The organism is Actinacidiphila yeochonensis CN732 (genome assembly GCF_000745345.1).
In the GTDB taxonomy this organism is placed as follows: domain Bacteria; phylum Actinomycetota; class Actinomycetes; order Streptomycetales; family Streptomycetaceae; genus Actinacidiphila; species Actinacidiphila yeochonensis.
Map to the genome: position 1 here is coordinate 576367 of NZ_JQNR01000004.1, position 115343 is coordinate 691709.

Genomic DNA, 115343 nt, shown 5'->3' on the forward strand with positions numbered 1-115343 from the left:
CCTGCGTACGCCACGACCGGCTCGCCCTCCTGGAGACCGAAGGGCTGCCCGAGACCGACGCCCTCGCCGTCGAGGCCGCCCACGGGCGGGTGTCGATCGCCGAAGCCGCTGCCGGTGCAGCCCGGTTCGCCGCCGGCGACGGCCGCCACGGCGCGTTCCCCGGCTGAACCGCCGGCGCATGCCCTCTTCCCGCTCGCCCTCCTTTCCACATGCCCTCTTTGCCGCGCGCCCTCCTTTTCGCGTGCCCTTCCGCCCTTTCGACGGGGCCGCGCCCGGGAACCCTCAGCTGCGACCCCCGCCGCCTGGCCGGTGCACCCAGGTGACTTCGGCCCGGAGCGTCGGCAGCGCCCAGGGCTCCACGGCGCCGCGCACCAGATCGGCCAGGAACCGGACCGCCCCACCGGTGTAGTGCCACCAGTGGCGATCGCGCGCGGCCCGGGGCCGCAACCGCTGGCGAGGGCGCCCAACCGGTCGCGGTTCGAGGGATCGAACGACCGCACCGGTACCGGCTCCTGTCCGACCGGGGCGGGAGGACCGGTGCCGATCGGACGACTGTTTAGGCTTCCCGCATGAAAGAGTGGGACCTGCGCAAGCTCCAGATCCTCCGCGCGCTGCACGACACCGGAACGGTCACCGCAGCGGCGGCGGCGCTTCGGATGACGCCGTCCGCTGTCTCCCAGCAACTGGCCGCGCTCGCCAAGCAGGTCGGCGCCCCCGTGCTGGAGGCGCGAGGCCGCGGGGTACGGCTCACCGGCGCGGCCCACGTCCTGCTACGGCACGCGGAGATCGTCTTCGCCCAACTGGAGCGCGCCGGAGCCGAACTCGACGGCTACGCCCGGGGTGACGCCGGGCAGGTCAGGGTCGGCACCATCGCCACCGCGATCACCCGGCTGGTCGTCCCAGCCGCGATTCTGCTCCGCAGCGCCGCGCCCGACCTGGACCTCACGGTCCGGGAAGCCGAAGCGGCGGAGGTCTACGAGGAGTTGGCAGCCGGTGAGATCGACGTCGCGGTGTCCCTCGCGGTCGACGCGCCCACCGCCCGCGACCCGCGCTTCGTGCTCTTCCCGCTGCTCGTCGACCCGTTGGACGTGGCGTTGCCCACCGGCCACCCTCTCGCCGACGTCGCCGGGCTGCGGCTGGCCATGCTCGCGCAGGAGCCGTGGATCTTCGGCAGCGGCGGGCCGTGGCGCGACATCACCCTCACCGCCTGCGCCGACGCCGGCTTCGTCCCCGACCAGGCACACGCCGCCACCGACTGGCCGGCCGTCTTCGCCCTCGTCGCGGCGGGCATGGGAATCGCACTCGTGCCCCGGATGGCGGGCGGCCGGTGGTACGAGGTCGTGGTCCGCCCCCTGGAGGCCGACCGGCCGCGGCGCCGCATCGTCGGCGCCGTGCGTGCCGGAACGCAGGACGCCCCACCGCTGCGCCGTGTGCTCGGCGCCCTGCGGCAGGCCGCGGGGATCGAACCGGACGGCGTCTATCTGTGACGGACTGTCTGCGACGGACCGGAGGCGGTCCAAGCCGCCGGGAGTGCGTGCCGGAGCGAGTGCGACCGCGTACAAACGTGTAGTGGAACTGAAGGAAATGTTCAGAATCTTTCGATGGACATGAACGGTGATGCTTCGTCACAGTGGGTGTGTGCCGGCGGACGCTGTGCACGGCGGGTGAAGCGTACGGAGACGTGAGCCGTGAGCGGTGCGGGCCGAAGGCAGGCGCCGGAGAGAGGAAGGGCAGGGGCGAGATGACCAGCGGGGGCTACGAAGCACACCTCGGAGCGGGAGAGACGCGGAGGCCAAGCGCCACGCCGGACGCAGGTGCTCCTGACGCCGGCGCGTCCACCACGGCTGATCCGGCGACGGTCGAACCAGTGGCCATCGATCCGGTAGCGGTTGATCTGGCCGAGCCGGGGCTCGGAGCATGGCATGGATCGGTGCACGCGCCAGTGGCCGCGCCAGTGGCCGCGGCCGCGACCGCGACGGAGACCGGCTCCGGGGCCGGCCCGGGGGCGGAGGGCCCGACCAGCTCGCGGCGCCGTCCACCGCGCTCACCGACTTCACCGGAGACGCGCTTCCGTACGCGGGCGGACACCCGTACGCGGACTATCGCAGGGCGGAGTCCGTGCCCTTCGCCCACCTCACGGACCTGACCGATCGGGGGCTCGGCGCAGCGGTGGTCGAGGCCGGCGACGAGTTCTTCGCCGAGCGGGAGAACCTCCTGCTGCCCGGCCCGGCTGTCTTCGACCCGGAGCGGTTCGGCCACAAGGGCAAGGTGATGGACGGCTGGGAGACACGGCGCCGGCGCGGACCGTCCTCCGACCGCCCCCATCCGGGCGCCGAGGACAACGACTGGGCTCTTGTGCGGCTCGCCGTGCCCGGTGTGGTGCGCGGGATCGTCGTCGACACCGCCCACTTCCGCGGCAACCACCCCGCTCGGTGTCCGTCGAGGCAGCGGTGCTGCCCGGCCACGCGGGCACCGTCGAACTCGCCGACCCCAGCCTGGAATGGACCGTGCTCGTGCCCCGCACCGCCGTCGGAGGCCACGCTGAGAACGCCTTCGCCGTCCATCTGGAGCGACGCTTCACCCACCTGCGGCTACGTCAGTTCCCGGACGGCGGTGTCGCCCGGCTGAGGGCGTACGGGGAGGCCGTGCCAGATCCCCGGTGGCTGTCCGTGCTCGGCACCTTCGACCTGGTCGCGTTGGAGAACGGCGGTACCGTCGAGGACGCCTCCGACCGCTTCTACTCACCACCCGAGCACACCCTCCTGCCCGGCCGTGCCCGGACGATGGACGAGGGCTGGGAGACCCGCCGCCGTAGGGACCAGGGCCACGACTGGATCCGGTACCGGCTGGTGGAGCAGGGAGTGGTCCGAGCGGTGGAGATCGACACCGCCTACCTCAAGGGCAACTCGGCGGGATGGGCGGAGCTGTGGGCTCGCGACGGTTCCGAGGGGGACTGGCGCCCGCTGCTGGAACGGGTCCGTCTCTATCCCGACACCCCGCACCGGTTCCTCATCGACCCGGCGGAGCAGGCCCCGGCCACCCACGTGAGGATCGACATCTTCCCCGACGGAGGCATATCCCGGCTCCGGCTGCACGGCTCGCTGACGCAGACGGGCGCCGCGCGGCTGGCCGCACGGGCCAGGACGCTCGCCTGACGCCTGACGCCTGACGCCTGACGCCTGACGCCTGACGCCTGACGCCTGACGCCTGACGCCTGACGCCTGTGGTCCACTTCTGCGGCGGCCCGTAGAGGGGGAGGCGACAGCGCCACCGGACGGGCGGTTCGCATCGGCCGGCACGGCATGGCGTGTCAGCAGGTACGGCGGAGGGAGGGCTCTGCCGGGGCCCAGCGGGTTCACCGTGTCCCGAAGAGCTCCAGCAGATCCGCCTTGCCGAACACACGGGCCGTGTCAATGGCCGAGGGAGTGCCGGAGGCCGGGTCGGCTCCGGCGTCCACGAGAGCGGTGATCACCTCTTGCTCGCCCTTGAAAACGGCCCCCGCCAGCGGGGTCTGGCCCCGGTCGTTGGCTCGGTCCACCTCCGCGCCCCGCTGGAGCAGGGCTCGGACGGTCTCCGCGTGGCCGTGGTAAGCGGCGAGCATCAGCAGGGTGTCACCCCGGTCGTTGGTGAGGTTGACCGGCACTCCGGCGTCCACGTAGGCGGCCAACCGGTCCGTGTCCCCCTGCCGGGCCAGGTCGAAGACCTGCGCGGCGAGCTGGAGCACCTCGGGGTCGTGGGCAGGCTCGCTGTCGTCGGCGGGTTGGGGTCCGTGGTCCGTCATGCCCCCACCCTAAGCAGGGCAGCGCCCTTCGAAGAAGGAGATCACGACATGCCGCGCCGGACCGTCGCCGACCCGGACGTCCACCGGGACGCACGCCCGGCCGTCCTCGGCGACGAAGAAGGCCCCGAGGAAGGCGGTCGGACCGTCCGGACAGCCGCTGAAGGTCACCGCAGGAGTGGGGGCCCCGTACTCGCCGCTGAACTCCAGCCCGGCGTGTGCCCGCTGCGCGGCGCCCACGGTCACCGTCACCACGGCGTCCGCCCGCACCAGGGCCTCAACGCGATAGTGCCAGCCGCCGCCGTTCCGGATGCCGAAGTCGCTTTGCGTCCCCGTGGCCAGGGCACGCAGGCCAGGCAGGGTCAGCGGTCCGACGGCGATGTCCTCCGGCGGCGAGGCGGGCGACGCGGAGGTGCCACCGGGCGTCCGGGAAGGCGCGGCCGAGGCGGTTCCGCGACCAACGGCGGCGGAGGCAGGACGCGTACGGCGCGCGGATGACGAGGACGGTACCGAGGAGGGAGGAGACGAGGGTGAGGGCGGAGCCGAGAGGGAGGACAGGAACGGCACGTCGGGGGGTGGGGGAGGAGGGGCCGTGGTGGTCGGAGGGTAAGTCGAGCTAGGAGAGGCGGAAATGGACGTACGGGTGGGTGCGGGAGCGATGGCTGTGGGGACGGTGCCCTGGAGCGGGTCGGGCTCGCCGTTGAAGGTGGTGCCGTCGGCGCATCCCAGCGGGCGGGGGCGCTCGATACTGCCGACCGGTGGCGTGGCGGCCGATGAGGGCGCCGCCTTGTCGGACGGGCCGGAGGGCGTGCCGAAGGAGCAGCCGCCGAGCAGAACCACCGTTCCACTGACCGCGCAAGCGAATCGCCATGCTCTTCTTGACATGGGCATCACTCCTCGGTCAGGACGGTACGTCCTCGTCCCGGCCGCGAACAGCCGTCCCCGTGCCGCATTGACTCCCTTTCCGGACACACCGGCCGCAGCCTTCGGTCCCCTCCGGGGCTGCCGTCCCCGAGGTTGCCGTCTTCCGTACTCCGGCTCCTCCTCGGCCGGTCGGCGCGGGCAGCCACGATGGACGCGGCCTCCGACATCCCCGGGAGCGGGTGGGAAGGCGGAGCGATTCAGGCTTCTGAGAGAGGGGGAGTGCCGCCCCCGGGTGCGGCACTGTCAGTGCCGCCTCCTACGCTCCGGCCCATGAGCATGATCGGTGAGTACGTACGCCTGACCCCGGCCGAACTCGAACGGGCCGTCAAGGACCCGGAATGGGCGCAGGACTTCGTCGACGAGTTGGTCGAGTCGGAGCTGGAGGAGAGCCCCGACGCTTCGGCGGCGCGCTGCCACGACACCGACAAGGCATGGCACGCCCTCGACTTCCTGCTCGGCCGTCTGGCCTTCCCGGTCGACATCGTCCACGGTGAGGAGGTACTGCCCGGCGCGGAGGACTGGGGCTACGGCCCGCCCCGCTACCTCACCCCGGAGCGGGTGCGGCTCGCCGCGGAGAAGCTGACCGCTATGACCCCCGAGGACCTGGTCGACGGGGTTACCCCCGACGACCTGGCGCAGGCCGACGTCTACCCGCGCATCATCTGGGAGCGCGGTGAGTCGCTGGACTACGTGGCCGAGCACTTCCGGGACCTGCTGCCCTTCTTCGAGGCGGGCGCCCGGGATGGGCATGCCATGCTGCTCTGGCTGGACTGAGCCGTCGACGGAGGCGGCGGGCTGCTCTCCCCTTAGCCCCGAGGCTCCTGCCCGGTGCCCGGTGCCCGGTGCCCGGTGCCCGCCCCGGGCGGCCCGAGGCCGCCCAGGTCGCCCGAGGTGGACGGCCGGCGTCCCGGCCGCGGCCCCGGTCCCGGGGCCGCCGGAGGGCGCGGGCGTACGCCAGCACGCGGTATCCGTCGAAGCCGCGGCCCGGACGCTCTGGTCAGCGGCCGCCGGAAGAGGTTCCATGGTCGACACACGGCCACCGTGGGGACGGCGGCCACCCTCGGTGGATGAGGTGCCCTTGCCAACGACCGTACGACGTACCGCTGTGACCCTGCCGAGCGCTCCGCTGGGCCCGGAGAACCCCCTGCCCGCGCTGCACCCACGGGCGGAGGTCCACCAGGTCGAGCCGGGTGGGAGAGCGGGGTTGCCGGCCGACATGGCACGGCAGTTGGGGTACGCCACGCTGCGATCAGTCCTGCCCGTTCGCGTGCTCGACGGCTACGGTCGCGACCGCGCCCCGGCTGATCTGGACGCGCTGGTCCTGGAGAACGACCGGCTGCGCGCCACCGTGCTGCCCGGGTTGGGCGGCAGGCTGTACTCGCTGTTCCACAAGCCGACCGGCCGCGAGCTGCTCTACCGCAACCCGGTCTTCCAGCCGGCGGACTTCGCGCTGGCCGGGGCCTGGTTCTCCGGCGGCGTGGAGTGGAACTCCGGCGCCACCGGCCACGCCGCGTACACCTGCGCGCCTGTCCACGCCGCCCGGGTGACCGCCCCCGACGGCGGTCCGATGCTGCGGCTGTGGGAGTGGGAGCGGCTGCGCGACCTGCCGTTCCAGGTGGACCTGTGGCTGCCCGACGGCTCCGACTTCCTGCTGGTCGGGGTCAGGGTCCGCAACCCGCACCCGCGTACCGTCCCGGCGTACTGGTGGTCCAACACCGCCGTGCCCGAGACCCCCGGCACGCGGGTGCTGGCTCCCGCCGAGGCCGCCTGGCACTTCGACTACCGGCAGGAGCTCGGCCGTGTCCCGATGCCGGTCCCCGAGGCCCCGCCCCGGACGGAGTCCGGCGTCCCGGCCACGGCGCCGGGCAGCGCCGACGTCAGTTATCCCGCCCGCCGCGAGCACGCCGCCGACTACTTCTTCGACGTGCCCGACGGCGAGCGGCGCTGGATCGCCGCCCTCGACAGCGACGGCCGCGGGCTCGCGCAGACCTCGACCGACACCCTGCGCGGCCGCAAGCTCTTCCTGTGGGGCGCCGGCCGCGCCGGCCGCGGCGGCCGCCGCTGGCAGGAGTGGCTGACCGAACCCGGCACCGGCGGCTACCTGGAGATCCAGGCCGGCCTGGCCCGCACCCAGTTGGAGCACGTACCGCTACCGCCCGAGGCCGAGTTCTGCTGGCTGGAGGCGTACGGCCCGCTCGACGCCGACCCGTCGGCGGTCCACGGGGACGACTGGGCGGCCGCCCGCGGCGAGGCCGCGCGCCGTCTGGAGGAGGTCCTGCCGCGTCAGGCGGTCGACGACGCCTTCACCCGCTGGCGCGAGCGGGCCGCCGACGCCGAACCGGAGGAGGTGCTCGCGGTCGGCACCGGCTGGGGCGCGCTGGAGGTCGAACGGGGCCGGTTCGCTCTGCCGGGCACCCCGTTCCCGGCGGCCACCCTCGGCCCGGAGCAGAAGCCGTGGCTGGAACTGCTGGTCGCCGGGGTGGTACCGCGTCCGGCCCCGGGACAGGCACCCGGAGCCGCACCGGTCGGCCCGCAGTGGCGGGAGCTGCTGGAGGCCGCCGACACCTTCCCCGGCAACGCCTGGTACCGGGACCTCCAGTTGGGTGTCGCCCAGTGGGCCGCGGGCGACCGGGCCCAGGCCGTCCGCAGCTGGGAACGGTCGCTCGCGGACCGCCGCACCCCCTGGGCGCTGCGGGCCCTGGCGGTCGCCGAGTCGGTGGCGGGGGAGAGGGCACGCGCCGCGGAACGGTACATCGAGGCTTTCGACAGCCTCACCGTCGACGCCCCGCCCACGGTCCCCGAGCCCGGTGTCCCGGAGGGCGCCGCCGCCCGCACAGCGCATCGGGCGCTCGTCCTGGAGGCAGCGGCGGCGCTGCTCGACGCCGGGCGCCCCGCCGACGCCCGGCGGCTCCTGGACCACCCGGCGCCCGGCGGGAGCACCCCGCCGGACAGCGGCCGGTTCCAGCTGCTGCGGGCCCGTACCGCCCTCGCGCTCGGCGACGCCGCCCGTGCCCGGCGGTACTTCGACGACGGCTTCGTGGTGGCCGACCTGCGGGAGGGCGACGAGAGCCTGAGCGACACCTGGTGGGCCGTCGCCGAGGCGCTGACCGCCGAGGGCGGCCCCGTCGACGACTCCGTACGCGCCCGAGCCCGCCGCGAGCACCCGCTGCCGGCCGCGTACGACTTCCGGATGCGGCCCGAGGACCCGGCCGGTCCCTGACGGCACCGCGGTGACGGCCCCGGCAGCCTCGGCGCGGGGCCGTCACCGCGGAAGCCCGGCACCGCCCCCGAGCGCCAGTTCGGCCGCCATCCGTTGGCGGCGGCCTTCGGACCGGCGCTGGACCGGGTGTCGGACCGGGCGCTGGACCGGGTGTCGGACCGGGCGCTGGACCGGGTGTCGGACCGGGCGGGGGCGGAGAGCGTCAACGTGCTGCCGCGAGCAGGTCGGCCCGCTCCCGCGGCGTCAGCGCGCCTGCCGGGCGCCGTTCGCGGGCGAGGCGGTTGGCGGCGCGCTGAAGCGCCTCGTTGACCGGCGTGGCCACCCCGAACCGGCGCCCGAGGAGCACGATCTCGCCGTTGAGGTAGTCCGCCTCGACGGAGCCGGTGGCTCGTGCGAGGCTCTGCCAGGAGGAACTCCGGCCGCCCGACGTCCCGTCCGGTGCCGTCCGCGGCTGCACCTTCGTGCCGCGCACCCGCCGCTGCTCCTCGTCGCCGACGTACGTGACGCCCGCCGCGGCCAGCACCGACCGGCCCTCGGCCAGGGCGAGCGCGGCCAGGGCGCCCAGCTCGGGGTCGCCGTCGGGGCCGCTGACCGCGTCCACGGCGTTGCCCAGGTTCGTCAGCAGCTTGGCGTACTTCCACGCCATCACCTCGTCCGTCACGGGTGCCTCGAACCCGGACGCCTCCAGGCAGCCCGCGATCCGCCGGACCCGGCCGTCCGTCCCCGACGGGTAGCGGCCCACCGTGAGGATGCCGGTCAACGGCGCGTTGCGCGCCCGTACCACCCCCGGCTCCAGGAAGGACGACGGCAGCCACACGCACATCCCGTACACGTCGCTGAACCGCCGCAGCGCGAGCCGCTCGTTCTCCACGCCGTTCTGCGCGCACACCAGCGCCGGACGGTCGCCGAAGCCCTCCCACGCGGCCAGCGCGGCGGGCGTGTCCTGGGTCTTCGTGGCCAGCACGAGCACGTCGTCGGGGCCGGGCCGGAGCTCGCCGGGGCCGGCCACGGCGGGCACCGCGAGCTGTGCCGTCCGGTCGGCGAGCTCCAGCCGCAGCCCGGACGTCCGCAGCGCCTCCAGATGGGCGCCGCGCGCGACGAGGACCACGTCGTGCCCGCTGTCGAAGAGCCTGCCGCCTATCGTCCCGCCCACGGCGCCCGCGCCGATGATGATGAATCGCATCCGCCGACCCTCGCACACCGCCGCTCGCCCACCGGCGCATGGGCCGCCGCAGGAGGGGTACGCGCGGTTCAGCGCACAAGCCACCGCAAGTGAGGCCCCCGCAAGCGCAGACGCCGCGAGAGGAAGCCACGACGATGTCCGACCTCAACCCGAACGGCGCGCTGCCCCCGGCGCAACGCGCCCTGCACGAGATCGCGCACGGCAACGAGAACGTGATCGCTCTGAGCACCCTGGCCGTCAGCGAGGTGCTGCTGCCCGTGCCCGGCGCCGAGGCGCAGCCCGAAGGACAGCCCGAGGTGCCCACCGAGGGTGCCGACGGCGCTGCCGCCACCGGCGCGCCCGACCCGGCGCGCGAGATCCAGCTGCCGGTCTACGAGCAGGACGACGGCCGGCAGCTGGTGCCGGTCTTCACCTCCGAGACCCGGATGGCCGACGCACTCCCGGCCACCCGCCGCTACCGGCTGGTGCAACTCGCCGTCCTCAGCGGAGCCTGGCCTTCGGACGACCTGATCCTGTCCATCGACACCGGCAACGAGGATTCGCTGAGCATCTCCGGCGAGGGGGTGCGCGCCCTGGCGGGCCTGGTCGGCGGCAACTGACCCGGCGCCGCCCGCCGAGCCCGCCGGCTGACCCCGTCCGGTCACCCCGGACGACCGGCCCGCGTGACCACTCCCCGGCGACCGATCCGTAGTCCGCTCCGTCCGGCCGACCCGGTCGGCCGCCCAGGCAGGCTTCTCCGGCCGTCACCTGGCCGGGTCAGCGCGTGCGCACCGGCACATCCGTACGGAAAGGAGCCGGCACCTCGTCCCCCAGTGGGCCGAGGTGCCGGCTCCTTCCACCTGCGTCCACGAGGCTGCCCGCCTCCGCCGGTCGTTCGCCCCGCCCAGCTGCCGAGCCGGCCCCTGCCCCTCCTGCCTGGCTCGCCCCTGCTCCGCGGCCCCCGGGAGTCCGGCTCAGCGTCCGGCGCTCAGCGCCGCGGCCCGGCGCCGTGGCCGCGGTAGGGTGCCGACGGCCCCGGCAAGGCCCGCGTTCAGCCGCGACCGCGCTCAGCGGTGTAGACGGTCAGCCCGCCCCGCACCTTCCCGAGCAGGATCTCCTCCGGCGCCGCGGCCACCTCCCCGTCGTGTGCGAGGTGGACGGCCACCCCCGGTATCCGCACCCGCAGCCGGGGGACGGCCGCCGCCGTGTACACCGGCGAGGAGGTGAGCGCACCCGTCAGCGCCGCGCCCAGCATCCGGGTGCGGGCGAACGGCCCGCCGTCGACGATCCGCACGTCCAGCAGGCCGTCGGCGAGGTCGCGCCGCCGTACCGGCGCCGGTCCCCAGCTGGAGTAGCGGCAGTTTCCGACGAACATCATCCACACCGAGCGGAGCCGCCCGTTCACCACGATCTCCACCGGTTCGCAGGTCCGCAGCACGTGTACGGCCGCCAGCACGCTCGCCGGCCAGCTGCCCACCCGCCGCGACCAGCGCTCGCGCACCCGCACCAGGTCCGGATAGGCGCCGATGCTGAACGTGTTGAGGAAGACCCCGGCGTGGTCGCCCGCCGCCCCGCGTGCCACGTCGACCCGCGTGGCGCGGCCCGCGCGGACCGCCGCTGCCGTCGCCTCGACGCTCTCCAGGCCCAGGTCCAGCGCGAAGTGGTTGCGGGTGCCGCCGGGGAAGACCGCGAGCGGGACGTCGTGCCGCAGAGCCGCTCCGGCGGCCGAGCGGACGGTGCCGTCCCCGCCGCACACGCCGAGCGCGCCGCCTTCCGCCGCCGCCCTGCGGGCGGCCTCCTCCAGCAGCGCGGCCAGGTCCTCGTCCTCGGTCCGTACGACGACCGCCGCGTCCGGCAGGGCCGCCGCGATCCGCGCGGCCGGCGTGCTCAGCAGCGGCGGCGGGCCGGACGCCGCGTTCGCCACCACGTGCAGGCCCCGCCCCGTCCCCAGCGCGGGCGCCCGCTCCGACGACCCGGGCCGGGGCCGCGGCGGCCGCGGCGGCAGGAGCCGCCGCACCACCCACGCCGCGCCCAGCCCCAGCGCGCAGCCCGCGAGCACGTCGCTCGGGTAGTGCACGCCGGTGTAGACGCGGGAGAACGCCACGCTCGCCGCGACCGGTGCCACCGCCGCGCCCAGCGGCCCGCTCTGCACCGCCACCCCCGCCGCGAAGGCCGCGGCCGACGCCGCGTGCCCGGATGGGAAGGACGAGGTCACCGGCTGCCGGTGGAGCCGCCGTATCACCGGGACCGCGTCCAGCAGCGGACGGGCCCGGCCCACCGCGCCCTTTCCGACGGTGTTGACGGTCAGCGAGGCCAAAGCCAGCGATCCCATGCCCCGCAGCGCCGCCCGCCGCCCGTTCCGCCCGCCCGCGACAGCCATACCGGCCGCCAGCGCGCCCCACAACCGACCATGGTTCGCGGCCCGGCTCAACCGCGGCAGCACCGGCTCGGCCCCCGGCCACTGCACCTTCGCCACCTGCGCGAACACCGCGCGATCCCAGCTCTTCCACGGATACGTCACGACGGCACGCCTACCCGGAGCCGTGAATCCCTCACCCGGCGGTTCACCGGCCGCCAGTCCTGGCCGCTGGGCCCTCCCGCTGAGTCCTCCCGCCGGGCCCGGACGCCCGGCCCGCCCGGCGCACCGTTCGGAGCCGCTGACCGTCCCGCGCGCACCCGGGCCGGCGCCGGCGGGCACCCGCGTTCCGGACGGCCCGCCGGCGGCTCGGGTCCGACGGGCGCGGCCGGCCGTTCCGGGAGAGGGTGGGGTCTGGAAGCACGTGCGGCGCCGTGGGACACGCGGGGTGGCGCACGCGACAGCGACGGGGCCCACCGGAGGGACGCGCGCCATGTCGTGGAGGTTCGAGGCCAGGCCCGACCCCGGGCTGCCGGTGCCCGCGTACTGGACGGTGCGGCTGCGCGAGGGCGGCGCCACGGCGGAGCCCCCCGGCGGCGGGCAGCACCTCCTGGAGGCCGCCGACGGCTACTGGGCCCGGCGCGGCCTGCCCGGCGGGCCCGAACACGTGCTGGCCGCCCCCGGCGCGGAACAGCTGCTGCTCGCCGTGCTCGCCGCCGGCGGGGGCGAGCCGGTGCTGGCCCGTCCTGCTCCGGCCTGGCAGGCGGCGGCGGCCGGGCTGCTCGGCCGCCGGGTGCACCGGGTGCCCACCCCCGCCGAGGGCGGCGGCGTACCCGACCCGGTCGCCCTCATGGAGACGGTGCGGCGGGCCCGGGCCGACGGCGGCGACCCGCGGCTGCTGGTGCTCTCGGCCGTCGACGACCCCAGCGGCACCGTCACCGCGCCCGAACTCCTCCACGAGACCTGCGAGGCCGCCGCCGAGGCAGGGCTGCTGATCGTCTCCGACGAGACGTACTCCGACACCCTCCACCACCACGACACGGTGCTGCTCAGCCCCGGCGAGATGCTGCCCGACCACACCGTCGTCCTCGCCGACCTCGGCGCGACGCTCGTCCCCGCCGACGTACCCGTGGGGCTGGCCCGCTTCCCGGCCACGCCGCACGGGACGTCCCTGCGGCAGCGGGCGGAACGGGTCCTCGCCGGGGTCCGCGCGGTGCTGTCCGGGCCGGTCGCCGCCGCCACCGGCTACGTGCTCGCCGAGCCCGCCGAGGTCGCCGAGTTCGGCGCCGCCGCGAACCGGCTGCACGCCCGGACCGCGGCGGCCGCCTTCCGCGCGGTCACCGACGCCGGTGCGGTGTGCCGGCCGCCCAGGGCCGGTTTCCAGCTCTACCCGACGGCAGGGCGCCCCGGGCCGCACGCGGCCGAGGCCGCAGAGGAGCAGCTGACCGCCGCGCTGGGCCGTCCGGTGCCGGGCGGGCAGCGGTTCGGCGACGACCCCGAGGAGCCCCGGGTCCGGATCGACACCGGCGCCCTGCACGGGACCACCGACGAGGAGCGGCGCGCCGCACTGGCCGCCCCCGACCCGGCCGCCCTGCCGCACGTGGCAGCCGCCCTGGCCGCCCTGAAGGCCGCCGTCACCGGCCTGACCGGCGTGGACGCGGTCAGCGGATCGGCGGACACCGGATCGCGGGGGAGCGGGGTCTGACGTACGTTCGGCTCACCGCCCGGGCCCGTCGGGCGGCCGATCGGAAACGGCGCCGCGGAGGAGACCGAGCGGGAGACGCAGCGGGGGAGACGAAGGGGCGGGGCGACAGCGAGGAGTCCTGTATGAGCGACCAGCGCGACCGCCACACGGCCCGACCCGCCGCCCACCCGGCCCCCACACCGCGCCGCACGCCGCCGCCCACACTCCACCGCGGCCGGCGACCCACACGCCGGGCCGCACCTCCGCGCGCACCCCGTTCCGCCCGGCCGCAGGGCCCGGAGCGGAACCCGGCGGAGCCGGCGGCGGCCGCGCCGGCCAGTTGAACCCCGCCGGTCGCCCCGCCGCCACCCCCCTCAGCCCCGACGGCGATCCTGACAGCGGCTTTGACGGCGGTCCCGGCGGCGGGTTTGACGGCGGTCCTGACACCGGCGCCGACGGCCCGAACCCCTTCGCCGCGCCCACCGCCACCTCCACCGGGACCCCGGGGACCACCGACAGCCCGCCACCCCGCCCCACGCGGCCGGCGCCACCCGGCGGCGACCGCGCGGGCGGCGCCCGTCCGGACCCGCGGCCGACCGCCCAACCGGTGGCCCCCGGGCCGCGCGCCTGGCCCGCCACCTTCGCCGACCGCCTGACCGAGCCGCTCCCGCAGCCCGGCATCCGCGACATCGTGCGGCTGGTGCGCGAGTGCGCCGTCCGGCCGCCCGAGCACAGCCTCGCCGACGTGCCGCGGCTGCCCGTCGAGCCCGGACCGGTGCCCGATCCCGGCCCGGCCGGGGTGAGCGTCACCTGGGCCGGACATGCCAGCTGGGTGGTGCGCGTCGGCGGCCTGGCCGTCCTCACCGACCCCGTGTGGTCGCAGCGCATCCCCGGCACCCCGGCCCGCGTCACCCCCGTCGGGGTGCCGTGGGAGGAACTGCCCCCGGTCGACGCCGTCGTGATCAGCCACAACCACTACGACCACCTCGACGCGCCGACGTTGCGGCGGCTGCCCCGGGACACCCCCTGCTATGTGCCGGCCGGCCTCGCCGGCTGGTTCACCCGACGGGGCTTCACCCGGGTGACCGAACTGGACTGGTGGGAGCACGCGGAGCTGGCCGGCGTCCGCTTCGACTTCGTCCCCGCCCGGCACTGGAGCCGCCGAACCCTCACCGACACCTGCCGCTCGCTGTGGGGCGGCTGGGTCCTCACCGACGCGCGCGGCCGGCGCGTCTACTTCGCCGGCGACACCGGCTACGGCCCCTACTTCGCCGACATCGCCCGGACGCTGCCCGGCATCGACATCGCGCTGCTGCCCATCGGAGCGTACGCGCCGCGGTGGATGCTCAGCGCGGTGCACACCGACCCCGAGGAGGCCGTCCAGGCGTACCTGGACCTGGGCGCGGCCGTCATGGCGCCCATGCACTGGGCGACGTTCCTGCTGTCCGGCGAGCCCCCGCTGGAGCCGCTGACCCGCCTGCGCGCCGCGTGGCGCGCCGCCGGACTGCCTCGCGAGGCCCTGTGGGACCTCCCCGTGGGCGCCTCCCGCGTCCTCACCCCTGCCCCGCCGCTTCCTGCCGAGCCGCTTCCTGAGGTCCCGCTGTCCTGAGGTCCTTGAGCCCTCGCGCCCCTTCGCGCCCTTCGCGCCACGCCCCGCCGCGCTGGAGATCGGACCTACGACGCGCTGTCGGACGCCGTCCGGCCGTGCCGTGCCCTGCGGACGAGCCGGGCCGCCGCCGGGAACGCCGCGACGGCCAGGGTCAGCGCCACCGCGAGCACCACTCCCTGCCAGGGCTCGGCCAGCAGCGAACCGCCCAGGAGGCCGATCAGCTCGTACGCCGCCGCCCAGGCCAGGCACGCGGCCACGTCGCCCCGCGCGAAGCGGCGCAGCGGCATCTCCGCCAGCAGGCAGGCCACCATCACCGGTATCCGCCCCGCCGGTACGAGGCGGGACAGGACGAGGACGGCGGCGCCGTGCCGGTCCAGTTGCCGTTGGGCGGTGGCCAGCGTGCCGTCGTCGACCCGCTGCTGGAGGCGGTGCAGCCAGCGCGTGCCGCCCCGCGAGCGCGCCCCGCGCAGCCCCAGCCAGTACAGCGCGACATCCCCGAGGAACGCGGCGACGGACGCGGTGGCGAAGACGAAGCCGAGCGCGGCCGGGTCGGAGTCGTGCAGCGCGACCACCGCCGCACTCGACACCACGGCGCCGGTCGGTATCACCGGGACCAGCGATCCCAGCGCCACCAGCAGGAACAGCGACGGGTACCCGACAGCCTGGCGCGCCCCCTCCGACGGCGCCGTGTGCGCGGCCGCCGACGCGAGCAGGCCGATCATCCGGCACCCCCTTCCCGGCCGGACTCTCCGCGCAGGTCGGGCCCGCGGCCTCCGGCCCGCCCACGGCCCCCCACCCGCCCGGGTGGAGCGGGCGCCAGGGTGACGCTCTCGCCGTGCGCCAGCCGGTGCACGGACGCCGCAGGGGCGACCCGGGCGGCCTCCTGGACGAAGTCGAGGCCGGGTGTGTGGAACTCGCGCGGGCGCACCCCGTCCATCCCGATCGGCCAGTACGTGCCGTAGTGCACGGGTACCGCCGCCGGAGCGCCGAGCCGGGCCAGGGCCACCGCCGCCCGCTCGGGGTTGAGGTGCCCGTGGCCGAGGAACGGCCCCCACCCGCCGACCGGCAGCAACGCCACGTCGCACGGCCCGACCTCCTCGGCCATGGCGTCGAACAGCCCGGTGTCGCCGGCGAAGTAGGTGCGGGCCTCGCCAGTGACCACGTAGCCCAGAGCCGGGGCGCGCTGCGGCCCGAGCGCGATCCGCCGGCCGTCGTGCGCGGCCGGCACCACCCGGACGTCGAGCGGCCCGAAGGCGAGCCGGTCGCCCGGCACCACCTCCACCAGCCGCAGCCGCCCGCGCAGCCGTCGCAGCGCCGGCACCGCCGCCCGCGCGCCCCTCGGCAGCAGCACGGTGGCGCCCGCCGGGACCCGGGCCAGCGACCCCACGTGCAGGTGGTCGGCGTGCAGGTGGGAAACGAGTACCAGCTCCGCCCCGGCGGCCTCCGGCGGCGGCACGGCGCCCCGGCGGCGCCGCAGATGGGCGAGCCTGCGCACGAGCAGCGGGTCGGTCAGCACCCGCACTCCGGAATCCCTCAAGGCCACGGTGGCGTGGCCCCACCAGGTGATCTCCACGCCCACGGCACCCCTGCCCTCCGCGGCCTGCCGCCGCCTCGCTGTTCCGCACCCGGACCCGTCCGGGGCTCCGCCTCCGCCGGGCTCGGCCGGCCTCGCCGAGGAACCGGCCCCCGAGGGCGTGCCCCGGCCCTCCTCTGTCCGCCCGGCCCGCCCGTCGCGTCCCGCGCCGGCAGATCGGAACCGCCCGCACCTGGAGCGTAGGCCAGACCCTGACCGGCTGTGTGACCGGTACCGATGCCGGGCCTCCGACCCGACCCCTGCCCCCGCCCGGCCAGGCCGAACCCGCGAGAGCGCCCGCATGTTCTTCCGTCTCCGCCCTCGCGGCGGGGAACGCGGGCAGCGGTCTCCCCGGCCCCGGGTGGGAAGCGGGGACGTGGATGCCGGGCAGGGGCTCGGCCGGCATCTCCAGGACCAGGCGGTGGGCGGTGAGGTGCTCGGCGAACGCGGTCGGTCCGGCGGAGTGGCGGCGGAGCCGTTCCGTCCCGTACCCGGTGAGGATGACGCGGAGTGCGTCCTGACCTCCCGCGCCGTCCTCAGCACCTCCCCTCGGGACGTCTCACTCCGGGGAGGAGCGTCATGGAGCCTTTGGCGCGTCGTGAGGCGGCATCGGAATCTGCGTGGAGATGACAAAAATCGACGACGTGTAGAATTTGGAGCGAGGGAGCAGCCAGACTCCCTCCAAGTCCTTTCTGGAGGAGCAGTGCAGCAGCAGAAGTGGCTCATCACCGGCGTCAGCACCGGCCTTGGGCGTGCCTTCGCCCGAGCCGCCCTGGCCGCCGGGCACACCGTCGTCGGCACGGTCCGCTCCGAGGAGGACCGGCGGGCCTTCGAAGAGCTCGAACCCGGGCGCGCTCACGGCCGCATCCTGGACGTGACGGACGGCGACGCCGTCTCGAGGGTGATCACGGAGGTGGAGCAGAGCGTCGGAGCTCTGGACGTCGTGGTCGCCAACGCGGGCTACGGCCTGGAGGGCACCTTCGAGGAGACACCGCTGGCCGAGGTGCGGCGGCAGTTCGAGGTCAACGTCTTCGGGACGGTGGCCACCCTGCAGGCGGCCCTGCCCCACATGCGCCGGCGCCGGCGCGGACACCTGATGGCCGTCACCTCCATGGGCGGGCTGATGGCGGTGCCCGGCATGTCCGCCTACTGCGGAAGCAAGTTCGCACTGGAAGGCATCCTTGAGGCGCTGGGCAAGGAGGTCGCGCGGTTCGGAATCCACGTGACGGCGATCGAGCCCGGCTCCTTCCGCACCGACTGGGCCGGACGGTCCATGACACGTGCCGCGCGGTCCATCGACGACTACGACGAGCTGTTCACCCCCATCCGTGAAGCACGGCAGAAGGCCAGCGGTAACCAACTGGGTGATCCGGCCAAGGCCGGGGACGCCGTCGTGAACATCGCGTCGGTGGGCCGGCCGCCGGCCCACCTCGTCCTGGGCTCGGACGCGCTGCGACTGGTCACCGCCGCGCGCACGGCCGTGGACGAGGACATCCGCGCGTGGGAGGCGCTCTCCCGTACGACCGACTTCGCCGAGGGTGCTCAGCTCTGATGCCCGGCCACCACCCCGCGCGAAGCCGACGCACCACCGAACGCAAGGGAGACGTCCGGGAGCGGGCCATTCTGGACACCTGCGAAGTCCTGCTGGCGCAGAAGGGCTACGACGCCATGACCGTCGGCGACATCGCCCAGGGCGCGGGCATCACACGCGGCGCCCTGTACTTCTACTTCGGCTCCAAGCAGGAAGTGGTCACGGCGCTCGTGGCCCGCACCGTCGAGCACCTGTGGGAGCGGTCCCTGGCCACCGCGCAGTCCGACGAGCCGCGCCAGGCCATCGCGGCAGCCATGCGGCGCACGGTCGAACTGTGGAACGAGCACGGCCTGGTCATGCGCACGGCGATCGACCTGTCACTGACCGTGCCGGAGATCGGCGAGCTGTGGAGCCGTACGGCCGACCTGTTCATCGCAGCCATCACCGCGGTCCTGGAACGGGCCGGCATCGAGGCCGGCGCCGCACCGGAACAAGCGTCGGCCATGGCGCGCGCCCTGTGCTGGATGATCGAGCGGACCTTCTACCACGCTTCGCAGGAGGCCGGCGGGAACTTGCAGGAGGCATCCTCGACCTGCGAACACATCTGGCTGGTCAGCGCCGGCCTGACCGCCTGACGCAGCCGGAAGGGACGGTGGGGGGCGGGCGGCGAGCGCCGACATACCGGGCGGCGGTGGAGCGGCGCGGCGGCCGGCAGGGGGATGATCGGACCATGAGCAATCTCGATGTGAAGCCGGCCGCCACCGTCTGCGGCGGCCGTGAGGACGTGTCCGCGGCGCCGGTCCGCGAACTGCTCACCGGCCGCACCGTTCCGCTCGGGGAGAGCACGCGGGTGCGGCGGCTGCTGCCCAACCTGGGCCGGCGCATGATCGGGGCCTGGTGCTTCGTCGACCACTACGGGCCCGACGACATCGCGACCGAGCCCGGGATGCAGGTGCCGCCCCACCCGCACATCGGCCTGCAGACCGTCAGCTGGCTCCATGGGGGCGAGGTGCTGCACCGCGACAGCCTCGGCAGCAAGCAGACCGTACGCCCCCGTGAACTGGGCCTCATGACGGCGGGCCGGGCCATCGCACACTCCGAGGAGTCCCCCCGCGACCACGCCCGCTACCTGCACGGCGCCCAACTGTGGGTGGCCCTGCCGGAGGCGAGCCGCAACACCGCGCCCTCGTTCGAACACCACGCCCGACTCCCCGAGGTCACCGGCGCGGGCGGCCTGCACGCCACCGTGATCCTGGGCGAACTCGACACCGCCGCCTCACCCGGCACCATCCACTCGCCCCTGGTCGGCGCGGACCTCACCCTCGCGTCCGGCACGGCGGCCCGGCTCCCCCTCGAACCCGACTTCGAGTACGCCGCCCTCGCGATGTCCGGCGAGACCCTCGTCGACGGCGTCTCCGTCACCCCCGGTTCCCTCCTCTACCTCGGCGCCGGCCGCCGCGAACTCCCGCTCCTCGCCGAGTCCGACAGCTCCCTGATGCTGCTCGGCGGCGAGCCCTTCGCGGAGAAGATCGTCATGTTCTGGAACTTCGTCGGCCGCTCCCACGACGACATCGTCCAGGCGCGCGCCGACTGGAACGAGGGCTCGCGCTTCGGCGAGGTCCACGGCTACGACGGCGCCCGCCTCCTCGCCCCGGCCCTCCCGCCAACTCCCCTGAAGCCGCGTGGACGTGCGCGCTGACCTGGGTGTTTGCTCGTCTTCTTGGTTGCCCTCCGCCTGTGCGGTTGGCGCCGCGCGAACCCTTGGGATGGTTCGCTCGGCGCCGGCTTCACCTGCCTCGTGGGTGCTTCGTGGGCCGGTCGCGGTACTTTCGGTGCGCCCGCGTGTGACCAGGCAAGGCGTACCTCATGCTGACTCAATGCTGACTTTACTGACGGATTATCAGTTGTGTCTGAGCTGGGCTTCGGTGGTGTGAGGAGTTCAGTCGCCGCGTGGCGGTCTGGGCCTATTGCCGACTCGGCGGCCTCGTCAGCGGTCGGTGTGGTAGCTCAGGGAGATGCCGACGGCGCGTGGCGCGTCGGAACTCTACGCGCACTATACGGACGGCAGTGGGGCGGACGTGACTGTTGATTGCGAGAAGGCGTATCGGCAGGATGCTGTCATAAGAAGGGCCGTGGGCCAGGAGATTCAGCACGGCCAGAAACGGGCGGAGATTATAGAGGAAATGAACAAAAGTTCTGCCTTGGATACAACCGGATGCGCGGTGACTGTGGGTAACGGCAATTACCCGGTGATGGAAAATTGGCAGAAGGCTCTAGGTGGGCACGTGATGTGGCGAAGTGGTTCGGTTCAGGTATCGGGTGACACCTTCGCGATGAAGATCGTCATTCACGAGAAGGGCCGGTATGACTTCAACAAGGGGATGCGCGACATCGCCACCGGGATTCCGGATGACGTAAATGACTGTTTTGCGACGCTGGGTTGGGCTAAGCCTTGCATGACTCGCGGGACTGTTACCAGGACGGTTACCTGGACCCGTGGCGACATCGCGGGCAGCAGTGTGGTGTCAGGAGGGGAGAGAGGATGACCAGGTTGCCAACTGTGGGTTTCGTGGCGCTCGCCTTCAGCACCGGCCTCGCCGTAGCCGCGTGCGGAACGGACACGGACCATAGCGATAAGGCCGCTTCGTCTGATTCCGGTGCATGTGTGAGGAAGCAGGACGTGCAACCTATCGCGACCCGCTTCCCCGTCTTCGGGGAAATCGCTCGATCTGAATGGTGTGCGGTGAATCTCTCGGCGGGCCGCTCCGATGTGCCGGGGCCAACCGACATCCGCCTTGCCGGCGAACTTACAGCAGCCGATTCCGGCCGCGTCCACGCGTTGCTAGGGGATTCGCGATGGCACTTTCGAGCCGCGTCGTTGCCCTCGCTACCAGCGAAGATCGCACAGGAGTTGCCCGAGGGTGAGGATAACTGGATGGCCAGCGAGGAATTCGACCGCAGCGTCTCAGCGGGCCTCTACGCGGCGAACTTCTATCTGAGTGAAACATCGAGCGCCGTGGTGTTCGACACGGTTAACCCTGTCTCTCCGACCAACTCCGCGCCCGCCGTGGTCGAATGAACCCCGGCCGGAGTATTGAGGGGCACCGCCCACGAGTTGGTTCCGCCCTTATGGCTGAGCTGATTCAAAACCCTGCTGTTCATGAGCGGGCGCAGGTCCCAGTGGTGTGACGATCCGGCGGAATATCTCGTGTCACGCCTATGCCGTTATCGACATCTTAAGTCGCTACCTGGATCAACGACCCGGCCAAGCGTCGCGAACTCGCACCACAAACCTCATAGCATCACAACCGTCTCGCTGGATTTTAAATCCACCACACTCGTTCTCAACGAAATCTGCGAATAGTCATCGTTTGGAAAGCCTCACTGGGTTGCCCTCCCGATGGTGATGAGGGTATCCGCGGGTCGGCGAATAGGGGTTCCGGCTGAACAGCCGGAACCCCTATTGGTTTCAAGGAGGAGATCCGTGCGGCCTACGGACGGTCCGGACCCCAAGGAGACGGAACTCCGAGGAACACGGAAGTGGAAGTCGGCGATACGGGTCGACGCTCCTCTGCCGGTGGTGTGTCGGGCTGGTTCCCCGGAGCGCCTGCGGCGTGTGCCGGTCTTTTCGTACGAGCGTTTTCATCGACTCGTTCGCCGTTCGGCCCGAGCAGGGAGGTTGTCTGCCGCGGCGTACGGCGCGGGACTCGGGAGCAGTTGGGGCCGCCGCTGCAGCAGGGGAGTAGTACGCCGTCGGGGACGCGGGCGCGGGTTTGGTCTTGGGGCCTTCGATGGCGTAGGTGGAGTGACGGCCACCGCGAGCGTGTAAGTGTGGGTGGATTGGTCGTTGAACGCCCTGCGGTGGGCCCTTCGGGCGGGTCGACATAGGCCGCGTCGGTCTTCCCGGGCAGGTCCGGCTTCTGGGCACCCCGACCTGGAGTCCGATTCCTTTCGAGGTTCCTGCTGCGGCGGCCGCGTCCGGGGCGAGGATTCGCTCGGTCCGCATCGAAACGGACGTCGACTTGCCGCTCTCGGAGGAGGAGATGGAGGTGGTCTGCACCTCGCCTGCCTGACCTCGATGAGGCGGACGACTTGGTGCTCCGCGTGACGCGCAGGGGCGGCCGGATCGCCGTCTTCGACGTGGAGGCGGTGCCCGAGCGCCAGCAGCGCGTTTTCCGCGCGGATGTGAGGGGAGCGGACGCGCCGGACTTCGGTGGGGCACCAGCGGGTCAGAGGCTCGTCGACTGGCCGCGACGTGGTGGGGCGAGGTGGCGGGTGATGAACGATTGCCAGAGTCCGGGTGCGTGTCGCGGGGTGTGGCCGTGACGCCCGGTGAAGGCGTGAAGTTCCTTTTCGGCGCCGGCGAAGGCGTCGAACAGATCGAGCTGCCCTGCCCTGGGGAAGAGGTCGTCCTCCCACTGCAGATGGAAAAGGACCGGCGCGGTGATCCGGGAGGCGTCGCGCAGTGCGCGGTCCGGGGCGTGAAGGGCCGGGTTGAGGGCTGCGGCCGACCGCAGACCGAACTTGCCGAAGACGGCGCATCGCAGCGCTGGTCCGAGGGCGACCGCGGTAGCCAGGCCGAAGCGGGTGCCCATCGACAGCCCGAAGTACGCCAGCCGCGTGCCGTCGGCGACATCGGCTTCCGCAAGGAGGTTGCTCGTGGTGACCCAGTCGTCAGCGATCCGGTCGAGCACCTGGCCGATGCCCTCGGCGGCGATCTGCGCTTGGTACTCCGCCGGCGTCAGCGGCGATCGCAGTCGTTCGCCATGGTACGGCCCGTCGATCGCAGCCGCCGCGTAGCCGGCCGATGTGAACTGAGCGGCCATCGAGACGATCCGGTCGCTGTGCCGGTGCCCGCTGCCGCCGTGTCCCAGCAGCACCGTGGGAACTGGTCCTGGGCGCCTGACCGGTGTCCACACGGTGCCGGGGACCGTTCCGGATGGTCGGCGGATGAGGAACGACCGTTGTGCGGTGTGTGTAGAGGTCTGGCGGATGCCGGACCAGGTCACGTCATGGCTCACCCTGTCACCCAAGCACGGGCGGCATCCCGCCGACAGGATGGGCGAAGCCACGGGAACCGGGCACGGCCGACCGCGATGACCGGCACTGTCACATCCACGGCCAGCCCTCGCCCGCGCCTCCCGCTCCCGGGGGTGGGAACTCTGCGCGTGCCGGCGAGGACGAAACCGCGCGCGGGGAGGGGAAGACGGCATGTGAAGCCCCCGGTCATACGGAACGTGATCTTCGTGGATCGGTTCCTGCCAGGGGCTTCACATGCGTCTGCGGTGCGGACGTCGACGTGTGCGTGCCGAGCGGTCGGGCAGGGCGGCGAGCACGTTGCCGAGGATGTGTCAGGCCGTCAGGACCGGGTCGGGCTCACTGCGGTAGCGCCTCGACGGACGTGACGGGCGGGCGGTTGTCACACGACACCCGCGGCAGGACCGTGACGGTGCAGGAGAAGACGGGGCGTTCCTCCTGGGACGCGCTGACCGCTATCCGGGCGCGACCGTCGGCGTCTGCCGGAAGGAGCTCGGCCGACACCATGCAGGGCGAGTCGAACTCCACGTAGCGGAGGAAGCGCGTCTCGAAGCCGACCGCCAGCACCGGATGGTCCATCATGGCCTGTGCGGCCTGGGCGGCGGCCTCAAGCAGGACCATCCCCGGGACGTGGTCGTGCGGGTGGTCGAAGAGGACCCGGTGGCCGACGTCGATGCGAAGGCGCCACAGCGACGGACGCTCGGGGGAGAGCACCACGTCGCGTTCGTGGGTGCGGCCCACCGTCGGGGCGGGGACGGGAGGGGTTGCCGGCAGCGCCCGCGCGAAGGAGGTGTGCGCATCGGCGTACCGGCCGCGCAGTCGGTCGTAGACGGCCGGGGGGTGGGCCGTGTAGTGAACCTCGGCGGTGCCGAGTCGCTGTCCGCGGCGCAGGGCCGTGATGTGGGACACGACGCGAACCGAGCCGAGTCGCCGACGGTTCACGGAGGGGTGGTTGACGAGGAGGGTGACGTCGTTCCCCCGTCCGTGGTGCTCAGTGCTCCTGCGTTCACAGCGAGACTGATGTGCTCCCAGCCCAGGCGGTGGCCGAGCGGGACCTGATGGACGTCGTGGGTGAGGAGGGCCAGGGCTTGGCGGAGGCTCTCCGTGAACAGGAGGGCCCTGAACTGCCCCCCCTCGATGTAGAAGGGATGTTCGGGGCTCCAGCGGACGTTGACGCGCTGAACGCTGTCCGAAACCTCGTCCCAGTCGGTGACGAGGGCCTCCTCGTGGGCGGTCTTGCGCACCAGGGCGTGGACGGCGGCGGCGTCCCGATCCACGCGGGTGAGCGCCGGGCGGTTGCTGCCTAACGAAGTTGCCATGCTGAGTCGCCTCTCCCCTGAAGACGTGCTGGCCGGCCGAGCGCGTGCGCGATCGGCTCTGGTCGTATAAAATAAAGAACGCTTCTATTTTTGTGAAGATGTTGAGGGGGAACATGCCGGAACGAACGGTCAAACAGGAGCGTGCCGAGAGGACCCGTGCGGCCTTGGTCCAGGCGGGCGCGGAGGTCTTCGGGGAGAGCGGGTTCTCCGGGGCGAGTGTCGCGAAGATCGCCGACCGGGCGGGTGTGACGCTGGGCGCGATGTACTTCCACTTCAGAAGCAAGGAGGAGTTGGCGTGGGAGATCGTCCACGGACAGCCCGATGCCGTCGTGCCCCCGATCCCTTCCGAGGGGCTCCAGCGCGCTGTCGATGTCACCCTCACCTGGGCCTATCAGCTACGTGACAACGCTGTCCTGCGAGCGGGCGCGCGACTGGTCTGGGAGCAGGAGCAGTTCGCCTCGGCCGAGGAGAACTCCCATCGGCAGTGGACGAACATCCTTCTGGTGGACCTCCGCGTCGCGAGTTCCCGACGTGAGCTGAAGGCGTCGACCGACGTCGAGGCGCTGGCCCGGGTGGTGGTCAACGCCTGTACGGGGGCCCAGATGCACGCCGGCGTCGAGACCTCGCACGCGGACCTCCCGCAGCGCGTCGAGGACATGTGGCGCTTCCTGCTGCCGGCTGTGGCCACGCCCAGTGCCGTCGGCAGGGTGGAGCTGGGCGAGGCTCGCGGGAGACTCCGGTGACGCCCGCGCCGCCTCCGGGGACGCCGCGGATCGTGGTCACCGGGGCCACCGGAGCCGTGGGCAGCCAGCTGGCCCGCCGGCTCGCGGAACCGGGGGCGCGGGCTCCGGACGTTCGCCTCCTGGTGCGGGACCCGGGCAAGGTGGAGCGGATGGGGCTGCCGGGCACCGTCGTCCACGCCGACTACGAGGACCGCCCCGGCATCGCCCGCGCGATGGACGGCGCTGACGCCGTGTTCCTGGTGACGGCGAACCCCTTGCGTCCTCAGCACGACGAGAACATCGTCCGGGCCGCGCGGACGGCCGGGGTGCGCCGGGTGGTCAAGGTCTCCTGGCTGGCCGTCACCGATCCGGAAGCCGACGACCTGATCACCCGCTGGAACCGGGAGTGCGAGGAGCTGCTGCGCGCCTCCGGTCTGGAGTGGACGGTGTTGCGCCTGCGTTCGCTGATGTCCAACACCCGGTCGTGGGCCTCCTCCATCCGCTCCGACTCGACGGTGCGGAGCTTCGGCGGAGACGCGCCCACCGCGGCGGTGGACCCGCGCGACGTCGCCCGGGTGGCGGCGCACGCGCTGACGTCTCACGGGCACGCGGGCCGGACCTACGCGCTCTCCGGGCCGCGGCCGATCACCGCCCGGGAGCAGACCGAGGAGCTCGCCCGAGCGTTGGGGAGGCCGCTCGGCTTCGTCGAGCTCACCCCTGACCAGGCCCTGGCGCGCTGGCGGAAGGGCCTGCCCGAGCAGGTCGCCCAGGCCCTGCTCGAAGGAGCCCGCCGGCGGGCAGGGGGAGCCGCGGCGCAGGTCGAGGGCGACGTCGAGGCCGTCACCGGGCGCGCGCCGACGGCCTTCGGGAGCTGGGCGGACGACCACCTCGGGTGGTTTCGGTGAACACGGCGTCGACCGCGTGCCCGTGCGGGTACAGTGCTGCCCGATTTGCGGGCGTGGAGCGCCGAGGCCGTCGTGCCGAGGGCGCGAAGTGGCGGACGAACGCGAAGTGGTGGGGGATGACGCGAAGCCGCGGGGGAGGAACGCGACGTGGGGGAGGAGAGCGAGATGACAGCCGCCCAGGGGCTTCTTCGTGACAAGGTCGTCATGATCACGGGGGCCTCCAGTGGTATCGGCGCGGCCGCGGCCCGGCTCTTCACCGCCGAGGGGGCGGCGGTGACGCTGATGGCGCGGCGCGGGGAGCGGTTGCGAGACCTCGTCGCGGAGATCCGGGACGGGGGCGGCACGGCGGAGGCGGTCGTGGGGGACGTGACGGACCCGGCGCACGTCGAACGGGCCGTCACACACACCCTTGACGCCTTCGGACGGCTCGACGCCGCCTTCAACAACGCGGGGTGGGGTTCGCTCGGGACGGTACTGCACGAGACGGAGGACGCGGTTTTCGACCGCATCATGGACGTGAACGTGCGCGGGGTGTGGAACTGCATGAAGCGGCAGATACCGGCGATGCTCCAGGGGGGTGCGGGCGGCGCCATCGTGAACACCTCCAGCACGGCGGGGTCGTTCGCCACCGGCGTGGTGTCACCGTATGTGGCCGCCAAACACGCCGTGTTGGGGCTGACCCGCGCCGCTGCCGCGGAGTACGGGCGGCATCACATCAGGATCAACGCGCTCATGGTCGGCTCCACCCGGACCGAGCTGCTGGAGGAGGCGATCGCGGCCGTACCGCAACTGGAGCAGGCGGCTGTCGCCCGCGCCATCCAGCCTCGTCTGGCGGAGCCGGTCGAGGTCGCCCGGGCGGCGGCCTGGCTGCTGAGCGATCAGGCGTCGTTCGTCACCGGTGGCGCGGTCCCCGTGGACGGAGGGTGCAGCGCCGTGTGAGGGGGCGCGCGGAGTGGGCGCGGCGGTGGCCGGCCGTCGGCCGCCTCCGCCGGTCCTCAGCGAGCCTCCGCCGGTCCTCGGCGGGCAGGCGGTCCGGGTGGCGGGTGTTCCGGGCACCGGGTGGCACGGGCACCGGGCGGTGGTCCGGGTGCTGCCCGGTTCGGGCACCGGGTGGCACGGGCGCACCCGTGCCACCCGGTGCCCGAACCGTCACGAGCTCGGTCGACGACGATGGCTGGGAGGGGGCTCGGGCGGGACGAGCCCGTGGGAGACCAGGGACCAGATCCGGGCGAGCTGGTCGACAGGCCCCTCGGGAGGGCAGTGGCCCGGTTGGCCGCGGTGCCGTAGGTCGGCCTCCACGCCCGCCACGAGGTAGGAGGCCAGGGCCGTGAGCGTCGTCGAGTCGGCGTAGGCGCCCCGGGAGCCGCCGGGCGCCTGCCCCAGGAGTTCGCGGAGCCGGGGCATCCAGGCCGAGGTCCAGTCCTGCACCGCTCCCTGGCCCTGCTGTTCCCGTGTGAGCCTGGCCGCCGCGCGCACGGTCACGTTGTTCTCCAGAAGGTCGGCGAGCGCGAGGGTCATCGTGACCACGGACTCCACCGAGGCGTCGCCCCGGGCCGTCACCCGCTCCACGAGGGCGGCCGTCGCCGCCAGCCCCCGCTCGTTGACCGCCGCGGCCAGCTGCGCCTTCGACGGGAAGTGGAAGGTCACGGCCCCTACCGAGATCCCGGCCGATCTGGCGATCCCGGCGAGAGAGGCCCCCGCGTACCCGATGCTGTCGAACTCCCGTGCGGCCGCGCGGATCAGGACCTCACGTGTCCGCGCCGCCCTCTCCTGCATGCTGCGATCCTTTCGCGCCACCGCAACCCGCGTGCTGCCGCCCGCGGACGTGAGACCGGTCACCGTTGACCGAGAAAAAAAAGATACACTATTATTTGTGATAGTCGTGAGGATCATAACTGATGCTTCCTCACCCTTCGGTATCAGGGGGAACGATGCACGCAGGTGACACCTCATCGCATGATGTGAACGAGGACTCCGCGGCGGGCTCGGAGCGCCGGCCGGCAGGGAGAGCGCAGAGGTCGGGCGTTCGTGTGCTGGTGGTCGAGGACGACCCCGACGCCGCGGACAGACGGGTGCGCGACCTGCGCCGGCAGGGGTACGCGGCAACCAGCGTCGACACGGGTGCCGCGGCGCTGCGGGCCTACCGGCACGCGGACCTGGTCCTGCTCGGCCTCGACCTCCCGGACATCGACGGCCTTGAGGTCTGCCGGTCCATACGGGGGGCGGGGGACAAGCCGCTGATCTCCGTCGCCACTCACGACGCCGAACTCGACCGCGTTCTGGCCCTCCAGGCCGGGGCGGACGACTGCGTGGTCGCCTCGTGCGGCTCGCGGGAGATGGCGGCGCGCATCGAGGCGGTGCTGCGGCGGTCCCGGTTCAGGTCGGAGCCGAACGGTCTCACCGCCCGCCTGGGTCCGCTCCAGATCGAGGGGGCGGCCCGGGAGGTGCGGCTGGCGGGGCGGCTGCTGAATCTCACCGCCAAGGAGTTCGAGCTCCTGCAGACGCTGGCCGCGGCCCCCGGGGCGATAGTGACCCGCGAGGAGCTGATGGCCAAGGTGTGGGAAACCAGTTGGACCAGCTCGACCCGGACCATCGACACCCACGTCAGCAGTCTCCGGGCGAAGCTCGGATCCACTGCCTGGATCGTGACGGTCCGCGGTGTCGGATACCGCATGGGCCGCGGCTGACCCGGCCCGGCGCCCTCCTCCACGTCCGTGGCCGGGGGCGGAGGCGAGAACGGCACGTGAGTGGCCTCTGTGAGTCGGCAGAGCTGGTGGAAACCCGTATCGGCGGTCCGTCCGGGGCGGCGTTCCCGTTCCGGAGGGCATCGGGCCGGGAGACGGTCCGGGCCGCGGCCGTCACCAGGGGTGGTGACGGCCGCGGCCCTGTGCTGAACGGATCAGACGGCACTGGGGCGTTTGGCCGGGAAGGCGTGCCGCCGGCCGATGACGACGACCAGCAGCACCGGCACCAGGAGCGCCCCGACCGTCCAGGGAAAGGACTTGGGGCCGAGGGCGTCGAGCAGGATGCCGCCCGCGGCGCCGCCGCCGGCCATGAACGAGTTCCAGGCGGTCACCAGGAGCGCCTGTCCGCGGTCGCCGCCCGCGTCGGTGACGGCGGTCTGGAGCAGCGTGGTGACGCCGCCCCAGCCCAGGCCCCACAGCACCATCGCCGCGTAGACCACGACCGGGCTGCTCGCCAGCAGGCCGAGGCAGATCGAGGCCACCAGGAACAGCGCGGTGCTGCCGATCGTCAGCGTCCGCAGCTTCCGGTCGACCAGGGCGCCGGTGATGAAGATGCTCACCACCGAGGCGATACCGAAGACCAGGAGGACGATGTCGCGCGAGGAGCCCATGTGGTAGGCGTCGAGGAAGGTGGAGATGTACGTGTACAGGATGTTGTGCGCCAGCACGTACGCCGCGACCACGAACAGGATGGCGACCACGCCGGGGAGCCGGAGGGCCTGGAGGATGGGCTCCCGGTTGCCCGCACGCTGCCCTGGCGCGTCCGGGACCGAGGCCGTGATCCACCCCAGCAGGAGGACGGAGATCAGGGCGACCAGTCCGAAGGTGACCCGCCAGTCGAAGACGTTGCCGAGGAAGGTGCCTACGGGGATGCCCAACGACAGGGCGAGGGGGACCCCTGCCATGGTGAGGGCGATCGCCCTGCCCTGGAGGTGCGGGGGTGCCAGGCGGCGTGCGTAGCCGACGAGTTCGGCCCAGACCACGGCCGCGGCGATGCCGGCCAGCAGGCGGAAGGCCATGGTCAGCAGGTAGCTGGACGAGATGGCTGTCACCACGTTGGCGACGGCGAAGACCGAGACCGACAGCAGCAGCAGCTGCTTGCGCCGCCACCCCGCTGTGGCCATGGAGACCGGGATCGCCGAGAGGCCCGTGGCGAGCGCGTAGACGGTGAGCGACTGCCCGGCCGCGGCCTCGCTGACCGAGAGGTCGTGGGCCATCTCGGGGAGCACGCCGGCGGGGAGTGCCTCGGTCAGGATGCCCATGAACGCGGCCGTGCCCAGGGCCAGCAGCGGTGACATGGGGAGTCGCGATTCGGCGTTTGTTTCCTGGCTTCTGACGGGTGCTTGTTCCTGAGAGGTCGTCATGACCGGTATCCTCAAACCCTTACATTGGTGTGATGGTCAAGTCGATGGCACGTGAGGTGGGTCACATGCGCATTGGTCAACTGTCGGAGCGCACCGGTATCTCCCGGCGGCTGCTGCGGTACTACGAGGAGCAGGGGCTGCTGCCGGCGGCCCGCTCGCTGAACGGGTACCGGGAGTACGACGAGCGGTGCGTGGACCGGGTCCTCCAGATCCGGGGACTGCTGGAGGCCGGGCTGCCCACCCGGGTCATCAAGCAGGTGCTCCCCTGCATCGACCAGCCCCGCGCCATCCACGTGGCCGGTGCCACGCCGGAGACGATCGCGACGCTGGAGAGCGAGCGGGACAGCATGACCGAGCGGATCCGGTGCCTGGTCCGCAACCGGGACGCCATCGCGGACTACCTGGAGGCGGTGCGCGGCGGCCAGCGGCCCCTCGCCACCGCCGGGGGCGGAGCCCGCGAGGCCGCCGCGCCGTCGGAGGCGGGCGCCGCCGCCTCCTGAGGGCGGCGGCGCCCGACCGCGGCCGGTCAGACGACGCGGGTCTGCCCGGTGTAGGCGATGACGTTGGACAGCACGGTGTCGTGGCTCTGCACGTCGATGGTGATCCGGTCGCCGTCGGCGATCCGGAACCCGTCGTGGTAGCTGGCCTTGTCGGCGCCGAGCAGGACGTAGGTGACGAGCTCCGGCCGGCGCACGACCGGGTAGGAGAAGAGGTGGTTCAGCAGGTCGTCCACCCGGTGGTAGAGGGCGTCCGAGCCGCAGGAGAAGTCACCCTTCCAGGCCGCCGCGCCCTCCCGCTCGATGGTGATCCGGCCGGTGACGGTGCGCGGCGGCTCATCGAGGAAGAGCCAGGGCGTCATGGACGTCTCGCAGAGCTTGGAGTACGGGGTCCACCCCCACGGGTTCTGCAGGTGGTAGCCGATGTCGTTGAGGTCGTTGGCGAAGGTGTAGCCGGCGTAGTGCGGGGTGCCGTCGTCGTCGTTGACGTGGACGAGGGCGACCTCCGGCTCCTCCAGCAGGGCGACCGTCGACGCGGCGGCGGCCAGCGGCTGGTCGGGCATGCGCAACCAGGAGCCGAAGCCCTTGATCAGCCAGTTGGGCGGCCGGAACTCCTGGGCGGGGTCCGGGTCGTGGTCGTACTTGGACCGGTGGGTGCCCATGAAGCCGGTCAGCAGGGCCTCGCCGGTCTCGGGCAGCAGCGGGGGCAGCAGGGTCAGTTCGGGGTCGTCGACGGCGACGTCGACCGTCGCGGTCCCCGAGGTGACGGCGCTGACGACCGCCTCCGCGCCGCCGCCGGCGAGGAACGCCGCCCGGAGCCGCTCGTGCGGGACCTCGTGCAGCCGGTGCGGCACGCCGGGGACGGGCTTGCCGATGCCCACGTACCGGCGGCCCCGGTAGGCGCAGGTGAAGAGGACGGTCATGACGGGGGTACCTCCTGGGAGAAGGGTGTACGGGGCTGGGGGGTGGTTTCCGGGGACCGGTCAGGAACCCGGTACGGGCTCGCCGGCCAGGTCGGCGAAGGCCGCCGCGACACGGTCCAGGGACGTGGCGATCCACGGGAGCCGGAGGGGGTCCGCGGCGGTGAGCGCGGCGAGGCGTTCGTGCTCGCTCTCGCCGTACAGGCGGCTGGTGGCGATCCGGATCCGCAGCGCGTCCTCCGGCTCCCCGAAGGCCGTGGCCGGCAGGACGCCGACGCCGTGGCGCCGGGCGAGCAGCGCCGCCAGCTCCCCGCCGCCGGCCACCCCGTGCGCCCGGGACAGCCGGGCGCGCAGCGGCTCGAAGTCGGGGTACAGGTAGCAGGTGGCCCGGACCGGCGCCAGCCGGGCACCGGTCGCGGTGACGCGGCCGGCCACGGCCCGGACGACCCGTTCGTGCAGTCGGCGCGAGGCGGCGACCCGGTCGACGACCTCGCGGGGTTCGGCGAAGGCATAGGCGGCGGCGGCCTGCACCGGTGCCGCCGTGCTCGACCAGACCTGGCTGGCGATCGCGGCCAGCCGCTCGTGCACGGTCCGCCCGAGCGGGCCGCCGGGGAGCCGGGCGACGCCGACGCGCCAGCCGCCGAGCGCCAGGTTCTTCGTCAGTCCGGTGGTGACGACGGTCCGCTCCGGGGCGAACTCGGCCGGGGAGACGGCCCGGTCGCCGGGGGCGAAGACCAGGTCGCAGTAGATCTCGTCGGAGACGATGACGAGGTCCAGCTCCCGGGCGGCCTCCGCCAGCCGCCGGACGGTCGCGGCGGAGGCGATGGTGCCCGTGGGGTTGTCGGGCAGCGTGACCACCACGCAGCGCACGTCCCGCCCGGCGGCGCGGGCCCGCGGGACCGCCTCAAGCAGGGCCGCCGGGTCCGGCACCCCGCCCTCGCCCGGCAGGGTGGGGACCGGGAGGGGCCGTCCCCCGGCGAGGCGGGCCTGCGCCGCGTAGCTCACCCAGGTGGGGACCGGCACGACGGGATCGCCGCCGACGGCCAGCAGGAGGGCGAACAGCAGCGGCTTGCTGCCCGGGCCGCAGACCACCAGGCCGGGGTCGGCCTCCAGGCCCGCCGCTGCCAGTACCCGGCGGCGGCGGTCCGCAGCGCGGCGCTCCCCGTGACGGGGCCGTACGCGTTGCGGTCCGCCGCCCGCCCCAGCCGCTCCCGCAGCTCCGGCAGCACCGGCAGGCCGATCTCGCCGCTGGCCAGGGGCACGACCTCCTCCCCGGCACGGCGGCGGCGGTCCAGCTCCGCGTCCGCGGCGAGGGTCGCCGACAGGGTGACCGGGACGGGTGGGGACATGGCGGGCTCCTGGTGAGGGCGGGCCGGGGCGACCGGCGGGACCGGGGTAGGGGGAAGAGGGGTCAGCCCGCGGCGTAGCGCTGCCGCAGTTCGACCTTGCGGACCTTGCCGGTGAGCGTCTTCGGCAGCGCGGGCGTGACCTCCAGCCGCTCCGGGAGGAAGCGGGGGTCCTGGCCGGCGTCGCGCAGGTACCCGCGGACGTCCTCCAGGGTGACCGCGGCCTCGCCGCGGGGGACGACGACGGCCAGGATGGGGTCGTCCACCGTCCCGTCGAGTCCGACCAGCGCCGCCTCGGTGATCCTCGGGTGCCGGGAGAGGATCGCCTCCAGTTCGGCCATCGGCACGACGAGCCCGTCCCGCAGGATGGTGTCCCGCGCGCGGCCCAGGATGCGGATGCCGCCGCGGCTGTCGTCGCGGGCCACGTCGCCGGTGTCGAACCAGCCGCCCTCGCTCAGCTCGGCGTCGAAGGCGTCCTGCTGCTTGTGGTAGCCGAGGGCCCGCGACGCGCCGCGCACCCGCAGCCGGCCCACCGGTGCCCGCTTGCTGGGGTCGTGGCACAGGTCGATGCGGATCTCCATGGAGTCGATCGCCCGGCCGTGGCTGTGCGCCGCCCAGTCCTGGTTGTAGTCGAGCCGGGTGATGGTGACCGGGCCGAACTCCGACATGCCCCAGACCGAGTACGTCCGGGTGCCGAAGGTCTGCCGCAGCTCGTCCACCAGCTGCTGGAGCACCGGCGCGGCACCGGTCACGGTGTGGTGCAGGCTGGACACGTCGTGCGGGTCGACGCGCTGGGCCTGGGCGATGCCGGAGAGGGTGGGCGGCGGGCCGTACAGCAGGGTGGCCCGGTACCGCTCCACCAGGTCGAGCAGCCCGGCGTGGTGCTGGCCGTCCTGGAAGACGGCGGTCGCCCCGAGCATCACCGTGGCGAGCACCCCCTGGCCGAGGCCGGAGTAGTGCACCAGCGGCGTGGTCACCACGGCCACCAGGTCCTCGTCGAGGAGGAAGGTGTCGACGTACCCGCGGACCCCGGAGTGCACGGTGTTCTGGCTGTGCACCACGCCCTTGGAGTAGCCGGTCGTGCCGGAGGTGAACAGCACCACGAACGGCTCGTCCGGGCGCAGCTGGAGCCCTTCGAGCTGCCCGGCGTACCGCTTCTCCCAGTGGGTGGAGACGAAGTGGTCGTGGAAGTCGACGGCGCCCTCGGGGGCGTGGCCGTCCACCACGACGACGTGCTCCAGCGGCAGTTCGGAGCGCATCGCGTGCACCGTCTCGGCCAGCGGGTAGCCGTCATGGTCGGCCACCGTGACGCAGACCTTGGCCTCGGTGAGTTCGAACCGGTGCCGCAGCTCGTCCTCCGTGCACACCGGGGCGATGGGGCACAGGACGGCGCCGACCGACATGCAGGCGAACATCAGGGGCACCATCTCCCACCGGTTGGGCAGCTGGACCGCGACGACGTCGCCGCGTTGCACGCCCAGTTCCAGCAGGCCGCCCGCGAACCGCTCCGTCAGCCGCATGAGTTCGGCGTAGTCGAGGGTGTCGGTGCGGGCCTCGTCCAGCCGGCGTCCGGCGATGGCCAGCTTGCGCGGCCGCTCGCGGGCCTGCCGGCGGAGGTCGTCGAGGAAGGTCTCGTCGCGCCACCAGCCGCGCCTCCGGTACTCGGCCAGGCGGTCCGCCGAGGTGCTCCGATCCGGCGTGGCGCCGACGGCGGTCACCGGCGACGCTCCTCGTGCCGCACCGCGAGCAGCTCCGGCAGTGGGTCGCCGGCGGTCGCCGAGGCGATCTCCAGCAGGTCCCGGGTGTTGCGGCGGACGCGCTCGCCGATCCAGTCGAAGACCCACGCCTTGCGGGCCTCGGCGGCCAGCTCGAAGGGGACGACCCGGGTGACGGCCAGGGCGGCCGAGCCGGCCCCGCCGATGTTGGCGATGACCCCGGGGACCAGGGTGGCACCCGAGGCGCGGACCTTCTCCCGGGCCTCGGAACCGGAGGCGAGGTTGGCGCCCTCGACCACCAGGCGGGCGCGCAGCCGGTGGGCGTTGTCGGCGTTGAGCGCGTACTTCTGGGCGGCGAGGACGAGCAGGTCCGCGTCGACGTCGAGCCAGGCGTCGGGCTCGCCGCTCACGGTGACGCCCTGCGGCAGGCGGGAGCGGTCGATGCGGCCGAACTCGTCGGTCGCGGCGACCAGTCCGGCGACCGGCAGCCGGTCGGCGCTGATGGTGCCCTCGATGTCCGCCACCGCGACGACCACGTGCCCGCGGTCCTCCAGGAAGCGGGCGACCGCGCGGCCCACCGCGCCGAAGCCCTGCACGACGACGCGGGCCGGCCCGGTGCGGCCGTCGGCCTCCAGGGCGGTGACCGCCGCGACGCCGACGCCGTGGCCGGTGCAGTCGATCAGCGGCTCGTAGTAGGTGCGCCAGTCGATCGGCATGTCGGGGGCGCCCAGCCGGTAGCGGGGGTCGTAGCCGGCCGTCTCGAAGAAGACGGCGCGGTCGGCGGGGGTGACGCCCATGTCGATGCCCAGGTGGATGCCGCCGTGCAGCAGCGGCTTGACCGTACGGCCGAAGGTGCGGAAGGTCGTGTCGCGGTCGGTGCCGTCGGAGACGATGCCGCCCTTCGCGCCGCCGATGCGCAGTCCGGCGAGGGTGAACTTCTGGGTCATGTCGTGCGCGAGGCCCGCCACCTCCTCCTGCGTGACGCCGGGCGTCATGCGCACGCCGCCCATGGCCAGGCCGTCGTACAGCGAGTCGACGACGACCCAGCCCGTGATGCTGCCGCCGCTGCCGTTGAGGTGGACGGTGAACGCGGGGTCCGTCTTCTCGGGGTCGCTCATTCTCGTGTCCTTCCGGGGTGTCGAGTCGGGTCACGTGCGCCGGCGGCGCACGGCTGTCACTGGTAGAGCTGGACGAAGCCGCGCAGGATCTCCAGCCCGTCCCGGCGGAACTCCAGGTGGGCCTGGGCGCCGTAGATCCGCCCGTCGTCGGAGCGCAGGAACTCCACGGGCGCGTGCTCGGAGCGGCCGATGGAGCGGAAGCCCTCGGGGGCCTCCTGGAGGTAGAGGGTGTGCCGGTGGAAGACGGTCACGGACGGCTTGACGTAGGCGAAGAGCGGGTCCTCGGTGTCGACCTGGACCTCGTACCCGCCGACCCGCTGGGGGCCGTCGGCGAGCCGGCCGCCGTGGGCGACGCCGAGGATCTGCATGCCGCCGCAGATCCCGAAGACCGGGACCCGGGAGCCGGTCACCAGGTCGATGAGCGGCCGGTAGAAGTCGCGGTCGTAGGCCCGCACCTTGGTCCCGCTCATGACGACCGCCTGGTAGCGGTCGTCCAGGCGGGCGGGGACCTCGGAGGCGGTGACGACGTCGGTCCGCGAGCCCAGCTCCTCGAAACGCCCGCGGAGCTGCTTGAGGGAGAGCGTGCCGTTGTTGACGACGAGTACACGGGGTTGCGCCACGATGGTGTGCTCCTCAGTTCCGGGTGATGACCGTGCCGGTGCGGGCGGCGAGGAGGTCCGAGACCGGGGCGCTGCCGATGACGACCCGTTCCACGCCCTGGTCCAGCGCCTCGCCGGCGGCGCGGAGCTTCTTGCGCATGCCGCCGGTGGCGCCGGAGTCGCGGAAGGCGGCGGCGGCCGCGGCGGTGATCCGGTCCACCGGCGCGCCGTCGACGAGCAGGTGCGCGACGTCGGTGACGAGCACCAGGTCGGTCGCCCCGACGGCGCCGGCGAGGGCCGCGGCGGCCCGGTCGGCGTCGGTGTTGACCTCCTGGCCGGCGGAGTTGCGGGCGAGCGGCGTGACGAGGTGGGCGTGGCCCGGCCGGAGGCCCTTGAGCGGGGTCGGGTCGACGGAGGTGATCGGTCCGACGAGGTTCTCCAGCTCGACGAGCTGCTTCTCCCGCCACCACCACCGCTCGCCCTCGCCGGCGCCGACCAGCCCGTCGCTGCCCAGCAGCCGTTCGCCGCCGACGCCGCGGCGGTCGAGCCGTCCGAGGACGTCCTCGGCCAGCTCGGCGCTGACCGTCTTGATGTCGGCGATGACCTCGGGGGTGGTCCAGCGGCTCTGGTTGCCGTAGCGGTCGCGCAGGATCGCCGACGGCTCGCTGTAGCGGGGTCTGAGCCGCTTGAGCGGCTTGGACCAGCCGTGCACGAGGACCAGGGGTCTGTCCTGGGCGAGCGCGGCGAGGTCGTCCCACCAGTCGCCCGCGAGGCCGTCGAGGCAGCTGCCGCCGAGCTTGACGACGAGCGGGACCGCGCTGTGCCGGGCCGTCTCCGCCGCGCTCATGCCGGCATCACCGGCTGCATCGTCAGGCCGGCCTCCTCGGGGAGCCCGAACCGGATGTTGGCGGCCTGGACGGCCTGTCCGGCGGCGCCCTTGACGAGGTTGTCGAGGGCGGAGAGGACGACGACGCGGCCGGCGTCCTCGTCGTGCAGGACCGTGACGTCGCAGTAGTTGGACCCGAGGACCGCCTGCGGGTCGGGCACCGGGATCAGCGTCTCGGCGTTCCGCCGCACCCGCACGAAACGGTGTCCGCGGTAGAAGGACACGAACGCCTTCTGCAGGGACCGCTGGTCCACCGGCTCGTCCGTGAACACGTAGGAGCTGGTGAGGAGGCCGCGGACGTGCGAGACGCCGTAGGCGGACATGCTCAGCGAGCCGATGGTGCCGGGCTTGGCGCGCTGGAGGAAGTCGCCGACCTCCGCCGCGTGCCGGTGGCCGGTGGGCGCGTACGGGGCGATCGCGCCGTTGCGGAAGGGGTGCAGGTCGGCGGTGCGCAGCTGGAGGCCGCCGCCGCTGGACCCGCTCTTGCCGTCCACCACGACGGTCCGCAGCTCCAGGCCGAGGCCGAGGACGAGCGGCGCCAGCCCGAGGGTGATGGCGGTGGCGTAGCAGCCGGGCACCGAGATCAGGGGCGCGCCGGCGAGCTGGTCGCCGATGAGCTCCGGCACCCCGTAGACGAAGCGGTCGGCCAGCTCGGTCGTCCGCTCCGCCTTGGGGTACCAGCGCCGGTGCAGTTCCGGCGTACGGATGCGGAACGCGCCGCTGAGGTCGACCACGCAGGGCACGCGGTCGGCGAGGAGCGCGGCCAGCTCGGCGGAGGCCGGGGCCGGCGTGGCGAGGAACACCACGTCGCACCGGTCGGCGACGGCCTCGGGCGTGACGCGCTCGACGGTCAGCCCGAAGTCGATCCGGAGGCCGGGGTGCAGCTGGGCGGGGCGCTTCCCGGCGCTGGACTCGCCGCCCAGGAAGGTGAGTTCGAAGTCGGGATGCTGCTCGATGAGCCGTATCAGCTCGCCGCCGGCGAGGCCGGAGGCCCCGACGATTCCCGCGCGGATCACGTCAGTACCTCCTGGACGTGGCGGATGACGGCCGACTCGATGTCGACGTCGGTGGTGGAGGCGACCCCGCGCCAGGCCGGGGCGTGGTTGACCTCGTTGACGAGGTGGCCCTCCGGGGTCCGGAAGAGATCGACCCCGTAGATCCCGGGGCCGAGGGTGTCGACGACGCCGTCCACGACCTTCCGCACCTCGGGGTCGTCGGTCAGCGCGCGGCTGCGGTTGCCCAGGGCCGCGTTGCTGCGCCAGTCGGCCCCGGCGGTCTCGAACTCCGCCGCGGCCACGATCCGCCGTCCGACGACGAGGCAGCGGATGGAGCCGGCCGCGAGGTACGGCTCGACCAGGCCGGCCTGTTCGAAGGCGTGCCCGAGGTCCTCGACGTAGTCGTAGACCGAGTGCGCCAGGTCGGCGTCGCGGATGAGGGTGACCCGCTTGCCCATGCCGCCGTAGATCGGCTTGAGCACCACGGGCGTGCCGATCTCCGCCACGGCCCGCGCGAAGTCCTTGCGGGAGAGGGTGAGCCGGAAGTCGGGGACCGGCACGCCGGCCGAGCGCAGCACCGTGCGCAGCACGAGCTTGTTCTCGCAGGCGTGGATGGCGGCGGAGCTGTTGAGGACGGGCACGCCGGAGGACTCGGCCAGGGTGGCGATCAGCCCGCCGCGGGTGTAGCTGCGGCTGCGGACCAGCACGGCCTGGTAGCCGTCGAGCGAGGGGGCCTTGGGGTGGCCGAGGCAGAGCGACTCGTCGTTGACCCAGTCGATCCGCAGACCGGCGGCGGGGGCGGCGTCGATGAGCCGACGCTCCTCCCAGCCGATCCGGTCCGCGACGACGGCGACCTTCGCGGCCATGCTCACTGGCCCCAGTCGCGCAGCTGGACCTCGACCATCTCCAGGACCAGGCGGCCGTTCTCCACCTTCTCGACGCGGAGGGTCAGCATGCACTCCGGGCAGGACAGGGTCTCGCCCTGCACCACCGGCGGCACGGTCAGGTCGGTCTCGCACTCGGGGCAGTCGCCGGTGAGGGTGGCGGTGGTCATGGGTGTCTCCCGTTCTGGTCAGGACTGGTGGGGACTGGTGGGGACTGATGGGGACGGGTGGAGCGGTGCGGGTGGGCGTGGGGGTGGCCCGGGTGGTGCGTGGTGCGTGGGGGGTGGGGGACCGGGGGATCAGACGGACTGGAAGTCGACGGCGGCCTTGCGGATCGCGTCCCGGTCGAGCAGCGGGTCGCCGTCGCGGCCCTGGCGCTCGGTGAGCCACGGGGTGAAGGCGTCGACGTCGACGAGGAGCCCGGACCCGTCGAGGGCCCACTTCACGAGCGCCGTGGTGAGGCGGCTGCGGACGCGCAGCTCACGGCTGTTGCCGACCAGTTCGGCCGCCAGCGTCTCGTACGCCTCGGGGTGGATGAGCTGGCCGGGCAGCTCGTAGGCGAAGGCGTGCGGGGACGTCGGGCCCGACTGGAAGGCCTCTCCGAGGCCGGAGCCCCGCAGGGCGACGCGGGAGAGCTCGGTGAGGTGGGACAGGTCGAAGCGGGTGTCGTCGTGCAGGATGCGCAGCGACGTGAGCAGCTCAGCCAGCGGGGCGTTGCCGCCCCGCTCGCCGATGCCGCCGACGGTCGCCGAGATCCACCGCGCGCCGGCGCGCACGGCGGCCAGGGAGTTGGCGACGGCCATCCCCAGCATGTTGTGGGAGTGGATCTCGATCTCGGAGCCGTCGATGGCCGTGATGTCGCCGATCACCTCCTCCATCTGCCACGGCGACAGGTACGCGACGGTCTCCGCCAGGCGGAACCGGTCGGCGCCCGCCTCGAAGCCGGCGGTGACGTAGGGGACGAGCCGCTCCCTGGGGGTGCGGGCGCCGTCCTCGCCGCTGAAGGTGACGTGGAAGCCGCGGTCCTTGGCCTGGCCGATCGCCGAACGGGCCAGCGTGTGGAGGAACTTGGCGCTCGGCGTGCCCAGCTTGAGCCGGGCGTGCTGCTCGGAGGTGGGGATCGAGTACATGATGTGCCGCACACCCAGCCGCTCCGCCTCGTCGAGGGCGCGCGCCACCTGCTGGCGGTCCCGTACGACGAGCAGCGTCATGCTCCGCTCAGGGCCGACCGCCTCGTGGGTGGCCAGCACCAGGTCGGCGTCCTTCGAGTCGGGGCCGGAGACCATTCCCACTTCGACGAGCTCCACGCCGGTTCGCACCAGCAGACTCGCGATGACGGTGGCGTCCGCCGGAGTGAATTCCACGCCGGCCATGTGCGCGGAATCGCGCAGAGTGGCATCCGATATCAGGGGGCGCGGAGATCTTTCGCTCGGATTCGAGGCCATTGCATTGCTCCTTTTCCTTCGTTTCCTCGGCGATGGAAAAGCGCCTTGAAGTAACGCACGCACGCGCATCCGGTCCGCCTTCCGCTTCCGGGGTTCCGTCCGGCGGGCGGTGCGGTGGCGACGGGGAACATCCTTGCCGAACGCCACCTGGGCCTGCAACGTCTGCGATGTCAGAGGTTCGTCAACGATGGTGCGGTGAACGTCATACCCGTTCAGGTTCGTCAGCCAGTGTCGTGTCATCCTCAATTCTCCGGGCACGTCACGAGTGGCCGCTCCTGATTCGGATACGGTCGCCGGGTGTCTGCTCCTCACCCGCGGGTCCGGTCGCCCTCCAGGCGAATCCGGGAATGATCTGAACTCCGTACGGCGTGACCGTGTTCCGGATGTTCGGGTGCCCCGTATCGAAGGGAAGAAGGGAAACAGATGTCGCTTTCTCCTACCTACGAAAAGCCCGTTGCCGACGTGGGCCCCGACGCCGACGGACCCGTGCCGCCGCCGTCGTCGTCCTGGGCGGAAGAGCTGGCCGCCCGTCTGGTCCGGCCCGGCGCGGACGACCGCGACCGCGAGTCGCGCTGGGACGCGGGGCTCTTCGCCGCGCTCGCCGGCGACGGGTCAGGGCCGGGGCTCACCGGTCCCCTCGTGCCTCGGCTGCTCGGCGGGAGCGGTCTCTCCGCCACCGGGACACTGGCGCTCCTGGAAGGGCTCGGCCAGGGCGGCCGGGACCCGGGCCTGTCCCTCGCGGTGGCCGTCCACGCGGTGCTCGCCACCGCCCCGCTGCTCGTCTTCGGCAGCTCCGGCCAGCGCGAACGCTACCTTCCCCGGATGGCCTCCGGCGCCTGGATCGGCGCGCTGTCGCTGCTCCAGACGCAGGGCGGCGCGTCCGACCCCACCGTGACCGCCCGCCGGCAGGCGGCCGTACCCGGAGGACGGGTCCTCGACGGCGAACTGGACATGGTCGCCGGTGCCCCGGTGGCCCACCACTTCCTCGTCATCGCCACCGAGGAGGACGGCAGCCGCTCCGCCTTCCTCGTCGACCGCGCCACTCCCGGACTGATGATCGGCGCCACCACGCCCGCGGCGATGCGCACCTGCTCGTGGGGCCGACTGGTACTGGACAACTGCCCGGTGCCGCCGCAGGCGCTGCTGGGCACCGCCGGCGGCGCGGCGGTGGAGGTCGAACCGCTGCTGGCGGCGCTGGACTGGGTCTTCCTGAGCGCGCCGTGGCTGGGCCTGATGCGCGCCCTCGCCGAGGACGCCGCCGCCGCGGCCCGGACGCGACGGCTCTTCGGGAGCCCCCTCACCCACAACCAGTCCGCCCGCTTCCTGCTCGCGGACCTGGCCACCCAGTGCGAGCTGGCCGCGGGCCTGCTGCGCCGCGCCGCCGGACAGTTCGACGCCGGAGGCCGCCCCTCGCAACAGGACGCCGCCGCCGCCCGGCTCTTCGTGGCGGCCGCCCTGCGCACGGTCATCGAGGGGGCCGCGCGGATCACCGGCCCGGACGCGCTCTCGGGCGGCCACCTCGTGGCGCGGGCCCACCGGGACGCGCTGTTCTTCGCCGAGACCGGTGGCGGACCCGAAGTGCTGCGCCCCGTCATCGCCGCGCCGCTGCTGAAGCTCGGCTGACCGCTGACCGCTGACCGCTGACCGCTGACCGCCAGAAAGGTGCTGAGGATGACCAACAGCGAGCGCGTCGCGTGGAGCTTCCCGGGGATCGCCGCCCGGGCCGCCCGGACCGATGCCACCGGGCACATACCGGAGGAGAACTGGCAGGAGCTGCGCGAGAGCGCGTACTTGAGACTGTTCCACCCGGTGGAGATCGGCGGCACCGGGGCCGACGCCCGAACGCAGGCCGAGGCCATGGAAGCCCTGGCCCGGGCCTGCCCGGGCACCTACTGGTCGGCGACGGTGTCGGCACTGCTGTGCTGCAAGCTGATCGCCACCTACGGTGATCCCGTCCGGCACGAGCGGCTGCTGCGCCCGCTGCTCTCGGGAGAGAGCCTGGCGGCCTTCGCCGTGGCGGAGACCACGGCGGGGAGCGACGCCGGCACCTACCGCACCACCGTGCGCCCCGCCGCCGAGCCGGGCGGCGGCTTCGTGATCAACGGCGAGAAGGCGAAGATCACCAACGCCCCCAACGCCGACCTGGCCGTCGTCCTCGCCCGCCGGGAGAAGGCCGCGGACGACGACGGACCGGACTGGTGCCTCGCCTTCGTGGACCTGAGACAGGACCAGGTCCGGCGCTACGACATCCCGCACATGGGGCTGCGCGGCATGCCATGGGGCGGAATCGTCTTCACCGACGCCTGGGTCGGGGAGGAGGACGTCATCCCGGTACCGTTCTCCGAACTCGCCGAGGGGATGGCCTGGGGCTGGGTGAAGAACGCCTTCGCGGGTATCGCCGTCGCGGAGTCGGCGCTGGCGGCCTCGGTCCGGCACGCCGGCGAACGGGTGTCGTTCGGCCGGCCTCTGGGACACATGGAGGGCGTGCAGGCGCAGATCGCCGAGTCGCGCGCGCAGATCGACGCCGCTCGTCTGCTGGCGCACCGGGCGTTGGCCGAGCGGCTGGCCGGGCGCCCGGTCCGCGACCTCATCGCCATGATCAAGATCTACGCCACGGAGATGGGGGTGACCGTCGCGGCGCGCGCCGTCCAGATCCTCGGCGCGCTGGGCGTGACCCAGGGAAGCGAGGTGGAACGGCTCTACCGGGACGCCCAGATGAACGTCATCGGCGGCTTCACCTCCAACCGCCTCCGCGAGCAGGTGGCCGAGGGAATCGGTCTGGGCCCCGCCGTCTACCGGCCCTTCGACTGGCTGGACGCCAGCGGCCTGAAGCACGATCCGCGAGGGCTCGCGCGCTTCGCGGAGACGACCGGCTCCGCCGACTGAGCCCCTCGGGCGGCCCGCCGCCTCCACGGAGTACAGGCCGGCGGGACGGGGGTACCCCCATGGCCCCCGTCCCACCGGCCCGACCGGGCGGAGGGGCCACCGGCCCGACCGGGCGGAGGGGCCACCGGCCCGACCGGGCGGAGGGGAGGGCTCGATCCCTCAGCGGACGGGCGCGCTCCGGTCCGCGAGGACGCCGGCCGACGGGTACCCGCGCCGCGCTGCCCCAACTACCCTGCGGGGAACGTGGAAGCAACGGGAGGACGCGTTGACCGACCAGGAATTCCCCGTCGGGGAGATCGACACCAGCAGGCCCCATCCGGCCCGCATGTACGACTACTACCTCGGCGGCAAGGACAACTACGACGTCGACCGCGCGGCCGCGCAGCGCGTGATCGACCTCTTCCCGGACATCGTGCCCATGGCGCGGGACAACCGGAGGTTCATGCACCGGGCGGTGCGGTACATGGCGGAGAGCGGTGTCGGGCAGATCATCGACATCGGCACCGGCATACCCACCGCGCCCAACACCCACCAGGTGGCCCACGAGGTGTCGCCCGAGGTCCGTGTCGTGTACGTGGACAACGACCCGATCGTGGGGACGTACGCGGGGACGCGTGCGCTGGGTACGGGGAACACCGGCTTCGTCCTGGGTGATCTGCGCGCCCCGGAGAGCATCCTGGAGCATCCGACCGTCAGGGAACTGGTCGACTTCCGCCGACCGGTCGGGTTGATGCTGATGGCCGTCCTGCACTTCGTCCGGGACGACGAGGACCCGGCGGGGCTGGTCGCCGCCTACCGGGACGCGCTGCCGTCCGGCAGCCACCTGGTCCTCAGCCACGCGACCGGCGACTTCCACCCGCTGGACGGCGACTTCGGGGAGGCCCGGGACGTCTACCGGGACAGGGGGGCCACCGCCACGCTCACCCTGCGGTCCCACGAGCAGGTGTCGGCCTTCTTCGACGGCTTCGAGCCGGTCGAGCCCGGACTCGTCCAGCCGCCGCTCTGGCGTCCTGACGGCCCGGTGCCGACGGAGCGGGAGCTGGCGCGCGTCGGCTTCTACGGCGGGGTCGGCATCAAGCACTGACCCCGGTGGCGGACGAGGCGCGCGGGCCAGTCGTCCGCGCCGCCTGCGTCCTGGGCGAGGGGAGGGCCGTCCGGTCAGCGGCCGTCCGATCGGTGCCCGTCCGGTCGGCGGGCCGCGCGCCCGTGCTCTCGCGGACAACGCCGCGTACGTTCCCCGGCAAGCCGCGCCCGCCGGCGGTTCTAGGGTCGTCGCACAACCCCCTGCCTCCCCGAGAACTCGCTGAAAGGGGTACGAGATGACCCACCCGTCCTCCAGTACCGCCGCAACCTCGGTCGCCCACGACGTGGTGGCGCACGTCGCCGTCACGGGCGAACCTCCGGTCACGCTGCCGGCCGCGCTGCGGTACGACGCGTCGCACCCCTACGCCGTGTGCCTGTCCATCGGGACGACGTCACCCCGCCCGGTCGAGTGGGTGTTCGCGCGCGGGCTCCTGGCGGAGGGGATGTGCCGGCCGGCCGGTCTCGGCGACGTCCTGGTCCGACCCCGGCGGAGCCGCTGTCGGGACTGGGCGCGGATCGTCGTCAGGTCCGCCGCCGGGGCCGCCGTGCTGGACGTCGCGGCCGAGGCGGTCACCGCGTTCCTGGAACAGGCCGCCGCGGTGGTGCCGCCGGGTACCGAGGGGGCGCACCTGGACCTGGACCGCGTCGTCGCCGAACTCCTCGGCCGCGGGGCGTGACGCCCCGCGTGGCCGGGCCCGCGCTCCCCGGGAGCCGGCGACCGCGACCACGGCCTGGGACACCGGTGCGCCGCTGGTCAAGGTCCCGTGCGCGGGACGACGTGGAACGCCACAGGCGCCCTTGACGGCAAGGCTCCGCCCGAACGCTCAGAGAACGGGTGGCCTCGGCCCTCTTTCCCGTACCTGAACGGGCACGCGAAAAAGCGCGCTGCCCAGTGACGGACAACGCGCTTTTGAGGAGTCAGCGAGGAAGGCCGAACGCTCCGTCCGCCGCGCTTGTGACGAATTCCTGCCACACGGCGGGAGAGAATTCGAGGATCGGACCCCTGCCCTTGTCCTTGGTGTCACGCACGGCCACGACGGCAGGAAGGATCGCGACCTCGACGCAGTTCTGCTGGCCGTTGCTCCGGCTGCTCTTGAACCACTCAGCGGAAGTCAGATCGTGAGTACTCAATTCTCCAGTCCCTTTGCTGTTTGATAGATGATTGTCGCCGAGTCCTTCTCGTTTTCCGCCTCGTCCCAGAGCTTTGTGAAGGCGCTGGAGTAGCGCTCCACTTCGTGAGGCCGGTCCAGGTAGAGAGACCCTGCAAAGCCATCGACGTAGACAGTTGAAGGCTCGCTGGGCTGCCCGTTGACGTTGAGCGGGAAGTCCAGCAGAACGAACGGCCCGGACAAGAGGCCGCGATGTACACCCGCCGCATACCGCACGACGCGAAGTGAGACGTTTGGAAGATCTCCCAACTTCAACAGTAGCTTCAGCTGTTCGACCATCACCTCGGTCGAGCCGACCGGCCTGTGCATGATCGCCTCATCCAACACCACATGCAAATCCGGTGCGTTGAAGCTCCTTCGGAGAAGCCTCTGTCGTGCCACGCGCAGGTCGACACGACGTTCGATCTCGATAAATGAGAGATCGGGATTGTCTTCCCGTATCAGAGTCCGGGCGTAGTTTCTCGTCTGAAGCAGTCCCGGGACCAAGTTTGCTTCGTACCATGACAGGCGAGCGGCCGCCTCTTCCAGCCCGAGGTAGAGGTCGAAACCCAGGACGATCACGTCACCGTAGCTGAACCACCAAGCCTTGTCCCGGGTCTGCTTCGCGATGCTCATCAGGTACTTGGTGGCGTCCTCGGGCGCACCGTAGATGCGACACATTTGTTCGACGTCCAGAGTGCGCATGACCGTCTGTCCGGTCTCGATGCGCCACATCTTCGTCTCGGAGAACTCCAGGGTCGCGGCGGCTGCCTTGAGCGTGAGCCCGGCCTGTTGGCGCAGATCGCGAAGCTGCCGACCAAGTTGCCGGCGCGGCACAGTCGATCCCGTAGAGGCATCTGTCACCACTTTTCACCCCCTCTTCGTCAGAGCGTCTTGCGCGCAGAATGAAAGCACCTTCACTCCAACCTTGCAATAGGAGGGTGCAATCTTGCAGCTCATCACGGTGCAAGTCTCTTGATGAAAGCTTGCGTGGTGAGACTTGCGAGTGCTTCACTCGTCCTGTCGCCGCCACTCGACATGGAGGCGGCCAACAGGGTCATCTTCAGGCTGCCCTGACGACTCGTCGCTTCCGTCGTCGGGGCCGCGCGGATCATTGGAAGGTGCGCGATGGGTGCACTGGCCTTCGGATACTTATGTGCTGATGTGACGACTCCGGATGCGGATCTTGCCCAGGCGGAAAGCGTCCTCAAGGACTATTGCCACCGCCGCGGCTTCGCCCTGCAACGGATATTCACTGACGACGACTCCGGACCGCGCCCCGAATTTGACGACATGGTTGCCACCATGGGCGTCACCGGTACGCGCCAAGTCATTCTTCTCGATCTCGCCCACCTGGGTAGGAGCGAAGTGCTTCGGGATCAGCGAATTCACATGCTGGAGCACACTCTGAACGCAGTTGTCATGTGCGTGGGAGATAAGATTCCCGGAGAGAAAGAAGCATGGCAAAATTCCCTTGCTTCTCTGCGTAACGGGTTCGCACAGCTCACGATGACAGCTTCGCCGTCCTCTGTGGGCGTTGTGCGATCTTTTGTGGCGGACACGCTTCACTCTTGGCGCCTTGGTGAGTACGCGGATGTCGCCGTACTCCTGGCATCGGAGTTGGCCACCAACGCAATCAAGAGCACTGTTGAGGCGCGTTCGACCGGCCGCCTCTTTGATGTCCAAGTGCGCGTCACTGTGAGTAGTCTCGAAGTCAGGGTGTGGGACTGCGGGGCTGGAACTCCCGTCATGAAAAGCCAAGTCCTTGACGCCGAAGGGGGTCGGGGGCTCATGCTGGTGGACATGCTTTCGGAGGACTGGGGCACTCGTTACGATGTGGATCGGCCGGGAAAGTCCGTCTGGTTCACCATGGGAATCGTCGATCCCGTCGATCCCGACCCGCCGGGAGCAGATATTCCTCATCCCAGCGTCGCCTCAGCTCCGATGAAGACGATTCTTGCGGAGTAGCGGCGACACGCGGCCAGATGCCTTGCCAGCGACCCTCGCCACTGACTGTGGCGGGGGTCGCCTCGCGTTTGAAAACCCGGTTGCGGTCAATCATCGACTCTTCGGATGCCCGGGCCACCAACTCGTAGTAACGAGCTGAGCAGCTCGAAGGAGTTGGCATGGTGAAGTGGCCGGTTATGGGCATGCGGGCCGTGGCGTTGGCGGCGGCGCTTGGAAGTGGTGAGCCTGGTGGGTCCGCCGCCGGGGCCGCCGTGCTGGACGTCGCGGCCGAGGCGGTCACCGCGTTCCTGGAACAGGCCGCCGCGGTGGTGCCGCTGGGTACCGAGGGGGCGCACCTGGACCTGGACCGCGTCGTCGCCGAACTCCTCGGCCGCGGGGCGTGACGCCCCGCGGCCGGGTCCGCGCTCCCCGGGAGCCGGCGACCGCGACCGCGGCCTCGTACACCGGTGCGCCGCTGGTCAAGGTCCCGTGCGCGGGACGACGGGTCGGCGGCGTCGCAGGGCCCTACGGTCGGCGTGCGGCCGGCTCCCCACGACGGCCGGTGAGCCGACGCCGAGGAGACGGGACGGGATGGGCGAGCAGACGGAACCGGTCCCGACGGCCCCGGGCCGGGCGGGTGCCCGGCGGACGCCCCGGCGGGCCGTGCCGGACAGGGCGCGGCGGAGCGGTGGCGCGTCGGCGGGCGGGCTGCCGCGGCGCGGTGTCGCGGGGAACGCCGTGCTGGGGGCGTCGGCATGATGCTGCGTCGAGGCGCGTCCGCGCGGCCGCCCGGTGCCGGGGTCATGAAGGCCCGTGACCCCGGCGAGAGGCACAGGGTCGCGACCTCGCTGGAGCTCCTCTTCGACCTGTGCTTCGCGGTCGCGGTGAGCCAGGCGTCCGCGGGACTGCGTGCCGCGGTGGAGGGCGGGCAGGGCGCCGCCGGTGTGCTGCACTTCGCGGTCGTCTTCTTCAGCGTGTGGTGGGCGTGGATGAACTTCAGCTGGTTCGCCTCCGCCTACGACCCGGACGACACGGCGTACCGGTTGACGGTGTTCGTCCAGATCACCGGTTCGCTGATCCTCGCGGCGGGCGTACGGCGGGCCTTCGACGGGGACGACCTGAGCGTCATCGTCCTCGGGTACGTCGTGATGCGCGGCGCGCTGGCCGGGCTGTGGCTGCGCGCCGCGCGGGCGGACCCGCTCCGGCGCCGGACCGCGCTGCGCTTCACCGCCGGGGTGGTGGCCTGCCAGGCCGGCTGGGTGGCGCTGCTGAGCCTGCCCGGACCGGTGCGTCCGGTGGGCATCGCGGTGCTGGTGGTGGCGGAGGTCTGCGTCCCGGTGTGGGCCCAGTCCGCCGGGATGACTCCCTGGCATCCGCACCACATCGCCGAACGGTACGGGTCGTTCACGCTGATCGTGCTCGGCGAGTCCGTCGCCGCCGCCACGACCGCCGTCCGCACCGCCTTCGACGAGCACCGCGGCACGGGGACCCTGTCCCTTGTCGCCGCGGGCGGCCTGCTGACGGTGTTCGCCATGTGGTGGCTGTACTTCGCCCGGCCCGCCCACACGCTGCTCGCCACCACGCACAAGGGCCCGGGCAGGAGGTTCCGGTGGGCCTACGGCCACTACCTGATCTTCGCCTCGGCGGCGGCCGTCGGCGCGGGCCTGGCCGTCAGCGCGGACGAGGTCACCCACCGGGCCGACATCCCGCCGCAGGCCGCGGGCGCCATGGTCGCCGTACCGGCGGCGGTCTTCCTGACCACCACGTGGGCGCTGCACCTGCGCCCCCACCGGCGGCGGGCCGCCGAGCCGCGGCCGTCGTCCCCCTCCGGGTCGGGTACGACCCGTGCCGGCTGAACGGCCGCGCGAGGCAACGCCCCTCACCGGGAAGGGCAGCGGATACCCGGCGGACACCCGGCGGACACCCGGCCCGTTCACTGCGTCACTGAAGGACGACGTTCACCCCGTGCTCTTCGAAGATCTCCAGGAGCACGTCGAACAGCGCGACGTCGCCGTCGTCGCTGGGCACGCGCTCCACCAACCGTGCTCTGGCCTCGGCTGAACACGTCCAGCGCAGAGTGAATGGAGTGGCGGCGCCCCAGCCGCCCGCCAAGCAGTCGTTCAGGGCGGAGAGGTTCCAGCCGAAGTATCCGCCGGGCCCGTTGACGGCCTCACCGATCGCGCAGTAGAAGCTGTCCTCGTCGACGATGTGCCGACCGTCCAAGGTGAACACCTGGCCCGCGGAGGCGTCGGCCTTCCCCCGGCGCAGGTACTCCCGGGACCACAGCGCCACCGACAACCACGCCTTTGTGCCGTCGGGGACCAACTCGTGCCACAGGCCGGTGCGGTTCAGGCGACCCGAGCGGACCAGGTCCCACACACGCTCCGCTCCGGCCAGGGCCATGTCGCACCACAGCGTCACCGTGAGGTCGAGCAGGCCGCCACCCAGGGCGGACGGTACGGCGCCGACGACGGTGACCTCGTTGACGAAGTAGGAGCCCATGGCGGCTCCGTCAGCGTCGAGGATGTCGAACCAGGCGTTCCCCGCCACGGCGCGGCGACCGCCGATGTGGTCGAGGCTCTTCAACAGGCCACCCTGCGGACGGCAGCCCGCGAGGTGCACCCGCCGCGCTCCGTCCCCTTCCGGCAGTGGCGTGAACAGCCCCTCGGCTCCATGGGCGAAGCCCCAGAAGTCGGCGTCGTCCTCATCCGAGGTCAGCGCGCAACCGTGTCCCACACTGCCCTGGTCCGATGTTCCCATCGCTCCCCCTCCCCAGAGCGCTGATCGTACCGGCGTTCGGCCGGTCACAGCGCGACGCCGTGCTGCCAGCGCGGAACGACGGTGACCGCCCGCGGCCCGTCGCGGAGATCGCACGAGCCGTCCTCGACCACGTCAGGAGTCCGCGTCGGCCGCGGCGCCTCGGCGGCGGCGCCTGCGGACGGTCACCAGGACGACGAGCACGGCGATCCCCGCGGCGGACGCGGCGGTCCGGACCACCGTGCTCCCGTGGGCCGTCCGGTGCGGCGGCGCCGGGGACGCGGCCAGCGGGATGGCCGCCTCGTCGTTCCCGGGGGTCCGGTCGAAGGGGTTGGACGTGCGGATGGTGCCCTTCGCTCCGGGGACCCGGCGGTCGATGCGGACCCTGAACCCGATGACGGTCGTCCCGCCCTCGTGCAGCGCGCCGGAGAACTCGTCGGAGCCGATGCCGCAGACGAACGCCCCGCCCTGCTTCTTCGGCCGCACGCACGCCCAGTCGCCGCCGTCGTCCTCGAAGGTGTACGGGATGGACGTCACCGTGGTGCCTTCCGGCGGCACGACCGTGAAGCCGCCCATGGTCTCCGCGCTCAACGGCCGTCCGGGTCCGTTGTCGCGCACGCCCAGCCGGACCGTCACCGTGTCGCCGACCCGGCCCCTGACGGTCGAGGCCACCGGCTGGTAGTCGACCTGCACGGTGGTCGTGACGTTGACGTGCCCGGTGTCGCCGGTGAGGCCGCGGTCGGCCGTCCCGGTCAGGGTCAGCGGGGGGTCGGTGCCGCGCACCGTGAGTCCGGCGGGGCGCTCGGGCTCGGACGACCAGGTGTAGGAGAGGGTGCCCGTCAGCTTCCCGGCGGCGGCCGTGTAACGGAGCGGGGTGCTGGTGCGGTAGGCCGTGCCGGGTGCGGCCCTGGTGGAGAACGCGCACCAGGCCGAGGTGGAGGAGGCGTCGAAGAAGCAGTTGCCGGGGCGCGAGGTCAGCAGCAGCCCGTCGTCGGCGGAGACCCGGAGCGCGACACCCTGCTCCGCCGTGAAACGGCTGTGGTTCGCGAACCGGGGCGTCGTCGTCCGGGACGTGCCCGGTACCACCGCGTCCGCCGACTCGTCGTCCGCCGGGGTGTGCAGCGAGGGTCCGCCCACGGTCATCCGGATGTTCCCGGTCACCGGCGCCGCGTTGTCCGCGACGACGGTGTACGTCACCCTCCCGCTGTCGCCGGGCTCGACCCCGTCCACGCCGCTGAGCGTGAAGGGCGCGGCGGACTCGCCGTCACCGTTCTGCACGTCGCCGTAGCCGCAGGTGAACACCTGGCCGTCCTGGGAGCAGTTCCCGCCGCCGCCCTTGCCCACGCGCGCGACGCCGTCCAACCCGGAGGTGTCCACGGTGACCCTGACGTCGCGGGCCGGGCCCCCGTCGCCGCCCTCCACGGTGACGGGGACGACGAAGTCGCTGTTCACGGCCGTGGCGCCCGCGTCGGCGGCGTACATCCGGAAGGACGCCGGGACGGCGACCCGCAGGGAGACCCGGCCGGAGCCGTCGGCCGCCGCGGGGACCACGGGCGTCACCACCGAGGCGAGAGCGGCGACGAGACAGGCCGTCAGGACGGAGGGACGACGTCTGGCGATCCGTATCCGTCGAAGCATGCGCGCACTATGCCAGGGGGCATCGGCAGCCGTCCCACCGGCCCCTGTACGCGCCCGCTGTCGCTCCGGCACCACGGCCGCGCGCCGCCGCGACGACCGGCCGCGCGCGTCCGTCTCCTCCGCCCGCCCGCTTCGGCGGCACCGGGGCGTCCACCGGGCACGGGGACGGAAGACGCAGGTGGTGCCGGGCGCAGTAAAATCGGCCCCATTGCCGTGGTGATCGCAACGAAGGAGAGTCCACATGGCGCAGGTACTTCTGGGGGAGACGCCGGTCCAGGTCAAGGGGGACCTGCCGGCGGTCGGCGACCAGGCCCCGGCGTTCACCCTCGTCGGGTCGGACCTGGGCGACGTGACGTCGGCGGACTTCGCCGGCAAGCGCAAGGTGCTGAACATCGTTCCCAGCCTCGACACCGGCGTGTGCGCCGCGTCGGCGCGCCGCTTCAACGAGGAGGCGGCCTCCCTGACCGACGTCGTGGTGCTGTGCGTCTCCGCCGACCTGCCCTTCGCGCAGAAGCGGTTCTGCGAGACCGAGGGGATCGAGAACGTGGTCGCCCTGTCCTCGTTCCGCAGCCCGTCGTTCGCCTCCGACTACGGCGTGCTGCTGGCGGACGGGCCGATGGCGGGCCTCAATGCCCGGGCCGTCGTCGTCCTGGACGAGCAGGACAAGGTCCTCTACACCGAGCTCGTGAACCAGATCGCGCAGGAGCCCGACTACGACAAGGCCCTCGCCGCCCTGAAGTAGCCGGCGGCCGCGGCCGCCGCCGCGGACGTGACGACTCGACGTCCGTCCGCGGCAGCGGCGGGCAGGGCCGGCATCCACGGCCCCGCCGCCGGCCCGCCGGGCCCTACCGGCGCCGGCCCGCCGGGCCCTAACAGCGCCGGCCCCACGCGGAGATCATCGGCGCGGTGGCCAGGTCGAGGCGGCCGGTGGCGACGTTGGCCAGGTGGCGGTCGATCTCCTCGTCCGTCGCGAGCCCGGCTTCCACCAGGCGGCCGCGGATCTGCCGTACGGTCGCGGCCTCCAGGACGGTGCACGCCGGTGAGGTGATCGGGAAGTACGCGTCGGCCTCGACGCCCTCCAGACCCGCCTCGCGCAGCAGCCGGGGCAGGGTCCGCCCGTAGGCGAGGTCGGCGCCGCGCGCCGCCATGAGCGAGCGGAAGCCGGAGCGCAGCCGGTTGGCGAGGCGCTGCTCGGGGCCGGACTCGTCCGGGCACAGCAGCGGTTGGAGCCCCGGATCGGCGTCCTCCAGCAGCAGCCACCCGCCGGGCCGCAGCGCCCGCACCATCCGGCGCAGCGCCTCCTCCCGGTCGGCGACGTGCACCAGGACGAGGCGGGCGTGGACGAGGTCGAAGGCGCCGGGCGGCGGCGGGTCGGCGGCCACGTCGTGGCGCAGTACCTCGATCACCCCGCCGGCGACCCCCCGGGTCCAGGAGACGTCGATGTCGGTGGCGACCACCGCGCCGTCCGGGCCGACCCGCTCGGCCAGTCCGAGCGGCACCGACGGCCCGCCCGCGCCGACCTCCCAGCACCGCATGCCGGGGCCGACGCCGAGCCGGTCCACGTGCCGGAACGTCACCGGGTCGAACAACTCCTTGAAGGCCGCGAACCGCATTCCCGCCTCGGACTGCCGGTTGTCCAGCAGGTATCCCTGGTCCGCCTCGTACTCAGCCATGCGGTGATTCTCGCAGCGGACCCCCGGTACCCCTTCGACCGGGCCGCGCGCGTGGTGGAATCCACGGCTTCGGGCCTCCCCTTGGCCGGACAGGCCGCCTCGCCCTCGCCCTCGGCGTCGCTCCGGCGCCGCTCCCGCTGTGCTTCCAGGAGATTGCGCGAGCGGCCCCGGCACAGCCGGACCGCGTGCGATGATCGTCATATGACTGCGTATGTGGTGGCCGAATCCCTCCACGTCGACACCCCGGACGTGCGCCGGTACCGCGAGTTGGCCCAGGCGTCGATCGCGCTGTACGGGGGGCGCTACCTGGCCCGCGGCGCGCTGCCCGAGGCCCTGGAGGGCGACTGGCCGGACGGGAACCGCATGGTGGTCATCGCCTTCCCCGACCTTGAGCAGGCGAAGGCCTGGTACACCTCGCCCGAGTACGCCGGCGCGCGAGCCACCCGGAAGGACCTCAGCGGCCGCCGCATGCTCTTCGTCCCCGGGGTGGACGAACCGTCCTGAGAGCTGTTCCCACCAGAACACGGCGGCGGTGGTCGCTACACTCCGGCAGCGTGACCGATCTCCGACTCACCGACCTGCGGCCGACCTTGGTGACGTATCCGGGCGGGGCGTGCGAGGCGGAGGCCACCGTCCTGCGTGTCCTTCCCGACCCGCGCGCCGGCGAGGGCGAGCGGCTGCTGGTGGTCACCGACGTGACCCCGTTCCATCCGCGCGACCCGCTGTGGCCGGACCAGCCGGCCGACCACGGGCAGCTGCGGGTGCCGGGCCTCGCGCCCCTCCCGGTGCGGGACACCGTCACCATCGCCCAGCGGCACGGCGGACCGGTCATGGTGGACGACGCTGTCGACGTGCGCAGGGACGAGGCGGACGTCGTGTTCGTGGTCGGCCACGCCGTGGACGCCGAGGCGGGGGCTCACCTGGCCGCGGCGGCCCGCGTCCGTCTCGCCGTCGACCGGGAGCGGCGGCTGCGGCTGAGCGCCGCGCACTCCGCGTGCCACCTGCTCGCGTACGCGCTCAACGAGGCGACCCACGGGCTCTGGCGCAAGCCGGCACCGGCCGACTCGCGGGGGCACCACGACCTCGACGCGGCGGCGTGCGCGCACACCAGCCATGACGTCGGAGGCAGCCTCGACCGGTACCGGCTCGGGAAGTCCCTGCGCCGCCGGGGCTTCGACACGGCGGAGTTCCTCCAGCGGCTGCCGGGGATCATCGACACGGTGAACGCCACCCTGGCCGGGTGGATCGCCACCGACGCGGCGGTGCGCGTCGAGTGCGCGGGGCCCCGGCTCACCGACCGGCGCCACTGGTACTGCGAGACCCCGGGCGGGATCGCCCACATGCCGTGCGGGGGAACGCACGTACGGCGGCTGCGGGAGATCGCCTCGATGACGGCCGTGGCCGACCACGACGAGGCGGAGGGTGTCCTGACCATCCGCAACCGCGTGACCGTCGCGGAACCGGCGGACGGGGCGGCCTGATCCCTGGCCGCCCCGTCCGAAAGCCCGTCACCGGGGGAGAGCAAGCCGGCTGGCGGAGCAGGCCGCTTGACGGAGCCGGTCGCTTGGCGGGGCCCGTCAGCCGGGCCGCCCCGTCCCGCCCCGTCCCGCCCCGGGTTGTCAGCCGTAGAGGCCCGCGGTCTCGAAACCGCGCAGGGTCTCGTAGTCGCGCCGCAGCAGCTGCGGGTCGTCCGCGGCGAGGTACACCGTGCCCGGGCAGGTGGCCATGTCGATCGTCCGGGACAGCGGGCTGCCCGCCGGATGGTTCACCACCAGCCCCGCGAACGAGGCGAGTTCGCGGACGGGCTGCCAGCCGCTCTCGTCCGGGACGCTCCCCGCGCCCGGGGAGATCAGGTTGACGCAGCGCAGGTGGCTCTTGAGCTGGTAGGGGGCCTCGGCCTCCGCCAGGAAGCTCTCGGGGTCGGCGAGGGAGTACGCCAGGCTGTCGACCTGGTCCGTCCCCACGCACCTGGTCATCAGCTCCGGCATCTGGCCGCCGCCCAGCCGTGCCCCGCACTCGATGAGCGTGGGGCCCGACGCCGTGAGCATGACCTCGGTGTGCCCGGCCCCGTTGCGGACGCCCAGGGCGTCGAGGACGTCCCGGACGTAGCCGACCAGCTCCGGGACGCCCTGGTCCTCCAGGGAGAGCAGATCCTCGTAGTCGTAGACGGAGTGCCCGTCCACCAGGCGCTTGTGGTAGCGCCAGACCTCGATGACCCGGTGCGCGCCGTCGCGGCTGACGCTGTTCACGTAGTGCTCGGCCCCGTCGAGGAACTCCTGGGCCAGCGCCACGTGGTTGCGCCGCCCGTAGCGGTCGGCGGAGGTCATGATCGCCTCGTGGGCGGTGGTGACCTCCGCGATCGAGCGGCAGATGAAGACGTTGTCGGTGCCGGCGCTCAGGACCGGCTTCACCACGACAGGCCAGCGGTCACGCCCGGCGGCCCACTCCGTGATGGCCTCCAGCGACGCGGTGCAGCAGCCGTCGATGGCGGCCAGCCCCGCCGCCCGGACGGCCTCCTGCATCAGGTGCTTGTCCCGCCGCGCCGTGGAGCGCGCGGTGACGTTCCCCGGGACGCCCAGGGCGTGGCTGAGCTCGTCGGCCAGCAGGACGCCGGACTCGGCCGCGGCGACGACGGAGTCGACGCCCAGCCCGCGCAGGGCGCCGACCAGGGCGGGGAGGTCCCCGGTGTGCTGGAGGTCGACGGTGAAGTCCTCGGGCCGGTAGGCCAGGCGCGTGTCGGGAGCCTGCGACCTGACGTGCACGTACGCGGCGTGGCGGAGCGTGAGCGCGGCCGGCAGCAGCCTGCCCGCTCCGTAGGCGTCGACGATGGCGATGGTCATGTGTGCGCTCCCTCAGTGCTGTTCGCTGGGCACGTTCTGCTGCCCTCCCGCATCGGTGGCCGACACGGTGTCCTGGCTCCCGGCGCCGGCTTCCGCGGCCGACCGGCGCGCCCGTGCCAGGACGCCCAGGCAGACCAGGGCGACCACGCCGAGGACGCCGACCAGGGTCAGCGCCGAGAAGCTCAGCCGCCCGTCCGCCAGCTGCATGACGAACGCGAACAGCGGCGAGAGCGCCACCAGCAGCGAGGTGGTGATCGGCTCGGTGTGCCGGATGCCCACCTGGAGTACGTAGATCGGCACGCCGACGCCGATCACCGCGACGACGGCGCCGGGGACGAGCGCCGCGTGCAGCCCGCCGCGGTCGCCGACGGCGACCAGCCCCCAGGACACCGCGGCCATCAGCACGAACCGCGTGGCCAGGACCGTGCCGGAGTCGCAGCCGGCCTCGCTGAGCCGCTTCATGTAGAGGATGTTGACGGCTGAGCCGGCCGCGCAGGTGAGGGTGAAGACCAGGCCGAGCGTCGCGTGCAGCGCCGTGATGTGGCCGAGGCCGCTGTCCCCGCTGAACGACCCCCACAGCAGCATCGCCAGCAGGCCGCAGATGAGCACGGCCACCGCCGTCTCGGCCGGGATCACGCTGCTCTGACGGCGCATCAGAGGCCCGGCCAGTGTGGTGATCACCGGGCCCAGGGCGAGGCCGATGACGTTGACGATCGCCGGTTCCAGGTACTTCAGCGCGTAGAACGTGGACAGCCAGGTGACCGTGGTGGTGATGTTGATCGCCACCAGGTCGACCCGGTGCTCGGCCAGGGCGCTGATCCGCCGGGTGCCGCCGCGCCGCAGCTCCGCGGCGCCGAAGAAGAGGAACGTGAGCGTGAACGAGACGGCGGCGAGCCCCGCGGGGCTGACCACGGAGAAGCGGTTGCCCGCGTACACGTCCATGGCCGCGGTGAGGACCGCGTAGCCGAGCAGCGGGGGAACTCCTTGGCGCAGGCTGGTCGCCGGTGGGCCCGCCTGGCCTTCACCCATGGATCTCCTCGCCGGTGCCGCCGTGGTACCTGGCGCTGACGCCCTTCTCCGCGAGCAGCTCCAGCCAGCGGGCGACCAGCTCCGGCCGGTCACTGGCCTGGTGCAGTCCGGGCGCCACGCGCCCGTCCACCACGTCCAGGATGGCCAGGGCCAGCGGGACGGAGACCAGCCGCGGTGTCGCGCTCTCCTTCTCGTCGCCGACGGCGTCGAGCGCGTACTCGCCCGACCACGTCCGCCCGTCCTCGGCGGTGAGCTCCAGGCGCACGCTCATCACCACCCGGTCGTGGTCCTCCGCCGAGGTCGGGTAGCGGGCCGCCAACTCCTGGGCCAGGTCGGTGATGGCGGGCTCGTCGGCCTCCAGCAGCGCGGCGAAGACCGGCTGCCAGGCGCGGCTCCAGCCGTCCAGCCGCAGCGTCCCCCGGACGAAGGTCGCCAGCCGCCAGCCGGCGGGGAAGGCGTAGGTGCCCACGAAGGGCAGGCTGTCGCGGTTGGGGTAGACCTCGAAGGTCTCGTCGCCGACCTCCTGGGTGGTCACCGCCTCCCAGGGGCGCTCGACGACCTTCTCCGCGCCGTCCTCGATCAGCCGGGCCGGGTTCAGCAGGGCGGTGAGCACCCCGCGCGGCGCCCAACTGAACCGGTAGCGGAACTCGTTGGGCTCGGCCGGGTTGCTGCCGCAGTACGAGGTGAACCGCGCGGTCGCCGGGCCGTCGCCGACGGCCGCCCGGCCCCTGCGCACCAGGTCGTGGGCGAGCAGGTGGTCGATACCGGGGTCGAGCCCGACCTCCGTCAGCACCACGCAGCCCCGGTCCGCGGCCGGACGGGCCTCCTCCGCCACCCCCGGGCTCAGGTAGCTGGAGCACACGAAGTGCGCGCCCTCCTCCCGGGCCAGCCGCACCAGGCCCGGGTGCTCGCCGGCGGGCAGCATGGAGACGACGACGTCGCCGGGGGCGAGCGCCTCGGCCAGGGCCGCCGGGCTGAACTCCCGTGACTCGGCGGCGCCGGCCAGGCCGAGGCGGGCCAGGCAGTCCTCCGCCTTCTGCGCGGTACGGCCCCACAGGACCGTCGACGCGCCGGCGCAGACAAGGCCCAGGCCGCTGCCGGTCGACATGCCGGTGCCGACCCAGTGCACGCGCCCGGTGGGCGTGATCAGTTCACTCATGCTCGCTCACTTCTCCTCGGTCAGCGGTCGGCGTCGGAAGGGCCTGCCGGAAGTGCGCCGCGCAGCGGTCCCAGACCGGCGACCACGACGGCAGGGTCGCGAGGTGGGGGAGCAGGTCCGCCGAGAAGGCGGTGCTGGACTCCCGAGGCAGCAGGGAGGGGAGGTTCTCGATGGCGATGACGTCCAGACCGGGGGCCGGCGGGCGCAGCACGCGTACGGGCTCGGCCCAGTCCGTCGGCTTGTCGTTGACCGGCAGCCGGTTGCAGTCCGAGGTGATGTCGCAGGTCACGTCGGAGACGACGGACAGTACGCGGTCGGGCCGGTCGAGGTCCGAGGCGTCGAGGAAGGCCGGTCCCGGCTCGCTGGCGAAGACGGTGTTGACCAGGATGTCGTGGCCCAGCAGGGCGGCCTTGTCGAGGTCGCGGGTCTCCTCGACGTCCCACAGCGACGGCGACAGGCCCGCGGTCTCCAGCGCCGCCCGGGCACCTCGCCCGGACCTGCCCAGCGCACCGATGACCAGCGCGGACGCCCCACCCGGCTGCTCGCTGAGGGCGGCGTCGAGTTCGTCCTTCGCCATCGAGCGCAGCGGCGCGGAGAGCCGGCCGCGCCGGTGCAGCACCGCCAGGGCGGCGCCCACGTAGCCCGCCCAGTAGCCGAACGCGGCCAGCCGGCGGCCGCTCTCGTCCGTCAGGCACTCCAGGTCCAGCAGCCGCCCGCCGCCCGCGGCGAAGCGGTTCAGCAGCGCGGGGCCGCCGGCCTGGCCCTTGTAGGCGTGGCCGAAGAAGATGTGCTGGTGCGTCAGGTCCGCCGGCCGGGCGACCGGCTCCTTCAGGCCGAGCACCGCGTAGTGATCGGGCGCCTCGGACCAGCTGTCGGCGGCGACGACGCGGCAGCCGGCGGCCGCGTAGGCGTCCGTGTCGAAGGCCCGCTGCTCGGACCGCTCGACGGCGACCGGCAGGCCGCCCGCGATCAGCCGCGCGGCGTCGGCGGGCGTGAGCGGGGTCCGCTCCTCGGTCGGCGACGCCTCCCGGCGCAGCCACACCCCGGTGATAGGTGACATGTGGTTCGGACTCTTCCTGCTCTGGCCGGGCCTCCGCCGCCCGGGACAGAGGCTGGTTCAGTGGATGGGGCGACTCTTGATCCGACCGGACAGCGCGGCGCGCCAGACCGGGACGGGGGGCGTGAGGTCCATGTGCTCCGGCACCATCGCGTGGATCAGCGAGGGCCCGTCCGCCTGGGCGGCCTCCTTGGCCAGCGCGGCGAACTCCTCGGCGGAGTGCGCCCGGGCGCCCGGCAGGCCCATCCCGGAGCCCAGCAGGACCGGGTCGATCGGTCCCGGGTCGACCGCGAAGTAGCGGCGGCCGGCGTAGAGGTGCTGGATCATCTTGATCCACGCCATGGAGGTGTTGTCGAGCACGACGAAGGTGATCGGAAGCCGGAGCCGCCGCGCGGTCTCCCACTCGCCGACCGCCATGGCCAGGCTGTTCTCCGTCGTCAGGCACAGCACCCGCTCGCCGGGGTGGGCCACGGCCATGCCGACGGAGGCGGGTATCGCGTACCCCAGGGGGCCGTGACCGCGCGGGATCACCACGCGCCAGCCGTCCCCCGGGGCCTGCCAGAAGCACGCGAGGTACGGGGTGGGCGTGCCGGCGTCGGCGGCGATCCAGGTGTCCCGGCCGAAGGCGTCCGCCAGCGCGCCCACGATCTCGTAGGGCGCCAGCACCCCCTCGCCGAGCTCGGCCCCGTCCACGGCCACCGGGTCCGACCAGGACGCGCGCGCCGCGGTCAGGGGGCCAGCCGGGCGGCCCGCTCGGCCTCCGGGACCGCCGGCACCCGGGCCAGCAGGCTCTCCAGGACGGTGCGCGCGTCCCCGACCAGCGGAATACCGCCGGGGTAGTTGCGCCCGGCCCGCGAGGGATCGGTCTCGACGTGCAGAATCCGCGGACCGTCGCGCCTGGGCGTGGTGAAGCCGAGGGTGTCGGTCGCGTTCGCGCGGGTGCCCACGAAGAGGACGAGGTCGCCCCCGGCCACGTGCTCGTTCGCGTAGTCCCGCGCCCCGTTGCCGCCGACGACCCCCAGCGCGAGAGGGTGCGCCTCGTCGACCACGCCCTTGCCGTGGATGCTCGTGCCGACCGGCATGGCCAGCCGCTCGGCGAGCGCCAGCAGCGCCGGCCCGGCCCCCGACAGGTGGGCGCCGCCGCCGGCCACGGCCACGGGCCGCTCGGCGGCGCGGAGCGCGGCGGCGGCCTCGTCCAGCGCGGCCGAGGGCGCGTCGGCGCGGGTGCCGGGCGCGGCCGCGCGCACCGGAGCCGTCGCCGGGACGACCTCGGGCACCTCCTCCAGCACGTCCTCGGGCAGGATCAGCACGACCGGGCCCGGCCGGCCGCCCAGCGCCGCCGCGACCGCCTCCGCGAGCAGGGCCGGGATCTCCTCGGCGGACTCCGCCGTGCGCCGCCACTTGGTGCACGCGGTGAAGAGCTGCTCCTGGTCGACCTCGCTGATCGGGGCCGTCCCGTGGCTGCGCCGGTTGTTGTCCGTCGTGATCGCCAGCAGCGGGACGCTGGCGGCGAACGCCTCGGCCAGACCGCTCGCCAGGTAGACCGCTCCGGCTCCGCTGGGCGCCTCGCAGACGCCCAGCCTGCTGGTGCTGCGGGTGTACGCGTCCGCCATGAAGCCCGCGTGCCGTTCGTCGCGGGCCAGCACGTGCCGGATCTCGTCGGCCCGCCGGGCCAGGACGTCGTAGAAGCCGATACTGGTGTCTCCGGGGAAGCCGAAGACGGTGTCGACACCGCTGCGCACCAGGGCCTCGACGAGGATCTCCGCGCCGTTCGTCATCTTGCCTCGCACGTCACTCCGTCCGCTGCGCTCAGCACTGCTCAACGTCCGAGGTACCCGGTCATCACGGCCCGGGTACGCGGCCCGGAGACCGGCCGGTTGTAGGAGAACTCCCGGGTCTCGGCGCGGTCGAACCCCGCCTCGATCGCCTGCTCGCGCAGGTAGGCGGCCGACAGCCAGTGGAAGCCGTTCACCCCGGGGGCTTTCTGGACGCTCTCACCGTTGTTCGGGGCGTCGTTCGACGCCACCAGGGAGGCCGCGTGCCGGTCCGGGTCCGACTCCGGGCGCGGCTCCAGCCAGGAGCGGACGCGCGCGAGAACGGGCAGCAGACCGTCTTCGGCGCTGTACAGGTGGCCCAGGACGCCGTCGATGTATATGACGTTCCACGGCTCGTCGGGCTGCCACTGGTAGATGTCGGCGCAGACGGCCTCCAGGCCCTTCTTGCGGGCCAGCGCGACGGCCTCCTCCATGGCGTCGACAGCCAGGACCCGGAAGCCCTTCCGCGCCACCTGGGCCTCGACCGCGGCGTTTCCGCAGCCCAGGCTCAGCAGCCCGCCGCCGTTGTGCTCCAGCTCGCCGATCAGCAGGTCGGCCATCCAGTCCCGGTACTCGGGGCTGTAGGTCGACGGGGTGACCGAGTCCCCACGGCTGCCACCGTCCTCCCAGACCTCGAAAATACTGCTCCGGTCCGCACCGTTGCCGCTGTAGAAACTGACCAGGTCCTCGTGATTCTTGGCCACGATCTTTGACATGCCGACCCCCTTGAAAATGAGCACGTCATTGCACCGCGCACCGGGTGGACGGTGCGTGGTTCAGTTCAGGCAGATGATCGGTATTGGCAGTTCTGGCAGATGAGGCGTGCACTCACGGAAAGCACCGTCGATCCGGCCGGAGCCGGATGGTGCACCTACCGTCGAAGTCGACGTGACGGCAGCCGTTTTCCTGCTCGCGGGCGGGAGAATGCCGACGAGCGGGATCACGGAGACGTCATCGACCCCGAACGGCGGCTGGTTGAACGGGGCGTTCCGGAGCGGCGATCCACAGATTGGCGCACCCGTCAGAGAACCGTCAAGGCAGAAGGGCGTGAATTCGTCTCTCCCGCCGCACGCTCGACCACTGACCGTCACGGTACCGGCTCCGCGACGTCGGGTCTGCCCTGGTCGCACTCTCCGTGCGTCGCCTGTCGCGACGCTGTGTAGTGGCATGTGCCGGAGGAGTGACGCATGTCACTTGTGATGCAGATGCATATCCGAAGCGACAAAATGACGATGCGTCAAGTATGCGCATTTGAACCGGGGTTGGCGATTAGTGCGGTTCGTCTTCGTGGCCGCCGGACCTGCTGCGACCGTCGGGAGGCGGTCCCGCCGGTCGTCGGACGAGGGTGGGTGTGCGGCGTCGAAGCCGTGACTGACGGGCCGTCAACGAGTATTGGACGGTGGCTCACGGCGGGTGGCCTTCTGCCGCGCCGGCGGACCCTGGCCCCGCCCGGAGGCGCGACCGGAGCGGTCGGACGGCGAAGGACCTCACGGACGCTCTGCCGCGCGGGTTCCTCACGCGCGGGCCCACGGGGTCTGGGAAGGGCGGCCCGGTCCGGCCCGCGGGGCGCCGACCGGGCCCGCCGGAAGCCGTGGGGGCGCGGGGACGGCGGGGCCGGGACCGGCCGGGGGCGCCGTCCCGGGCGCCCGCGCGCCGGCCGTACCCGGCCCGCGCGGCGGACGTCCGAGGCGGCGCCCCCGGTCCGGCCGGAGCCGGACGACGTCAGCGCGCTGCCTGACCCGGCGTCACTTGTATTCGAGCTCCGTGCCCTTGGGCACGATCTGGATGTCCATGTCGACCTTGATGCTCGAACCGACCACGGCGATGCCGCGGGCGAGCATGGTCTGCCAGTTGACGGTGTAGTCCTCGCGGTGCAGCTCGGTGGTGGCCTGGACGGCCGCGCGGGTCTCGCCCTCCATGCCGACGCGTATGCCGTGGTACTGCGCGTCGAGGGTCACCGTGCGGGTGACGCCGTGCAGGGTGAGTCCGCCGGTGATCGCCCAGTTGTTGCCGCCGCGGTGCGCGAAGCGGTCGCTGTAGAACTCCAGCGTCGGGAAGTGCTCCACGTCCAGGAAGTCCCCGGACCGCAGGTGGTCGTCGCGCATCCGGACGTTGGTGTCGATCGACGCCGCGTCGATGACGACGTGCATCGCGGAGGTCTCGATGGTGCTGCCGATCCGGATGGCGCCGGCGAAGTGGTCGAAACGGCCGTGCACGCGGCCGAGGCCGATGTGCCGCGCGGAGAAGCCGATCCGGGTGTGCGCGGTCTCGATCTCCCACTCGCCCGGTACGGGCAGCGGCATCGTGGGCGCGAACTGCAGAGTGATGTCGCCGAGGGTGACGAGTTTGCCGCTCTCCGTCACCGAGACGTTTCCCCGGTAGGGGCTGAGGCTGTCGGCCGAGACCGACATGCGGTACTCGCCGACCGGCACCATCGCGACGACCCCGCCGAACGGATCGGTCTCACCCTTGACGATCTTGTTGCCCTGGGCGTCGCTCAGTGTGAACTCCGCCGCTCTCACGGGCTCGCTGACGGGGTCGAGTACGCGGCAGGTGACCAGGCCCGCGTCCGGTGGAACGGAGAATCCGGAGAGCGGGTTGTTCCTCTGACTCGCGGCTGCCTGTCGGCCCAGCAAGCGGCTGATCATCGTTCTACGTACCCCTGTGCGTCGGTCCTGCGAGGAGGGAAGTCCACCGTCACTGTCAACAGCGCTTGACGGCAAGGCCCTCGACCACCCCGCTCCGTCCGAGGCAAACATAGCCTGGAACTGGGAATAGGCGCCCAGCCGGGGTGCGATCATGGTCGCGGCACCCGGGCGGCGCGGCGGCGCCGACCGCCTCGGCAGGGCCGGACCGACCGTGTCGGCGGCGGAGAACGCGCAGGTCGCGCCGCCGCGCGTGCTCCGCCGCCTGGTCCGGGAGACCGGACCCGGCGGTCGTCGCGCGTCCGGGCCGCGGCCCGGGACGCGGGCGGCGGAGGTTCAGACGTCCTCGGGGTCGGGGTCGAGGTCGTGGCGGATGTTGCCGTCCTCGTCGAGGGTGGGGCGGATCTTCTCGGGGGGATGGCTGTCGGTGTCCGACGGGCGCGGCCCCTCCGGTCCGTCGGGGCTCCAGCGCATCAGCCGGCGGACCCGGCAGATCCGGTGGACCGTGCCCTGCACCTCGACCTGGTTGGCGCGCTCGGTCCGCAGCCGGTCGGCGGCCTCGACGTACTCGGCGAGTTCCGGGGCCGCTGGGTCGGTGCCCTCGGCGACCACGGTCCGCGCGTCGGTCTCCCGGTCGGCCTCGATGGGGATGAGCCCCCGGTGGCGCGGCTCGAACCAGGTGAGGCCGAAGTCCAGGGTCCGGCGGGTTCCGTGGGCTGTGGTGTGCAGGCCGCCGCCGGTCGTCCAGCCCTCGCTGTCCCCGTTGTTCTCCAGGACCCTGAAGCCGGTGGGCAGCAGCAGTACGTCCGGGTGGGTCTCCAGGGCCCGCTGGGAGTCGTGGAGGACGTCCTCGGGGAACCTGATCCCGCTGTAGACCAGGCCGCGCAGGGCCAGCCGCTCCGCCGCCTGGGTGGGCGTGATCGGCGCCTCGGGGTCCAGGACCAGATCCTCGTCCACGTCCGGCTCCCGCTTGCCGTGGCCCCAGTCCGCGACGGCGGGCTCGGGGTCGGTCGGGCGGGGCAGCTCGATGCCGTCCGGCCCGGCGCCGGCGTACTCCTCCGCGCGCACCACGCGGTAGCGGGTTCCGAGGACGGTGAGCTCGTCGACGCGCTCGGTCTCCAGCCGCCTGAGGGCGGCCAGCAGCACGCGCCGCTCCTCCCGGTTCCGGGCCTCGTCCTTCGCCCGGAACCACACCAGCGAGTTGAGGCCGTCCCGGGCCTCCTGCGGCGAGCCGGCCGTCACCGGGACCACCACCCGCCACCGCGGCGCCTCCCCGGGGTCCTGCGCGACCACCCCGAACAGCGGGCCGCGTACCAGCAGTGTCTGCGCCTGCCGGGCGGCGTCGAGCGCGTCGGCCTCCGCGACGGCCTCCACCGGACCGTCCGGGTACCGCACCACGACCGGCCACATTCCGTCCGGACCAACAACCCCTTCGACCATGCACTCATCCTGCCGACTGCGGACCGCCGCCGTGGGCAGTTCACGACTTCCCACCCCCGCAGGGTGTTCCCGGTGCGTCAGGAGCGGTCGTTCCGAAGCGGCGGCAGCAGCGGGCGGTGCGGGGCCGGGCGGGCAGGGCGGGCCCCGCCCCCGCGGACCGGCTCAGTCGACGGTGACCAGTTCCAGCTCCATGAGATCGGCCAGCGCCCGCAGGTCGGGGATGATGTGGCCGGTGGCGAGCGCCCAGTGGTGGGCCACGCCCGAGCCGCTCCACTCGTCCGTCCACTCCCCGGGGTTCCGGCCGAAGTCGACCCGGGAGGTGGTGTTGCCGATGGCGAGCAGCGGACCGGGGACGACGCGTCCTTGGGAGGCCACCAGGCGGAAGCGGCCGTCCCGGCGCTGCCCGATCCCGAGGAGCGTGACGGGTCCGTGGCGGACGTCGAACTCGACCGAGACGCCCCAGCCGCGCTTGCCGTGGTAGACGCCGAGCCCGCGCAGCAGCGGACGCCGCTCGCTGACCGCCGGATGGCCCGGGCCGTCGTGCCCCATCTCCACGACGTTCTCGCGGAAGTCCAGGGCCTGGAGCTCGGTGAAGGAGCCGCCGGCGCCGAGGCGGTCGGCGATCAGCATGGCCAGCGAGGTCCGAAGCTCGTACTCCCCGCAGGCCGGAACCCCGCGTGCGGTGAGCAGTGAGGCGCCGAGGATCATCCCGGCGCCCAGGCGCTCGTGCGTCTCGCCCTCCAGGCCGCGGTGGTAGTAGGCCAGCGAGTCCAGGTCGAAGTCGGCGGTGAGCCGGTCCAGGCCGACGGAGACGCGTGCCGCCCAGCGCAGGTCCTCCGCCACGACGGAGTCGGCGAGGTCGAAGACCTCGCGCGTCTCGGTGAGCCTGCGCGCGACGTCCTGGTCCGTGACCTGGTCGACGCGGACCCGCAGGTCGTCGAATTCGAGGACTTCGACGTGCCCGCCGAGGTCGGCGGCGACCACGGTCAGATCCGTGGAGACGTCGTACATGCCGGGATAGAGGTGTCCCATCAGGCCGTGCCGGCCGTGCGCGAGCACGGAGCGCACTCCGGCTGCCCGGATCCAGCGGCCGATGCGCGTCCAGGCCCGCTCGTCCTCCAGATACCCGGAGACGGAGCGGAACGGGATGCCGCAGCGTTCGAACGTGTTGGCCATCTCCGGCAGGGGACAGGCGCCGCAGTAGGCGAGCCAGTCCCCGGTGTCGAACGCGGCGTGGTCCATGGACTCCGTCGGCTGCAGGTTGACCAGCAGGACCGGGGCGGCCGAGCGCTGGGCGATCGGGAGCAGCATGGTGGCCGTCATGTAGGTGGTGAGGAATCCGACGATCAGATCGCAGTCGGCTGCTTTGAGCCGCTCGGCGGCGCGCGCGCCCTCCGGCGCGTCGGAGATGAACCCCGCGTCGACGATCTCGGCGTCGAAGCCGGCCATCCGCTCGGCCACCCGGGCGGCGGACCGCCGGAGTTGGGGGAGCAGCTTCGGGAACTGGGGCCAGTAGGCCCCCAGGCCGCCGGCCACCAGGCCGATCCTGGGCTTTCGGGATGTGCCGGGCGTCCGGTGCGGGCGGGGGTGCGGAAGGCTGCTGCCGGTGCTGGTCATGGACTCTCTCCGACGAGGTGGGGGAGCGCGGAGCGCGGGCGTTGGCGGGCGGGGCTCGGCCGGCAGGGGGAAGGGGAGGGGGCCGCACGGGACCCGGCCCGTCGCCGATGGCACCGGGCCCGCTTCGACGCCCCTCGGGTTCCCGTGCGGTCGTGGTCGTCCCACCCGTTCCGTACCCCGGGGGTGGACCCGGTCATGCGCGGGGGCTGGAGGCCGCGGCGCTCGGCGGCGTAGCGATTTTAACGTTCAATCATGTTGTAATCACTCAGGAAATATCACCGGCGAGGGATCCGCCACAAGAGTCGTGCGGCCAGCCGCAACACCGGTCGGAGCCAAGCCCGTCGGGAGATCCGTCGCGGGCCCGGGATGGTACATCAGTGCTCCAACGTGACTCTTGACACCTCTCGCAGGGGGCTCATAGTCTCCACGCCACAGAATCGGCGTTAGTTTCACATTCGCGGATGATCATCTTCACGCCGTTCCCGGTGCACAAGGAGGACGTGCCTGTGTCCGCACTGCGGCCTTACGCCCTGCGGTGCGATCACCGCACCACCCCCCTCGGCATCGACGAGCCCGCCCCGCTGCTCTCCTGGCGGCTGGCGTCCGACCTGCGCGGAGACGACCCCACCGCGTACCGGCTGCGCGTCGCCGAACGGCCCGAGGAACTGGCCGACGGCGGCCGGCCCCTCTGGGACAGCGGCCGGGTCGAGGACGCGTCGGCGATCGGCGCCGTCTACGCGGGGCCCGCGCTGCGGGCCAGGACCCGCTACCACTGGCGGGTCGAGGTGTGGTCCGCGCCGGACGGTGCCCCCGCCGGCGCCGAATCCTGGTTCGAGACCGGGATGGACGTGCCCTCGGGCCCGGCCGGCCGGACCGGAGGCTCCGCGTGGCGGGCCTCGTGGATCACCCACGACCCGGACCCGATCGACGTGATGGACGCGCCGACCGAGGGCGAACACGCCCTGGACGACCACGGCCTGGCCCCGTGCCCGCTGCTGCGCCGCGCCTTCTCCGGCACGGCAGCCGCCGACGGCGTCCCGGACACCGCCGGTTCGGCCGGCTCGCCGCTCGTCCGGGCCAGGCTCTACGTGAGCGCCCGCGGCCTGTACGAGGTGCGGCTCAACGGCGTCCGCGTCGGCGACGCCGAACTCGCCCCGGGCTGGACCGACTACACCCGCCGCGTCCAGTACCAGACCTACGACGTGACCGAACTGGTCGCCCCGGGCGAGAACGTCCTGGCGGCGACCCTCGCCGACGGCTGGTGGAGCGGCTTCGTCGGCTTCGAGCCGCGCCGGGCGGGCGCGCACTACGGCGCCTTCCCGCAACTCCTCGCCGAACTCCACCTCACCCGCGCCGACGGCACCGTCAGCACCGTCGTCACCGACGACACCTGGGTCACGCACACCGGGGCGATCCGCCACGCCGACCTCCTGATGGGCGAGTGCCACGACCTGCGGCGGGCCGTCGAAGGCTGGGAGCTGCCCGGCTTCGACGCCGGCGGCTGGCCGCCGGCCCAGGTCGTCGACGCCGACCACCGGCTGCTCACCGCCTCCGTCGACGAGCCCGTGCGGGCCATGGCCGAGGTGCCGGCGGTGTCCGTCACCCGGGTCGGCGCCGACACGCACGTCGTCGACTTCGGCCAGAACCTCGCGGGGCGGGTACGGCTCCGCGTCGACGTCCTCGCCCCCGGCGCCCGGGTGGTCGTCCGGCACGCCGAGGTGCTGGACGACAAGGAGCGCCTGTACACCGCGAACCTGCGCACGGCCGCGGCGACGGACACGCTGGTCGGCGACGGCCGCCGGAACGTCGAGTTCGAACCCCGGTTCACCTACCACGGCTTCCGCTACGCCGAGATCAGCGGCCTGCCGGAGCTGGACGCCGAGGACGTGGCGGCCGTCGCGCTGCACAGCGACACCGCCTGGAGCGGCTCCTTCGACTGCTCGGACCCGGACATCCGCCGGCTCCACGCGTGCGTGGAGTGGGGCCAGCGCTCCAACTTCGTCAGTGTGCCGACGGACTGCCCGCAGCGCGACGAACGGCTCGGCTGGCTCGCCGACGCACAGGTCTTCCTCCCCGCGGCGGCGCTCAACGCCGACGTGGCGGCCTTCTTCACCAAGTGGCTGCGCGACGTCGACGACGCCCGCACCCCCGACGGCGGCTTCCCCAACGTCGCGCCGCGCCTCGCCGGGGTCGCCGACGAGGGCGCCCCCGGCTGGGCCGACGCGGGGGTGGTCGTGCCGTGGCACCTCTACCGGACCTACGGCGACCCGCGGTTCCTGTCCCGCGCGCTGGACGGGATGCGCGCCTGGGTCGCCCTGGTCCACCGGCGCAACCCCGACCTCGTCTGGCGGCACCGGGTCGGCCCGCACTTCTCGGACTGGCTCGCCCCCGGCACCCCCACCCCGCGCGAGGCCGTCGCCACCGCGTACTTCGCGCACAGCACCCGGCTCACCGCGCTGGCCGCCGAGGCGCTGGGACGGCACGACGTGGCGGCGGAGCACCACGGGCTGGCGGCGCGGATCAGGTCCGTCTTCGTGGAGCGCTTCGTCACCGTCGACGGGGAGCGGGGGCAGGTGCGGCTGGCCGGCGACACCCAGACCGGCTACCTGCTCGCGCTCGCCTTCGGCCTGCTGCCCGAGGACCTCGTGGACGCCGCCGCCCGCCGGCTCGCCGAACTGGTGGAGGAGGCAGGACCCGCCCTGCGGACCGGCTTCCTCGGCGTGGCCCTCGCCGCGCCCGTGCTCGACGCGCACGGCCGGGCCGATCTGGCCCACGCGCTGCTGCGCCGCACCGAAGTGCCGTCGTGGCTCTTCCCGCTGCGGCACGGCGCCACCACCATCTGGGAGCGCTGGGACGGCTGGACGCCCGACGGCGGCTTCCGCGCGCCGGCGATGAACTCCTTCAACCACTACGCGCTCGGCTCCATCGGCGAGTGGCTCTACCGGGGCGTCGCCGGCGTGGACCAGGGCGCGGACTCCGTCGCCTACCGGCGGCTGTACGTCCGGCCCCGCCCCGGCGACCTCACCCACGCCGGCGCCCGCTACGAGTCGGCGCGCGGCACCGTCGCGGTGCGCTGGCGGCGCGAGGGCGGCAGCCTCAGCCTGCGCCTGCGGGTGCCGCCCGGCGCCACCGCCGACGTCCTCGTCCCCACCACCGACCCCGGCTCGGTCCGCGAGCTGGGACCGGCACCCGGGGACGGCGGCCACGCCACGCTCACCGGCACCGGCGCGGACCACGCCCGCTACCGGGTGGCCTCGGGGTCCTACCACTTCACCGCGGCATTCGCTCCGGCGGCGCAGCCGCCCGCCGGTCTCCAGGAGGAGGACACACCATGACGACGGGTTCCCGCAGTCAGCCCGGCCGGGGCACGGTGAGCCGCCGAGGAGTCCTGCGCGCCGGCGGCGGGCTCGTGGCCGCGACCGCGCTCCCCACGGGCCTCGCGGCGTGTTCGGGCGGCGGCTCGGGCGGCACGGTGCGCGTCGTCGGCGTCGCCGACGAGCAGCAGCCGATCACCGAGATGATCGCCGCCTACCGCAGGAGCCACCCCGGCACCGCGTTCAGCACCTCCTTCGCCCCCACCGACCAGGTCCAGACCGTGGTCCGCACGCAGCTCGCCGGCGGCAACGCCCCCGACGTGCACGTCCTCTACCCCGGCAGCGGCAGCGCGATGTCCATGGTCGAGCTGGCCAAGGCCGGGCTGCTGGCCCACCTCGACGACCAGGCGTGGACGAGGACCATCCCGAAGGGCTTCGACGCCGCGTACCGCTGGAAGGGGAGGACCTACCTGTACTCGGCGGGCAGCAGCGTCATCGGCGCCATATACAACAAGAAGGTGTTCGCGGACGCCGGGGTGAAGCCGCCCACGACGTGGTCCGGACTGCTCGACGTCTGCGGCACGTTGAAGGCCAGGGGGGTGGTGCCGATCGCGCTCGGCGCCCAGACGCCCTGGGTCACCCAGCTGATCAGCTACGCGCTGGTCCCCAACGCCGTATACGCCAAGGACCCCTCCTTCGACGACGACATGGCGGCGGGACGGGCGACGTTCGCCGGCTCGGGCTGGGCCGACGCGCTGGGCAAGTACCAGGACCTCCAGAAGCGGGGCTACTTCAACGACCACCCCGACGGCACCACGTACGAGCAGCAGACCTCGATGGTCGCCACCGGCAAGGCCGCCATGGCCGTGCAGGTCTCCGCCGTGCTCGCCGCCTTCCGGCAGGCCGCGAAGTCCCCCGACGACCTCGGCATGTTCCCCTTCCCCGGCGGGGACGACCCGGCGAACCTGTGGATTCCGGCGGGTGTCGTCGTGGGCCTCGGCGTGTCCGCGCGGGCGAGGAACGCGGCCAAGGGGCGGCAGTTCATCGAGTTCCTCGGCAGGCAGGAGAACATCAACGCCTGGGCGACGGCCGTCTCCGCCGTCCCCTTCACCCGCGACTCCACCACCAGGCTCGACCCCGCCCTGTCGGACTTCCTGCCCATCATCGACGCCGACCGCGCCGTCCCCTTCATGGACCAGCGCTGGCCCAACGCCGAGGTCCAGCCCGCCCACTTCGCCGCCGTACAGGACCTGCTCGCCGGCAAGACCGACGTCAACGGCGCGCTGGAGCAGATGGACACGGCCTACGGGAAGTCCTCGTGAAGGCCCCCCGAACCGCCGGGCCCCGGCTCGGCCGCCGCGACCCCGCCGTGCCGCCGTGGATGTTCGTCGTCCCCGCGCTGGTCGTGTACGCGGCCGTCGTCCTGTACCCGAGCGTCGCGGGCGTGGTCTACGCGTTCACCGACTGGTCCGGCATCGGATCGTTCTCCTTCGTGGGCCTGGCCAACTTCCACACGCTGCTCCACGACGACCGCGCCCTGGCCTCCATCACCAACACCCTGCTGCTCACCGTCGCCGTCGTCGTCGCGCAGAACGGCCTCGGGCTGCTGCTGGCGCTCGGCGTCAACGCCGAGATCAGGTCCAGGAACCTGCTGCGGGTGGTCTTCTTCGCGCCCGCCGTGGTCAGCCCGGTGATGGTGGCGTTCCTCTGGAAGTACGTCTACAACCCCGACAACGGCAGCGGGCTCAACGGCGTCCTCGGCGCGGTCGGCCTCGGCGGCCTGCGCCAGGACTGGCTGGGCAACCCGTCGCTGACGCTGTGGTCGGTGGCGGCGATGGTGGTGTGGCAGTACGCCGGCTACTCCATGGTGGTCTTCCTCGCCGGCCTCCAGGGCGTGCCCCCGGAACTGCACGAGGCGGCGCGGATCGACGGCGCCGGCACCTGGCAGCGGTTCCGTTACGTCACCTGGCCGCTGCTGGCACCCGCGCTCACCGTCAACCTGATGCTCTCGACCATCGGCGGCCTGAAGCTCTTCGACCAGGTGTACGCCGCGACCAACGGCGGACCCGGCACGTCCAGCGAGACGCTGTCGACCGTGCTGTACAAGGAAGCCTTCGTGTACGGGAAGTTCGGCTACAGCACGGCGGTGGCGCTGGTCCTGGCCCTCTTCGTGGCGGCCGTCTCCCTGCTCCAGCTCCGCTACCTGCGCGCCCGGGAGGTCGCCGCGTGAGCACCGCCACGGCCGGCGGGGTCAGCGCCGGCGCCGAACGCCCCGCCACCGCCCGCCGCAAACGGCCTACCGGGTACGGGCGCTACGTCCTCGAACTGGTGATGGTCGCGGCCGCGGTCGCCTTCCTCTTCCCGGTGTACGCCCTGGTCGCGCTGGCGCTGAAGAGCCCGTCGCAGATCGCCGGCTCACCGCTGTCGCCGCCGACCTCCCCGACCCTCGGCAACTTCGGCAGGGCCTGGTCCTCGGCGTCCCTCGGCTCCGCCCTGGTGAACAGCACGGTCATCACCGCCGCCAGCCTGGCGCTGCTGGTCGTCGTCGGCTCCACCGGCGCGTACTACCTGGCCCGGTGCGTGCGCGGGATGGGCTACACGCTGTACGTCCTCTTCCTGCTGGGGATCATCCTCCCCTTCCAGCTCGGGATGATCCCGCTCTACAAGCTGGTCGACGACCTCGGCTGGCTCGGCACCTACCAGGGCATGATCCTGTTCTACACGGGCATCCAGACGCCGTTCACCGTCTTCCTCTACACCGGGTTCATCCGGGCGCTGCCGCAGGACTACGCGCAGGCCGCGCTGATCGACGGCTGCGACCACCGGCAGGCGTTCACCCGGATCGTCTTCCCGCTGCTGCGGCCGATCACCGGCACCGTGATCATCCTCAACGCGGTCTTCATCTGGAACGACTTCTTCACCCCGCTGCTGTACCTGGGCGGCTCCGGGAAGGAGACCGTGCCGGTGGCGGTCTTCTCGTTCGTCGGGCAGTACGTCTCCGACTACGGCATGGTCTTCGCCGGCCTGGTGCTGGCCGCCCTGCCGATCCTCGTCGTCTTCCTGCTCCTCCAGCGCTACGTGATCAAGGGGTTCGCCGGTGGCCTCAAGGGCTGACGGTACGTCATGAACGATGCCCACGGCGCCCATGGCGCCCACGGCGTCCGCGCCGCCGACGGGGACCGCGGTGTCCACGGCCTTCTCCCGGCGGAGATGGCCGCGATCCTCGAAGAACCGCCCAGGGCCTTCTCACCCGCCGCCATCTGGTGGTGGAGCGGGGAGCGCCTGGAGCGGGCACGGCTGCGGGCGCAGCTCGAACGGTTCGCCGAAGGAGGGGTGTTCAACCTCGTCGTCCTCAACCTGGCGCCCTCGGGACCCCTGTTCGGCTCCGACGCCGACGACCCGGCGTTCATGAGCGACGGCTGGTGGGCACTGCTGGACGGGGTGTGCGAGGACGCGGCCGAACTGGGCGTCCTCCTGTGGTTCTACGACCAGTTGGGCTTCTCCGGCGCGGATCTTCAGGCGCGCCTGGTGGACGAGCGGCCACGGTACGGGGGACGCGCCCTGGAACGGGTGCGCGCGGTGGTCGACGGGGACGGCGAACTGGGCTGCCCGGCGCACGGGCAGCCGGTCGGCGGCCACGCCGAACCGCTGGACGCGGCGGGGCGGGTGGCCGGCCCCGCCGTACCGCTCGCCGTCGACGGACGTACCGTACGGCCGCCGGGCCCCGGCCGCTGGCGGCTGACCCTCCACCACCACGTGGCGCGCGGCTTCGACTACCTGGGCGCCGAGGCGTGCGCGGCACTGGTCGACCGGGTGCACGGCGCCTTCGAGCGGCACCTCGGCGACCGGCTCGGGACCGTGGTCGTCGGCTCGTTCCAGGACGAACTGCCCTCGCTGCCCACCTGGTCGGCCCGGTTCGCCGAGGAGTTCCTGCGGCTGCGCGGCTACGACCTCCTGCCGCGCCTGGACGCGCTGTACGAGGACGGCGCCTCCCCGGACGCCGCCCGGGTACGCCACGACTACCAGCTGACCCGGGCGGAGCTGGCCGAGGCGGCGTTCTTCCGGCCGCTGGCCGACTGGCACCGGCGGCACGGGCTGCTCGCCGGCTGCGACCAGCAGGACCCGGCGCGCGCCGGACACCCCGTGGGCGGCGTCGAGTTGTACGCCGACTACGCCAGGACCCACCGCTGGTTCTCGGCGCCGGGCTCCGACCACCACGGCGACGCCCGGGTCCACTCCTCGCTGGCGCATCTGTACGGGGGGCGGCGCACCTGGATCGAGGCGTTCCACTCCACCGGCTGGGGCGGCACGCTGGAGGAGACGTTCGACTGGCTGCTGCCGTGGCTGCGCGCCGGAGCGACCCTCTACAACCCGCACGCGGTGTACTACACGACCAAGGGCGGCTGGTGGGAGTGGGCGCCGCCGGGCACCGACTGGCGGCAGCCCTACTGGCGCCACCACCGGGCCTTCGCCGACGCGGTGACCCGGCTCTGCGCGGTCCTGAGCCTCGGCCACCACCTGTGCGACCTCGCGGTGCTGCTGCCCACCACGACCGCGCAGGCCGGTACCGCGCTGGACGGCGTCTGCGCCGCGGCGGCCCGAGCGCAGGCGGTCTACCTCGAACTCGTCGGCGACATGACCTGGTTCACCACCAGGCCCGGGGTGCTCGACCGGCTCGGCCGCGACGCCGACGTGATCGACGACGCCTCCCTCGCGCGGGCGGCGGTGCGCGGCGGCGGGCCGGACGGCACGCGGCTGTGCGTCGCCGAGGAGCGGTACGCCACGGTCCTGCTGCCCGCGTGCGCGGTCCTCGAAGCGGACGTGGCACGGCGGCTGGTGGAGTTCGCCTCGGCCGGCGGGCGGGTCGTGGCGCTCGGAGCCGTCCCCGAGGAGGTCGTCGGCACCGGGGCCGGTACCGGGGCCGGCGCCGACACCGGCGGTGTTCTCGCCGAGCTGCGGGCGTGCTTCGCGGACGGCCGGGCCGTGTTCGTCCCCACGGCGGAGGAGCTGGCAGCGGTGCTGACCGGCGGCCCGGCCGAGACGCGCCCCGCCGTCGAGGCGACGGTGCCCGTGCTCGCCCGCAGGGCGGGGGAGGCCACCGTGGTGTTCCTCACGGCGGCCGCGCCCCGCGCGACCCGGGCGGCCGTCGCCGCGCCCGACGAGCGGGGCGCCGCGCTGGGCTGGCTCGACGCGCGCTACGACTTCGACCCGGGCCGCTACGCGCCCGCCGCGCGGGTCCGGGTCCGGGGCGTGGCGGGCCCCGCCGTCCTGCTCGACCCGTTCGGCGGCGCCCCCCGGGTGCTGCCGGTCCGCGTGGCCGACGACGAGTCGGGGTGCCGCGAGGTCGAGGTGCCCTTCGACGCCGGTCCCGCCGCCCTCCTGGTCTTCCCCGGCCCTCGCGAGCAGCCGCCTCCGACGGAGGCGGCCCCGCCCGCCGGGACCGGCCGGGTGGTCGTGATCCCCGCCGACGCGGACTGGGAGACGCGCCTCGTCCCGACGGCCGACAACACCTGGGGGGACTTCGCCCGCCCGGCCGCCGGGCCGGACGGCCCCGCCCGCACCGAGCTGCGGACGTTCCGCCACCGGGTGGAGGGCCCGGGCGAGGACGGCGTACGCGACGGCTGGGCGCTGCCCGGGAGCACCGCCCGGCCGGCCGAGCCGTCCGCGCACGCGACGTTCGGACCGCACGCCGTGCTGCGCGGCGCCGACGGGGAGCCGTCGAGGACGCTGGAGTGGTCCGACTCCCGCGGCATCCGCAAGGACCCGGTGCACCGCCAGGTGCTGGGACCCAAGGGCCATGTGCCCGAGGAGTTCATCCACCTCGGCCCGTCGCCGGCGGGGGTGACGCGACGGGTGGCGACCGAACTGCTGCTGGCCGAGGACTTCGACGGCCACCTCGCGATCGGTGCCGCCGCCGCGAAGTCGGTCCGGCTCGCGGGGCGGCCGGTCGAGCTGGAGGACGGCGGGCACCTCGCCCTCGGCCGGGTGCGGTCGGGGCCCGGCCGCCTGCTCCTGGAGCTCGACCTGACCCCCGGCAGGGACGTCGACCTGCGCGCGCATGTGGCGCTCGTCCGCGACGCGGACCGCTACCGGCGCCCCGAGTGGATCTCCGCCGCCGGTTCCGGTGCCGATTCCGCCGCCGGGCCTGCCGCCGGTCCCGGTGCGGGCGCCGCACGTGTCGGCACGACCCTGACGCTGGCCGCGCCGCCCGCGCGCGCCGTGGTCCAGGTCGCCGCGCGCGGCCGGTGCGTGCTGCGGGTCAACGGCGTGGTGGTGGGCCGGCAGGGCGGCTTCGACCCGTACGCCGAGCACGCCGTGCCGCGCGTGCGGCGGTACGACGTCGCCGCTGTCCTGCGGGCGGGCGACAACGAGATCGCGGTGGAGACCGGCGGCGGCGACGATCCCGCCGTCCTCGTGGACGCCGTCCTGCACGGCGACGGCTCGGCGCTCCTGGCGACCGCGCACAGCGACGCCACCTGGTGGGCGGAGCGCGGCGGTGAACGGGTGCCGCCGGCGGTCCACCGCGAACCGGCGGGTGACCCGGCGGCCCTGTACCTGCGCCGCAGACCCCACCCGCTGCCCGGCGCCGCGTGGCTGGACCCGGACGCCGACGACGGCACCGTGCTGCCCGTCGGGTTCGCGGTGCCCGGAGCCCGGCCGCCGGTGGAGTGGCTCTGGTTCGAACTGCCGCCCGGCGCGGCCCGGTTGACGATGGAGGTGCACGGCAGGGCCACGGTGTTCGTGGACGGCGCGGCCCGCGGCACCACGGCGGGCGGTGTCGGGCCGCGCACCCTGACCGTCGGCCTCGCGGACGGCGCCGCGCCCTCGGGCGTACGGTCGGCGGCCCTGCGGCTGGAGCCGGCCCCGGGCCACGAGGGCGGGGCCGCCCTGGCGGGGCCGGTGCGCTGCGAGGCCGGCCCGGGCCGTATCCGGACCGGCGAGTGGGAGTCCAACGGCCTCGCCGAGTACAGCGGCGGCGTCCGCTACCGCCGGGTCGTGGACGTTCCGGCCGAGGCCGGGGAGGGCCGGGTCCTGCTCGACCTCGGGCGGGTGCGGGGCACCGCGGAGGTGTCGGTCGGCGGCGCCTCCGCCGGAGTGCGGGTGTGCTCCCCGTACGTGTTCGACCTGACCGGGCTGGCGGCCCCGGGCCCCAACACCGTGGACGTCACGGTGTTCGGCACCCTCGCGCCCTGGCTCGACGCGGCGAGCCCGACGCACTTCGTCTTCCCCGGCCAGCGGGTGACGGGCCTGCTGGGGCCGGTCCGGCTGCTCACCGGTCCCGACCGGCCCGCGGCGCCGGCCGCCCGAGCCCGGCCGCCGCACCAGCGCCGCGCGCCGCGGGCCCCCGCGGACACCGACACGAGGGGCGCCGGCTGAGCCTCCCGGCCCTGGCGCGGGCCCGGGAGGGGGCCTGGGCGGGGGCCTGGGCGGGGGCGGTCACGACCGTCCGGCCTCCCGGAGGTGTGCGGGCCCCCGCCAGCGGTCGCGGGCGCTCGCGACCCGGAACAGGTAGTCGGTGTAGGCCGCCTCGTAGAAGGCGACGCCGGCCGGGTCCGGGTCCACCACCGCCTCGGGCGCGGTCCACTCGGCGAGGTCCAGCCGCTGTCCGAGGGCGCCGCCGTGGGCCGCCACCCCGGCCAGCACCGCTCCTCGCGCGCCGGGCTCGGGGCCGCGGGCGACGCGCAGCGGGCGCCCCAGGACGTCGGCGAACAGCCGCAGCCAGGCGGGGGTGCGGGCGCCGCCGCCGCAGACCGCCAACCGGCCCGTGAGACCGGCCGCTTCCAGACAGTGCCGGGCGGCGAACGCGATGGCCTCGCACATGGCGCGCACCAGGTCGGCGCGGGTGGTCCGCAGGTCGAGCCCGGTGAACTCGGCGCGCGCGGCCGGGTCGACGAACGGCGCGCGTTCCCCGGACGGTGACAGGTACGGCAGCGCCGCGACGCCCCGCGCGCCGCGCGGGGACGCGTCGAGCAGGTCCGACAACTGGCCGTGTGTGGAGCCGGTGAGGCCGAGCACCCAGTCGAGTGCCACGGTGCCGGTCATCGCGGGCAGGGCCCGCAGGTGGCGGTCCGCCCTGGCCGTGGCGAGGTGGAAGCCGACCGGGTCCTCGTCGAGGGCGACGCGCTCCACGACGACCTGGCAGGCCAGCGTGGTACCGACGATGAGGAGCCCGTCGCCCGGCTCGGTCACCCCGGCGCCCAGCGCGCAGGCCGGCAGGTCGTATGGGCCGCAGGTGACCGGGGTACCGCCCGGCAGCCCCTCGGTGCGCCCGCGCGCCACCCCGTACGGCAGGGTGGCGGCGATGGGCGGCAGCAGACCGGCGCGGTGTTCGAGGCCGAGGGCGGCGAGCGCCTCAGGGGCGTAGGCGCGGGTCCGCGGGTCCAGGAAGGGCGCCGACGCGTCGGACAGGTCGGTGGCGCGCTCGCCGGTCAGCCGCAGATGGATGACGTCCTTGCAGCAGGCGGCGGTGGCGGCGGCGTCCAGGGAGGCCGGTTCGTTGCGGTCGAGCCAGGCCAGCAGCGGCCCGGCCGAGCCGGGGAAGAGCACGTTGCCGGTCCGCCGGTAGAGCCGGTCGGCGGTGCCGTCCGCCATCCAGCCGGCCACGAGGCCGCCGGCCCGGCCGTCCATCCACGACATGGCGGGGCGCACGGCCCGGCCCTCGGCGTCGACCAGCCACAGCCCGTCGCCCTGACCGGTGACGGCGACGAGTGCGGGGGCCTGCCCACCGGCGACCGCCGCGACGACCCCGGTGGCCGCGCGCACCACCTCCTCTATGTCCTGCTCGACGTGTCCGCCCTGCCCGCCCAGCGAGATCGGCGTCGACTCGACGCGCAGGGTCGTGCCGTCATCAGCGAAGGCCGCCGCCTTGGCGACGGATGTTCCCATGTCCAGACCGACGAACACCGTGCGTTCCCTTCCTCGGCTGAAAGGCTCCAGGTGACGCGAACTCCGGGTGGCGCGAACTCCAGGTGACGTGACTCCAGGTGGCGAGCTTCGGGTGGTGCGGAGACGGGACGGCGCGGGGCGGGACGCGTGTGGCATGGGGCATGTGTGACATGCCGTCAGGCGCACCGGACGCGGGCGCCGCGGAGCTCAGGCGACGCGGTGGGCGAGGGGTTCGCCCCGCAGGAACCGGCCCACCTCGGCCGCCGCGATCCGGGCGGCGTTGTGCGCGACGGACGTGTTGGCGCCCGCCAGATGGGGTGTCATGACCAGTCGGGGAGCGGTACGCAGCCGGGAGTCGGGCCGCGGGGGCTCCACCGCGAACACGTCCAGCCCCGCGGCGGCCAGGCGCCCCGACTCCAGCGCGTCGCACAGGGCGTCCTCGTCCAGCAGCGCGCCGCGCGCGCAGTTGACGACGACCGCGCCGTCGGGCAGCAGCGCGAGTTCGCGGGCGCCGAGCAGGCCGCGGGTCTCCGGGGTCAGCCGCGCGTGCAGCGAGACCACGTCGGAGCCGCGCAGCAGGGCGTCGAGGTCGGCGACGGGCTCGCCCACCTCGCGCAGCGCCCGCTGGTCGGCGTACGGGTCGTAGACGCGCACCCGCGCGCCGAGCCCGCCCAGCGCGCGCGCCACCCGGCTGCCGACGGCCCCGCAGCCGATCAGCCCCACGGCCGCACCGTCAAGGCCGGGGCCGCAGTTGTCGTACTGGTAGAACTCGCCGGCCCAGCGGCCGGCGGCGAGCGCGGCGGACGTCTCGGGGATGCGGCGCATCGCCGCGATCATCAGCCCGACGGTGTACTCGGCGGTGGCCGCCGCGTTGCGCCCGGGGGTGTTGCAGACCTGGACGCCGTGCTCCCTGGCCGCTTCGAGGTTGACGTTGACCGGCCCGCCCCTGCCGACGACCACCAGCCGCAGGTCGGGGGCGCCGGCCAGGACCTTCCGGGTCACCGGTGCCATCTGGGTGACGCACACCCGCACCCCGCGCAGCGCGGTGAGCACGGCCTCCTCGTCCCCTGACGCCTCGTCGACCTCGGCGACCCGGCCGAAGGGGGTCAGCGGCCACGGCAGGCGGAGCTCCTCGACGTGGTGGCCGGCGCCGATCTCGGCCGCCAGCTCCCGGGTGATCAGGTCGGGGGCGACGAAGTGGTCGCCCGCTGCGAGGATTCTCATGGGCGAGGTCTCCTTCACACTGGGGTCGGAGCGATCTCGTAGGGGACGCCGCTCTCTTCGAGGGAGCGCAGGGCGTCGGGCGGGGTGCGGTCGTCGACCAGTACGAGGTCGAAGGCGCTGAGCGGGGCCAGCCGGTACAGCGCGGTACGGCCCAGCTTGGAGTGATCGATCATCAGGACGCTGCGGCCGGCCGCCTTCAGCATCGCCCGCTTGACCGCGACGATGCGCTGCTCCTGGTGGAAAGCGAAGTCGCCGAGCACCGAGGACGTGGAGACGAAGCACAGGTCCACCCGCAGCGCCTCGACCGCCTCCACGCAGGGCACGCCGAGGAACGAGTCGTGCTGCCGGTCGTACTCGCCGCCGAGCGCCATCAGGTGCAGCCCGCGCTCCTCGGCCAGCAGGTCGAGGGCTTCGCGGAAGTTGGTGACCACCGTCAGCGGGTCGATGGCCGGCAGCAGTCGGGCCAGTTCGAGCGCGGTGGTGGAGTCGTCGATCATGACGGACATGCCGGGTTCGATCAGCGCGGCCGCCCGGGCGGCTATCGCCTCCTTCTCGGCCAGCATGGTCTTCTTGCGGAAGGCGACGTTGCTCTCGAACACGCCGGACGGCTGGACCGTGACACCGCCGCGGAACCTGCGCAGGATGCCCTCGCGTTCCAGCTCGTCGATGTCGCGGTAGACGGTCATCAGGCTCACGCCGAACCGCTCGGCCAGATCCGAGGCCGAGACCGACCCCTCGGCCAGCACGTGCTCCGCGAGTTCACGACGGCGCTGCGACGGCCCTCGGCGGTCCTTGTCCTGTGACATCCCTCGGTCCTGTCCGATCCTTCGGGCCGACAATAACAGTCTGCGCTGTGGATATAACATTCAACCCTGATGTAGCGTTCGGCAGTGTTCACCACCCGTGGCGCTCCGGTCAACCCGTCGAAAACACCTGCTCAGCCGCCTCGTGCCAGGTGAGAGGCGAGGTGCGGCCCCGGCGGGGCCCTGCCGGAGCCCGGCCGGGGGGTACTTGGCCCGGCTGTGAGCGGGTGTGAGCGGGTGTGAAAAGCGTCCGGCGACCACCGGAGGACGACGAGGGGGCGGGAGCCTGTGGCGGACACACCCGACACACCCGATCAGGACCTGTGGCTGGGGATCGACCTCGGGACGCAGGGCGTCCGCGCCCTCGCCGTGACGGGCGACGGCCGGGTGCTCGGCCGCGGTTCCGCCCCGCTCGCCGGCGAGCGGGACGGCGACCGCCACGAGCAGCAGCCGTCGCGCTGGTGGGAGGGCGTCGGCACGGCGGTCCGCGAGGCGCTGCGGCCGCCGGCGGCCGCGCGGGTACGGGGGGTGGCGGTGTGCGGCACGTCCGGCACGGTGCTGCTCGCGGACCCCCGTGGCACGCCCCTGACGCCGGCTCTGATGTACGACGACAGCCGGGCCGCCGCCGAGGCGCGGGACGCCCAGGAAGCCGGGGCGGAGGTGTGGGCCCGCCTCGGCTACCGCATCCAGCCGAGCTGGGCACTGGCGAAGCTCCTGTGGCTGGTCCGCCGGAACGGCGCCGCAACGGCCGGGCTGCGGGGCGCCCGGGTCTGCCACCAGGCGGACTTCGTCACCACCCGGCTCGTCGGACGGCCGGTGCCGACGGACTCCAGCCACGCCCTGAAGACCGGCTACGACCCGCGCGGCCGCACCTGGCCCCGCGCACTCCACGAGCAACTGGGCCTGTCCGGGCTGGACTTCCCGGAGGTGGTGGCGCCCGGCACGGTGCTCGGCACGGTCGGCGCCGAGGCGGCCGCGTTCACCGGTCTCGCCGAGGGGACCCCGGTCGTCGCCGGGATGACGGACGGCTGCGCGGCCCAACTCGCCTCGGGTGCCTGGGACATCGGTCAGTGGAACACCGTCCTGGGCACCACGCTGGTCATCAAGGGCGTCACGGCGGAGCCGCTCACCGACCCGGCCGGGGTGCTCTACAACCACCGCTCGGCCGACGGGAACTGGCTGCCGGGCGGCGCGTCGAGCGTCGGCGCCGGCGCGCTGGCCCGGGCGTTCCCCGGGCCGACCTGGCCCGCCTGGACCGCGCCGCCGCCGGCCACGAGCCCGCGAGCGTGCTCTCCTACCCGCTGGTGTCGCGGGGCGAGCGCTTCCCCTTCCTGGCCCCCGACGCCGAGCCCTTCACCCTGGGCACCCCGTCGGGCGACAGCGACCTGTACGCGTCGCTGCTGCAGGGGGTGGCGTTCGTGGAACGGCTGTGCCTGGCGTACGTGACGCTGCTGGGCGCCCGGATCGACGGGCCCGTCGCGTTCACCGGCGGCGCCACCGGCAGCCCGTACTGGAACCAGCTGCGCGCCGACGTGCTGGGCCGCCCCGCCACCGTCCCCGAACAGGCCGACTCCGCCCTCGGCATGGCCGTGCTCGCCGCCCACGGCGTCACCTCCGCGGAGCGTCCGGGGCCGTCCGCGCCGCCGTTGTCCGCCCTGCGCCCGATGGTGCGCCTCCGTACGGTGCTGGAGCCGCGCCCCGAGGTGAGCCGGCGGTTCCACGAGCCCTTCGCGGCACTCGTGGACGAGTGGGAACGCCGCGGCTGGCTCCCGCCGGAGACAGCCGCCTACGCACGGGAGCACGGATGACGACGGTCCAGGTAGGGGAGCACGGATGACGACGGTCCAGGTAGGGGAGCACGGATGACGACGGCCGCCACGACCCTGTTCCTCGCCCGGCACGGTGAGACCGTGTGGCACGAGGAGAACCGCTACGCCGGGATCAGCGACGTGGGCCTGACCCCGCTCGGGCTCGCCCAGGCGGAGGCGCTCGGCGCCTGGGCCGCGAGCGCGCGGCTCGACGCGATCGCGACGTCCCCGCTCTCCCGCGCCCGGCGCACCGCCGAACCGGCGGCACGGGCGACCGGTCTCGTCCCCGTCGTCGAACCGGACCTGCTCGAAGTCGACTTCGGGATAGCCGAGGGCCGGACCCTCGCCGAACTCGAAGCGTCCCACCCGAGGGAGGCGGCCGCCTTCCGCGCGAACCCGGCGGCGCACCCGCTGCCCGGCGGCGAGGACCCCGTCGCGGCGGCGGCCCGCGGCGCCGCCGCCCTGCTGCGGCTGGCCGACGCCCGGCCCGGCCACCGGGTCCTCGCCGTGGCGCACAACACCCTCTTCCGGCTGGTGCTGTGCCGGCTGCTCGGCCTCCCGGAGAGCGAGTACCGCCGGATCCTCCCCGGGCTGCGCAACTGCGCGATCACCGAGCTGCGCGTCGTGCCGGGCCAGGTGTCCCTGATGGCGTACAACGTCCCTACCTGAGGCGGCGACTCGAACGCGTGACGGCACGAGGCCCCGCGTGCGCGGGAGTACACCCATCCGCAGGGCGATCCGGACGGGCCGTGGCGCGCAGGCTGCACGAACGCCGTGGAGATGGAAGGGAGCGAAACCAGGGAATTGAGCACAGATGGTGTTGTCGGTCCCGTAAAGTCCGTGCACGTTCTCCACGGCATACGAGCGTCTGGGGGTTTTGGTGGGGATGAGGCTGTCTGGAGGTATCGGACCGCTGCGGGTGTCGGTGCCGTTGACGGCGGGGCGTCGAAGGCGCCGCTCTCGATCGGCCGGCGGCGGTCTGACGGCCGTGGCCATGCTCGTCTGGTGGATGCTGCTCTACGGGGTCTACTGGCCGATGAGACTGGTGTACTTCGAGCTACCGCGGGCTTGCTGGCGTGCGTACCAGCGGCGGCAGGCGCGCCGGCGGTTCGCAGCCAGCGCGCCGCCCCCGTGGGTGAACGGTCCCAGGGGCGGCTGAGGGTCCACGCCTTCAACTCGCCTTCGAGAAAGGCTCCGACACGGTCAGGCGGTGGGCCGCAGGTGCTGCTGCGCCCACTCCTCGAAGCTGGTGAGCGGGATGCCCAGGGCCCGCGCGAAGTGCGGACGGGCGGGCGTGTCGAAGACGTTCATCCACTCGTGGGAGGCGCCGGCCGGATGCATCCCGGCGGCCCTTGCCTCCTCCAGGGTCATGTCGGGTGCGGCCACCTCGGTGCCCAGGGCGCGGGAGAGGGTCGCGGCGATTTCGGTCATCGTCAGGTAGTCGCCGGCCAGTTCCAGCTCGACGCGGTCGAACCGCTCGGGTTCGGCAAAGGCTGCGGCCGCCGCCGTGCCGATGTCGTCGACCGAGACCAGGGAGATCAGGGTCCCGGGCTTGAGGACGCTCACCAGGCCGCCCGCGACCCCGTGGGGCATGAGGAACGCCTCGGAGGGCAGGAAGTTCTCCATGAAGGTGCTCGGCTTGACGAGGGTCCAGTGCGTGAACCCCGCCTCGCGCACCCGGTCCTGGAGCCCGGCCTTGGCGGTGAAGTAGGGCTCCATCGCGGCCCAGCGGCCTTCCGCCCAGCCGGGGGCCTCGGTGTGGCTCCCGGCGCCGGAGACGGAGGTGTGTACGAACTGCGGCACGCCGGCGGCCCTCGCCCCCTCGATCAGGTTGACGCCCTGGGCCCACTCGCCCTCCTGGGCGCGGCCGTTCATGTCCGGCATCTGCACCGAGAAGACGCCCCGAGCGCCTTCGGCGGCCCGGGTGACGGAGTCGCGGTCGTCGAGGTCGCCGGTCACCAGCTCGGCGCCGAGCGCCTCGACGGCCTTCGCCCTGTCGGTCGAGGGGTCGCGGACCAGGGCGCGTACGGGCACGCCCGCCGCGAGCAGGGCGCGGGCGGTGGCACCGCCCTGCCGGCCGGTGGCCCCGGTGACCAGGACGGGTGCGGATTCAGTGGCCATGGTGTTCCTCGGAGTCGGTGGCGCACACTGCTAAGTGGCGAGGCCCGCCACTTACCTTCCGGTACGATACGGAGGACCCCGCCACTTAGCAAGGAGATGGCACCATGACCGGCCAGCGCGCGGACGCCCGGCGCAACTACGCGCGGATTCTCGCCGTGGCCGAGGCGGAGGTCGCGGCGCACGGCGCCGACGCCTCCCTGGAGCAGATCGCCCGTGTCGCGGGGGTCGGATCGGCCACCGTGCGACGGCACTTCCCCGGCCGGCCGGCCCTGCTCGCGGCGGTGTTCGGCGAACGGATCGAGGCCCTGTGCGCCCGCGCCGCCGAGTTGGCCGGGGCGGTCGACGCGCGGGCCGCGCTGCTGGAGTGGCTGGGCGCGTTCACCGACTACGCCGCCTCCGCGCGCGGCCTGGCCGACGCGCTGGTCCAGGACGGACTGTACGACCCGGAGCACGTGAACGTCTGCTCGGTGAAGCTCGCCGGCGCGCTCGAACCGCTGCTGCGGCATGCCGCCCAGGCCGGCGCGGTGGCGCCCGGTGTCACCGCGGCCGACCTGATCGCTCTGGTCACCGGCGTGGCCCTGGCCACCGAACACCACCCGGACCCCGCCGCGGAGGCGCACCGCCTGCTCGCTCTGGCCGTCGCGGGGGTCAGCCCTCGGGGATGAGGGCGGAGGGCGCGCCCGGCTCCGCGCGGACCGAGAGGTCCTGGGGGCCGGGCGCGGCGGGCCCTTCCGAGGGCCGGCGGAGACCGCGAGGGCCACGCGTGGACGGTGACCCCCGTGCGGTCCGGTCGTTGATCACGGCATGACGAGGGGGGACGACACCGTGCGCTGCCCGTCCGCACGCGCAGCCGCCGACGACCCCGCACCGGAGGGCGGACGCCGCGAGGTGCGCCTGGCGCTGCTGGCCGAACTCGACGCCTGCCTGGCGGCCGGCGGCGACGGCGCGCTGGCCGCCCTGCACCGGCACGCGGTCCTGCCCGCCGGGAAGCTGCTGCGGCCGCTCCTGGTGGTCGACGCGGCCCTGGCGGTGGGCGGATCGGCCCACCCGGTGCTTCCGGCCGCCGTGGCGGTGGAGCTGCTGCACGTCGGCAGCCTCATCCACGACGACATCATCGACGGCGACGCGGAGCGCCGCGGGCGGGCCGCCGTCCACCACCGCTTCGGGACGGACCGGGCGATCCTCGGCGGGGACGCGCTGTTCCTGCGGCCCTTCTCGCTGGTGGCCGAGTGCGGGAGGCGGGGCGTACCCGCCGAACGGGTGGTGCGTGCCGGCCAGGCACTCGCGGCGGCGGGTGAGGAGCTGTGCCGGGGCGCGGTGCTGGAGCTCGACCACGCGGGGGCACCGGAGCTGTCGCTGGAGGCGTACGTACGGATGGCGGGGCTGAAGACGTCCCCGCTCTTCAGCGGCGCCTGCCGGATCGGAGCGGTCCTCTCGGGTGCCGACGAGGAGCAGGCCGCCGCGCTCGGCCGGTACGGCCACGCCCTGGGGATCGCCTTCCAGGCCCGCGACGACCTCCTGCCCTACGACACCTGCTTCGCGGGGGCCGCCGGGGACAACGGGACCGCGGCCGCCGGGAAGCCCGCGGACAGCGATCTGGGCAACCGGCGCCCCACCCTTCCCGTGCTCCTGGCACACCAGCTGGCCGCACCGGCCGACCGCCACCTCGTCGAGAAGCTGCTGGCCGACGGTGCGCGCGGCCCCGACGCCCACGCCCGAATGGCCGACGTGCTGGAGCGCACCGGGGCGGTGGACGCCGTGCGTTCCGTGGTCGAGGAGTACGTGCGCCGCTGCCACCAGGCGCTCGCCCTCTTCGAGCCGGGCCCCGGCGTCGCCGGGATGGCCGCGCTGGCGGACCGGCTGGCGCGGTGGACCTCGCCGCGGGCGGCGTGCCCGGCACGATGACCGCCGCCCACCCGAGCACCGCAGGCGTCCGCGTCTCCCGCCTGGCGGCGCACCTGGAGACCTTGCGCCCGTACGACCTGGTCACGGTGCTGCTGGTGGCCGCCGCGGGCGCCGAACTCGCCGTGCCGCGGGCCGATCCGGCGATGGTGCTGCTGGCCGCCCTCATGGCCCTGGCGGCGGGCGCCGGCGCGCTGTACGCGGCGGACTACCTGACCCGCCACGACGACTTCACCACCAAACCGGACCGCCCCATCCCCTCCGGCCGGCTGTCCGCCACGGCCGCGCGGCACTGCGCCGCCGGCGGCACGGTGACGGCCCTGGCCGTCACCGTCGCGGTCAACTGGCGCGGCCTCCTCTTCATCGGCGCCGCGGCGGCGGGGCAGGTCGCCTACGGCCGATGGCTCAAGGACCGCGGCTGGTGGGGCGATCTGGCGGTGGGCCTGTCGGGCTGGAGCTGCGCCCTGCTGACCGCCGCCACCTTCACCGCGACCTGGCCGCCGCCGGCCCTGTGGCTGCCCGCCCTCGCGCTCGGGCTGCAAGGCACCTTCGGCAACACCCTGCTGGCCCTCGCCGACCTCGACACCGACCGCGCGGTGGGCTGCCGCACCCTCCCGGTCCGGCGCGGACCCGCCGGCGCCGTCGTGGCGATGACCGGCTGCGCCACCGCCTGCTACGCCCTCGCCGCCACCGCTCCGGGCGTCCTGCACCGGCCGCCCACTCCCGGGTTCGTCGCCCTGACGGTCGCCGCGGCGGTGCTCGGCACGTCCTGCCTGCCGCCCGCCGCGTTCCGCCGCGGCCCCTCCCACCTGGCCTGGGCGACCGAACTCCACTTCTACGAACGGGTCATGCTGCCCGCCGCCCTGCTCGCCCTGGCCGCCGGCACCCTCCCCGTCCTGTGCGCGGTCCTGGCCGGGGTGTGCGTCCTCGCCCTCACCCCGCGGTCCATGCTGCACGCCGAGGCTCTGACCGGCGGCCCGGCGGGCGGGCGTTGAGGCGAGCGGGCGTCGAGGTGGGTGCGAAGGACGGGCGTTGAGGCGAGCGGACGCCGAGGTGGGCGCGGCGGGCAGCCGTTGAAGTGGGCGCGGCAGGCAGATCAGCGCGATCGCGGCGGACCTCTTCCAGGTCCTCGGCCGACGGTGTCCCGGTCCCCTCCGTCGTGCTTGCTTGCCCTCCCCGCGGATTCCCCGCCCCTCACGCCGCCGCCGCCGTCGCCGTCGCCGGGTGACGGCGGGTGACGGCGGGTGATGACGGGTGACGGCGCCACGCCCGGGCCGCTGAGAGAGCACCGGCCGAGCTGTCGCACCCACCCCCTCCGGAGCGCCGCGGCCAGGTGATGCGAAACTCACGACCTGAACGCTGACCGTCAGCGGCCGCGTCGGCCCGTCACGTCGTCGACGATCCGGCGGGCAGGCTCGGGCAGGTCGGAACCGGACAGCTCGGAACGCGTCGGAACTCGAACAGGTCAGAAGGGGGCCCTCATGGGCAGCGTGGCGTCGTCCTTTCCCGAGCGGATCGAACTCGCGGGGGAGGGGCTCGTCCTCCGCGACTGGACGACGGAGGACCTGGCCGCGATGCCGGAGCTCTTCGACCACCCGGACATCGCCTACTGGACGCCGATCGTCTCGCCCTTCGGCGCCGCGGCGGCCCGCGCGCGGCTCGACCGGGCCCGGGAACTGCGCGCGGAGGGCACCGCCATCCTGCTCGCCATCACCGTCGACGGCGGTGCGCCGCTCGGCGAGGTGATGCTGCGGCGGGCTCCCGAGGGCACCGAACTCGGCTACGCGGTCGGCCCGGCCCACCGGGGGCAGGGGCTGGCGGTCCGGGCGGTGCGAGTGCTGGCCGGGTACGCCTTCGACGAGCTGGGCGCCGAGCAGGTGGTCCTGGAGCTGGAGGCGGAGAACGCGGCCAGCGCCGCCGTGGCCGCCAAGGCGGGCTTCGAACTGCTCGACGTGCCGCTGATCACGGGGGAGGAGAAGGGCCGGCCCTTCGCGTTGCAGACGTGGGGGCTGCGCCGCCCCTGAGGATGGCCGGCAGGAGCGCAGGGTGACGGTGAGCATGTGCTGGCTGATCCCGTGGCTGCGCCGCCGCTGAGGGTGGCCGGCAGGTCGGCATGCTGACAGCCCAGGCCGACTGCCGCCCCGGGCACGCCGACCCGGGGTGGACGGTTCGCCGCCGCCCGGGACACGTCGGCGCCCGCCCCGTTCCGGGCGGGCGCCGTCCGAGCTGATGGGGCACGGGGCGGGGTCGGACGGCCGCGGTCTGTTCCCCGCTGTCCTGCTACCTGTCGTCGCGCCTCAGCGCCCCCATCGAGTGGTCGCCCTTCTCGACGAGCTGCTCGTCGCCGCGGTCCACGGTCTCCTCCGCCTCGTGGGCGCCGCTCTCCTTGCGTCGGCGTGCCTCCTCGGCGGCCTCCCGTGCCTTCCTCTGCCTGTCCTTCGACCTGTCCATGGCGTTCACTTCCCGGAGGGATGCGTACCCGACCAGCCTATGACCGGGTCCGCGGGCGCGCGCGGCCACACGGACGCCCCCGACACCCGGCCGGTGTTTCCCGGAGGGAGGGGTCCGGCGGGGCCCCGGAAGCCCGGGTCGGTCGCGGGGCCGGGCGGGTATGCCCGGCCGGGCGTGGTGAGTGGGGTGTGCTGGTCGTGCGCCGGAAGGGCGCTGTCGTGGGCAGGTCTCCGCTGACAGGCTGACCGCGTTCGTACGGGTCCGGCCGGGGAGCCGGACCGCGTTCGGTCCCTATCGGGGGTTGTCATCGTGTCTGTTTACTCGGGCCTGGCCGGGGAGTCCGGGCCGGTCGGTACGGCCATCGGCTCGGCCCAGGCGTCCGGCCGGGAAGTCGGCGCGGTCGGCGGCGCGCACTGGGACGGCGGTGTCGTGGCCCGGCTGGCCCACTGGGCCGCCACCGTGCCCGACCAGCCCGCGGTGGGCTTCGTCGCGGACCCTGTGGACGGCGTGGTGGAGCAGCTCACCTACGCCGAGCTGGACGCCCGGGCGCGGGGCCTCGCCCAGTACCTGCGGAGCCGCATCGACAGGGGCGACCGGGTGCTGCTGCTCTTCGCGCCGAGCCCGGGTTTCCCGGTGGCGTTCGTCGGATGCCTGTACGCGGGCCTGGTGCCGGTGGTGGCGCCGGTGCCCGACGGCCAGCGGCACCGCGGAGAGCGGCTGCGCGGTGTGGTGGACAGCGCGGGTGCTGCCTGCGTGCTCACCGACGCGGCCACCCTCCCGGACATCCGCCAGTGGACCGTCGGCGTCGGCGCGGCCGGGCTGCGGGTGGTCGCCGTCGACACCGACGTGCCGACGCGCGGCACCTGGACCGTGCCGGACTTCCAGCCGGACGATCCGGCCTTCCTCCAGTACACCTCGGGCTCGACCAGCCAGCCCCGGGGCGTCGTCGTCACCCACGGCAACATCGCGGCCAACGCCGAGCTCTGCCACCGGCTGACCGGCTGCGACCGCGACTCGCGGTTCGGCGGCTGGCTGCCCATGCACCACGACTTCGGCCTGCTCTTCCTGCTGCTCTTCCCGCTGTACACGGGCGCACGGACGGTCCACATGTCCGCGTCGGTCTTCCTGCGCCGGCCGTGGAGCTGGCTGCACCTCATCGACCGGTTCCGGCTGGACCTCGTGCCCGCGCCGAACTTCGGATTCGAGCTGTGCCTGCGCAGGGTCACCCCCGAGCGGGCGGCCGGCCTGGACCTGTCGTCGTGGCGGGTGGCCGTGATGGGCGCGGAGCCGGTCCAGCCGGAGACGCTGCGCGGGTTCGTCGACCGGTTCGCGCCCCAGGGGTTCCGCGCCGGCACGCTCAGCGCGGGCTACGGGCTCGCGGAATCCACTCTGATGGTGACCTGCGAGGTCGGCGCGGTCGAACCCGTGGTGGGGCGGTTCGACGCCGCGGCCCTGGAACGCGGAGACCTCGTCCCCGTCCCCGGCTCGCCGACCACCTTGGCCACACCGTCCGGAGCGCTGGAGGGGGCGACCGGACCGGTGCGGGAGCTGGTGCGGTGCGGGCTTGTCGAGGAGAGCGACGCCGACACGCGGATCGTCGATCCGGCCGACGGGGGCGAACTGCCCGACGGGCGGGTGGGCGAGCTGTGGCTGCGCGGCCCGAGCGTGGCCGCCGGCTACTGGGGCGATCCGGAGGGGACCGAGCGGGTGTTCGGCGGCCTGACGGCCGCCGGCGAGGGCGGGTTCCTGCGTACCGGGGACCTGGCCGTCCGCTTCGAGGGCGGCCTGTACTTCGTCGGCAGGATCAAGGAGATGATGATCATCCACGGCCGCAACCTCTATCCGCAGGACGTCGAGTACGAGGCCAGGCTGGCCGAGGAGGCGCTGCGGGGCCTGGTCGGCGCCGCGTTCAGCGTGCCGGTGCCCGAGGAACGGGTGGTGCTGGTCCACGAGGTGCGTCCCGGCGACGCGGCCGGCCGGATGCCCGAGGTGGCGGCGGCCGTCCGGCGCCGGGTGGCGGAGGAGTTCGGGGTGGCGCTGGCCGGCCTGCTGCTGGTCCGGCCGGGCGCGGTGCGGCGCACCACCAGCGGCAAGGTACGGCGCGGGTGGGCGCGCGAGGCTTTCCTGCGGGGCGAGTTGCGCCCGCTGTTCAGCGAGGTCTCGGCCGAGGCGCGGGCGGTCGTCGGCGCCGCCGCCGGCGAGCTCGCGGCCGCCGCGATGCCGGGCGGTGCGCGGTGAGCCGGGTGGAGACGGCGGAGACCACCGCACCTGACGCGGTGGCGGCGGCAGACGCGGCACCTGGTGCGCCCGGGGCGGTCGAGGGGATCACGGCGGACCGGCCGGACGGGGTCGGAGCGGGCGCTCCCGGGAGGCGCGGGGCACGGCTGGACGTGGCCGCGCTGGAGCTGCTGCTGGCCCGCTCGGTCGAGTTCGCCCCGAGCCGGCTGATGACGCTGGACCGGGGGGAGGCGTTCCCCGCCGGGGCGTGCCGGGTGCTGGACGGGGCCGGGTTGCAGCGGTGGTACGTGCCGGCCCGGTTCGGCGGCAGCCTGGACGACTACGGCACGCTGCTCGGCCTGCTGCGGACGGTCGCGGCGCACGACCTGAGCGTGGCGGTGGCGCACGCGAAGACGTTCCTCGGCGGCGCCTGCGTGTGGACGGCCGGCAGCGCGCCGCAGGCCGACGCGGCGGCGGTGGACGCAGCCCGCGCGCTGGCCCGGCAGATCGAGGCCGGCACCGTGGTCGCGTGGGGGCTGACGGAGCCCGACCGCGGCGCCGACTTGCTGGCGGGCGAACTGGTAGCTGACCGGGTGGCCGGCGGATACCGTCTGACCGGGGTCAAGTGGCCTGTGAACAACGCCAGTCGGGCGGACATCGTGACCGTGCTGGCCCGTACCGGCCAGCCGGGCGACCCGCGCGGCTACAGCGTCCTCGTGGTGGACACCCGGGAGGTCCGCTCCGGGGCCGTCCGGCGGCTGCCGAAGGAGCGCACCCACGGCATCCGGGGCGCGGACATCAGCGGCATCGCCTTCGACGGCGTCGAGGTGGCCGCGGAGTGCCTGGTGGGCGGCGAAGGGGCCGGTCTCGAACTGGTCCTGGCCTCACTGCAGTTCACCCGACTGGTGTGCGCCGGCCTCTCGTTGGGCGCGGCGGACCACGCGCTACGGCTGGCCGAGGAGTTCGCCGACGAGCGGGTCCTGTACGGACGGACGGTGGCCTCGTTGCCGCACGCCCGCCGTACCCTCGGCGAGCTGCGCGGCGGGCGCGCCCTGGCCGAGGCGGTGGCGCTGTTCACGGCTCGCGCCGCGCACACCCTCACCGGTGAGCTGAGCGTGTACTCGGCGGTGGCCAAGGCCCTGGTGCCCACGCTGGTGGACGAGGTGGTCGAAAAAGCCGGCGAACTGCTGGGCGCCCGCGCGTTCCTGACCGTCGAGCACGCCGACGGAGCGTTCCAGAAGCTGGAGCGCGACCACCGGATCGTCGGCATCTTCGACGGCAGCACCTTCGTCAACCGGCACGCGTTGATCCGCCAGTTCCCGCGGCTGGCGGCGGCCGCCGCGCCGGAGGGCCGGGACGAGGCGGGCGTGCGCGCCGCCGCCGGGCTGGGTGCTCCGCTTCCCGAGCCCGGCCCCGTCTCGCTGGTCTCGCGCACCGGGTGCAGCCTGCTGCGCTCGCTGCCCGAGGCGGTGGCCGCCCTGTGCGCGGGTACGGCGGAAGGCCCCGGCGAGGTGCTCGCGGCCGGCGCCCCGGCCGCCGCCGCCATGGCCCGGCAGGTGCTGGCCCACGCCGAGCGGCTGCTGCGGGAGCTGGCGGAGCTCGGGCCGCAGCGCGGGGAGGTCGAGCCGGAACTGTTCGCGCTGGCCGAACGGTACGAGGTGTGCGTGGCGGCGGCCGCCGCGATACGGCTGCACGTGGACGGCGGCTGGGCCGACGGGCGGGTGCTCGCGGGCGCGCTGGCCGCCGCGGTGGTCCGGCTGGAGCCGGCCGGCACGGGCGCGGCGCCGTCGGCCGCCGGGCTGGTCGGCGCCGTGTTCGACGACCTCGGGCTTGACCGCGCACCGGCCCCGGCGGCGGCCGGGCCGCGTGTACTGGTCGCCGCCTCGGCCCGGGCGGGGGAGGAGGCGCGATGACCGCGACGTCCCCTGCGGCGCCCGCCCCCGGCCGGCGCCGGCCCACCCCCGACCCTCCCGCCCTGGAGCCGACGTGCCCGCTTCACCCCTCGTGCAGGGAGCCCCCGCCGCGCCGCCCGCGACGGGCGGGTCGGAGATGCCGGAGCGACTCCGGCCCGCGTCCTGGTACGCGGCCGACCCGTCGGCCGGCTACCGTACCGGGCGCGGCGCGGTTCCGTCGGCGGCGGAGCGGGTGGCGGAGGTCGACCGCCTCTTCGGCGACCCGGCCGAACCGGCCAACGCCCTCGGCCACGCGGCCGTGCTGGCCGCCGACGAGCGGGACGAGCTCTTCAGCGAGGGCGAGCGCGCCCTGGACCGCTACCGGTTGAGCGCGGAGTTCGTGCCGCGCGAGCTGGGTGGGCGCTTCAGCAGCCTGGAGGACCTCATACGGGTGATGCGGGTGGTGTTCCGCCGCGACCCCTGCCTCGGACTCGGCTACGGGATCAGCTCGTTCATCGCGTCCGTGAACGTGTGGACGGCCGGCTCCGGCGACCAGCGCGACTGGCTGGCCGGCCGGCTGCTCGGCGGCGAGAAGGCGTCCTGCGCCTACCACGAGCTGGCCCACGGCAACGACTTCGCCGGCGTGGGGTTCGCCGCCCGGCGCGGCCCGGAAGGCGACCTGCGGCTCTCCGGGCGCAAGGAGGTCGTCACCAATATGACCCGAGCCCGCGCCATCGTGCTGCTGGCCCGCACCTCCGACCGCCCCGGCAGCCGCAGTCACTCCCAACTCCTCGTCGACGCCCACGATTTCCCCGCCGACCGGGTGCGGGACCTGCCGCGGTTCCCGAGCACGGGCATGCGCGGGGTGCAGCTCGGCGGCATGGAGTTCGACGACTGCCCGGTGCCGGGGGACGCCGTCCTCGGACGGGAGGGCCAGGGCATCGAGACGGCGCTGCGGTCCTTCCAGCTCACCCGGACCGGCATCCCCGCCATGCTCTGCGGCGGCCTGGACGCCGCGCTCCGGCTCGCCTGCGACTTCACCGCCGAGCGCAGGCTCTACGGCGGGCGGGCCGCCGACCTGCCGCTGCTGCGGGCGATGCTGGCCGACGCGTTCACCGACCTGCTGATCTGCGACGCCTTCGGCCGTACCGTCGCCCGCGCCATCCACCTGGTGCCGGACCAGACCAGCGTCTACGCGTCGGCGGTGAAGTACCTCACCGCCGAACGGCTGCTGGGCGCCGTGCACCGGCTGTCCCTCGTGATGGGCTCCGCGTTCTACCTGCGCCAGGGCCGCTACGGCTACGTCCAGAAGCTGCTGCGCGACCTCAAGCCGGCCGGCTTCGGCCACGCGGCCAAGGTCGCGTGCCTGGCCACGATGCTGCCCCAACTGCCCCTGCTGGCACGGCGTTCCTGGACCGCCCCCGGTCAGGAAGCCGTTCCCGAGGCGCTGTTCCGGATCGGCGGCGCGCTTCCGCCGCTGGACTTCGCCCGGCTGCGGGTCGGCAGCAGCGGGCAGGACGCCCTCGTGGACGCGCTGTTCCAGGCCCGGGACGCGCTGGCGGCCGGGCAGGCCCCCGCCACCGGGCCCCAGTCGCGCCGACTGGCCGCGCTGGCCGAGGTGTTCTGCGCCGAGGCATCGGACCTGGCCGCCCGGTGCGCCGCCCTGCCGCCCCGCGAACTCGGTGTGGACGCCACCCCCGAGGCGCTGCGGCTGCCGGCCCGCTACGCCTCCGTCCTGGCCGCCTCCGCCTGCCTGAACATCTGGTTGCGAGCCGGCTCGAAGGGGACAGCCGACGGTGAAGGCGACACCTGGACCGACGATCCCGCCTGGGCCGTAGCGGCGCTGGAGCGGCTGGCCGCCGGGCTGGGCCGGACCCCGGACCCGGACGGCGGCACCGCCCCGGCCTCGGCCCGCGCCCTGCGCGAGCACCTGTTCGCGGAGCTGTCGGCCCGCCACGAAGGGGCCTTCAGCCTCGATCTGGACCGCTACCGGCTGCCGGGCTGAACCGGCCGACCGATCCGTCCGCCCGCGAGGCGGGCCCGCCGCGCCCGGCGCGGCCCAGTGTGTCCCCGGCCGTCCCGACGGCGGCCCCGGCGACCGGCGTACGCCGTCCGGCCGGGGAGCGTGCGTGCGTCCGGGTATCAGCGAGCAACCGCAAGGGAGAAGTTGATGGCAGAGCAGAGCGGAGTCGGCGCGTCGGAGTTGCGGACGTGGCTGACCGCACGCGTCGCCGAGTACCTGGGCAGGCCACCGGAAGAGATAGACGTGACGGCCGACCTCGCCGTGCTGGGACTGGACTCGGTGTTCGCCTTGGCGCTGTGCGGCGACATCGAGCAGCACCTCGACGTCGTCCTGCAGGACACGGTGGTGTGGGACCACCCCAGCGTCGAAGCGCTGACCTCGTTCCTGACGGAGCTGCCGGCGCTCGCGGGCGACGGGGCCGCCCATGGTGCGGGCGCCCCGTGACCGCGATAGAGGAAGTGGCCGTGCACCTCCCCTCCACCCGGGTGCCGGTGGCCGAAGTGGGCCGGGAGCTGGGCCTGTCGGACAAGGAGGTCCGCGTCTTCGAGCGGTTCTACGGGCTGCGCGAGACGCTCTACGAGCCGGACGCCACCCTGTCCGACCTCGCTCTGGCGGCAGCCGGCAAGGTGACGTCGCTGATCGGCGAGGAGGACCGGGTCCGCTACGTCATCCAGGCCCGGACCCTGTCCGTGGTGGTGCCCTACCCCGTCAACCCCGTCCAGGAGGTGCGGGACGCCCTGGGGCTACGGCAGGCATCGGCGTTCAGCGTCACCCAGCACGCCTGCGCGTCGGGGCTGCTCGCGGTTGACCTGGCCGGCCGGCTGCTGGCCGCCGACGGCGACCCCGACGCCCGGGCACTGGTGCTCACCGGGGAGAAGGCGTTCACCCCCACCGCCCAGATGATCCCCAACACCACGTTCATGGGCGAGGGTTCGGCCGCCGTGCTGGTACGCGCGGACGGCGACCGGGACCGGGTGCTCAGCTACGCCACCCGCACCCACGGCCAGTTCAACGGGGGCCTGAGTCTGACGCCGGAGCGCTCCGCGGAGTTCCAGGCGATCTACCAGGACGCGCTGGCCGAGGTGATCACCGCGGCGGTGGACTCCGCCGGGATCACGCTGGGGGAGCTGGACCTGCTGCTGCCGCACAACGTCAACCGGCACTCCTGGATGCGGCTGTGCAAGGCCATCGGCTACCCGCCGGAGCGGATCTACCTCGACAACGTGCCGGTCACCGGCCACTGCTTCTGCGCCGACTCCTTCATCAACTACCGCTCGGCCGCCGACCTGGGGCTGCTGCGGCCCGGCGACCGCTACCTGATGGCGGCGGTCGGCCTGGGCGCCACCTTCTCCGCGATGGTCCTGGAGCACTGACGCGGCACGGCGGCCCTTTCCGGCCCGTCGTCCGCCCCGCCACCCGGCCCCGGCCGCCGACCGCACCGACCGTACCGAACACGATGGACGAGACGAAGGAGTCAACGGGATGCCCAGCTTCCCGCGCGCTGTGAAACAGGCCCTGGTAGGCGATCCGGACGCGGTCTTCGTCCTGCTCGGCAACTTCGAGGTGGAGGACGTCTGGGGGCAGGGCGAACCCGGCCTGCCCAGGATGTCCTTCTCCTCGGGCAACTCGATCGCCCACCGCATGGACGAGTTCGCGCTGCTCGTCGGCTGCGCCGGCGACCACGTGGTCACCAAGTCCGCGCCCGACGCCGACTACCTCGCCTACCTCGCCGACCTCGGTGTCGACCTGCCGACGGTGCACAACCCCGCGGAGCAGGAGCCCGGCCGCACCGTCACCCGGGACGTGCTCGCCGACCCGGCGCTGCTGGAGCGGCTGCGCGCCCTCGCCGCCGAGGGCGCCTACCTCGCCGTGCACGGATGGTCGGAGCTGGAGGAGGAGCTGGCCCGGCGCACCGGCCTGCGCCCGGCCGGCAGCCCGGCCGCGGTGTGCAAGGCCGTCAACAGCAAGGTCTACAGCCGGCGGCTGGCCGACCGGCTGGGCCTGCGGCAGCCCGCCGGCTTCGCCTGCGCCACGATCGAGGAGTGGGGACAGGCCGTCGAGGGCGCCACGCGGCTGTTGGCGGCCGGTGAGCGGGTGGGCGTCAAGGACGCCTACGGGGTCTCCGGCAAGGGCATCGTCGTCGTCGAGGACCAGCGGCGGCTGGAGCAGCTGGACCGGGCCGTGCGGCGCCGCGCCGAACGCGACGGGGACGACCGCGCCGGCCTCCTCGTCGAGCAGTGGGTGGCCAAGCGGTGCGACCTCAACTACCAGTTCACCGTGGGCCGTGACGGCGGCGTCCGGTTCGACTTCGTCAAGGAGGCACTGACCGTCGACGGGGTCCACAAGGGCCACCGGATGCCGGCCCGGATCAGCGCCGCCCAGGAGGAGGCCGTGCGGGAGGCGGCCCGGTCGATCGGAACGGCGCTGGCCGCCGACGGCTACGCGGGCGTGGTCGGCGTGGACGCCATGGTCGGCGCCGACGAGGGGCTCTTCCCGCTGGTGGAGATCAACGCCCGCAACAACATGTCGACGTACCAGGTGCCGCTCCAGGAGCTGGCCGTCCCCGAGGGATGGACGGCGCTGGCCCGGCAGTACCCGCTGCGCCTCACCGCGCCCCTGGCCTTCAAGGACCTGCGCCGGGCCATGGCGGGACTGCTGCTGGAGCGCCCCGGCCAGGCGGGAATGGTGGTCAACAACTTCGCCACCGTCAACGCCGCCGCCTCGGCCGCCACGGGCCGGGGATACGAGGGAAGACTGCACGGCTTCCTCGCCGCGCCCACCCCCGAGGAGGCCGACGCCCTGGACGCGCGGGTCATCGCCGTCCTGGCCGACCTGACGGGCACCCAGGCCCCCGGCACCGCTTCGGGTGCCACGCCGGAAGACCCGGCGAAATGACGCGAACACAGGAGGGGAACGCAATGAGCGAGGGGTTCCGCGTGCAGGGCATCGCGGTCCAGGAGCTGGCGGAGCGCTACGGCACCCCGCTGTACGTCTACGACGGCGACGCGCTGGAGCAGCAGTACAGGGGGCTGCGGGATCGGCTGCACCCGGCGGTGGAGATGTTCTTCTCCCTGAAGGCCAATCCGAACCTGTCGGTGTGCACGGTGCTGCGCGGCCTGGGCGCCCGCGCCGAGGTCTCCTCCCTGGCGGAGCTGGTGACGGCGCTGCGGGCCGGGGTGCCCGCCGAGGACGTCATCTTCCTGGGCCCCGGCAAGTCCCGCGCCGAACTCGCGGCGTGCCTGGACGAGGGCATCCGCGCCATCGTGTGCGAGTCGCCCGGCGAGCTGGCCGTCATCGACGAGCTGGCCCGCGAGCGGGGCGTCACCGCGCCGGTCATGCTGCGCGTCAACCCGGACTTCCAGGCCCGTGGTGCCGGCCTGCGGATGGGCGGCAAGCCCCGCCAGTTCGGCATCGACGAGGCGCAGTTGCTCCAGGACCCCGACCTGGCCGGACGCCACCCGCACGTACGGTTGACGGGCGTGCACGCCTACCTCGGCACCCGCATCCTCGACCCGCAGGTCGTGGTGGAGAACACCACCCGCATCCTGGACCTGGCCGAGCGGCTCTCCGCGGTCCTCGGCATCGACCTGGACCTGGTCGACATCGGCGGCGGACTCGGCGTCGCCTACTTCGAGGGCGAGCACGACCTCGACCCGGCGGAGCTCACCGACGCCCTCAACCCGGTGCTGGCGGACTTCCACCAGCGCCACCCCGAAACCCGGCTGATCATGGAGCTGGGCCGCTACCTGACCGCCCCGGCCGGCACCTACGTCACCCGGGTCGAGTACACGAAGACGTCGATGGGTGAGAACTTCGCCATCGCCGACGGCGGTACCAACCACCACATGGCCGCGGTGGGCGTCGGCTCGTTCGTCAAGCGGAACTTCCCGATGGCGCTGCTGAGCCGGCCCGACGCGGTGCCCGAGGGCACCTGGCAGGTCACCGGCCCGCTGTGCACCCCCAACGACACCCTCGGCAAGAACCTCGCCCTGCCCGAGCTGCGCCCCGGCGACCTCGTCGGCGTCCTGCGCTCGGGCGCCTACGGGCCCACCGCCTCACCGGTGCACTTCCTCAGCCACGGCTACCCGGCCGAGGTGCTGGTGCACCGCGGCCGCGACTACCTGGTCCGCGAACGCGACGGGGTCGAGGACCTGCTGGGCCGCCAGCCCGTGCACCAGGAACTGCGGTCCGCCCCCGTCGCGGCCGACCGTGGCGAGTAGCGCCCCCATCCGTCCGCCCAGGACACCGGCAGTACCACGACACCAAGGAGAAGGCACCATGACGGACAGCAGCACCACCACCGCGGCGGCCGGTACCGGCGACCCGGCCACCGTCGAGGTGGACGTGATCGGCAGCGTGACCGCGGCCCTGGCCCGCGTCCTGAAACGCGACCCGGCCGAGATCACCCCCGACACCCGCCTCTTCGACGACCTGGGCCTGGACTCCACCAGCGTGCTGGAACTCCTGCTGGAGCTGGAGACCGAGCTGGGCTGCGAGTTCGACTCCGACTCGCTGGAGCAGGAGCACTTCGAGACGGTCAGCAGCCTGGCCGGCTACCTGTCCGCTCAGGTCAGCGGGTAGCGCGGTGCATCTTCTACCACCCCCAGGACGCGGACCCGGTCCCGGTCCCGGTCTCGGTCCGACCCGCCCTCCGCACCGCCTGCCGCTGCGGCTCGCGGCGGTCATCTCCAGGCAGTTCGACGGGACCCGCCCGCTCGACGACGACGGGATCAGCCGCTACCTGTCCGACGTGACGGGCGCGTACGGCGCGCCCGACGCGGCCCGGGGCGCGACGGAGCTGGCCGGGCGCCCCGTCAGCTCCTTCGCCGCCATGGCCGTCGAGGTGCTGGCCGACGCCGGCGCCGAGGCGGCGCCGGACGCGGTTCCCCCGGACGGCCCTGCCGCTCCGGACCCCGCCGCGGCCGGCCCGGTCCGCCGGCGGCGCGGGAGCGGCATCGGGCAGATCGTGCTCGCGCACGCCACGCCCGACATCGACCCGCGCGCCTCGGCGGCCTGCTACCTGGTCGACTCCGACCCGGGCCGCCCGCTGGCCTTCTGCCTCTCCGACCAGGGAGTGGGCGCGCCGTTCCTCGCGGTGCGGGTGGCGGGCGAGTACCTGCGCGACGCCGACCGCGGCCGCGCGCTGGTGGTCGTGCTCGACCAGAGCGCCGTGCCCTGGCCGGTGCCCGACGGCACCCGGCTGCCGATACGCGACCTCGCCGTGGGCCTCGTGCTGGACTACGACGACAGCGCTGACGCCGCCGACCGCGCCGGCGGCGCGGACGGCCAGGCCGGCTCCGGCACCGAGCGGGCGGCGTCCGGCACGGGCGCCGACCCCGCAGGGCACGGCGGGGGCCTGGCCCTCCAGCAGTGGCCGGACGTCGGCCCGGACCAGATGGCGGGCGCCCTCACGGGCTACCTGGACTCGGTCCGCGGGCGGTTCGGCGGCCCGGTGACGCTGGTGCTCGGCCAGGGGGTGCCCGAGGCCCCCGCGGAACGGGTCGAGCGCGGTGATCCGGACGGCCTGTGCACCTCCGTCTGGACGACGCTGCACCGGCTGGTCACCGACCACGACGGCTCGGACGGTGCGGCGGTCACCTTCGTCCTCGCCGAGTACGACCCGTCGCTGCGCCAGCTCAGCGCGGCCGCGATCCGCTGGGAGGGAGCATGACACCGATGACCCCGGCCGCCGCGCCGCACCGCCCGGCCGCCGTCGCGTCCGCGGGGGATGCGGACGCGGGGGCGCGGCCCGAAGGCCCCCGGGAGTCCGCTCGGCGCGGCGCTCTCGTCGAGGGTTGGGAGGCGCTGCGCGCCGCCGCCGGTGCGACCGGACCGGTCTACGGCCCCTCCGGCCACGCCCTGGAGGCCCGTCCTGCGACGGCCGCACGGACCTCGGCGGAGCAGGCCCCGGAAGACCCGGCCGGCGCCCGCGTCCTGAGGTCTTTGGAGTGCGCGGGCGCCCGCTGGACGCTTCTCGCCGCCCCCCCGGACGTCGAACCGGCCCCGGCCGGAGCCGACTGGCTGCTGGGCGTCGCCCGACTGCGGCTGGGGGTCTCGGAGTGGCTGCGCGACCAGGCCGTCGCCCACCTCAGCGCACGCACCTCCGGTGGTACGCCGCTGGTGCGCATGCAGTTGGTGCTCGCCGCACTGGCCGACGCGGCAGCGGCCCACCTGGAGGCCGCGGTCCTGCTGGACGTCGCGCCCCTCTCGGGCGCCGGGGCCGCACCCGGCGGTGCCGAGGCGGCGTCCGGCCCGGCGGACGCACCCCCGGCCGTGGAGCCCGGACAGGTGAGACCCACCGGGTTCCCCGGGCTGGACCACGTCCACCACCGCATCACCCGGGCCGACCGCGAACTGCTGCGGCTGTTCGGGGCGAGCGGCTTCCTCTCGGACGGCCCCGGACAGCGGGCCCATCTGTCCGAGCTGCTGGCGTCGATGTGTCTGGAAGGCGGGAACCGGTGATCGAGCTGGACGAGCGGCTGCTCAGGCTGCGCGCCGAGGCCCGCGACTGGGCGGACGAACTGAGGCCGCACGCACTGGAGCTGGACGCCGATCCGGAGCTGGTCCGGCGCATGCTCCACCTGCGCGCGGTGCGCTACGTCTCCCGCATGATGGTGCCCGCCGAGCACCAGCCCGACCCGCTGCTGATCGGCCCGCACGCCTACTACGGCACCACGGCCCTGGAGCGGGCGATCGTCGCGGAGGAGCTGGCCTGCGGGGACCCGGGCATGTTCCTCGCCTCGCCCGGGGCGTCGCTGTCCGGAGTCCTCGTCGGCCTGCTCGGCGACCCCGAGCAGCAGAAGTGGTTCTTCGGCCGGATCGTCGAGGAGCCCACGTGGACCTTCTTCGGCCTGACCGAGCCGGGCCACGGGTCGGACGCCACCGCCCTGCAGACCTCGCTGACGGCGGTGCCCGGCGGCCTCCGGCTCGACGGTGAGAAGCGGTACGCCGGCAACGCGGCACGGGCCGGGATCGGTACGGTCTTCGCCCGAACCGGGAAGGGGCCGCTGGGGGTGGCCGCCGTGCTGGTGGACTCCTCGCAGGAGGGCTTCCACGCCGAGCCGCTGCCGATGATCGGCCTGCGCGGGGCGCGGATCAGCGCGATCCGGTTGGACGGGGTCGAGATCGCCCCCGAGCGGGTGCTCGGCCGCCACCTGCCGGTCAGCGCCCGGGGCATGCGCGGAGCAATGCTGACGTTCCATCAGTTCCGACCGGGGGTAGCGGCGTTGGCGCTGGGAATCGCCCGGGCCGCGCAGGAGTACGGAACGGCCCACCGGGAGTCCCTCGACGCCGCGGGTCGCGCCGAACTGGAGCGGATCGGGCGGGAGGTGGACGCCACCCGCCAACTGGTCTGGGCGGCGGCCCTGTCGGTGGACCGCGACCCGCACAGGGGCGTGTACGCCTCGGCGGCCAAGGCCCGGGCGGCTCAGCTGGCCGAGCAGGCCACCCTCAGGGTGACCGAACTCCTCGGTCCCGGAGCCCTGTTCGACCACCCGCTGCTGGACAAGCTGGTGCGGGACGCCAGAGGTGTGGAGTTCATGGAGGGTACGAGCAACATCCAGCGGCTGAACCTCGGGCAGGCCGTGGCGGGCGGGAGGCTGGAAGGGTGAGCGAGTGGCGGAAGGTGGGCGCCCTCGCCGCTCCCATCACCCTCGCCGAGATCGTCGGCGTCGCGGTCCCGCAGGTCGTGGTCGGCCTGATGAGCGCGATGGGCGCGGAGGCACTGTACGTGCGCTCGCTCTTCGCCCCGGTGCTCTTCGTCTTCCTCGCGGTGCAGGCGGGAGTCGGGGTCAGCGCCCAGGTCGCCGCCGCCCGCCTGGCCGGCGGGCCGCCCGGCGGCCAGGAAGGGCGGGAAACGGGGCCCGTCGCGGGGCCGTGGGGGATCGCGGTCTCCATGGCCCGGGTCGGCGTCGCGGCCAGCGCCGTCGCGGCCGTGGCGCTCGCGCTCGCCGCCCCGCTGCTGGCCGACGCGCTGTCCGTACGCCCGTCCGTGCGCGGCGACTTCGAGTGGTTCGTGCGCTGGGTGTGCCTGGCGAGCCTGGCGTCGGTCGGCCCGGTGGTGTGCTCGTCCGTGCTGCGCGGCGCCGGCCGGGCGCGCGCGTCGGTGCTGGTGCTGCTCGGTTCGGCGACGGCCGAGGTCGCCGGCGTCGCGGTGCTCGGGCTGCCGGGCGCCGTCGGCTGGGGCATGTGGTCGGTGCCGTGCGCGGTGGCCGGCTCCGGGCTGCTGGGCACCGCGGTCGGCCTGGCCGTCATGCGCCGTGCCGGTCTCACCCCGGGCAGGTCCAGGAGGGGCACCAGGCCGCCGCGGCCCGAGGTGCGCGGACTCGTGACACAGGTCGGCGGGCCGGTGGCGGCGTCGTTCCTGGTGATCTTCGTCAGCAGCTCGGTGATGACCTGGGTGGCCAGCGGCTACGGCAGCACGGTGGTGTCCGGCTTCGCCGTGGCCTACACGATGCAGACGATGGTGATCGTGCCCGGTATCGCCATCGGCTCGGCCACCGCGATCACCGTCAACCACTACCGGGGCCAGGGCCGGGAGGACCGGGCGGAGCCGGTGGTCCGCGCCGGGCTGGGCCTGGCCGCGGTGGTCTACGTGGTGCTGGCGGCCGGGTGCTGGCTCGGCCGCGACAGCCTGGCCGGCCTGGTCACCGGCGACCCCGCGGTCGCCCACCAGGCCGAGCGCTACCTCGGGCTGGTCGCCCCCACCTACCTGGTGATGGGCGTGGTGCTGGCCGCGCTGACCGCGCTGGAGCAGATCGGCGGCGGCCCGCTGGCCGCGACGCTCAACGTGGTGTACTTCGCCGGCACCTGCGCGGTGGGTGCCGTCTGGGCCCGGCAGGCCGGCCAGATCGTCGACCTGTACCGGACCGTCGCGGTCGCCAACATCCTGGGCGTGGCGGTCGTCCCCGTCGCGCTGGGCTTCGTCCGCCGCGCCCGGGCCGCGTCCACAGCGGCCGCCCCGCCACCAGGGGCGGAACCGGCCACCGGGTTCCGCGCGGCGGAACCCGCCGCCCCGTCACCCGCGGCAGCCGGACCGGCCGCTGCCCCGCCGCGCCGCGCCGAGGACGGCTCCGCCGTCGCGCCGGCCCCCGAGCCGCTCCTGCACGCCGAAGGCGTCCGGCCGGGGCGCGCGGCCACCGCATTCCGATCCGAAGGAGACGACTGACGTGGCGGAGACGACACGGCACCACCTGCCGGTCCGAGGCGGCCGGTCCGCCACCGCACCGGCCACCTGGGGCCAGCGCAGCATCTGGACCGACATCGAGTACATGATGCCGGACACGTCCTTCTACAACTCGACGCTCTTCGTGGACGTGCCACCGGGGGCGTCCCGGGAGGGGGTGTTCGCCGCCCTCACCGCCACCGTGGCCCGGCACGACTCGCTGCGCACGCTCTTCCAGCAAGCGCAGGCCCCGGCGCCGTCCGACGCGGGGCCGGCGGACTCCGGAGCGCCGACCGCCGGCCGGGGGGCTCTGACACAGACGGTGGAGGCGGAGGGGAGCCTGGCCGTCGACGTCGTCGAGGCGTACACGGACCGCGACGACCTTGCCGAGGTTGCCGGCCGGATGGACGCCGAGGTCACCTCGCACCGCTTCGACCACGCGCGGGAGTGGCCGGTGCGGGCGACGGTCGGCGTGGTGGACGGGGCGATCGTGGTGGTCGGCCTGTGCCTGTCGCACCTCGCCGCCGACAACGGCAGCCTCCGCGTGGTGCGGCGGGACCTGGAACAACTGCTGCGCGTGGCCGGCTCCGCCGAGGGCGTCCGTGCCGCGGCGGCCGGCCTCCCGGCCCCCGGCCTCCAGCCGGTGGAGCTGGCCGAGGAGGAGGGGTCCCCCTCCGGACAGCGGATGCTCGACAAGGCCCTGGAGCACTGGCGCGGCGAGCTGGCCGCCATGCCGCCCACCGTCTTCCCCGGGCCGCCGCTGCCGCCGGAGTCCCCCGCTACCCGGCCCTGTGGCTGCGCTCGCGGGCCGTCGCGCTGGCCGCCGACGCGCTGGCGCTGCGGCACGGTGCCAGCAGCTCCGTCGTGCTGCTGGCCGCCACGGCACTGCTGCTCGGCCGGAACGGAGGCACCGACCGCGCCGCTCTGGTCCTCATCTCCGGCAACCGCACCGGGCCCGCGCTCGCGGGCTTCGTCGGCAACCTGGTCCAGGACGTCCTCGCCACCGTGGACCTTTCCGGCCCGACGTTCGGCGACGTCGTGCGCGCGGCCTGGGGCGTGTCCGTACGCGCCTACCGCAACGGCCGCTGCGACCGCGAGCAGTTCACCGCGCTGCGTGCTCGGGCCGCCGTCGAGCGCGGCTCCGAACTGGAGTTGACGTGCTACTTCAACGACGTGCGCGGCGCCACCCGTCCCGCCGCCGAGTCCTGCGACGCGGCAGGGGTGCGGGCCGCGACCACGAGGACGACCACCGGCGAGGGCCCCGGCACCGAGCGGGACAACCTGTCGTTCTTCCTGCGCGTCGGCGCGTGGGGACCGAACGACGAGCAGGTCGAGCTGTCCGTGCGGGCGGACTCCTGCCGGCTGCCGCGCGAGCGGATACGGGAACTGCTCAGCGGCGTGGAGGCGCTGCTGGTGGCGGCGGTGGAGCGGCCCGGCGAGCCGGTGGCGTCCCTGCTGGCCTCCCTCCCCGGCGCCGACGCGGACGTCTCACCGTCCGGGCCGGACCCCGAGCCCGAGGCCGCGACCGTGCCGGAGCCGCAGGCGCGACCCGTGGACGCGGGTGCCCTCGGGTGAGCGGCCCGCCCACCCTCCTGCCGGCCGGCCACGTCCACGTGTGGTGCGTCCCGCTCGACGCGCCCTCCGGCCCCGGCCCCGCACCGGGTGCCCTCGTCCGGGTGCCGGGGCCCGCGCCGGGGTCGCGCCGGGACGCCTCCGGCCTCCGCCGTCCGGCGGTCGGCGCGCTCCGGGAGCCCGGTGGCGCGACCCGGCGTGCCGCGCCACCGGAACGGGCAGCCCCGGACGAGCCGGCGCCGGACCGCGCCCGGCGGCCCGACCCGGGGTGCGCCGGTGGCGGCCCGGGACAGTGCGCCTGCGGGTGCGCGGGGCCCGGCGCGGTCTGGTGCGCGGCGGACTGGCTGGACGCCGAGGAGCGCGCGCGGGCGGCCCGCACCGCGCCGGGGGAGCCGCGCCGCCGCTACGTCCACTCCCACGCGGCGGTTCGGATGATCACGGCCGGGTACCTCGGCACGCCGCCTGAGCGCGTGGTGTGGCGGCGCGGCCCGAACGGCAAGCCGGTGCCGGTCGTGGACGGCGCCGCGCTGCATGTCAACCTCTCCCACTCCGGCGGCCTGGCGCTGTTCGCGGTGGCCCGCCGAGAGGTGGGGGTGGACGTCGAGGCGGTGCGGGTCGTGCCGTCGGCGCTGCGGCTGGCCGCCCGGTTCCTGCCGGAGGAGGAGGCGGCGGCGGTCGCCGCGGCCGGTCCCGGCAGGTCGGGGATCCTGCTGCGGCTGCTCGCCCGCAAGGAGGCGTGTGTGAAGGCGTCCGGCGGGCGGCTGACGCACGGGTTGCGGCTGCCGGTCGGCGAGCCGCCGACCCCGGACGGCTGGCGCCCGGTCGCGGGCACCCCGGGCGGCGGACCGGGGCCGGGTCGGTGGAGCGTGCGCGACCTGCCCGTACCCGCCGGCTACACCGCGGCCGTGGCTGTCCTGGGCGCGGGCCGGCCCCGGCTGTCGGTGCGGACGTGGACGGGCTTCCCGTCGCCGTGAGAGAGCCGGGAGGACTACCGGGAGGCCCCGGTGCGCCGGGCCGCCGTGCAAGCGGAAGGCGGCGCGGAGGCCGGCGCGGCCGGATGACCGGCGCCAGGCCGTCGCACCGCCGGGCGCCGATGGGGCGGATCGGTGTGGACGGCATCGGATCCATCGCCAAGCCTCCTCCCTGTCAGGGAAGTTACCGGCGGTGGCCCCCTCTTTCGATCTTGACGGTTCCAATGGCCCAACCTAGATTGGGAGCGCTCCCATATGTGCTGGTCCGTGCCGTTGAGGCCGTGCCAGACCAGGGAAGGAACGGCCCCTCGTGGACGGGCGTCGGCGACGGGCGATCACGGCGCCGCGCCTCCGGTCGGCGGGCGGCTCACGGGCCACCGCCCGATGTGCCGCAGCTCTGGTCCATCCCGAGCGGGAGTACGTGCCATGTGGTGAAGCCAGAGCACACGTCAGGCGTCAATCCGGACGCTGTCCGGCATGGGGGAGCACGATGCAAATGGTGCAAACGGAGAGACAGCTTTCCCGGGCCGCGCGCCCTGACGCTGTCCATGTGACCGTGGTCATCAGGGACCCGGTGGTCCGGGGCGGCCTGGAGCTGCTGCTGGCCGGCCTGCAGGTGGTGGGCACGCTCACGGTGGGCGAGGAGCTTCCGGAGGACGATCCGGGGGCGCGCAGGCCGCCGGGCGGGGTCGTCATCCTCTCGGCGGCGGACCGGGGCTGGACCGGGGTCCTGCGGCAGGTGCTCGACCGGGGCCCCGACAAGGTGCTGGTGCTGCTGGCCGAACCGGAGGTGCCGGTCGGACTCGACGGCACCCCCGTGGACGGGTTCCTGCTCCAGCAGGAGACGGACGCGGTGGCGCTCACCGCCGCGCTGAGCCAGGTGGTCGTGGGCGGCATGCCACTGCCGGCGCCGCTGGCCCGTCAACTCCTCGCGCAGGCGGCCGCGGTGCCGCCCCGGCGGCCCAGGCTGCTGACCACACGCGAGCAGCAGGCGTTGGAGCTCCTCGCCGACGGCCTGAGCAACAAGCAGATCGGCCGCCGGCTGAACATCTCCGAGCACGGCGCCAAACGCCTGGTCACCTCGCTGCTGATCAAGCTCGACGCGCCCAACCGCACCCGCGCGGTGGCGATGGCGCTCCAGGAGGGGCTGCTCGGCGGCCTCTGACAGCCGTCCCGCCAGCTCGGCCCCCTGTTCCACCCCCTTGTTCTGCTCGCCGGCCCGCCGGCCGCCGCACGCGTGCGGGCCGGGGCGCGGTGCCTGCCTGTCCAACGCCCTGACGTGGTGTGATCCCTTCTCCGCGGCCCCGCCGCGCCGGGTTCCGTCATGCCGTCCGCCGGCGCCGACCCGGGGGCTGTGCGGGGGAGCCGCCCGACCACGTCGCTGATCAGTCGCGTCCGCCTGGACACGTCAACAACGCCACAGACTGGAGCACGCCCATGGAACGGACCCTCATGCCCGACGCCGCGGCCACCGAGGTCGCGGCCACCGACACTGCGGCCACCGACGCCGCCGCGCCGGCCACCGACGCGGAGCCCTCGCTGCCGGAGCTGCCCCTTCACCGCGAGTGCCCCTACCGGCCGCCGTCCGGCTACGACGCGCTGCGCGAGGAGGGGCCGATGACCCGGGTGCGCCTCTACGACGGCCGGCCGGTGTGGGCCGTGTCGGGGTACTCGGCGGTGCGCACGCTGCTCGCGCACCCGGCGCTCTCGGTCGACCGGCGCAGCGGCGACTACCCGCTGCCGGTGAAGCCGATGAGTCAGCTCCGCGAGGCCGGGGCGGTGACCTTGGAGGCGCTGCTGCGCACCGACCCGCCCGACCACGCGCGCCAGCGGCGCGCGGTCATGGGCCCGTTCACCGCCGGCCGCACCGCCGAGCTGGAGCCGCGGGTGGAGCAGGTCGTGGCGGAGCGGCTGGCGGCGCTGGCGGGCCCGGCCGCCACAGGCGAGCAGGTGGACCTGCTGGAGGAGTTCGCCCGGCCGGTCGTCTCCACCGTTCTGGCCGACGTGCTCGGTCTGCCCGAGGCCGAACGCGACCGCTTCCAGCGGGCGACGTTCCGCCACTTCAGTCCGGTCAGGGCGGTGGCCGGTTTTCTGGACGAGCAGATCGGCGCGCTGCTCCCAGCCGCGGACAGCCCCTCGGCGCCGGAACAGGCCCCGAAGCAGGCCCCGAAGCAGGCAGCCCCGGACCAGGCACCGGAGGCTGCGAGTGCCGCCGCGCCTCCCGCCGGTCTGCTCGCCCGCCTCGCCGAGAAGGTCGCCGAGGGCGTGCTCGACCGGGCCGAGGCGGTCAACTGCGGCATGGCGCTGGTGCTCGCGGGTCAGGACCTGACCGCGAACACCCTGGTGATCGCCGTGCTCACCCTGCTGGATCACCCGGAGCAGCTCGACATCCTGCTGCGGGAGCCGGAACTGTGGCCGGGGGCAGTGGACGAGCTGCTGCGCTTCATGCCGTTGACCGGTGGCACCCCCAGGGTGGCCGCGAAGGACGTGTCCATCGAGGGGCTGGGCACCCTGCGGGCCGGCGACGGGCTCATCCTGCTCAACCCGGCCGCGAACCACGATCCGGCGCAGTACGAGTCGCCGGGCGCGCTGGACGTCCGCCGCCCCGCCCACGGGCATCTCGCCTTCGGCCACGGCATCCACCTGTGCGTGGGCCAGCACCTGGCACGGCTGGAGATGGTGGTGGCGCTGCGGGCGCTGTTCTCGCGCTACCCGGCCATGCGGCTGGCCGTACCGGCCGAGGAGATCAGGGCGAAGCAGGGCGTGGTCATCGGACTCGTCGCGCTGCCCGTCCTGCTGGAGGCCGGCCCCACGGAGGCATGAGCGGGGCCCGGTCCGCCGTTCCGGTGCTCCGCCCAGCCCACCGCACGGTCGGGACACCGGAACGGCGCGGACCCGGCCGGGACTTCGTCCTGGCGTCCCCCGCGGTCCACGGTCTCCTCGCCCTCACCGGCGCCGCTCTCCTTCCGTCGGCGTGCCTCCTCGGCGGCCTCCCGCGCCTTCCTGTGCCCGTCCTTCGACCTTGCCACGGCGTTCCCCTCCCGGAGGGACGCGTACCCGTCCAGCCGGTGCCCAGGCCGGCGGCCCCGCGCGCCCGCACAGACCCCCCACAGGAGACAGGTGCCCCAGGCCCCGAGGGTCCTGCGGCCGGCGATACGCCGCTCAGGAGCCGTGTGCGGGGGAGCGGGCGGGGGCGCTCCGCGGGCGGGACGCCGCGCGTACGGCGGCGGCCACGTCGGCCGAGGTCGGGTCGGGTAGCGCGGTGGTGTTCGGAAGTCCGACGGGGCTTCCGGTGGTGAGGAAGCGCTGCGCCGGCTGCGCCTCGGCTGCCTGGGCGATCGCCTGGTCCAGCCGCGGGCCGGCGGAGACGATGAGGCCGCACTGGCGCTGTACGAGGCTGTCGACGTAGGGGAGCAGTTCCTTGGCGGTGCGGGCGCTCGCAGGAGTGACGATGCGCTGGGAGTTGACCGCGTCCGTGCGGGCCGCCTCCTGGAGGCCGGCCCAACTGGCCCGGGCCGCCGGCTGATCGGGGTCGCTGGTGATCAGACAGGCCCGGAAGCGGCGGGAGATGTTGTCGGCGGTGACGCGCGTGCCGTGGGAACCGCCGGTGAGGAGGACGCAGAGTGTGACGGCCGCGCCCACCGTGACGAGGGCGATCACGGCTGCTGCCAGCAGGAAGCGCCGCGAACGGTGGCGCAGTCTCAGGGACGGCATCATGGGGCTCTCCGGGTCGGTCGGCGGTCACCCGCCGGGGTGGTCGTAGGGGCCGGTTCGGGGCCGGTCAGCGGCGCGCGGTCTTCGACGCGCCGCGCTTCCGGCCGGGTTGCGCGGTCTGCCTCGGCGTCCTGGCCGCGCCGCCGCCCGTCGCCGCGCCGGATCTCCCCTTCCGCGCGGCCCCGGCCTGCGGGCGCGTCGGCCGCTTGGCGCCCTGGGCGCGGCCGGACCGGTGCCGGCCGGCGCCGGTCGCCGCCTGCGGCGGAGGACGATGACGGTGATGACGGCGGCCGCCGCGACCGCGAGCCCCGCGGTGAGGGCGGGGCCGGCCCACCCCCGACTGTGGTGGTGGGCCGCGCCACCGGTGGCGGGCGCGGACAGCAGCGGGTTGGCGGGAGGGCCGTCGACGGACGCGGGTGCCCGCAGTGCGGCGAGCGGGTCGAGCGAGCCGTAGCCGAACTGGTCGCTGTGGGCGGGCTGTCCGGCGGCGCGGTGCGCGGTGGTGATGAGCCGCCGGATGCTCTGGCCCGCTGTCAGCTCCGGGTGCGCGGACCGGACGAGGGCGGCCGCGGCGGAGACATAGGCCGCGGCGTAGCTGGTCCCCTCGGCGTCGACGTACTGGCCCCGGTCGCCGGCGGAGTAGACGCCGGTGGCGGGAGCGGCGAGGGTGCTGTGCGGGCCGGACTCGCTGACGGGCCAGAAGGCCCCGGTTTCGGTGACGCCGGTGACATCGATGACACCCGGGAAGGCGCCCGGGTACTGGGGCGGGTTGCCGTTCTGCCCGTCGTTGCCGGCGGAGGCCACGAGGACGGCGCCCTTGCCGAGCGCGTAGTCGACCGCCTGCCGCAGCTGCGGGTCCGGGGTCGCGGTGCCGAGGGAGACGTTGATGACCTGGGCGTGGTGGTCGGCGGCGTAGGTGATGCCCTCCGCGAGGGTGACCGCCTCGACGTCCGAGCCGAGGGAGATCCGGACCGGGAGGATCCGGGCCTGCGGGGCGAGGCCGGTCATGCCGGTGCCGTGCTCGGCCTTGCCGGTGCCGGCGATGATCCCGGCGATGGCGGTGCCGTGGGAGTCGCTGGACGTGTCGGTTCCGCCGTCGCCGTGGTCGCCCAGGAAGCTGGTGCCCGGCAGCACCCGGCCCTTCAGGTCCGGGTGCGCGGAGTCGACCCCGGTGTCGACGACCGCGACGGTGACACCCCTGCCTTGCGAGAGCCGCCAGACCTGCTGGGCCTGGAAGTGGCTCTGGTCCAGCGGCCATTCGGCCTGCCGGATGGACCCGGCGGCGTCGGCGGGTGCCGCCGCGCCGACGGCGAGGAGGGCCAGCACGCCGGCGAGGACGAGGGCAGCCGTCCCCGTTCGCGGCGTGCGCGCGCGTGGACGCGGGGATATCCGCGGTCCCTGTGACGGCATGGGTCGGCTCCTTGCCCGGCGTCGGTGTCGTGGGGCCACGAGGTGCTGTGACCTGGACGGATTGTGGTTGTACCACAGCCCCTTCGCAGGTGATCGGCGGCGGATGCGCGGGTTACGGGAAAGCCCTGTCCGGTCGACGTGCAGGTTGCCAACTCACCATGTGATTGCCATGGTTCGGTCAAATCAGGTGAGGAAATAGCTCGTGAAATGCGCCATTAGGCCGCCAAATTGTTCCACTTTTTCTTCACAACGCCATTGCCGATCACTTGCGTGTCATATACAACTCACCCGCCGCGTCTTTCTGTTGGGGACGTGACTGCCGATGCCTTGGGGGGTGGCCATGCGGCGCATGGCTGGGTGGGGGACGTCTGCGCTCGTGCGCGGTCTGGCCCGACTGGTGACACTGCTGTGCACGCCCGTTCGCCGGGGCGGCCGCTGGCTGCCGGCGGTCGTGAGCGGCCTGCTGCTCGTGGTGCTCGCCACGCAGCCCGCCGAGGCCGTCATCGCCGAGCACGCGACGCGGGCCGGGGCGCCCGTACTGCCGCACCAGCGGGGCGGGTCGGCCGCCGGGTTGCCGCACCAGACCGGGTCTGCGGTCACCCAGGGTGCGGGCAGCGGCAAAGCGTCGAAGGCCGCGGCGGTACCCGGAGCCGTGCCCTCCGGCACCGCACCCGAGCGTCCCGGCACGGCGCGGCTGTCGTACACCGGGCCGAAGGCGGCGCCCGGGAAGACGGTGAACCCCCCGGCATCCGTGCGCGCCGACCTGCTCAGGAGCCGGACGAAGGCCACCGAGCCGCCCGCCGCCGAGCAGGGCGACCCGGGCCTGCCGGGCCCCGCGGCATCGGGGACGGAGGTCACGGCGGACCGCACGGCGGACACCTCGGTCTTCCAGAACGCCGACGGCACGCTGACCGCGCGCGTCTACAGCCGCCCGGTGCACTACCGCGCCGCGGGCGGCGGCTGGGCGGACATCGACACGACCCTGGCGCAGGGCTCCGACGGCCGCTGGGCCGAGCGCGCGGACTCCCCGTCGGCCAGCTTCGCGGCCGACGGCGGCGACACGTCGCTGGTCTCGTACGGTCCCGGCGCCGACGAGAAGGTCAGCTACGGCCTCCAGGGCGCCAAGGCGGTCCAGGGAAAGGCGTCCGCGAGCTCGATCACCTACCCGGGGATCGCGGCCTCGTCGGACCTCACGTACGAGGCGACCGCGTCCGGCGTCAAGGAGACGCTGACACTCCACGACGCCTCGGCGCCGACGACCTGGCTGTTCCCGCTGCACCTGACGGGGCTGACGGCCTCACTCGCCTCGAACGGCAGCGTCGAGTTCACCGACTCCTCAGGGGCCGTCCGGGAGACGATCCCGCACGGCTTCATGGAGGACGCCGCTCGCGGCGCCGTCTCGGGCGACGGCGCCATCTCCACCGGGGTGGAGTACAGCCTGACCACCACCGCCGACGGCGAGCCCGCGCTGCGGGTGTCCCTGGACTCCGCCTGGCTGCACTCCGCGGACCGCGTGTTCCCGGTGAAGGTCGACCCGACCAACCTCAACGCGGCGTCGAGCACCTACGTGGAGACGCCGTACGACATCAACTTCTCCACCGAGGACACCCTCAAGGTCGGCTCCTACGACGGCGGTTCGCACAAGGCCCTCAGCTACCTGCTGTTCGGCTCCTTCGGGAGCACGTTCAAGAACGACTACATCGAGAAGGCGTCTCTGGACCTCGACGACGTCTGGTCCGGCGGCTGCACGGCTGAACCCGTCGACGCCCACGCGATCACCAGCTCGTGGAGCGTCGGCTCGATCGCCGCCTACCCCGGCCTGTCCTACGGCTCCACCATAGGCACCAGCAGCTTCGCGGCCGGTTCCAGTTGTGGCGGCTCGGCCTGGCACGGCATCGACATCGGCGACAACCCGTCCGCGGCGGGTGTGAAGCTGCTGGAGGGCTGGGCCCACGGCGGCGCCAACCACGGCATAGCGCTGACCGCCAGCACGTCGACCGTCGCCGCGTGGAAGCAGTTCGCCTCGGTCAACTCCAGCTACCCGCCCTACCTTTCGGTGACCTACAGCTCCTACGGCGCCGACTACTCGATCCCGAAGCAGACCTACACCGAGCCGACGGACAGCGCCAAGGGCTCGATGAAGGTCACGGTCACCAACCGGGGAACGGCCGCGTGGTCCACCTCCGCGAACAAGCTCGCGGCGGACATCTACTCCACGTCGTGGGCGAAGCTCACCACCAACGCCACCGAGACCGCCGTCCCGTCGGCGGTCGCGGCGAACGCGACGGTCACGATGACCGGCTCGATCCCGGCTCTCGCGCCGGGCCAGTACTACGTGTGCTGGGACATGCTCAACGGCAGTACGTCGTTCTACACCAGCTACGCCGTCCCCGAGGTGTGCTCGGAGATCACCTCGGCCGACACCCCGCCGCAGATCGACTCGATGTCACCACCGGGCGACTCCGTGCTCGGCTCGATCTCCCCGCAGCTGGCCACCTCCGGGCACGACCCGGACAGCTTCCCCGGCAGCGCCCTGACCTACGACTTCCAGGTGTACACCAACCCCTCCTCGGGGACGCCGGCCATGGTCGCCGACTCGGGATGGGTCAGTACGAAGCAGTGGACGGTACCCGTCGGCGACCTGGCGTGGAACCAGTCGTACTACTGGATCGTCGCCGACAGCGACGGTGACGCGGCCAGTGCCTGGTCGGATGCCTCACCGTTCTCCACCGCGGTCCCGCAGCCCCTGATCACCTCGCACCTGGGAGCGGGCGCCGGCAGCGACTCCGGGCGGAGCTTCGACCCG

General features: G+C 73.8%; 100 protein-coding genes and 2 pseudogenes (2 of these 102 only partly in view). 58 read left to right on the forward strand and 44 right to left on the reverse strand.

Annotated features, from left to right (window positions below):
- The 3 genes and pseudogenes from BS72_RS09230 to alc form a co-directional block, all read left to right on the forward strand.
- On the forward strand, window positions 1-167 hold the 3' end of the coding sequence (locus tag BS72_RS09230) for a crotonase/enoyl-CoA hydratase family protein (protein WP_037908568.1). The gene continues 607 nt to the left of window position 1, outside the view; the window shows 167 of its 774 coding nt (coding positions 608-774); its start codon lies beyond the left edge, outside the window; it ends in the stop codon at window positions 165-167.
- 402 nt (window positions 168-569) lie between these two features.
- Complete coding sequence (locus BS72_RS09235; RefSeq protein ID WP_037908571.1) at window positions 570-1487, forward strand: LysR substrate-binding domain-containing protein; 918 nt, start codon at window positions 570-572, stop codon at window positions 1485-1487.
- Between the two features lie 430 nt (window positions 1488-1917).
- Window positions 1918-3155, forward strand: a pseudogene (alc, locus tag BS72_RS09240) (allantoicase).
- Window positions 3156-3355: 200 nt separating this feature from the next.
- Here the strand turns inward: alc and BS72_RS09245 are convergent.
- Window positions 3356-3781, reverse strand: coding sequence for an ankyrin repeat domain-containing protein (locus BS72_RS09245; RefSeq protein ID WP_037908573.1), 426 nt, complete (start codon window positions 3779-3781; stop codon window positions 3356-3358).
- A 9-nt stretch (window positions 3782-3790) separates the two neighbouring features.
- A complete protein-coding gene (locus tag BS72_RS09250; protein WP_037908575.1) occupies window positions 3791-4048 on the reverse strand; it encodes a hypothetical protein in 258 nt (85 codons plus the stop codon).
- Between the two features lie 924 nt (window positions 4049-4972).
- On the opposite strand from BS72_RS09250, the gene BS72_RS09255 reads away from it, so the two are divergent.
- Entirely contained in the window at window positions 4973-5476 is a 504-nt protein-coding gene (locus BS72_RS09255) for a YfbM family protein (RefSeq protein ID WP_037908577.1), read from the forward strand.
- A gap of 304 nt (window positions 5477-5780) precedes the next feature.
- Window positions 5781-7922 carry a DUF5107 domain-containing protein gene (locus BS72_RS09260; RefSeq protein ID WP_037908580.1) on the forward strand — a complete coding sequence of 714 codons (2142 nt, stop codon included), beginning with the start codon at window positions 5781-5783 and terminating at the stop codon, window positions 7920-7922.
- 202 nt (window positions 7923-8124) lie between these two features.
- Here BS72_RS09260 and BS72_RS09265 read toward each other — a convergent pair whose 3' ends face one another.
- The gene (locus BS72_RS09265) at window positions 8125-9105 is read right to left on the reverse strand and encodes a ketopantoate reductase family protein (RefSeq protein ID WP_037908582.1); all 981 of its coding nucleotides are present in this window, start codon (window positions 9103-9105) and stop codon (window positions 8125-8127) included.
- A gap of 134 nt (window positions 9106-9239) precedes the next feature.
- Here BS72_RS09265 and BS72_RS09270 point away from each other — a divergent pair, with 134 nt between their 5' ends.
- On the forward strand, window positions 9240-9704 hold the full coding sequence (locus tag BS72_RS09270) for an SseB family protein (protein WP_037908584.1): 465 nt from the start codon (window positions 9240-9242) through the stop codon (window positions 9702-9704).
- Window positions 9705-10135: 431 nt separating this feature from the next.
- Here the strand turns inward: BS72_RS09270 and BS72_RS09275 are convergent, their stop codons facing one another.
- The gene (locus BS72_RS09275) at window positions 10136-11605 is read right to left on the reverse strand and encodes a phosphatase PAP2 family protein (RefSeq protein WP_037908587.1); all 1470 of its coding nucleotides are present in this window, start codon (window positions 11603-11605) and stop codon (window positions 10136-10138) included.
- A 328-nt stretch (window positions 11606-11933) separates the two neighbouring features.
- Between BS72_RS09275 and BS72_RS09280 the strand changes: the two genes are divergently transcribed.
- Together BS72_RS09280 and BS72_RS09285 are read left to right on the forward strand one after the other, a co-directional pair.
- Window positions 11934-13145, forward strand: coding sequence for an aminotransferase class I/II-fold pyridoxal phosphate-dependent enzyme (locus BS72_RS09280; protein ID WP_037908589.1), 1212 nt, complete (start codon window positions 11934-11936; stop codon window positions 13143-13145).
- Between the two features lie 319 nt (window positions 13146-13464).
- Window positions 13465-14733, forward strand: a complete 1269-nt coding sequence (locus BS72_RS09285) for an MBL fold metallo-hydrolase (protein WP_107498719.1) — start codon at window positions 13465-13467, stop codon at window positions 14731-14733.
- A 65-nt stretch (window positions 14734-14798) separates the two neighbouring features.
- Here the strand turns inward: BS72_RS09285 and BS72_RS09290 are convergent, their stop codons facing one another.
- Both BS72_RS09290 and BS72_RS09295 read right to left on the reverse strand, forming a co-directional pair.
- Window positions 14799-15455: a DedA family protein gene (locus BS72_RS09290; protein WP_051950848.1), complete on the reverse strand. Its 657-nt coding sequence runs from the start codon at window positions 15453-15455 to the stop codon at window positions 14799-14801.
- Entirely contained in the window at window positions 15452-16312 is an 861-nt protein-coding gene (locus BS72_RS09295; protein WP_078901186.1) for an MBL fold metallo-hydrolase, read from the reverse strand. The genes BS72_RS09290 and BS72_RS09295 overlap by 4 nt, the downstream gene beginning before the upstream one ends.
- A 697-nt stretch (window positions 16313-17009) precedes the next feature.
- On the opposite strand from BS72_RS09295, the gene BS72_RS09300 reads away from it, so the two are divergent.
- The 5 genes from BS72_RS09300 (at window position 17010) to BS72_RS36395 (ending at window position 20916) form a co-directional block, all read left to right on the forward strand.
- A complete protein-coding gene (locus BS72_RS09300) occupies window positions 17010-17858 on the forward strand; it encodes an oxidoreductase (RefSeq protein WP_037908591.1) in 849 nt (282 codons plus the stop codon).
- Window positions 17858-18472: a TetR/AcrR family transcriptional regulator gene (locus BS72_RS09305; RefSeq protein WP_037908594.1), complete on the forward strand. Its 615-nt coding sequence runs from the start codon at window positions 17858-17860 to the stop codon at window positions 18470-18472. The genes BS72_RS09300 and BS72_RS09305 overlap by 1 nt, the downstream gene beginning before the upstream one ends.
- A gap of 95 nt (window positions 18473-18567) precedes the next feature.
- Window positions 18568-19536, forward strand: a complete 969-nt coding sequence (locus BS72_RS09310) for a pirin family protein (RefSeq protein WP_037908598.1) — start codon at window positions 18568-18570, stop codon at window positions 19534-19536.
- Window positions 19537-19969: 433 nt separating this feature from the next.
- Window positions 19970-20383 (forward strand): hypothetical protein, encoded by a 414-nt coding sequence (locus BS72_RS36390; RefSeq protein WP_157856184.1) that lies wholly within the window; start codon window positions 19970-19972, stop codon window positions 20381-20383.
- Between the two features lie 23 nt (window positions 20384-20406).
- Entirely contained in the window at window positions 20407-20916 is a 510-nt protein-coding gene (locus tag BS72_RS36395) for a hypothetical protein (protein ID WP_157856185.1), read from the forward strand.
- Between the two features lie 1150 nt (window positions 20917-22066).
- Here BS72_RS36395 and BS72_RS09315 read toward each other — a convergent pair.
- The 3 genes from BS72_RS09315 to BS72_RS36405 all read right to left on the reverse strand — a co-directional run bounded on the left by BS72_RS09315 (window position 22067) and on the right by BS72_RS36405 (window position 24193).
- Window positions 22067-23050 (reverse strand): dienelactone hydrolase family protein, encoded by a 984-nt coding sequence (locus BS72_RS09315; RefSeq protein ID WP_078901187.1) that lies wholly within the window; start codon window positions 23048-23050, stop codon window positions 22067-22069.
- Window positions 23051-23213: 163 nt separating this feature from the next.
- On the reverse strand, window positions 23214-23783 hold the full coding sequence (locus BS72_RS36400; RefSeq protein WP_051950850.1) for an AfsA-related hotdog domain-containing protein: 570 nt from the start codon (window positions 23781-23783) through the stop codon (window positions 23214-23216).
- A gap of 29 nt (window positions 23784-23812) precedes the next feature.
- The gene (locus BS72_RS36405) at window positions 23813-24193 is read right to left on the reverse strand and encodes an AfsA-related hotdog domain-containing protein (protein ID WP_051950851.1); all 381 of its coding nucleotides are present in this window, start codon (window positions 24191-24193) and stop codon (window positions 23813-23815) included.
- Window positions 24194-24306: 113 nt separating this feature from the next.
- Here BS72_RS36405 and BS72_RS09325 point away from each other — a divergent pair, with 113 nt between their 5' ends.
- The 3 genes from BS72_RS09325 to BS72_RS09335 all read left to right on the forward strand — a co-directional run bounded on the left by BS72_RS09325 (window position 24307) and on the right by BS72_RS09335 (window position 26759).
- A complete protein-coding gene (locus BS72_RS09325; RefSeq protein WP_037909743.1) occupies window positions 24307-24936 on the forward strand; it encodes a ScbR family autoregulator-binding transcription factor in 630 nt (209 codons plus the stop codon).
- Window positions 24933-25820, forward strand: coding sequence for an NAD(P)H-binding protein (locus tag BS72_RS09330; protein WP_232792293.1), 888 nt, complete (start codon window positions 24933-24935; stop codon window positions 25818-25820). Before BS72_RS09325 ends, BS72_RS09330 begins: the two co-directional genes overlap by 4 nt.
- A 165-nt stretch (window positions 25821-25985) precedes the next feature.
- Window positions 25986-26759: an SDR family NAD(P)-dependent oxidoreductase gene (locus tag BS72_RS09335; protein WP_107498749.1), complete on the forward strand. Its 774-nt coding sequence runs from the start codon at window positions 25986-25988 to the stop codon at window positions 26757-26759.
- Between the two features lie 210 nt (window positions 26760-26969).
- On the opposite strand, the gene BS72_RS35315 is transcribed toward BS72_RS09335, so the two are convergent.
- A complete protein-coding gene (locus BS72_RS35315; protein ID WP_051950852.1) occupies window positions 26970-27596 on the reverse strand; it encodes a TetR/AcrR family transcriptional regulator in 627 nt (208 codons plus the stop codon).
- Window positions 27597-27850: 254 nt separating this feature from the next.
- Between BS72_RS35315 and BS72_RS09345 the strand changes: the two genes are divergently transcribed.
- Entirely contained in the window at window positions 27851-28507 is a 657-nt protein-coding gene (locus BS72_RS09345; protein ID WP_037908601.1) for a response regulator transcription factor, read from the forward strand.
- A 212-nt stretch (window positions 28508-28719) separates the two neighbouring features.
- Here BS72_RS09345 and BS72_RS09350 read toward each other — a convergent pair whose 3' ends face one another.
- Entirely contained in the window at window positions 28720-29862 is a 1143-nt protein-coding gene (locus tag BS72_RS09350; protein ID WP_037908603.1) for an MFS transporter, read from the reverse strand.
- 131 nt (window positions 29863-29993) lie between these two features.
- On the opposite strand from BS72_RS09350, the gene BS72_RS09355 reads away from it, so the two are divergent.
- A complete protein-coding gene (locus BS72_RS09355) occupies window positions 29994-30428 on the forward strand; it encodes a MerR family transcriptional regulator (protein WP_037908605.1) in 435 nt (144 codons plus the stop codon).
- 26 nt (window positions 30429-30454) lie between these two features.
- Here the strand turns inward: BS72_RS09355 and BS72_RS09360 are convergent, their stop codons facing one another.
- The 11 genes from BS72_RS09360 to BS72_RS09405 all read right to left on the reverse strand — a co-directional run bounded on the left by BS72_RS09360 (window position 30455) and on the right by BS72_RS09405 (window position 40333).
- Window positions 30455-31348, reverse strand: a complete 894-nt coding sequence (locus BS72_RS09360) for a fumarylacetoacetate (FAA) hydrolase (RefSeq protein WP_037908606.1) — start codon at window positions 31346-31348, stop codon at window positions 30455-30457.
- Window positions 31349-31408: 60 nt separating this feature from the next.
- Window positions 31409-32437, reverse strand: coding sequence for a pyridoxal phosphate-dependent aminotransferase (locus BS72_RS09365; protein ID WP_322942173.1), 1029 nt, complete (start codon window positions 32435-32437; stop codon window positions 31409-31411).
- The gene (locus tag BS72_RS39485) at window positions 32347-32694 is read right to left on the reverse strand and encodes a hypothetical protein (RefSeq protein WP_322942174.1); all 348 of its coding nucleotides are present in this window, start codon (window positions 32692-32694) and stop codon (window positions 32347-32349) included. The genes BS72_RS09365 and BS72_RS39485 overlap by 91 nt, the downstream gene beginning before the upstream one ends.
- Window positions 32695-32756: 62 nt before the next feature.
- A complete protein-coding gene (locus BS72_RS09370; protein WP_037908608.1) occupies window positions 32757-34409 on the reverse strand; it encodes an AMP-binding protein in 1653 nt (550 codons plus the stop codon).
- A complete protein-coding gene (locus BS72_RS09375; protein WP_037908609.1) occupies window positions 34406-35524 on the reverse strand; it encodes a Glu/Leu/Phe/Val dehydrogenase dimerization domain-containing protein in 1119 nt (372 codons plus the stop codon). The genes BS72_RS09370 and BS72_RS09375 overlap by 4 nt, the downstream gene beginning before the upstream one ends.
- A gap of 56 nt (window positions 35525-35580) precedes the next feature.
- A complete protein-coding gene (locus BS72_RS09380) occupies window positions 35581-36144 on the reverse strand; it encodes a type 1 glutamine amidotransferase (RefSeq protein WP_037908611.1) in 564 nt (187 codons plus the stop codon).
- A 13-nt stretch (window positions 36145-36157) separates the two neighbouring features.
- Window positions 36158-36970, reverse strand: coding sequence for an amino acid kinase family protein (locus BS72_RS09385; RefSeq protein ID WP_037908613.1), 813 nt, complete (start codon window positions 36968-36970; stop codon window positions 36158-36160).
- Window positions 36967-38025 (reverse strand): N-acetyl-gamma-glutamyl-phosphate reductase, encoded by a 1059-nt coding sequence (gene argC, locus BS72_RS09390; RefSeq protein ID WP_037908615.1) that lies wholly within the window; start codon window positions 38023-38025, stop codon window positions 36967-36969. Before argC ends, BS72_RS09385 begins: the two co-directional genes overlap by 4 nt.
- Window positions 38022-38870 carry an ATP-grasp domain-containing protein gene (locus BS72_RS09395; RefSeq protein ID WP_037908617.1) on the reverse strand — a complete coding sequence of 283 codons (849 nt, stop codon included), beginning with the start codon at window positions 38868-38870 and terminating at the stop codon, window positions 38022-38024. Before BS72_RS09395 ends, argC begins: the two co-directional genes overlap by 4 nt.
- A 2-nt stretch (window positions 38871-38872) precedes the next feature.
- Window positions 38873-39058 carry a lysine biosynthesis protein LysW gene (locus BS72_RS09400; protein ID WP_037908620.1) on the reverse strand — a complete coding sequence of 62 codons (186 nt, stop codon included), beginning with the start codon at window positions 39056-39058 and terminating at the stop codon, window positions 38873-38875.
- A 129-nt stretch (window positions 39059-39187) separates the two neighbouring features.
- Entirely contained in the window at window positions 39188-40333 is a 1146-nt protein-coding gene (locus BS72_RS09405; protein ID WP_037908622.1) for an isopropylmalate synthase, read from the reverse strand.
- Between the two features lie 423 nt (window positions 40334-40756).
- Between BS72_RS09405 and BS72_RS09410 the strand changes: the two genes are divergently transcribed.
- The 4 genes from BS72_RS09410 (at window position 40757) to BS72_RS09425 (ending at window position 44979) form a co-directional block, all read left to right on the forward strand.
- The gene (locus tag BS72_RS09410; RefSeq protein WP_078901190.1) at window positions 40757-41956 is read left to right on the forward strand and encodes an acyl-CoA dehydrogenase family protein; all 1200 of its coding nucleotides are present in this window, start codon (window positions 40757-40759) and stop codon (window positions 41954-41956) included.
- A 48-nt stretch (window positions 41957-42004) separates the two neighbouring features.
- A complete protein-coding gene (locus BS72_RS32100) occupies window positions 42005-43219 on the forward strand; it encodes an acyl-CoA dehydrogenase family protein (RefSeq protein WP_051950854.1) in 1215 nt (404 codons plus the stop codon).
- A gap of 265 nt (window positions 43220-43484) precedes the next feature.
- Complete coding sequence (locus tag BS72_RS09420) at window positions 43485-44303, forward strand: SAM-dependent methyltransferase (protein WP_037908627.1); 819 nt, start codon at window positions 43485-43487, stop codon at window positions 44301-44303.
- A gap of 235 nt (window positions 44304-44538) precedes the next feature.
- Complete coding sequence (locus BS72_RS09425) at window positions 44539-44979, forward strand: SsgA family sporulation/cell division regulator (protein ID WP_037908629.1); 441 nt, start codon at window positions 44539-44541, stop codon at window positions 44977-44979.
- Window positions 44980-45220: 241 nt separating this feature from the next.
- On the opposite strand, the gene BS72_RS09430 is transcribed toward BS72_RS09425, so the two are convergent.
- Window positions 45221-45433, reverse strand: coding sequence for a DUF397 domain-containing protein (locus BS72_RS09430; RefSeq protein ID WP_037908632.1), 213 nt, complete (start codon window positions 45431-45433; stop codon window positions 45221-45223).
- Complete coding sequence (locus BS72_RS09435; RefSeq protein WP_322942175.1) at window positions 45430-46317, reverse strand: helix-turn-helix domain-containing protein; 888 nt, start codon at window positions 46315-46317, stop codon at window positions 45430-45432. The genes BS72_RS09430 and BS72_RS09435 overlap by 4 nt, the downstream gene beginning before the upstream one ends.
- 261 nt (window positions 46318-46578) lie before the next feature.
- Between BS72_RS09435 and BS72_RS32105 the strand changes: the two genes are divergently transcribed.
- From BS72_RS32105 to BS72_RS09450, 3 genes are all read left to right on the forward strand, one after another.
- A complete protein-coding gene (locus tag BS72_RS32105; protein ID WP_051950856.1) occupies window positions 46579-47418 on the forward strand; it encodes an ATP-binding protein in 840 nt (279 codons plus the stop codon).
- A 158-nt stretch (window positions 47419-47576) separates the two neighbouring features.
- Complete coding sequence (locus BS72_RS09445; protein ID WP_037908634.1) at window positions 47577-47801, forward strand: hypothetical protein; 225 nt, start codon at window positions 47577-47579, stop codon at window positions 47799-47801.
- A gap of 399 nt (window positions 47802-48200) precedes the next feature.
- A complete protein-coding gene (locus BS72_RS09450; RefSeq protein ID WP_232792295.1) occupies window positions 48201-49253 on the forward strand; it encodes a low temperature requirement protein A in 1053 nt (350 codons plus the stop codon).
- Window positions 49254-49338: 85 nt separating this feature from the next.
- Here BS72_RS09450 and BS72_RS09455 read toward each other — a convergent pair whose 3' ends face one another.
- Both BS72_RS09455 and BS72_RS09460 read right to left on the reverse strand, forming a co-directional pair.
- The gene (locus BS72_RS09455) at window positions 49339-50157 is read right to left on the reverse strand and encodes a barstar family protein (protein ID WP_037908635.1); all 819 of its coding nucleotides are present in this window, start codon (window positions 50155-50157) and stop codon (window positions 49339-49341) included.
- 132 nt (window positions 50158-50289) lie between these two features.
- On the reverse strand, window positions 50290-51792 hold the full coding sequence (locus BS72_RS09460; protein WP_037908637.1) for a hypothetical protein: 1503 nt from the start codon (window positions 51790-51792) through the stop codon (window positions 50290-50292).
- A 241-nt stretch (window positions 51793-52033) separates the two neighbouring features.
- On the opposite strand from BS72_RS09460, the gene tpx reads away from it, so the two are divergent.
- Complete coding sequence (gene tpx, locus BS72_RS09465; protein WP_037908641.1) at window positions 52034-52534, forward strand: thiol peroxidase; 501 nt, start codon at window positions 52034-52036, stop codon at window positions 52532-52534.
- 127 nt (window positions 52535-52661) lie between these two features.
- Here tpx and BS72_RS09470 read toward each other — a convergent pair whose 3' ends face one another.
- The gene (locus BS72_RS09470) at window positions 52662-53465 is read right to left on the reverse strand and encodes a methyltransferase domain-containing protein (protein ID WP_037908645.1); all 804 of its coding nucleotides are present in this window, start codon (window positions 53463-53465) and stop codon (window positions 52662-52664) included.
- Window positions 53466-53666: 201 nt separating this feature from the next.
- On the opposite strand from BS72_RS09470, the gene BS72_RS09475 reads away from it, so the two are divergent.
- Together BS72_RS09475 and BS72_RS09480 are read left to right on the forward strand one after the other, a co-directional pair.
- Window positions 53667-53969 carry a DUF1330 domain-containing protein gene (locus BS72_RS09475; RefSeq protein ID WP_037908647.1) on the forward strand — a complete coding sequence of 101 codons (303 nt, stop codon included), beginning with the start codon at window positions 53667-53669 and terminating at the stop codon, window positions 53967-53969.
- Between the two features lie 50 nt (window positions 53970-54019).
- A complete protein-coding gene (locus BS72_RS09480; protein WP_051950857.1) occupies window positions 54020-54946 on the forward strand; it encodes an alanyl-tRNA editing protein in 927 nt (308 codons plus the stop codon).
- A 138-nt stretch (window positions 54947-55084) separates the two neighbouring features.
- Here the strand turns inward: BS72_RS09480 and BS72_RS09485 are convergent, their stop codons facing one another.
- The 10 genes from BS72_RS09485 to BS72_RS09530 all read right to left on the reverse strand — a co-directional run bounded on the left by BS72_RS09485 (window position 55085) and on the right by BS72_RS09530 (window position 67066).
- Window positions 55085-56305 (reverse strand): ATP-grasp domain-containing protein, encoded by a 1221-nt coding sequence (locus tag BS72_RS09485; RefSeq protein WP_037908649.1) that lies wholly within the window; start codon window positions 56303-56305, stop codon window positions 55085-55087.
- 12 nt (window positions 56306-56317) lie between these two features.
- Window positions 56318-57334, reverse strand: coding sequence for a DMT family transporter (locus BS72_RS09490; RefSeq protein WP_198545832.1), 1017 nt, complete (start codon window positions 57332-57334; stop codon window positions 56318-56320).
- Window positions 57327-58493 (reverse strand): saccharopine dehydrogenase C-terminal domain-containing protein, encoded by a 1167-nt coding sequence (locus tag BS72_RS09495; protein WP_051950858.1) that lies wholly within the window; start codon window positions 58491-58493, stop codon window positions 57327-57329. Before BS72_RS09495 ends, BS72_RS09490 begins: the two co-directional genes overlap by 8 nt.
- The gene (locus BS72_RS09500; RefSeq protein ID WP_037908651.1) at window positions 58486-59553 is read right to left on the reverse strand and encodes a saccharopine dehydrogenase; all 1068 of its coding nucleotides are present in this window, start codon (window positions 59551-59553) and stop codon (window positions 58486-58488) included. Before BS72_RS09500 ends, BS72_RS09495 begins: the two co-directional genes overlap by 8 nt.
- A gap of 57 nt (window positions 59554-59610) precedes the next feature.
- Complete coding sequence (locus BS72_RS09505) at window positions 59611-60243, reverse strand: thiamine pyrophosphate-dependent enzyme (protein WP_157856186.1); 633 nt, start codon at window positions 60241-60243, stop codon at window positions 59611-59613.
- Window positions 60244-60278: 35 nt separating this feature from the next.
- Window positions 60279-61340, reverse strand: coding sequence for a thiamine pyrophosphate-binding protein (locus tag BS72_RS09510; protein WP_157856187.1), 1062 nt, complete (start codon window positions 61338-61340; stop codon window positions 60279-60281).
- A 29-nt stretch (window positions 61341-61369) separates the two neighbouring features.
- Window positions 61370-62080 carry a class I SAM-dependent methyltransferase gene (locus BS72_RS09515; RefSeq protein ID WP_037908655.1) on the reverse strand — a complete coding sequence of 237 codons (711 nt, stop codon included), beginning with the start codon at window positions 62078-62080 and terminating at the stop codon, window positions 61370-61372.
- A 1029-nt stretch (window positions 62081-63109) separates the two neighbouring features.
- Entirely contained in the window at window positions 63110-64012 is a 903-nt protein-coding gene (locus BS72_RS09520; RefSeq protein ID WP_037908658.1) for a YceI family protein, read from the reverse strand.
- 333 nt (window positions 64013-64345) lie between these two features.
- On the reverse strand, window positions 64346-65449 hold the full coding sequence (locus BS72_RS09525; RefSeq protein ID WP_051950860.1) for a DUF5954 family protein: 1104 nt from the start codon (window positions 65447-65449) through the stop codon (window positions 64346-64348).
- Window positions 65450-65611: 162 nt separating this feature from the next.
- Window positions 65612-67066: an L-fucose/L-arabinose isomerase family protein gene (locus BS72_RS09530; RefSeq protein WP_051950861.1), complete on the reverse strand. Its 1455-nt coding sequence runs from the start codon at window positions 67064-67066 to the stop codon at window positions 65612-65614.
- Between the two features lie 461 nt (window positions 67067-67527).
- Here BS72_RS09530 and BS72_RS09535 point away from each other — a divergent pair, with 461 nt between their 5' ends.
- Genes BS72_RS09535 through BS72_RS39150 form a run of 5 tightly spaced genes read left to right on the forward strand, consistent with a single transcriptional unit; the run spans window position 67528 to window position 77757 of the window.
- Window positions 67528-70401, forward strand: a complete 2874-nt coding sequence (locus tag BS72_RS09535; protein WP_051950862.1) for an alpha-L-rhamnosidase — start codon at window positions 67528-67530, stop codon at window positions 70399-70401.
- Window positions 70398-71702: an extracellular solute-binding protein gene (locus BS72_RS09540; protein ID WP_051950863.1), complete on the forward strand. Its 1305-nt coding sequence runs from the start codon at window positions 70398-70400 to the stop codon at window positions 71700-71702. Before BS72_RS09535 ends, BS72_RS09540 begins: the two co-directional genes overlap by 4 nt.
- Window positions 71699-72610 (forward strand): carbohydrate ABC transporter permease, encoded by a 912-nt coding sequence (locus BS72_RS09545; protein ID WP_037908663.1) that lies wholly within the window; start codon window positions 71699-71701, stop codon window positions 72608-72610. The genes BS72_RS09540 and BS72_RS09545 overlap by 4 nt, the downstream gene beginning before the upstream one ends.
- A complete protein-coding gene (locus BS72_RS09550) occupies window positions 72607-73494 on the forward strand; it encodes a carbohydrate ABC transporter permease (protein WP_232792296.1) in 888 nt (295 codons plus the stop codon). Before BS72_RS09545 ends, BS72_RS09550 begins: the two co-directional genes overlap by 4 nt.
- Window positions 73495-73503: 9 nt before the next feature.
- Window positions 73504-77757: a glycosyl hydrolase gene (locus BS72_RS39150; protein WP_063836012.1), complete on the forward strand. Its 4254-nt coding sequence runs from the start codon at window positions 73504-73506 to the stop codon at window positions 77755-77757.
- A gap of 60 nt (window positions 77758-77817) precedes the next feature.
- On the opposite strand, the gene BS72_RS09560 is transcribed toward BS72_RS39150, so the two are convergent.
- From BS72_RS09560 to BS72_RS09570, 3 genes are all read right to left on the reverse strand, one after another.
- Window positions 77818-79284, reverse strand: coding sequence for an FGGY-family carbohydrate kinase (locus BS72_RS09560; RefSeq protein WP_051950864.1), 1467 nt, complete (start codon window positions 79282-79284; stop codon window positions 77818-77820).
- A 189-nt stretch (window positions 79285-79473) separates the two neighbouring features.
- Window positions 79474-80490: a 2-hydroxyacid dehydrogenase gene (locus BS72_RS09565; protein ID WP_037908665.1), complete on the reverse strand. Its 1017-nt coding sequence runs from the start codon at window positions 80488-80490 to the stop codon at window positions 79474-79476.
- 14 nt (window positions 80491-80504) lie between these two features.
- Window positions 80505-81296 (reverse strand): DeoR/GlpR family DNA-binding transcription regulator, encoded by a 792-nt coding sequence (locus BS72_RS09570; protein ID WP_037908667.1) that lies wholly within the window; start codon window positions 81294-81296, stop codon window positions 80505-80507.
- A gap of 366 nt (window positions 81297-81662) precedes the next feature.
- On the opposite strand from BS72_RS09570, the pseudogene BS72_RS39490 reads away from it, so the two are divergent.
- The 3 genes and pseudogenes from BS72_RS39490 to BS72_RS09580 all read left to right on the forward strand — a co-directional run.
- Window positions 81663-82277: pseudogene (locus BS72_RS39490) on the forward strand (FGGY family carbohydrate kinase); the annotation flags it as partial.
- Window positions 82278-82363: 86 nt separating this feature from the next.
- A complete protein-coding gene (locus tag BS72_RS39495) occupies window positions 82364-83101 on the forward strand; it encodes an FGGY-family carbohydrate kinase (RefSeq protein WP_322942176.1) in 738 nt (245 codons plus the stop codon).
- Between the two features lie 54 nt (window positions 83102-83155).
- Window positions 83156-83770: a histidine phosphatase family protein gene (locus tag BS72_RS09580; protein ID WP_037908670.1), complete on the forward strand. Its 615-nt coding sequence runs from the start codon at window positions 83156-83158 to the stop codon at window positions 83768-83770.
- A gap of 534 nt (window positions 83771-84304) precedes the next feature.
- Here BS72_RS09580 and BS72_RS09585 read toward each other — a convergent pair.
- The gene (locus BS72_RS09585; RefSeq protein ID WP_037908673.1) at window positions 84305-85222 is read right to left on the reverse strand and encodes an NmrA/HSCARG family protein; all 918 of its coding nucleotides are present in this window, start codon (window positions 85220-85222) and stop codon (window positions 84305-84307) included.
- Between the two features lie 104 nt (window positions 85223-85326).
- Here BS72_RS09585 and BS72_RS09590 point away from each other — a divergent pair, with 104 nt between their 5' ends.
- The 4 genes from BS72_RS09590 (at window position 85327) to BS72_RS09605 (ending at window position 89148) form a co-directional block, all read left to right on the forward strand.
- Entirely contained in the window at window positions 85327-85887 is a 561-nt protein-coding gene (locus tag BS72_RS09590) for a TetR/AcrR family transcriptional regulator (RefSeq protein WP_037908675.1), read from the forward strand.
- A gap of 139 nt (window positions 85888-86026) precedes the next feature.
- The gene (locus BS72_RS09595; RefSeq protein WP_051950865.1) at window positions 86027-87127 is read left to right on the forward strand and encodes a polyprenyl synthetase family protein; all 1101 of its coding nucleotides are present in this window, start codon (window positions 86027-86029) and stop codon (window positions 87125-87127) included.
- Window positions 87091-88119 carry a UbiA family prenyltransferase gene (locus BS72_RS32110; protein ID WP_051950866.1) on the forward strand — a complete coding sequence of 343 codons (1029 nt, stop codon included), beginning with the start codon at window positions 87091-87093 and terminating at the stop codon, window positions 88117-88119. The genes BS72_RS09595 and BS72_RS32110 overlap by 37 nt, the downstream gene beginning before the upstream one ends.
- Before the next feature lie 486 nt (window positions 88120-88605).
- A complete protein-coding gene (locus BS72_RS09605) occupies window positions 88606-89148 on the forward strand; it encodes a GNAT family N-acetyltransferase (RefSeq protein ID WP_037908677.1) in 543 nt (180 codons plus the stop codon).
- A gap of 256 nt (window positions 89149-89404) precedes the next feature.
- On the opposite strand, the gene BS72_RS36410 is transcribed toward BS72_RS09605, so the two are convergent.
- Window positions 89405-89575, reverse strand: coding sequence for a hypothetical protein (locus BS72_RS36410; protein ID WP_157856188.1), 171 nt, complete (start codon window positions 89573-89575; stop codon window positions 89405-89407).
- A 309-nt stretch (window positions 89576-89884) separates the two neighbouring features.
- Here BS72_RS36410 and BS72_RS09610 point away from each other — a divergent pair, with 309 nt between their 5' ends.
- From BS72_RS09610 to BS72_RS09690, 17 genes are all read left to right on the forward strand, one after another.
- Complete coding sequence (locus BS72_RS09610) at window positions 89885-91813, forward strand: fatty acyl-AMP ligase (RefSeq protein WP_051950867.1); 1929 nt, start codon at window positions 89885-89887, stop codon at window positions 91811-91813.
- Window positions 91810-93705: an acyl-CoA dehydrogenase family protein gene (locus tag BS72_RS09615; protein ID WP_051950868.1), complete on the forward strand. Its 1896-nt coding sequence runs from the start codon at window positions 91810-91812 to the stop codon at window positions 93703-93705. Before BS72_RS09610 ends, BS72_RS09615 begins: the two co-directional genes overlap by 4 nt.
- Before the next feature lie 73 nt (window positions 93706-93778).
- Window positions 93779-95689 carry an acyl-CoA dehydrogenase gene (locus BS72_RS39155; RefSeq protein ID WP_157856189.1) on the forward strand — a complete coding sequence of 637 codons (1911 nt, stop codon included), beginning with the start codon at window positions 93779-93781 and terminating at the stop codon, window positions 95687-95689.
- 165 nt (window positions 95690-95854) lie between these two features.
- A complete protein-coding gene (locus tag BS72_RS09625) occupies window positions 95855-96151 on the forward strand; it encodes an acyl carrier protein (RefSeq protein ID WP_037908680.1) in 297 nt (98 codons plus the stop codon).
- Window positions 96148-97080, forward strand: coding sequence for a 3-oxoacyl-[acyl-carrier-protein] synthase III C-terminal domain-containing protein (locus BS72_RS09630; RefSeq protein ID WP_037908682.1), 933 nt, complete (start codon window positions 96148-96150; stop codon window positions 97078-97080). Before BS72_RS09625 ends, BS72_RS09630 begins: the two co-directional genes overlap by 4 nt.
- A gap of 109 nt (window positions 97081-97189) precedes the next feature.
- Entirely contained in the window at window positions 97190-98602 is a 1413-nt protein-coding gene (locus BS72_RS09635) for a preATP grasp domain-containing protein (RefSeq protein ID WP_051950870.1), read from the forward strand.
- Window positions 98603-98625: 23 nt separating this feature from the next.
- Window positions 98626-99927, forward strand: coding sequence for a diaminopimelate decarboxylase (gene lysA, locus BS72_RS09640; protein WP_037908684.1), 1302 nt, complete (start codon window positions 98626-98628; stop codon window positions 99925-99927).
- Window positions 99928-99985: 58 nt separating this feature from the next.
- A complete protein-coding gene (locus BS72_RS09645) occupies window positions 99986-100288 on the forward strand; it encodes an acyl carrier protein (protein ID WP_063836013.1) in 303 nt (100 codons plus the stop codon).
- 4 nt (window positions 100289-100292) lie between these two features.
- Window positions 100293-101378 carry a hypothetical protein gene (locus tag BS72_RS32115; protein WP_051950871.1) on the forward strand — a complete coding sequence of 362 codons (1086 nt, stop codon included), beginning with the start codon at window positions 100293-100295 and terminating at the stop codon, window positions 101376-101378.
- Window positions 101375-102169 carry a hypothetical protein gene (locus BS72_RS32120; protein WP_157856190.1) on the forward strand — a complete coding sequence of 265 codons (795 nt, stop codon included), beginning with the start codon at window positions 101375-101377 and terminating at the stop codon, window positions 102167-102169. The genes BS72_RS32115 and BS72_RS32120 overlap by 4 nt, the downstream gene beginning before the upstream one ends.
- Window positions 102166-103317: an acyl-CoA dehydrogenase family protein gene (locus tag BS72_RS09660; protein ID WP_051950873.1), complete on the forward strand. Its 1152-nt coding sequence runs from the start codon at window positions 102166-102168 to the stop codon at window positions 103315-103317. Before BS72_RS32120 ends, BS72_RS09660 begins: the two co-directional genes overlap by 4 nt.
- Window positions 103314-104873 (forward strand): MATE family efflux transporter, encoded by a 1560-nt coding sequence (locus tag BS72_RS09665; RefSeq protein ID WP_051950874.1) that lies wholly within the window; start codon window positions 103314-103316, stop codon window positions 104871-104873. The genes BS72_RS09660 and BS72_RS09665 overlap by 4 nt, the downstream gene beginning before the upstream one ends.
- Before the next feature lies 1 nt (window position 104874).
- Complete coding sequence (locus BS72_RS36415) at window positions 104875-106026, forward strand: condensation domain-containing protein (RefSeq protein WP_157856191.1); 1152 nt, start codon at window positions 104875-104877, stop codon at window positions 106024-106026.
- On the forward strand, window positions 105927-106445 hold the full coding sequence (locus BS72_RS09675) for a hypothetical protein (RefSeq protein ID WP_157856192.1): 519 nt from the start codon (window positions 105927-105929) through the stop codon (window positions 106443-106445). The genes BS72_RS36415 and BS72_RS09675 overlap by 100 nt, the downstream gene beginning before the upstream one ends.
- Window positions 106442-107416, forward strand: coding sequence for a 4'-phosphopantetheinyl transferase family protein (locus BS72_RS32125; protein WP_051950875.1), 975 nt, complete (start codon window positions 106442-106444; stop codon window positions 107414-107416). The genes BS72_RS09675 and BS72_RS32125 overlap by 4 nt, the downstream gene beginning before the upstream one ends.
- Before the next feature lie 547 nt (window positions 107417-107963).
- Entirely contained in the window at window positions 107964-108578 is a 615-nt protein-coding gene (locus BS72_RS37980; RefSeq protein WP_051950876.1) for a response regulator transcription factor, read from the forward strand.
- A gap of 272 nt (window positions 108579-108850) precedes the next feature.
- A complete protein-coding gene (locus tag BS72_RS09690; RefSeq protein ID WP_051950877.1) occupies window positions 108851-110236 on the forward strand; it encodes a cytochrome P450 in 1386 nt (461 codons plus the stop codon).
- A gap of 339 nt (window positions 110237-110575) precedes the next feature.
- Here the strand turns inward: BS72_RS09690 and BS72_RS09695 are convergent, their stop codons facing one another.
- Entirely contained in the window at window positions 110576-111127 is a 552-nt protein-coding gene (locus tag BS72_RS09695; RefSeq protein ID WP_157856193.1) for a hypothetical protein, read from the reverse strand.
- Between the two features lie 27 nt (window positions 111128-111154).
- Window positions 111155-112537, reverse strand: coding sequence for a type VII secretion-associated serine protease mycosin (gene mycP / locus BS72_RS09700; protein ID WP_078901193.1), 1383 nt, complete (start codon window positions 112535-112537; stop codon window positions 111155-111157).
- A 376-nt stretch (window positions 112538-112913) separates the two neighbouring features.
- On the opposite strand from mycP, the gene BS72_RS09705 reads away from it, so the two are divergent.
- A protein-coding gene (locus tag BS72_RS09705; RefSeq protein WP_037908694.1) for a LamG-like jellyroll fold domain-containing protein crosses the window boundary here: on the forward strand, window positions 112914-115343 show its 5' end (the start). 7722 nt of this gene lie beyond the right edge of the window; 2430 of the gene's 10152 nt are visible here — the first part of the coding sequence; the start codon lies at window positions 112914-112916; its stop codon lies beyond the right edge, outside the window.

What these genes read in the sequence shown, in the direction of transcription:
- BS72_RS09425 (WP_037908629.1), top strand. Translation starts at nt 44,539, where the DNA reads ATGACCCACCCGTCCTCCAGTACCGCCGCAACCTCGGTCGCCCACGAC.
- BS72_RS09355 (WP_037908605.1), top strand. Translation starts at nt 29,994, where the DNA reads ATGCGCATTGGTCAACTGTCGGAGCGCACCGGTATCTCCCGGCGGCTG.
- BS72_RS09445 (WP_037908634.1), top strand. Translation starts at nt 47,577, where the DNA reads ATGGTGAAGTGGCCGGTTATGGGCATGCGGGCCGTGGCGTTGGCGGCG.
- BS72_RS09400 (WP_037908620.1), bottom strand. Translation starts at nt 39,058, where the DNA reads ATGACCACCGCCACCCTCACCGGCGACTGCCCCGAGTGCGAGACCGAC.
- BS72_RS09475 (WP_037908647.1), top strand. Translation starts at nt 53,667, where the DNA reads ATGACTGCGTATGTGGTGGCCGAATCCCTCCACGTCGACACCCCGGAC.
- BS72_RS09580 (WP_037908670.1), top strand. Translation starts at nt 83,156, where the DNA reads ATGACGACGGCCGCCACGACCCTGTTCCTCGCCCGGCACGGTGAGACC.
- BS72_RS39150 (WP_063836012.1), top strand. Translation starts at nt 73,504, where the DNA reads ATGAACGATGCCCACGGCGCCCATGGCGCCCACGGCGTCCGCGCCGCC.
- BS72_RS09625 (WP_037908680.1), top strand. Translation starts at nt 95,855, where the DNA reads ATGGCAGAGCAGAGCGGAGTCGGCGCGTCGGAGTTGCGGACGTGGCTG.
- BS72_RS09270 (WP_037908584.1), top strand. Translation starts at nt 9,240, where the DNA reads ATGTCCGACCTCAACCCGAACGGCGCGCTGCCCCCGGCGCAACGCGCC.
- BS72_RS09485 (WP_037908649.1), bottom strand. Translation starts at nt 56,305, where the DNA reads ATGACCATCGCCATCGTCGACGCCTACGGAGCGGGCAGGCTGCTGCCG.
- BS72_RS39485 (WP_322942174.1), bottom strand. Translation starts at nt 32,694, where the DNA reads ATGTCCCCACCCGTCCCGGTCACCCTGTCGGCGACCCTCGCCGCGGAC.
- BS72_RS09375 (WP_037908609.1), bottom strand. Translation starts at nt 35,524, where the DNA reads ATGAGCGACCCCGAGAAGACGGACCCCGCGTTCACCGTCCACCTCAAC.
- BS72_RS09335 (WP_107498749.1), top strand. Translation starts at nt 25,986, where the DNA reads ATGACAGCCGCCCAGGGGCTTCTTCGTGACAAGGTCGTCATGATCACG.
- BS72_RS09305 (WP_037908594.1), top strand. Translation starts at nt 17,858, where the DNA reads ATGCCCGGCCACCACCCCGCGCGAAGCCGACGCACCACCGAACGCAAG.
- BS72_RS09695 (WP_157856193.1), bottom strand. Translation starts at nt 111,127, where the DNA reads ATGCCGTCCCTGAGACTGCGCCACCGTTCGCGGCGCTTCCTGCTGGCA.
- lysA (WP_037908684.1), top strand. Translation starts at nt 98,626, where the DNA reads ATGAGCGAGGGGTTCCGCGTGCAGGGCATCGCGGTCCAGGAGCTGGCG.
- BS72_RS09385 (WP_037908613.1), bottom strand. Translation starts at nt 36,970, where the DNA reads ATGAGCGCGGCGGAGACGGCCCGGCACAGCGCGGTCCCGCTCGTCGTC.
- BS72_RS09570 (WP_037908667.1), bottom strand. Translation starts at nt 81,296, where the DNA reads ATGTCACAGGACAAGGACCGCCGAGGGCCGTCGCAGCGCCGTCGTGAA.
- BS72_RS09245 (WP_037908573.1), bottom strand. Translation starts at nt 3,781, where the DNA reads ATGACGGACCACGGACCCCAACCCGCCGACGACAGCGAGCCTGCCCAC.
- BS72_RS09585 (WP_037908673.1), bottom strand. Translation starts at nt 85,222, where the DNA reads ATGGCCACTGAATCCGCACCCGTCCTGGTCACCGGGGCCACCGGCCGG.
- BS72_RS09515 (WP_037908655.1), bottom strand. Translation starts at nt 62,080, where the DNA reads ATGTCAAAGATCGTGGCCAAGAATCACGAGGACCTGGTCAGTTTCTAC.
- BS72_RS09540 (WP_051950863.1), top strand. Translation starts at nt 70,398, where the DNA reads ATGACGACGGGTTCCCGCAGTCAGCCCGGCCGGGGCACGGTGAGCCGC.
- BS72_RS09470 (WP_037908645.1), bottom strand. Translation starts at nt 53,465, where the DNA reads ATGGCTGAGTACGAGGCGGACCAGGGATACCTGCTGGACAACCGGCAG.
- BS72_RS09395 (WP_037908617.1), bottom strand. Translation starts at nt 38,870, where the DNA reads ATGGCCGCGAAGGTCGCCGTCGTCGCGGACCGGATCGGCTGGGAGGAG.
- BS72_RS09325 (WP_037909743.1), top strand. Translation starts at nt 24,307, where the DNA reads ATGCCGGAACGAACGGTCAAACAGGAGCGTGCCGAGAGGACCCGTGCG.
- BS72_RS09315 (WP_078901187.1), bottom strand. Translation starts at nt 23,050, where the DNA reads ATGCCGTCTTCCCCTCCCCGCGCGCGGTTTCGTCCTCGCCGGCACGCG.
- BS72_RS09565 (WP_037908665.1), bottom strand. Translation starts at nt 80,490, where the DNA reads ATGAGAATCCTCGCAGCGGGCGACCACTTCGTCGCCCCCGACCTGATC.
- BS72_RS09525 (WP_051950860.1), bottom strand. Translation starts at nt 65,449, where the DNA reads ATGGTCGAAGGGGTTGTTGGTCCGGACGGAATGTGGCCGGTCGTGGTG.
- BS72_RS09520 (WP_037908658.1), bottom strand. Translation starts at nt 64,012, where the DNA reads ATGATCAGCCGCTTGCTGGGCCGACAGGCAGCCGCGAGTCAGAGGAAC.
- tpx (WP_037908641.1), top strand. Translation starts at nt 52,034, where the DNA reads ATGGCGCAGGTACTTCTGGGGGAGACGCCGGTCCAGGTCAAGGGGGAC.
- BS72_RS09490 (WP_198545832.1), bottom strand. Translation starts at nt 57,334, where the DNA reads ATGGGTGAAGGCCAGGCGGGCCCACCGGCGACCAGCCTGCGCCAAGGA.
- BS72_RS32100 (WP_051950854.1), top strand. Translation starts at nt 42,005, where the DNA reads ATGACCAACAGCGAGCGCGTCGCGTGGAGCTTCCCGGGGATCGCCGCC.
- BS72_RS35315 (WP_051950852.1), bottom strand. Translation starts at nt 27,596, where the DNA reads ATGCAGGAGAGGGCGGCGCGGACACGTGAGGTCCTGATCCGCGCGGCC.
- BS72_RS09645 (WP_063836013.1), top strand. Translation starts at nt 99,986, where the DNA reads ATGACGGACAGCAGCACCACCACCGCGGCGGCCGGTACCGGCGACCCG.
- BS72_RS09310 (WP_037908598.1), top strand. Translation starts at nt 18,568, where the DNA reads ATGAGCAATCTCGATGTGAAGCCGGCCGCCACCGTCTGCGGCGGCCGT.
- BS72_RS09255 (WP_037908577.1), top strand. Translation starts at nt 4,973, where the DNA reads ATGAGCATGATCGGTGAGTACGTACGCCTGACCCCGGCCGAACTCGAA.
- mycP (WP_078901193.1), bottom strand. Translation starts at nt 112,537, where the DNA reads ATGCCGTCACAGGGACCGCGGATATCCCCGCGTCCACGCGCGCGCACG.
- BS72_RS09535 (WP_051950862.1), top strand. Translation starts at nt 67,528, where the DNA reads ATGATCATCTTCACGCCGTTCCCGGTGCACAAGGAGGACGTGCCTGTG.
- BS72_RS09590 (WP_037908675.1), top strand. Translation starts at nt 85,327, where the DNA reads ATGACCGGCCAGCGCGCGGACGCCCGGCGCAACTACGCGCGGATTCTC.
- BS72_RS09350 (WP_037908603.1), bottom strand. Translation starts at nt 29,862, where the DNA reads ATGTCACCGCTGCTGGCCCTGGGCACGGCCGCGTTCATGGGCATCCTG.
- BS72_RS09450 (WP_232792295.1), top strand. Translation starts at nt 48,201, where the DNA reads ATGAAGGCCCGTGACCCCGGCGAGAGGCACAGGGTCGCGACCTCGCTG.
- BS72_RS09280 (WP_037908589.1), top strand. Translation starts at nt 11,934, where the DNA reads ATGTCGTGGAGGTTCGAGGCCAGGCCCGACCCCGGGCTGCCGGTGCCC.
- BS72_RS09690 (WP_051950877.1), top strand. Translation starts at nt 108,851, where the DNA reads ATGGAACGGACCCTCATGCCCGACGCCGCGGCCACCGAGGTCGCGGCC.
- BS72_RS09290 (WP_051950848.1), bottom strand. Translation starts at nt 15,455, where the DNA reads ATGATCGGCCTGCTCGCGTCGGCGGCCGCGCACACGGCGCCGTCGGAG.
- BS72_RS32105 (WP_051950856.1), top strand. Translation starts at nt 46,579, where the DNA reads ATGGGTGCACTGGCCTTCGGATACTTATGTGCTGATGTGACGACTCCG.
- BS72_RS09405 (WP_037908622.1), bottom strand. Translation starts at nt 40,333, where the DNA reads ATGGCCTCGAATCCGAGCGAAAGATCTCCGCGCCCCCTGATATCGGAT.
- BS72_RS09410 (WP_078901190.1), top strand. Translation starts at nt 40,757, where the DNA reads ATGTCGCTTTCTCCTACCTACGAAAAGCCCGTTGCCGACGTGGGCCCC.
- BS72_RS09360 (WP_037908606.1), bottom strand. Translation starts at nt 31,348, where the DNA reads ATGACCGTCCTCTTCACCTGCGCCTACCGGGGCCGCCGGTACGTGGGC.
- BS72_RS09530 (WP_051950861.1), bottom strand. Translation starts at nt 67,066, where the DNA reads ATGACCAGCACCGGCAGCAGCCTTCCGCACCCCCGCCCGCACCGGACG.
- BS72_RS09495 (WP_051950858.1), bottom strand. Translation starts at nt 58,493, where the DNA reads ATGAGTGAACTGATCACGCCCACCGGGCGCGTGCACTGGGTCGGCACC.
- BS72_RS36410 (WP_157856188.1), bottom strand. Translation starts at nt 89,575, where the DNA reads ATGGACAGGTCGAAGGACAGGCAGAGGAAGGCACGGGAGGCCGCCGAG.
- BS72_RS09605 (WP_037908677.1), top strand. Translation starts at nt 88,606, where the DNA reads ATGGGCAGCGTGGCGTCGTCCTTTCCCGAGCGGATCGAACTCGCGGGG.
- BS72_RS09265 (WP_037908582.1), bottom strand. Translation starts at nt 9,105, where the DNA reads ATGCGATTCATCATCATCGGCGCGGGCGCCGTGGGCGGGACGATAGGC.
- BS72_RS36405 (WP_051950851.1), bottom strand. Translation starts at nt 24,193, where the DNA reads ATGGCAACTTCGTTAGGCAGCAACCGCCCGGCGCTCACCCGCGTGGAT.
- BS72_RS09460 (WP_037908637.1), bottom strand. Translation starts at nt 51,792, where the DNA reads ATGCTTCGACGGATACGGATCGCCAGACGTCGTCCCTCCGTCCTGACG.
- BS72_RS09635 (WP_051950870.1), top strand. Translation starts at nt 97,190, where the DNA reads ATGCCCAGCTTCCCGCGCGCTGTGAAACAGGCCCTGGTAGGCGATCCG.
- BS72_RS32120 (WP_157856190.1), top strand. Translation starts at nt 101,375, where the DNA reads ATGACACCGATGACCCCGGCCGCCGCGCCGCACCGCCCGGCCGCCGTC.
- BS72_RS09500 (WP_037908651.1), bottom strand. Translation starts at nt 59,553, where the DNA reads ATGTCACCTATCACCGGGGTGTGGCTGCGCCGGGAGGCGTCGCCGACC.
- BS72_RS09595 (WP_051950865.1), top strand. Translation starts at nt 86,027, where the DNA reads ATGACGAGGGGGGACGACACCGTGCGCTGCCCGTCCGCACGCGCAGCC.
- BS72_RS09235 (WP_037908571.1), top strand. Translation starts at nt 570, where the DNA reads ATGAAAGAGTGGGACCTGCGCAAGCTCCAGATCCTCCGCGCGCTGCAC.
- BS72_RS09455 (WP_037908635.1), bottom strand. Translation starts at nt 50,157, where the DNA reads ATGGGAACATCGGACCAGGGCAGTGTGGGACACGGTTGCGCGCTGACC.